General features: G+C 67.1%; 96 protein-coding genes and 3 pseudogenes (1 of these 99 running past the window's edge). 53 read left to right on the forward strand and 46 right to left on the reverse strand.

Annotation, left to right across the window (positions count from 1 at the left end; all coding sequences use genetic code 11):
• Window positions 1-273: 273 nt before the first annotated feature.
• Window positions 274-1188, forward strand: a complete 915-nt coding sequence (locus ABZ420_RS08285) for a cutinase family protein (protein WP_357118797.1) — start codon at window positions 274-276, stop codon at window positions 1186-1188.
• 175 nt (window positions 1189-1363) lie between these two features.
• Entirely contained in the window at window positions 1364-3076 is a 1713-nt protein-coding gene (locus ABZ420_RS08290) for an acyl-CoA dehydrogenase family protein (protein ID WP_357119412.1), read from the forward strand.
• Here the strand turns inward: ABZ420_RS08290 and ABZ420_RS08295 are convergent, their stop codons facing one another.
• Complete coding sequence (locus ABZ420_RS08295; RefSeq protein WP_357118800.1) at window positions 3077-4726, reverse strand: acyl-CoA synthetase; 1650 nt, start codon at window positions 4724-4726, stop codon at window positions 3077-3079.
• A 216-nt stretch (window positions 4727-4942) separates the two neighbouring features.
• On the opposite strand from ABZ420_RS08295, the gene ABZ420_RS08300 reads away from it, so the two are divergent.
• The 4 genes from ABZ420_RS08300 to ABZ420_RS08315 all read left to right on the forward strand — a co-directional run bounded on the left by ABZ420_RS08300 (window position 4943) and on the right by ABZ420_RS08315 (window position 8576).
• Entirely contained in the window at window positions 4943-5803 is an 861-nt protein-coding gene (locus ABZ420_RS08300; RefSeq protein ID WP_357118804.1) for an oxygenase MpaB family protein, read from the forward strand.
• Window positions 5804-5838: 35 nt separating this feature from the next.
• Window positions 5839-6588: an oxygenase MpaB family protein gene (locus ABZ420_RS08305; protein WP_357118807.1), complete on the forward strand. Its 750-nt coding sequence runs from the start codon at window positions 5839-5841 to the stop codon at window positions 6586-6588.
• Between the two features lie 412 nt (window positions 6589-7000).
• Window positions 7001-7540 carry a hypothetical protein gene (locus ABZ420_RS08310; RefSeq protein WP_357118810.1) on the forward strand — a complete coding sequence of 180 codons (540 nt, stop codon included), beginning with the start codon at window positions 7001-7003 and terminating at the stop codon, window positions 7538-7540.
• A 412-nt stretch (window positions 7541-7952) separates the two neighbouring features.
• Complete coding sequence (locus ABZ420_RS08315) at window positions 7953-8576, forward strand: hypothetical protein (protein WP_357118813.1); 624 nt, start codon at window positions 7953-7955, stop codon at window positions 8574-8576.
• An 85-nt stretch (window positions 8577-8661) separates the two neighbouring features.
• Here ABZ420_RS08315 and ABZ420_RS08320 read toward each other — a convergent pair whose 3' ends face one another.
• Window positions 8662-9093, reverse strand: a complete 432-nt coding sequence (locus ABZ420_RS08320) for a hypothetical protein (RefSeq protein ID WP_062977222.1) — start codon at window positions 9091-9093, stop codon at window positions 8662-8664.
• A 553-nt stretch (window positions 9094-9646) separates the two neighbouring features.
• On the opposite strand from ABZ420_RS08320, the gene ABZ420_RS08325 reads away from it, so the two are divergent.
• Together ABZ420_RS08325 and ABZ420_RS08330 are read left to right on the forward strand one after the other, a co-directional pair.
• Window positions 9647-10000, forward strand: coding sequence for a hypothetical protein (locus ABZ420_RS08325; protein ID WP_357118816.1), 354 nt, complete (start codon window positions 9647-9649; stop codon window positions 9998-10000).
• Window positions 10001-10051: 51 nt separating this feature from the next.
• On the forward strand, window positions 10052-10261 hold the full coding sequence (locus ABZ420_RS08330) for a TOBE domain-containing protein (RefSeq protein WP_040871865.1): 210 nt from the start codon (window positions 10052-10054) through the stop codon (window positions 10259-10261).
• Between the two features lie 39 nt (window positions 10262-10300).
• Here ABZ420_RS08330 and ABZ420_RS08335 read toward each other — a convergent pair whose 3' ends face one another.
• Together ABZ420_RS08335 and ABZ420_RS08340 are read right to left on the reverse strand one after the other, a co-directional pair.
• Entirely contained in the window at window positions 10301-10702 is a 402-nt protein-coding gene (locus ABZ420_RS08335) for a hypothetical protein (RefSeq protein ID WP_357118820.1), read from the reverse strand.
• A 219-nt stretch (window positions 10703-10921) separates the two neighbouring features.
• Window positions 10922-11416 (reverse strand): DUF1360 domain-containing protein, encoded by a 495-nt coding sequence (locus ABZ420_RS08340; protein ID WP_357118823.1) that lies wholly within the window; start codon window positions 11414-11416, stop codon window positions 10922-10924.
• On the opposite strand from ABZ420_RS08340, the gene ABZ420_RS08345 reads away from it, so the two are divergent.
• On the forward strand, window positions 11378-12421 hold the full coding sequence (locus tag ABZ420_RS08345; protein ID WP_357118825.1) for an HAD family hydrolase: 1044 nt from the start codon (window positions 11378-11380) through the stop codon (window positions 12419-12421). The two genes, ABZ420_RS08340 and ABZ420_RS08345, sit on opposite strands and share 39 nt — an antisense overlap.
• 71 nt (window positions 12422-12492) lie before the next feature.
• Window positions 12493-14058 carry an esterase-like activity of phytase family protein gene (locus ABZ420_RS08350; protein ID WP_357118828.1) on the forward strand — a complete coding sequence of 522 codons (1566 nt, stop codon included), beginning with the start codon at window positions 12493-12495 and terminating at the stop codon, window positions 14056-14058.
• A 68-nt stretch (window positions 14059-14126) separates the two neighbouring features.
• Here the strand turns inward: ABZ420_RS08350 and ABZ420_RS08355 are convergent, their stop codons facing one another.
• Complete coding sequence (locus ABZ420_RS08355) at window positions 14127-14588, reverse strand: DUF6294 family protein (RefSeq protein ID WP_357118831.1); 462 nt, start codon at window positions 14586-14588, stop codon at window positions 14127-14129.
• A 103-nt stretch (window positions 14589-14691) separates the two neighbouring features.
• Entirely contained in the window at window positions 14692-17526 is a 2835-nt protein-coding gene (locus ABZ420_RS08360) for a tetratricopeptide repeat protein (RefSeq protein WP_357118834.1), read from the reverse strand.
• 197 nt (window positions 17527-17723) lie between these two features.
• Between ABZ420_RS08360 and ABZ420_RS08365 the strand changes: the two genes are divergently transcribed.
• The 3 genes from ABZ420_RS08365 (at window position 17724) to ABZ420_RS08375 (ending at window position 21227) form a co-directional block, all read left to right on the forward strand.
• Window positions 17724-18803, forward strand: a complete 1080-nt coding sequence (locus ABZ420_RS08365) for a saccharopine dehydrogenase NADP-binding domain-containing protein (protein ID WP_357118837.1) — start codon at window positions 17724-17726, stop codon at window positions 18801-18803.
• 193 nt (window positions 18804-18996) lie between these two features.
• Window positions 18997-19554, forward strand: coding sequence for a hypothetical protein (locus tag ABZ420_RS08370; RefSeq protein WP_357119415.1), 558 nt, complete (start codon window positions 18997-18999; stop codon window positions 19552-19554).
• Window positions 19555-19790: 236 nt separating this feature from the next.
• The gene (locus tag ABZ420_RS08375; RefSeq protein ID WP_357119418.1) at window positions 19791-21227 is read left to right on the forward strand and encodes a glyceraldehyde-3-phosphate dehydrogenase; all 1437 of its coding nucleotides are present in this window, start codon (window positions 19791-19793) and stop codon (window positions 21225-21227) included.
• On the opposite strand, the gene ABZ420_RS08380 is transcribed toward ABZ420_RS08375, so the two are convergent.
• Window positions 21155-21751 (reverse strand): hypothetical protein, encoded by a 597-nt coding sequence (locus ABZ420_RS08380; protein WP_357118840.1) that lies wholly within the window; start codon window positions 21749-21751, stop codon window positions 21155-21157. The two genes, ABZ420_RS08375 and ABZ420_RS08380, sit on opposite strands and share 73 nt — an antisense overlap.
• Before the next feature lie 366 nt (window positions 21752-22117).
• Between ABZ420_RS08380 and ABZ420_RS08385 the strand changes: the two genes are divergently transcribed.
• The 4 genes from ABZ420_RS08385 to ABZ420_RS08400 all read left to right on the forward strand — a co-directional run bounded on the left by ABZ420_RS08385 (window position 22118) and on the right by ABZ420_RS08400 (window position 27614).
• A complete protein-coding gene (locus ABZ420_RS08385; RefSeq protein WP_357119421.1) occupies window positions 22118-23269 on the forward strand; it encodes a lipase family protein in 1152 nt (383 codons plus the stop codon).
• A gap of 404 nt (window positions 23270-23673) precedes the next feature.
• A complete protein-coding gene (locus ABZ420_RS08390) occupies window positions 23674-25080 on the forward strand; it encodes a hypothetical protein (protein ID WP_357118843.1) in 1407 nt (468 codons plus the stop codon).
• Between the two features lie 57 nt (window positions 25081-25137).
• Window positions 25138-26379 (forward strand): MoxR family ATPase, encoded by a 1242-nt coding sequence (locus ABZ420_RS08395; protein WP_357118846.1) that lies wholly within the window; start codon window positions 25138-25140, stop codon window positions 26377-26379.
• Window positions 26376-27614, forward strand: coding sequence for a VWA-like domain-containing protein (locus ABZ420_RS08400; protein WP_357118849.1), 1239 nt, complete (start codon window positions 26376-26378; stop codon window positions 27612-27614). Before ABZ420_RS08395 ends, ABZ420_RS08400 begins: the two co-directional genes overlap by 4 nt.
• Window positions 27615-27717: 103 nt before the next feature.
• Here ABZ420_RS08400 and ABZ420_RS08405 read toward each other — a convergent pair whose 3' ends face one another.
• The gene (locus ABZ420_RS08405) at window positions 27718-33183 is read right to left on the reverse strand and encodes a carboxyl transferase domain-containing protein (RefSeq protein ID WP_357118852.1); all 5466 of its coding nucleotides are present in this window, start codon (window positions 33181-33183) and stop codon (window positions 27718-27720) included.
• 348 nt (window positions 33184-33531) lie between these two features.
• Here ABZ420_RS08405 and ABZ420_RS08410 point away from each other — a divergent pair, with 348 nt between their 5' ends.
• On the forward strand, window positions 33532-33837 hold the full coding sequence (locus tag ABZ420_RS08410) for a hypothetical protein (RefSeq protein WP_357119439.1): 306 nt from the start codon (window positions 33532-33534) through the stop codon (window positions 33835-33837).
• A 288-nt stretch (window positions 33838-34125) separates the two neighbouring features.
• On the opposite strand, the pseudogene ABZ420_RS08415 reads toward ABZ420_RS08410, so the two are convergent.
• Window positions 34126-34722 (reverse strand): annotated as a pseudogene (locus ABZ420_RS08415) (hypothetical protein); the annotation flags it as partial.
• A gap of 486 nt (window positions 34723-35208) precedes the next feature.
• Here ABZ420_RS08415 and ABZ420_RS08420 point away from each other — a divergent pair.
• Window positions 35209-36324 carry a hypothetical protein gene (locus ABZ420_RS08420; protein WP_357118855.1) on the forward strand — a complete coding sequence of 372 codons (1116 nt, stop codon included), beginning with the start codon at window positions 35209-35211 and terminating at the stop codon, window positions 36322-36324.
• Window positions 36325-36397: 73 nt separating this feature from the next.
• Here the strand turns inward: ABZ420_RS08420 and ABZ420_RS08425 are convergent, their stop codons facing one another.
• The 4 genes from ABZ420_RS08425 to ABZ420_RS08440 form a co-directional block, all read right to left on the reverse strand.
• Window positions 36398-37240, reverse strand: a complete 843-nt coding sequence (locus tag ABZ420_RS08425) for a dienelactone hydrolase family protein (RefSeq protein WP_357118858.1) — start codon at window positions 37238-37240, stop codon at window positions 36398-36400.
• A gap of 111 nt (window positions 37241-37351) precedes the next feature.
• Window positions 37352-37609 carry a MerR family transcriptional regulator gene (locus tag ABZ420_RS08430; protein WP_357118861.1) on the reverse strand — a complete coding sequence of 86 codons (258 nt, stop codon included), beginning with the start codon at window positions 37607-37609 and terminating at the stop codon, window positions 37352-37354.
• 466 nt (window positions 37610-38075) lie between these two features.
• The gene (locus ABZ420_RS08435; RefSeq protein ID WP_357118864.1) at window positions 38076-40469 is read right to left on the reverse strand and encodes a SpoIIE family protein phosphatase; all 2394 of its coding nucleotides are present in this window, start codon (window positions 40467-40469) and stop codon (window positions 38076-38078) included.
• Complete coding sequence (locus tag ABZ420_RS08440; protein WP_357118867.1) at window positions 40454-44992, reverse strand: HAMP domain-containing protein; 4539 nt, start codon at window positions 44990-44992, stop codon at window positions 40454-40456. The genes ABZ420_RS08435 and ABZ420_RS08440 overlap by 16 nt, the downstream gene beginning before the upstream one ends.
• Before the next feature lie 452 nt (window positions 44993-45444).
• On the opposite strand from ABZ420_RS08440, the gene ABZ420_RS08445 reads away from it, so the two are divergent.
• Together ABZ420_RS08445 and ABZ420_RS08450 are read left to right on the forward strand one after the other, a co-directional pair.
• On the forward strand, window positions 45445-46902 hold the full coding sequence (locus tag ABZ420_RS08445) for an amidase (RefSeq protein WP_357118870.1): 1458 nt from the start codon (window positions 45445-45447) through the stop codon (window positions 46900-46902).
• Between the two features lie 76 nt (window positions 46903-46978).
• On the forward strand, window positions 46979-47530 hold the full coding sequence (locus ABZ420_RS08450) for a dihydrofolate reductase family protein (protein ID WP_357118873.1): 552 nt from the start codon (window positions 46979-46981) through the stop codon (window positions 47528-47530).
• A gap of 71 nt (window positions 47531-47601) precedes the next feature.
• Here the strand turns inward: ABZ420_RS08450 and ABZ420_RS08455 are convergent, their stop codons facing one another.
• On the reverse strand, window positions 47602-48258 hold the full coding sequence (locus tag ABZ420_RS08455; RefSeq protein ID WP_357118876.1) for a TetR/AcrR family transcriptional regulator: 657 nt from the start codon (window positions 48256-48258) through the stop codon (window positions 47602-47604).
• Window positions 48259-48381: 123 nt separating this feature from the next.
• Between ABZ420_RS08455 and ABZ420_RS08460 the strand changes: the two genes are divergently transcribed.
• A complete protein-coding gene (locus ABZ420_RS08460; RefSeq protein WP_357118879.1) occupies window positions 48382-49566 on the forward strand; it encodes an NAD(P)/FAD-dependent oxidoreductase in 1185 nt (394 codons plus the stop codon).
• A 97-nt stretch (window positions 49567-49663) separates the two neighbouring features.
• On the opposite strand, the pseudogene ABZ420_RS08465 reads toward ABZ420_RS08460, so the two are convergent.
• Together ABZ420_RS08465 and ABZ420_RS08470 are read right to left on the reverse strand one after the other, a co-directional pair.
• Window positions 49664-49897 (reverse strand): annotated as a pseudogene (locus ABZ420_RS08465) (Tn3 family transposase); the annotation flags it as partial.
• 20 nt (window positions 49898-49917) lie between these two features.
• A complete protein-coding gene (locus ABZ420_RS08470) occupies window positions 49918-50598 on the reverse strand; it encodes a TetR/AcrR family transcriptional regulator (protein ID WP_357118882.1) in 681 nt (226 codons plus the stop codon).
• Window positions 50599-50666: 68 nt separating this feature from the next.
• On the opposite strand from ABZ420_RS08470, the gene ABZ420_RS08475 reads away from it, so the two are divergent.
• Entirely contained in the window at window positions 50667-51776 is a 1110-nt protein-coding gene (locus ABZ420_RS08475) for an NAD(P)/FAD-dependent oxidoreductase (RefSeq protein ID WP_357118885.1), read from the forward strand.
• A gap of 86 nt (window positions 51777-51862) precedes the next feature.
• On the opposite strand, the gene ABZ420_RS08480 is transcribed toward ABZ420_RS08475, so the two are convergent.
• Both ABZ420_RS08480 and ABZ420_RS08485 read right to left on the reverse strand, forming a co-directional pair.
• The gene (locus tag ABZ420_RS08480) at window positions 51863-52141 is read right to left on the reverse strand and encodes a MerR family transcriptional regulator (RefSeq protein WP_357119424.1); all 279 of its coding nucleotides are present in this window, start codon (window positions 52139-52141) and stop codon (window positions 51863-51865) included.
• 521 nt (window positions 52142-52662) lie between these two features.
• Window positions 52663-53391 carry an SDR family NAD(P)-dependent oxidoreductase gene (locus ABZ420_RS08485; RefSeq protein ID WP_357118888.1) on the reverse strand — a complete coding sequence of 243 codons (729 nt, stop codon included), beginning with the start codon at window positions 53389-53391 and terminating at the stop codon, window positions 52663-52665.
• Between the two features lie 106 nt (window positions 53392-53497).
• Here ABZ420_RS08485 and ABZ420_RS08490 point away from each other — a divergent pair, with 106 nt between their 5' ends.
• Window positions 53498-54346 carry a LysR family transcriptional regulator gene (locus ABZ420_RS08490; RefSeq protein WP_357118891.1) on the forward strand — a complete coding sequence of 283 codons (849 nt, stop codon included), beginning with the start codon at window positions 53498-53500 and terminating at the stop codon, window positions 54344-54346.
• Between the two features lie 99 nt (window positions 54347-54445).
• Here the strand turns inward: ABZ420_RS08490 and ABZ420_RS08495 are convergent, their stop codons facing one another.
• A complete protein-coding gene (locus ABZ420_RS08495) occupies window positions 54446-55111 on the reverse strand; it encodes a TetR family transcriptional regulator (protein WP_357118894.1) in 666 nt (221 codons plus the stop codon).
• A 232-nt stretch (window positions 55112-55343) separates the two neighbouring features.
• Here ABZ420_RS08495 and ABZ420_RS08500 point away from each other — a divergent pair, with 232 nt between their 5' ends.
• The 4 genes from ABZ420_RS08500 to ABZ420_RS08515 all read left to right on the forward strand — a co-directional run bounded on the left by ABZ420_RS08500 (window position 55344) and on the right by ABZ420_RS08515 (window position 60050).
• The gene (locus ABZ420_RS08500; RefSeq protein WP_357118897.1) at window positions 55344-56528 is read left to right on the forward strand and encodes a cytochrome P450; all 1185 of its coding nucleotides are present in this window, start codon (window positions 55344-55346) and stop codon (window positions 56526-56528) included.
• A 12-nt stretch (window positions 56529-56540) separates the two neighbouring features.
• Complete coding sequence (locus tag ABZ420_RS08505; protein ID WP_357118900.1) at window positions 56541-56738, forward strand: ferredoxin; 198 nt, start codon at window positions 56541-56543, stop codon at window positions 56736-56738.
• A 362-nt stretch (window positions 56739-57100) separates the two neighbouring features.
• Window positions 57101-57814, forward strand: a complete 714-nt coding sequence (locus ABZ420_RS08510) for a BTAD domain-containing putative transcriptional regulator (RefSeq protein WP_357118903.1) — start codon at window positions 57101-57103, stop codon at window positions 57812-57814.
• Between the two features lie 193 nt (window positions 57815-58007).
• Window positions 58008-60050 (forward strand): serine protease, encoded by a 2043-nt coding sequence (locus ABZ420_RS08515; protein WP_357118906.1) that lies wholly within the window; start codon window positions 58008-58010, stop codon window positions 60048-60050.
• 109 nt (window positions 60051-60159) lie between these two features.
• Here the strand turns inward: ABZ420_RS08515 and ABZ420_RS08520 are convergent, their stop codons facing one another.
• Window positions 60160-60504, reverse strand: coding sequence for a DUF6223 family protein (locus tag ABZ420_RS08520; protein ID WP_357118909.1), 345 nt, complete (start codon window positions 60502-60504; stop codon window positions 60160-60162).
• A 193-nt stretch (window positions 60505-60697) separates the two neighbouring features.
• Between ABZ420_RS08520 and ABZ420_RS08525 the strand changes: the two genes are divergently transcribed.
• Together ABZ420_RS08525 and ABZ420_RS08530 are read left to right on the forward strand one after the other, a co-directional pair.
• The gene (locus ABZ420_RS08525) at window positions 60698-61780 is read left to right on the forward strand and encodes a histidine kinase (protein ID WP_357118912.1); all 1083 of its coding nucleotides are present in this window, start codon (window positions 60698-60700) and stop codon (window positions 61778-61780) included.
• The gene (locus tag ABZ420_RS08530) at window positions 61777-62439 is read left to right on the forward strand and encodes a response regulator transcription factor (RefSeq protein WP_357118915.1); all 663 of its coding nucleotides are present in this window, start codon (window positions 61777-61779) and stop codon (window positions 62437-62439) included. The genes ABZ420_RS08525 and ABZ420_RS08530 overlap by 4 nt, the downstream gene beginning before the upstream one ends.
• Window positions 62440-62541: 102 nt before the next feature.
• Here ABZ420_RS08530 and sigJ read toward each other — a convergent pair whose 3' ends face one another.
• The gene (gene sigJ / locus ABZ420_RS08535; RefSeq protein WP_357118918.1) at window positions 62542-63432 is read right to left on the reverse strand and encodes an RNA polymerase sigma factor SigJ; all 891 of its coding nucleotides are present in this window, start codon (window positions 63430-63432) and stop codon (window positions 62542-62544) included.
• 134 nt (window positions 63433-63566) lie between these two features.
• Here sigJ and ABZ420_RS08540 point away from each other — a divergent pair, with 134 nt between their 5' ends.
• Window positions 63567-64151 (forward strand): NAD(P)H-dependent oxidoreductase, encoded by a 585-nt coding sequence (locus ABZ420_RS08540; protein WP_357118921.1) that lies wholly within the window; start codon window positions 63567-63569, stop codon window positions 64149-64151.
• Window positions 64152-64161: 10 nt separating this feature from the next.
• Window positions 64162-64623 (forward strand): nuclear transport factor 2 family protein, encoded by a 462-nt coding sequence (locus tag ABZ420_RS08545; protein ID WP_357118924.1) that lies wholly within the window; start codon window positions 64162-64164, stop codon window positions 64621-64623.
• A gap of 311 nt (window positions 64624-64934) precedes the next feature.
• On the opposite strand, the gene ABZ420_RS08550 is transcribed toward ABZ420_RS08545, so the two are convergent.
• The gene (locus ABZ420_RS08550) at window positions 64935-65327 is read right to left on the reverse strand and encodes a group 1 truncated hemoglobin (protein WP_357118927.1); all 393 of its coding nucleotides are present in this window, start codon (window positions 65325-65327) and stop codon (window positions 64935-64937) included.
• Window positions 65328-66121: 794 nt separating this feature from the next.
• Here ABZ420_RS08550 and ABZ420_RS08555 point away from each other — a divergent pair.
• Together ABZ420_RS08555 and ABZ420_RS08560 are read left to right on the forward strand one after the other, a co-directional pair.
• Window positions 66122-66616, forward strand: coding sequence for a DoxX family protein (locus ABZ420_RS08555; protein ID WP_357118930.1), 495 nt, complete (start codon window positions 66122-66124; stop codon window positions 66614-66616).
• Window positions 66617-66692: 76 nt separating this feature from the next.
• Window positions 66693-67109, forward strand: a complete 417-nt coding sequence (locus ABZ420_RS08560) for a VOC family protein (RefSeq protein WP_357118933.1) — start codon at window positions 66693-66695, stop codon at window positions 67107-67109.
• Window positions 67110-67377: 268 nt separating this feature from the next.
• On the opposite strand, the gene ABZ420_RS08565 is transcribed toward ABZ420_RS08560, so the two are convergent.
• Complete coding sequence (locus tag ABZ420_RS08565) at window positions 67378-68646, reverse strand: MFS transporter (RefSeq protein ID WP_357118936.1); 1269 nt, start codon at window positions 68644-68646, stop codon at window positions 67378-67380.
• Between the two features lie 7 nt (window positions 68647-68653).
• On the reverse strand, window positions 68654-69445 hold the full coding sequence (locus ABZ420_RS08570; RefSeq protein WP_357118939.1) for an MBL fold metallo-hydrolase: 792 nt from the start codon (window positions 69443-69445) through the stop codon (window positions 68654-68656).
• Between the two features lie 87 nt (window positions 69446-69532).
• Between ABZ420_RS08570 and ABZ420_RS08575 the strand changes: the two genes are divergently transcribed.
• Entirely contained in the window at window positions 69533-70135 is a 603-nt protein-coding gene (locus ABZ420_RS08575; RefSeq protein WP_357118942.1) for an ABATE domain-containing protein, read from the forward strand.
• A 167-nt stretch (window positions 70136-70302) separates the two neighbouring features.
• Window positions 70303-71571, forward strand: a complete 1269-nt coding sequence (locus ABZ420_RS08580) for a TMEM143 family protein (RefSeq protein ID WP_357118945.1) — start codon at window positions 70303-70305, stop codon at window positions 71569-71571.
• Window positions 71572-71646: 75 nt separating this feature from the next.
• On the opposite strand, the gene rfbD is transcribed toward ABZ420_RS08580, so the two are convergent.
• From rfbD to ABZ420_RS08600, 4 genes are all read right to left on the reverse strand, one after another.
• Window positions 71647-72516 carry a dTDP-4-dehydrorhamnose reductase gene (gene rfbD, locus ABZ420_RS08585; RefSeq protein ID WP_357118948.1) on the reverse strand — a complete coding sequence of 290 codons (870 nt, stop codon included), beginning with the start codon at window positions 72514-72516 and terminating at the stop codon, window positions 71647-71649.
• The gene (rfbH, locus tag ABZ420_RS08590; protein WP_357118951.1) at window positions 72513-73886 is read right to left on the reverse strand and encodes a lipopolysaccharide biosynthesis protein RfbH; all 1374 of its coding nucleotides are present in this window, start codon (window positions 73884-73886) and stop codon (window positions 72513-72515) included. The genes rfbD and rfbH overlap by 4 nt, the downstream gene beginning before the upstream one ends.
• Window positions 73846-75054, reverse strand: a complete 1209-nt coding sequence (locus ABZ420_RS08595; protein ID WP_357118954.1) for a glycosyltransferase — start codon at window positions 75052-75054, stop codon at window positions 73846-73848. Before ABZ420_RS08595 ends, rfbH begins: the two co-directional genes overlap by 41 nt.
• Before the next feature lie 261 nt (window positions 75055-75315).
• The gene (locus ABZ420_RS08600) at window positions 75316-75909 is read right to left on the reverse strand and encodes a hypothetical protein (RefSeq protein WP_357118957.1); all 594 of its coding nucleotides are present in this window, start codon (window positions 75907-75909) and stop codon (window positions 75316-75318) included.
• A gap of 127 nt (window positions 75910-76036) precedes the next feature.
• Here ABZ420_RS08600 and ABZ420_RS08605 point away from each other — a divergent pair, with 127 nt between their 5' ends.
• Window positions 76037-76840 carry a HEAT repeat domain-containing protein gene (locus ABZ420_RS08605; protein ID WP_357118960.1) on the forward strand — a complete coding sequence of 268 codons (804 nt, stop codon included), beginning with the start codon at window positions 76037-76039 and terminating at the stop codon, window positions 76838-76840.
• 107 nt (window positions 76841-76947) lie between these two features.
• Here ABZ420_RS08605 and ABZ420_RS08610 read toward each other — a convergent pair whose 3' ends face one another.
• The 3 genes from ABZ420_RS08610 to ABZ420_RS08620 all read right to left on the reverse strand — a co-directional run bounded on the left by ABZ420_RS08610 (window position 76948) and on the right by ABZ420_RS08620 (window position 79880).
• Window positions 76948-77385, reverse strand: a complete 438-nt coding sequence (locus tag ABZ420_RS08610; RefSeq protein ID WP_357118963.1) for a DoxX family protein — start codon at window positions 77383-77385, stop codon at window positions 76948-76950.
• Window positions 77386-77680: 295 nt separating this feature from the next.
• Complete coding sequence (locus ABZ420_RS08615) at window positions 77681-78412, reverse strand: alpha/beta hydrolase (protein WP_357118966.1); 732 nt, start codon at window positions 78410-78412, stop codon at window positions 77681-77683.
• Between the two features lie 163 nt (window positions 78413-78575).
• A complete protein-coding gene (locus tag ABZ420_RS08620; protein WP_357118969.1) occupies window positions 78576-79880 on the reverse strand; it encodes a serine hydrolase in 1305 nt (434 codons plus the stop codon).
• A gap of 322 nt (window positions 79881-80202) precedes the next feature.
• Here ABZ420_RS08620 and ABZ420_RS08625 point away from each other — a divergent pair, with 322 nt between their 5' ends.
• Window positions 80203-81684 (forward strand): phospholipase D-like domain-containing protein, encoded by a 1482-nt coding sequence (locus tag ABZ420_RS08625; RefSeq protein WP_357118972.1) that lies wholly within the window; start codon window positions 80203-80205, stop codon window positions 81682-81684.
• Between the two features lie 25 nt (window positions 81685-81709).
• Here ABZ420_RS08625 and ABZ420_RS08630 read toward each other — a convergent pair whose 3' ends face one another.
• A complete protein-coding gene (locus tag ABZ420_RS08630; protein WP_357118975.1) occupies window positions 81710-82162 on the reverse strand; it encodes a MarR family transcriptional regulator in 453 nt (150 codons plus the stop codon).
• Window positions 82163-82242: 80 nt separating this feature from the next.
• Between ABZ420_RS08630 and ABZ420_RS08635 the strand changes: the two genes are divergently transcribed.
• Window positions 82243-83169 (forward strand): zinc-binding alcohol dehydrogenase family protein, encoded by a 927-nt coding sequence (locus tag ABZ420_RS08635; protein WP_357118978.1) that lies wholly within the window; start codon window positions 82243-82245, stop codon window positions 83167-83169.
• Between the two features lie 259 nt (window positions 83170-83428).
• Here the strand turns inward: ABZ420_RS08635 and ABZ420_RS08640 are convergent, their stop codons facing one another.
• The 3 genes from ABZ420_RS08640 to ABZ420_RS08650 form a co-directional block, all read right to left on the reverse strand.
• A complete protein-coding gene (locus ABZ420_RS08640; protein ID WP_357118981.1) occupies window positions 83429-84190 on the reverse strand; it encodes a dienelactone hydrolase family protein in 762 nt (253 codons plus the stop codon).
• An 881-nt stretch (window positions 84191-85071) separates the two neighbouring features.
• Window positions 85072-85806, reverse strand: a complete 735-nt coding sequence (locus ABZ420_RS08645; protein WP_357118984.1) for a hypothetical protein — start codon at window positions 85804-85806, stop codon at window positions 85072-85074.
• 243 nt (window positions 85807-86049) lie between these two features.
• Window positions 86050-90195, reverse strand: a complete 4146-nt coding sequence (locus ABZ420_RS08650; RefSeq protein ID WP_357118987.1) for a TIR domain-containing protein — start codon at window positions 90193-90195, stop codon at window positions 86050-86052.
• Between the two features lie 70 nt (window positions 90196-90265).
• Here ABZ420_RS08650 and ABZ420_RS08655 point away from each other — a divergent pair, with 70 nt between their 5' ends.
• The gene (locus ABZ420_RS08655; protein WP_357118990.1) at window positions 90266-90988 is read left to right on the forward strand and encodes an ABC transporter ATP-binding protein; all 723 of its coding nucleotides are present in this window, start codon (window positions 90266-90268) and stop codon (window positions 90986-90988) included.
• 16 nt (window positions 90989-91004) lie between these two features.
• The gene (locus ABZ420_RS08660) at window positions 91005-91799 is read left to right on the forward strand and encodes a hypothetical protein (protein WP_357118993.1); all 795 of its coding nucleotides are present in this window, start codon (window positions 91005-91007) and stop codon (window positions 91797-91799) included.
• A 64-nt stretch (window positions 91800-91863) separates the two neighbouring features.
• Here ABZ420_RS08660 and ABZ420_RS08665 read toward each other — a convergent pair whose 3' ends face one another.
• The 3 genes and pseudogenes from ABZ420_RS08665 to ABZ420_RS08675 all read right to left on the reverse strand — a co-directional run.
• On the reverse strand, window positions 91864-93873 hold the full coding sequence (locus ABZ420_RS08665) for a polyprenyl synthetase family protein (RefSeq protein ID WP_357118996.1): 2010 nt from the start codon (window positions 93871-93873) through the stop codon (window positions 91864-91866).
• A 280-nt stretch (window positions 93874-94153) separates the two neighbouring features.
• Complete coding sequence (locus tag ABZ420_RS08670) at window positions 94154-95482, reverse strand: cytochrome P450 (protein ID WP_357118999.1); 1329 nt, start codon at window positions 95480-95482, stop codon at window positions 94154-94156.
• 91 nt (window positions 95483-95573) lie between these two features.
• Window positions 95574-95879: pseudogene (locus ABZ420_RS08675) on the reverse strand (DoxX family protein); the annotation flags it as partial.
• A gap of 68 nt (window positions 95880-95947) precedes the next feature.
• On the opposite strand from ABZ420_RS08675, the gene ABZ420_RS08680 reads away from it, so the two are divergent.
• Window positions 95948-96787 (forward strand): MerR family transcriptional regulator, encoded by an 840-nt coding sequence (locus ABZ420_RS08680; protein ID WP_357119003.1) that lies wholly within the window; start codon window positions 95948-95950, stop codon window positions 96785-96787.
• 240 nt (window positions 96788-97027) lie between these two features.
• Entirely contained in the window at window positions 97028-98380 is a 1353-nt protein-coding gene (locus ABZ420_RS08685) for an aminotransferase class I/II-fold pyridoxal phosphate-dependent enzyme (protein ID WP_357119006.1), read from the forward strand.
• Here ABZ420_RS08685 and ABZ420_RS08690 read toward each other — a convergent pair.
• Genes ABZ420_RS08690 through ABZ420_RS08700 form a run of 3 tightly spaced genes read right to left on the reverse strand, consistent with a single transcriptional unit; the run spans window position 98377 to window position 101544 of the window.
• Window positions 98377-99372 carry an LLM class flavin-dependent oxidoreductase gene (locus ABZ420_RS08690; protein ID WP_357119009.1) on the reverse strand — a complete coding sequence of 332 codons (996 nt, stop codon included), beginning with the start codon at window positions 99370-99372 and terminating at the stop codon, window positions 98377-98379. The two genes, ABZ420_RS08685 and ABZ420_RS08690, sit on opposite strands and share 4 nt — an antisense overlap.
• Window positions 99369-100673, reverse strand: a complete 1305-nt coding sequence (locus tag ABZ420_RS08695) for an NtaA/DmoA family FMN-dependent monooxygenase (RefSeq protein ID WP_357119012.1) — start codon at window positions 100671-100673, stop codon at window positions 99369-99371. Before ABZ420_RS08695 ends, ABZ420_RS08690 begins: the two co-directional genes overlap by 4 nt.
• Window positions 100674-100689: 16 nt before the next feature.
• Complete coding sequence (locus tag ABZ420_RS08700; RefSeq protein WP_357119015.1) at window positions 100690-101544, reverse strand: rhodanese-like domain-containing protein; 855 nt, start codon at window positions 101542-101544, stop codon at window positions 100690-100692.
• 172 nt (window positions 101545-101716) lie between these two features.
• Here ABZ420_RS08700 and ABZ420_RS08705 point away from each other — a divergent pair, with 172 nt between their 5' ends.
• Genes ABZ420_RS08705 through ABZ420_RS08740 form a run of 8 tightly spaced genes read left to right on the forward strand, consistent with a single transcriptional unit; the run spans window position 101717 to window position 109436 of the window.
• Complete coding sequence (locus ABZ420_RS08705; RefSeq protein WP_357119018.1) at window positions 101717-102628, forward strand: rhodanese-like domain-containing protein; 912 nt, start codon at window positions 101717-101719, stop codon at window positions 102626-102628.
• Between the two features lie 6 nt (window positions 102629-102634).
• Window positions 102635-103582, forward strand: coding sequence for an ABC transporter permease (locus tag ABZ420_RS08710; protein WP_357119021.1), 948 nt, complete (start codon window positions 102635-102637; stop codon window positions 103580-103582).
• Window positions 103579-104430, forward strand: a complete 852-nt coding sequence (locus ABZ420_RS08715) for an ABC transporter permease (protein WP_357119023.1) — start codon at window positions 103579-103581, stop codon at window positions 104428-104430. Before ABZ420_RS08710 ends, ABZ420_RS08715 begins: the two co-directional genes overlap by 4 nt.
• Window positions 104427-104699: an ATP-binding cassette domain-containing protein gene (locus tag ABZ420_RS08720; protein ID WP_357119026.1), complete on the forward strand. Its 273-nt coding sequence runs from the start codon at window positions 104427-104429 to the stop codon at window positions 104697-104699. Before ABZ420_RS08715 ends, ABZ420_RS08720 begins: the two co-directional genes overlap by 4 nt.
• Window positions 104651-106039 carry an ABC transporter ATP-binding protein gene (locus ABZ420_RS08725; RefSeq protein WP_357119029.1) on the forward strand — a complete coding sequence of 463 codons (1389 nt, stop codon included), beginning with the start codon at window positions 104651-104653 and terminating at the stop codon, window positions 106037-106039. The genes ABZ420_RS08720 and ABZ420_RS08725 overlap by 49 nt, the downstream gene beginning before the upstream one ends.
• Entirely contained in the window at window positions 106032-107735 is a 1704-nt protein-coding gene (locus tag ABZ420_RS08730; RefSeq protein WP_357119032.1) for an ABC transporter substrate-binding protein, read from the forward strand. The genes ABZ420_RS08725 and ABZ420_RS08730 overlap by 8 nt, the downstream gene beginning before the upstream one ends.
• Before the next feature lie 40 nt (window positions 107736-107775).
• The gene (locus tag ABZ420_RS08735; RefSeq protein ID WP_357119035.1) at window positions 107776-108774 is read left to right on the forward strand and encodes a ScbA/BarX family gamma-butyrolactone biosynthesis protein; all 999 of its coding nucleotides are present in this window, start codon (window positions 107776-107778) and stop codon (window positions 108772-108774) included.
• On the forward strand, window positions 108771-109436 hold the full coding sequence (locus ABZ420_RS08740; protein WP_357119038.1) for an HAD family phosphatase: 666 nt from the start codon (window positions 108771-108773) through the stop codon (window positions 109434-109436). The genes ABZ420_RS08735 and ABZ420_RS08740 overlap by 4 nt, the downstream gene beginning before the upstream one ends.
• Window positions 109437-109444: 8 nt before the next feature.
• On the opposite strand, the gene ABZ420_RS08745 is transcribed toward ABZ420_RS08740, so the two are convergent.
• Window positions 109445-110866 carry an FAD-dependent monooxygenase gene (locus ABZ420_RS08745; protein ID WP_357119041.1) on the reverse strand — a complete coding sequence of 474 codons (1422 nt, stop codon included), beginning with the start codon at window positions 110864-110866 and terminating at the stop codon, window positions 109445-109447.
• Between the two features lie 162 nt (window positions 110867-111028).
• Between ABZ420_RS08745 and ABZ420_RS08750 the strand changes: the two genes are divergently transcribed.
• Both ABZ420_RS08750 and ABZ420_RS08755 read left to right on the forward strand, forming a co-directional pair.
• A complete protein-coding gene (locus tag ABZ420_RS08750) occupies window positions 111029-112357 on the forward strand; it encodes an MFS transporter (protein ID WP_357119044.1) in 1329 nt (442 codons plus the stop codon).
• Window positions 112354-113565 carry a cytochrome P450 gene (locus ABZ420_RS08755; protein WP_357119047.1) on the forward strand — a complete coding sequence of 404 codons (1212 nt, stop codon included), beginning with the start codon at window positions 112354-112356 and terminating at the stop codon, window positions 113563-113565. The genes ABZ420_RS08750 and ABZ420_RS08755 overlap by 4 nt, the downstream gene beginning before the upstream one ends.
• On the opposite strand, the gene ABZ420_RS08760 is transcribed toward ABZ420_RS08755, so the two are convergent.
• The 4 genes from ABZ420_RS08760 to ABZ420_RS08775 all read right to left on the reverse strand — a co-directional run.
• Window positions 113555-113899, reverse strand: a complete 345-nt coding sequence (locus ABZ420_RS08760) for a helix-turn-helix transcriptional regulator (RefSeq protein ID WP_357119050.1) — start codon at window positions 113897-113899, stop codon at window positions 113555-113557. The genes ABZ420_RS08755 and ABZ420_RS08760 overlap by 11 nt on opposite strands.
• Window positions 113900-114153: 254 nt before the next feature.
• Window positions 114154-114357, reverse strand: coding sequence for a cold-shock protein (locus ABZ420_RS08765; RefSeq protein WP_040871014.1), 204 nt, complete (start codon window positions 114355-114357; stop codon window positions 114154-114156).
• Between the two features lie 215 nt (window positions 114358-114572).
• Window positions 114573-115058 (reverse strand): hypothetical protein, encoded by a 486-nt coding sequence (locus ABZ420_RS08770; RefSeq protein ID WP_357119053.1) that lies wholly within the window; start codon window positions 115056-115058, stop codon window positions 114573-114575.
• Window positions 115059-115089: 31 nt separating this feature from the next.
• A protein-coding gene (locus ABZ420_RS08775) for a hypothetical protein (RefSeq protein ID WP_357119056.1) crosses the window boundary here: on the reverse strand, window positions 115090-115343 show its 3' portion. Its footprint extends 25 nt past the window's final position; 254 of the gene's 279 nt are visible here — the last part of the coding sequence; the start codon falls outside the window, past its right edge; it ends in the stop codon at window positions 115090-115092.

A 115343-nucleotide genomic window follows, 5' to 3' on the forward strand; every position in this document is an offset into this window, starting at 1 on the left:
GCGGGCGGCGTTGGTGTATCTGGCCGAGTTGCGGATGCCGATCAGTATCGAACTGCCCACCATGAACCGGGACATGACCCAACCACACCGCTGACCCTCGTCCGCGACATCGAGGTGGCGTGTGATCGATGCCGTGTCGCATCGCCGCCCTCCGGTGTGGATGCCGGAGAATGGTGCACGTTGCGCGCGTCCCGGCTGTACTGTGATTCCCGCTGTCCGCCGCAATCCATCTCGATCACGTGACCTCGGTGCTTTTGAAACACGGAGAATTCGATGTTCACCCGATGGAAGACGATAGCCGCCGCGTGTGTGGCCGCAGCGGTAACCGCTACTGTTCAACTCGGTGTCGCACCTTTTGCCGATGGCGCACCGAGCCATTGCCCAGACCTGTATGTCGTGGCGATCCCCGGAACGTGGGAGACATCCAGTACCGATCCGGGCAAAGGAATTCTCGCATCGAGCCTGAACGGTTTACCCGGGGACGTCCAGGTCGACTATGTTCCCTACGCGGCGACGGCGTTCCCTTGGGAAAGCGAAGTGTACGGCCGCTCCAAGCAAGAGGCGATCGACAAAGCGCGCACGTTGGCCTCGGATATGGCGCAAGCGTGCGAAGCCACCCGGATCGCGTTGCTCGGCTACAGCCAGGGAGCGGATGCCGCGGGTGATCTCGCGGCCGAGATCGGCACCGGCCTGGGCGTGATGCCGCCGCACCGGGTGGTCCTGGTCGGGCTCATCTCCGATCCTCGGCGCTCACCCAGCGACAACCTGATCGGCCCGCCCGTCCCGGGCGCCGGAGCGGCCGGACCTCGCCCGGGAGGTTTCGGCTGGCTCACCCCGCGCACCTACACCTTCTGCGCCGCGGGTGATCTGTACTGCGCGATGCCCGAGGGCGACTTCGCCGGACGGATCGCCGGCTTCTTCGTCCAACTCTCGAATCCGGATCCAGGAAAAATCGGCAACTATCAGCAACAGGCGACCGAAATCATCGGCGACGCACTGGCCGCGGGCGGCCTGGGCCTCCTCTCCGACCAGATCAACACCTCCGCCTACGAACAGCGAAAGCAACAGATCGACGATTTCCTCAAATCCGGCATCCATCAGAGTTACCCCTCATACACCCTCGGCCCGGATTCGCTCACCCCTCTGACCTGGCTGCGGCAGCGCCTGATCGAGGAAGCCCGCCCCTGAGTCTGCCCGGCTGTCCGGGTAGCCGACGGCCATATCGGTGACCGGAGATGTCGCGTTGTCCGCGCGATCGACGAGGCGTGCGCCGCCTGCTCCGAGCCCCATCCGCGGATTGACGGCGGCTGCCTTCAGTTCTAAAGTGATGGCACTTGCCATCACTTCGAAAGGCGGCCTCGTCATGGCCTTGTTCAACCCGAGAACCGAGACGTTCGAGGAATTCGACCCCGCCACGAGGGCTCGGCTGCGGTCGGTGGTCGACTTCTTCGAGAAGAAGGGCAAGCAGGCGCTCACCAGCGATGCGTTCCGGGCGGAGTGGTACGACGACTGGATGCGGTTCCTCGCCGAGAGCCGGATCATCGCCTACATGGCGACCCCGCGGGCAAGCTCGGGCGCTGATCCGGAAAAGCGCTGGGACACCGCGTTCATCTCCCGGTTCAACGAGATCACCGGTTTCTACGGATCGCAGTACTGGTACGCGTGGGGCGTCTCCACGCTCGGTCTCGCCACGATCTGGCAGAGCGCCAACGGCAAAGCGCATCTGCGTGCCGCCGAGGAACTCGACCGGGGCGGGATCATCGGCTTCGGGCTGTCGGAAAAGGATCACGGCGCCGACATCTACGCCACCGACATGCTGCTCACCCCCGACGGCACGGGCGGGTTCACCGCCACCGGCAGCAAGTACTACATCGGCAACGGCAACGTGGCCCGCATCGTGCCGACCATCGGCCGACGCACCGACCTCGAAGGTCCCGACGCCTACGTCTGGTTCATCGCCGACAGCCAGCACCCGAACTATCGGCTGGTCAAGAACGTCATCCACGGTCAGAATTTCGTCTCCGCCTACGACCTGGTGGACTATCCCGTCTCGACCGACGACGTACTGCACGTGGGCCGAAAGGCATTCGACTCCGCCCTCGCCGCGGTCAACTGCGGCAAATTCAATATCGGCATGGTCGCGCTGGGGATCGTGGAGCACTGCTTCTACGAGACGATCAACCACGCGAGCGCCAAGATCCTGTTCGGACATCCCGTCACCGATTTCGGGCAGGTTCGGCAGATCCTGTCCGACAGCTACGTTCGCATGAACGGCATGCGGCTCTACCACGAACGAGCGATCGATTACATGCGATGCTCGTCCCCGGAGGATCGCCGCTTCGTGATGTTCAATTCCATCGGCAAGATGAAGGTCACCCGTGAGGCCGAGCGGGTGTTCCGGGAACTCTCGGATGTCATCTCCGCCAAGGGTTTCGAGAAGGACAGCTACTTCGCGACCGCCCGCGGCACGATCGACTCCATGCCACGGCTGGAAGGCACCGCCCATGTCAATATGGCACTCACGCTGAAATTCATGCCGAACTTCCTCTTCGATCCGGCGCAGTTGCCTCCGGTGCCGGTACGACGGGATCCGGGCGACGACGAATCGCTGTTCCGGCAGCCGGGCGCCGCGGGATTGGGAAAGGTCCGATTCGCCGACTGGCGGTCGGCCTATGCGCACTACCGCCACCTGCCCAACGTGGCCCTTTTCATCGAGCAGGCGGAGCGATTCACCCGGTTCCCGGTGGAGGCGCCGCCGACCCCGGCCCAGTTGGAGGACTCGGACTTCCAATTGGCGGTGGGGGAGTTGTTCACGCTGCTGCCCTACGGACAGCTCATCCTGGAGCAGGCCGCGATCGTCGGGACCTCCGAAGACATCGTGGATTCCATCTTCGAGGTATTCGTGCGCGACTTCTCGGCCTACGCGCTCGGGCTGTTCTCGAAGGCTTCCTCGACCTCCGCGCAGCAGGATTGGGCCTTGAATGTGCTGCGCAAACCGGTCGTCGACGAGCAGCGAACCGCCCGTCTGCACGACGAGGTGATGAGCTACGCGGGCGCATTCGAGATGAGCCCGTAGCTATATGTCGGCATCCTCGAGTTTGCGCCGCATCAGCTTGCCGGTGGCGTTCCTCGGCAGCTCGTCGACGAACACCACCTCGCGGGGAACTTTGTGGCGGGCGAGGTTCGCTCTGACGTAGTCCTTGATCTCCTGTGGGTCGCGCTCGGCATCCTCGGCGGGAACGACGAAGGCGCGCAACCGTTTTCCGAAGTCCGCGTCCTCGACGCCCACGACTGCGGCTTCGAGGATGTCGGGGCGGTCGACCAGCAGGTTCTCCACTTCCAGTGGGTAGACGTTCTCGCCGCCGGAGATGATCATGTCGTCGTCGCGGCCGTCGATGAACAGTCGGCCGTCGGCGTCGAAGTGGCCGACGTCGCCGCTGGACAGCAGCCCGTCGACGATTTCCTTGTTCCGGCCGTCGGTGTAGCCGGAGAAGCTGAGTCCGCTCGAGACGAAGATCGTGCCCACCTCGCCGGGTGTGGTGATCTTGTTGCGTTGCGCGTCGTAGAGCGCGACACGGCAACCCACGGGAGGTTTGCCGACGGTTCCCGGCGCCACTCGCATGTCGTGCGGAGTGGCCACGGCGGCGACCGCGACTTCGGTCGAGGCGTAGAGGTTGTACAGCACCTCACCGAAAGCGTCGGCTGTGCGCCTGCTGAGGTCCGGCGAGACGGGTGATCCCGCGGTGAAGACGACTTTCAGTGATGTCGTGTCGTACTGCTCGAGCACGGCGGGGCCGAGGTCGAGGATGCGTTGCAGCATGGTCGGTACGACGACCAAGGTGGCGGCGCGATGATCGGCGACGTTGGCGAGGGTTCGTCGCGGATCGAACTTGCGCTGCTGGAAGACGATCTTGTTGCCCAACGCCCAGCCGAGAGTGAACTGCGACAGACCGGTGCCATGGAAGATGGGGGCCGCCATCACGACGGTGTCGTTGCGCGGCATCGGCACCCGGTGCAGGAATTGCGCCGATTGCAATGGTGAGACCTTTTCTCGTGGGGCGCCTTTGGGCGTGCCGGTGGTCCCACTGGTCAGAATGACGATGCCGCCGGGGCGTTTCGGGGCAGGCAGCGGCGCGGTCGAGTTCGCCGCGATGAGCAGGTCGACCGTCGGTGTCTCCGCCTCGACGGCGTCGGCCTCGTCCACCCAGGTCAGGATGCGCGGCACCGATCCGGGAACCGCGCCGAGCAATTGGAGGAATTCGCTGTCGAGCAAGATCGCCCCGACGTTCTCCCGCTCGGCGACCTCGGCGAGTTGGGGCCCGGCGAAGCCGGTGTTCATCAATACGACGCGGGCGCCCACCTTCCCGGCCGCCAAGAGCGTCAACACCATTCCGCGGTGGTCGCGGCACAGCGCCGCGAGGACGGTGCCGCAGCTTATCCCCGCGCCGACGAGCCCTCGGGCCAGCGCGTTCGACTGCTGATCGAGTTGAGCGAAGGTGAGTGTTCCGCGTTCATCGGCGATGGCGGGGGCGGCGCCATGGCGGCGGGTGGCGTGGGCCAGCACGGTGACGAACGGGCCGTACACGGAAGCCTCACGCATCACGCGGATCGTCTCGGCCGGGCGCGCCGGATCGAACATCCCGCGCTTGGCGAGCACGACGGCCGCCGATGCCAGGTCGGCTATCGAGCGGACTGCCGCGAGCGGCGATCCCAGTGTCTTTGTCATCGAATGCCTCCAGTTGGGCCGATCGGCGATCGAACCCGGGTCCGCGCTATCCCGCCGACACCGCCCCTGCGCCTCATGACGCCTATCGCATGGCAAGAATGTGCGTTCACATATGCGTGAGTGCAAGCGGGGCTGCCGTGGGTTCGTGGTTGCCGATCGTGCGTGTTGTTGAGAGAATGATTTGTAACTTATACCAATATCTCGCGGGAGTTCGGCATGTCCAGTCCTGAACCGTCGGCACCGCTGCTGACCTCACCCGATGTGGATCTCGGTCGCCGCCGCCGCTACATGGCGGGCCCTGCGGCACTGCTGGGCGGCCCGGCCAACGTGATCATGCAGCTGAGCTTCCCTCCGGTCGGCCGCGGCGTTGTCGAGAGCACGGTCGACAGCGGCCGGTACACCCTGCATCCGCGCAAGCGCGGCCGCACGACCCTGACCTACCTGGCGGTGGCGATGCTCGGTACCGAGGAAGACAGGGCGGCCTATCGTGCGGCGGTGAACACGTCGCACCGTTATGTGCGATCCGGCCCCGACAGTCCGGTGAAGTACAACGCCTTCGATCCGGAACTGCAGTTGTGGGTCGCCGCGTGCCTCTACCGCGGCACGATCGATTCCCTGACCTACCTGTACGGCCCGGCGGATGAGGAGCTGGCCGACGAGGTGTACCGGGAGTCCAGCCGGTTCGGAACCACGTTGCAGATGCGACCGGAGCTGTGGCCGCGAGACCGCGCGGCGTTCGCGCGGTACTGGGACTCGAAGCTGTCGGATCTCACCCTGGATGACGAGGTGCGGGCGTATCTGCTCGACGAAGTCGTCGATCTGGGGCCCTACCGACCCCTCGAGCGATGGGCGTTCCGCCGGGTGAACCGGTTCTTCACTACGGGCTTTCTCCCGCAACATTTCCGCGACGAACTAGGGCTGGCTTGGAGCCCTCGCCGCCAGCGGATCTTCGAGGTGACGATGCGCTCGATCGGTCTGGTACTGCGAGTGCTTCCCGATCGCTGGCGGTTGTATCCGTTCGAGACTTACCTCCACGATATGCGCAGGCGGCGCGCGCTCGGGAAGCCGTTGGTGTGAAGACCGTTCCGCGTCGTAGGAATGGCTCGGAAGCCGTGGATCCGCCATTACCGCTGCTGCGAAAATATCTCGGCGACCGGCGTTTCGCGTTGGCGCTTCCCCGGGCGGTGGCTCTGCAGATCCTGCACCCTGCGATCGCCGCGGCGCTCACCGAGCACGTGACCTACCGCCTGTGGTTGCACAAGCGGCGCACAGTCAACGCGATGGTGCAGATCGCCTACTCCGACCGTGATCTGCGGTCGCTGATCCATGCGGGGCACGCCCACGTACACGGCATCGATGATCTCGGCGCCCGCTACCACGCTCTGCGGCCGGATGTCTTCTTCTTTCAGCATGCGACCTATGTCGACACGCTGTTCTTCGCGATCAACACCTTCATTCGTCCACTGACGCCCCCGGAAAGCGAGCGCCTCTACGGCGAGTGCGTCGAATGGTATGACCGCTACGGAATTTCCGCGCGGCATACGCCGCGCACGCTGCCGGAGTTTCGCGACTATGTCGAACAGACCTGCACGACAGCGCTGCAGGCCGGCCCAGCCGCGCTGCGACTGGCGCCACAGGTGTTGCGCCCGGACGCGTGGATACCACGGGGGTTGCCGAGCGCTGTCGTACGAGCGATGCAGCACCCGCGAGCGCGTGATCTGCTCGAAGTGCCGGAGCATCGGACGGACCGGCCCACGCTGCGGGTGTATGCGTCGATGCTGAGGAACTTCGCACGCGCCGCACCGCCTCGCCTGAGGTATCTCCACCCCGCTCGAACGGCGCCTATCGGGACGTCGGCATGACAGGCGGGTCGCCGCTCCGGCCTTCGGCCGCCCTGCCTGCGGGGAGCTGCACGCCGCTACACCGAGATCGCCTCCATGCCACTTCCCGGCGCCCCACTCGAGTTCCGCCCCTGAGTCAACCGAGAATCGGCTGACGCCGTCGTAGCAGGTCGAGGGAGTAAGTGTCGCGGCCGGCCGGCCGGTCAGCTCAGGCGGGTGACCGGCTTCGCCGCGGCGAGGTCCTGTTCGATGTCGCGGGCGGCTGGGTGAGGATTGCACGGATCCCCTCGGCGGGCGCCCCGCCCACCACGCACTCGAGCTCGCCCGACACACCCCTCGCGAGATGCCCTGGAAATTCAGGGGCGCGGACACCTCACGCTCACACCCGTGCTGCGGGAGAATCATGCAGACCGGGTGTGGCGAGGGATGGGCGGTGGCGACGATCCGTACTTGGAAATCGAACTCGACCCGTCGCGCGCAGCGTCGAACACGCATCGAAGTTCAACGGCGCACCGCCCAGCTGCAACCGTTCACACTGACCGCGTTCGGCCGAATCCTGGCCTCCGCCAGTGGTATCCCGGTCAGCATCGCCGCCAGCTCCACTCTGCCGCCATCGGTGGCGGGCAGGTGGCTGCGCACCGGCACGGGAGATCTCATCGAATTCGATGCCGACCTGCCCGAGATCGCCCGCATCAACACCGTGCTGCACGAAGCAGGCCACATACTGTACGGCCACGCCTCGGTCGAGCATCGGGTCGACGCGGGCCAGGCGCTGTGTTCCGTACTCGGTCCCGCAGCCATCGCGCGCTTCGCGCACGTCAGATACCGATCGGCCTACGACACCGGGAGCGAGCGCGAAGCCGAGGACTTCGCCAGGCAAACCCTGCGCACGATCCTGTGGAGTGACGCAGGTACCGGTGAGTCTGCGGGGTTGCTTGCGGCGCTGGGCTTTCCGCGCACTCGGATCGAGTAGGGGAGTGGCACAGTTCGCCGGGGCGATCTCGGTGTTCATCGGTGTGGTTGTCGGCGCGTTGGCATGGCAGCTGGCACCGCAAGGGGCTCGGGGACAATGGAGGCCCATCGCCATCCTCGGGTTGGTCGCGCTCAGCTACCTCTTGCTCGCTCCAGCCTTCCAGGGCGTGTTCGCGCCTATCCACGTCAACACCGCATACTTGTTGAGCAACCTGTGTGCTGTGACCGCAATAGTCCTGACCACCCTGTACTGGCGAAACCATTTGTCAGCCGATCCGCCGACGCGACAACGGGTACTTGTGGCACGCGCGGTATACGGGTCTGTCGGAGTAGTTCTGGTATCGCTCTTCATGACTTCGCCGCAGCAGCCGGATGGACTGGGTTTCGCGCGGGAATTCTCCGGGAGTCCGCGAATGCAACTGTACTGGGCTGTCCAGGCGATTGTGGTGATCCACGCGATGTCCACCTTGGCGGGTGCGGCGGCTCGCGCCAGTGTGCGCGAGCGACAATGGCGGCGAATCCTTTTGAGTGTGCTGGCAGGCGTGTGCGTCCTGCTCGTCGGGTACGAGATCTGGGTGCTCGCCGTCGTCGGTCTGTGGCCGGCCATGCCGCCGCTGTGGGCGCAACGCCTCACCATCTCGTTCCAAGTCGCGGTGACTGTTCTGCTGGTGGTCGGCACAACCGGTCCGGTCGTGCTGGGGATACTTCGAAGCGCTCGACTGGCCCGCTCCTACATCGAACGACTCGCACCCCTGCACCATTGGCTGACGCAACGCTACCCGCAGGTGCGATTCCGCTCCCACGTGAGCAGGCGCGCGGAAACGCGCGTGACCGATATGTTGATCGAGGTCAGTGACGCCCTACGACTGCTGCAACGCGAAGCGCCTGCGTTGGCCGCGGCCTACCGGCTGGACCACGAATCGATCCGGGCCGTGGCGCGCGACAGTTCCCGCCACGCGGCCTACGAACTCACTGCCGCAGAGCTTTTCGACGCCCGAACCCCTTCGGTCCCGAGCGCAAACCGCGCGGACGGGTAGCCGGCTCCGGCGCACACCGACCGCGATTACCGGGATGCTCGCGGCGGAACTGCTGTCGAACAGGCGCCCCGGGCATCGTTGCGCATCACGATGGGGGTTCAGGCAGATCCGGCGGGTCCGGGGGAAGCCCTTCTTGTACGCGGAGGAACTTCAGGTAGTCGATCAACGAGGCCAACGACTGCTGGGACAGGTCCATCGCGCGGAAGGCCACGGCTTCGAGGCCGGGTGCCGTGCTCAGGCGCAGGTATTCGATCTCTTGGCGGCCGCGCTGCCAGGCTTCCTCATCGGTGAAGAATCGAATGTCCACGTCGAACGCCGCGGCCAGGCCGGTGGCATGTTTGAGTGAGGGGTTCTGCTTCAGCCCGGAACGCAACTGCGCGACGTATACCGCGGAAATCGGGTAGCCGAGGTCGGTGGCGCGCCGCGCTATCTCGTCGGCGGTATAGCGTCTGCCTTCGGGGTTCGGCATCGTTCGGAACAAGTACTCGAGCCGGTCGGAGAAGGCGCCATTGCCCATACCGCGCGCTCCTTCTCGACTCGAACTCTTCTTCGATAGGCGGTTATGCTACAGCATAACCGTTCGATCATGGCGCGCACCGCGCTCGGCTCTTGCGTCGGTGCGATCGAACTCGGCGGGTGCTCGACGGGGCAATCCTGTGGCGTATCGGCGAGTCCGTACGCAACTCGTCTACGGGGCGTGCAGGTTACGGCTTACGCGTGGCCGGACGGCGGGTGCCACGGGTGTGACTTGAGTCATATTTTGAGCCGCAGTACCGCGTTTGCCGAAGCATAATTATTATACGTCAGTATAATTTGTGAGACTGCGACGGTTGGGCCGATCGCTGCATCTTTACTACGGAATAGGTAGAAGCATTGGCATACACAGTCGCGATGCCGTGCGTGACCGGCCGGTCGTCGACGAATGGTCCCGTGGACCGTGCTCGAACAGTGGCATTCCAGCTGTGGTTTCGCCGATTGAATCGGCGCGACTACGAGCCGTCGGCGGTGCAGCGTTACCGGCCGGGTGTGCGTGGGCGTCCACGGTGCCGCGCAGCGGATAGTGGGCTGAGATGGGAAGGACGAAAGACGCCATGGGACTGCTGACGAAGGGGCCGTTCGAGATGGTCGGCCGGGCGGAGCGAACTCTCGTCGACGTCGAATCGGTCTTGTGCCGGGTGGAGGATACGTTCGCCAGGACCGAGGCGACCCTCGACGTCGTCAGCACCACGTTGACCACGGCAGCGCACACAATGGTGGCGTCTCGGACCACCCTCGCGGCGGTGGACCAGCGGCTCGCGGAAGTGAACACCATGACGCGTGAGGCCGTCGCGCTGATGGAGGGGACACGCGCCCTGCTGGACGACCTGCTTGCCGTGGTGGAGAAGCTGGCGGCGCAACCGGTCACCGGGGGCATTCAACGGTGACACATCGAGATCGCCCGCCCAACCGCGATTGGCCTGCGTACCATCACCGACATGCAGCTATCCACCCGCAATCAACTCGACGGCACCGTCATCTCCATCACCCGCGGCGAAGCAATGGCCGTGGTCCGTGTCCGGCTCACCGGGGGTGACGAGATCACCTCCTCGATCACCCGAGACGCGGTCGACGACCTGGAACTCACCGAGGGCTCAGCCGTCAAAGTCCTCATCAAAGCGACAGAGGTGGCGCTCGGCGTCGAATAATCGCGCTGCTGCCGGACCGGCGAATCCGGCCGCACGGGCTCACCCGACTTCTCGGCCTGCCGGGTGCCGCCGGCGCTCCACGACGACCTGGTAGGGATCGTCGTAGATGATCCGGCCCGGAGCATCGGAGCTCAGGCGGGACCATTCGATGTCGTGGGCGTCCAGAATCGCGAGATAGCCGTTCACGCGTGCGATCAAATGAGTGGCCGAGGACTTGAACCACGCTTCGGCTTTCGGATGGCGGCCTCGGTCGTAGGGCGAGGGATCGAGGCGTCCGGGATCGACGAGATTATCGTGGTACCAGTCATTTTCACGGCGCCGGAACTGCGCTTGCTGTGCGGTGAGGCGCCCCGCCCAAGCCAGGCCGTTGACCAATGCGAAGACTCCGGGGTACCGGCCGTGACGGTTGGGCGTTTCCGCCTGGTATCGGATGAAGAGCATGTCGGACCCGTCGGTGTCGGATGCGCAGCGCAACGGTTCACCGGCGCAGGGCTTCGGTGCAACAGGATTCACTATATCTGCGAAAATTTTCTGGGCGCGATCGCACCGTCTTATCAGTGGAGGTCGCCCGGGCGGTCGCTGCCACCCCCCTTCGGCATCTTTGTCGAGGGTTTCGGCGCGTTACTCGCTGTTCGCCCGGGCTCCGGAGCGCTCGCAGTGCTATCGCTGGGCGAGCTGTTGCGCGCTGGCGTAGGCGAGGTGGAGGAAGTCCGCGCCGGTCAACGCGGCCAAGGCGTCGGCGACCATGCGGGTGGCGCGGGGCGCGAACACGTGACCGATGGTGAAGCCGGTGATCACCCAGACGTCGAAGCAGAACGGGCAGCTGAGCAGCTCTCCGATGCTGTGCTTCCACCCGTCGGCGGCCTTGGGTTGCTCCATCACCTCGCCGGGGCCTCCGTCGCCGGTGGGGCGGGTGAACGGGGCGCGTAGGGGTGCGGTGATCGTGTCCTTGGTCGCGGTACGCGACAGCTTGTGTGCGGCGACCGCGGTGACGACCAGCTCCTGCACGCTCATGGCCCGCGGCAGTTGCCGGTGGGTCAGCCTGCCGAGCAGAGCGACCACGCTCACGGTGATGCCGAACATCGCCATCGTGGCGAGGTAGCCGCTCATCGAGCGTTGGATGTCGGTCTCGGGGCGCCCATCGACTGCGGTCATGCAGCGGGCATACCCGCACGAGCGGCTCTGACTCCCGAAACTGTCCTGAACCTGACCGCCGATGCACTACGCCATATTCGTCCGATTCGAGACCGGCACGCCGCGTGGCGGAAGGCAGCCGGGCTCGGATCTGGATGCCGGTTTCAGCGCCATTCGCCGATAGCCTTCACCTCCATGCCATCTTCTGGTTCGCACTCGCACGACCTCCGCGCTGTCGTCTTCGACTGGCGAGGCACTCTCGTCTCAGAACTTTCCCCCCAACGCTGGACGCAGGAAGCACTGCGACGGGCCGGTCGTAGACACGACGACGACGCCGCCATCGCCCTTCTCCAGGAGATTCGAACAGCCGCCGGCCAACCGAACCGCCTGCAATCACCGCAGGGAAACACGAGCGCCGCTCGTCACCGGGAGACCTACTACGCGGTCTTCGCGGACGCCGGACTCGACACCGAACTCTCCGACGCGCTTTTCGCAGTGGATTCCGACCCGACTTACAACCATTTCGCTGCCGACGCCGCGGCTACTCTCACTGCTCTGTTCGAGGAGGGCTACAAGATAGGCGTGCTCAGCAACATTCACTTCGACATCCGGCCCTTCTTCGCCGAGGCGGGGCTGTCCGATTCGATCGAAACTTTCGTCCTGTCGAACGAGCACGGGATCCAGAAGCCCGACCCTGCCATATTCCGCCTGACGTGCGAGCAACTCGGCACTCGCCCCGAGGAAACCCTCATGGTCGGAGACCGGCCTTCTCGCGATGGCGCAGCCGTAGAGGTCGGGATGCCGACCCTGCTCGTCCCTTCGTTGACCGATCCTCAGCGGCGTCAACTCCACCTGGTCAGCAACGCCCTCGGTGCCGATCATGTGCCCGGCGGATCCGATGTCCCCGGTGCGGAGGGGTTCGCCGGCGTAGCGGAGCGCCGGACTACCTGGCCGGCCGCGGCGCGCACCACCGCGCGCGGCGTCCACTCTCCCCGAGGCCGGCGTCACGGCAGAATGATCGGATGATTGCGGGGATCGACGGCTCATGTTCAGCTCGAGGCCAACTGATGATCGGGCCCGGACGGTACGTATCGCTGATGAGAACGCACCACGGGACCCGAAGCCCACTCGTCATGGTCGCCGTGTGCGCGACCGCCGTTCTGTCGGCTTGCTCGTCATCGAACGCGGAGGCGGACTTCACCGCCACCAGAGATCAGCCCTTGGTGATCTCGCTGGACGATCTGCTGGCCGAAACCGGCGGCAGCGCCGCGGTCGGGATCGCCGATCCGCAGCACGGCGCGATCACCCGGCGTACCGACGGTGCGGTGGTGTACACGCCGGCGGCCGGATACACCGGGTCCGACAGCATCACCGTGACCACCACCGACGCCGTGAAGTTGTTCACCCCCGACATGCCGCCGTTCGGTGAGTTCGGTGGCGTGAGCCTGCAGGGCAGCGGATATGGGTCGGCGTTCACGCCGGTCCCAGGATCGACCGACGAGTTCTATGGTCTCACCGACCGCGGGCCGAATGTGGACGGCAAGGGCAAGAACGAGAAGCTCGTTCCCGCACCGGCATTCACGCCCAGCATCGCCAAGTTCAAGCTGGTCGGCACCAAGGCGGTGCTGGAAAGCGTCATCCCCTTGAAGAACTCGGCGGGCCGGCCGTTCAACGGCCTGGTCGACACATCCGCAGGCACCGGCGAAACCATGCGCGACCTCAACGGCGCCATCCTGCCGCCCACTGATCACGGCCTCGACACCGAGGGCCTGGTCGCCATGCCCGACGGCGGCTTCTGGGTGTCCGACGAGTACGGGCCGTTCCTTGTGCATTTCGACGCCGAAGGCACCGAGCTGGAACGGCTGGCGCCGGGCCGAGGTCTGCCCGAAGAGCTTTCGTTGCGCACTCCCAACCAGGGGATGGAGGGGCTCACCGTCACGCCGGACGGCGGCACCCTGGTCGGCATCATGCAGAGCGCATTGAACGAGCCTGGTGTCGCGTCGACGCGCGAGGTGCCCATGACCCGGATCGTCACCGTGGATCTGAAGACCCGGGAGGTGAGAGAATTCGTCTATCCACTGGAGGAGCCGAAGCAGAAGCTCGCGGTCTCCGAGATCACGGCGCTGAGCACCACCACCTTCCTGGTCGACGAGCGCGACGGAAACAAAACGCCCAAGGCGAAGAAGCTGTGGACCATCGACATCACCGGTGCCACCGATATCGGACCGCAGGCGAAGGTTGAGGGAGCGCAATACGATCCGCGGCTGGGCCTGCTGGTGGACGGGAAGCCACTGGAACTCCTGGTCGGTGCCGGGTCCACCGCCGATGGCATCGCCAGGCTGCGGAAGGCGGGCGTCATCCCCGTCGCCAAGAAGGCCGGCCTGGACCTCGGGGGCCTGCTGGACGGCCTGAACGCCGACGGCAAGTTCTTCGGCCACGACAAGATCGAGGGCGTTGCCACCCGTGACGGCGGCAAGACCCTCTATATCGCCGCCGACAGCGACTTCGGCGTCGAGGCCGCCACCGGCGATCAGCCGCCGTTCGGACTGAAGGCGAAACTCCTCGCCAACGGCATGCAGGACACGGGTGAGGTGCTGATGGTCGACACCACCGCACTACCTGCCGAGACGCACGCGCGGACGATCACGATCACGGTGAAGTAGATCGCGCTGCACGACACCTCCGAAGTTCGGACCACCAGGGGAGTTCGCCCTGTCCCGTGGCGGGTAGCTCAGCAGTGGTTCTGCAGCTCGATCCTGGCTACGGCCTGAAATGCCTGTGGTGAATAGGTTTTCTCGTCGTGATGTTCTCTGTCCATATCCCAGGGGTATTGGACAGCCGAGGAAGGCAGATTGATGACGAACTTGCCGATATCGCCGCCGGGTGGCTTGTCGTTGATGATGTTGCCGAGATAGACGTGGTTCGCGTCGAATAGGGCTGCGTGCATGAGCCAGGCATCGTTGTCGGAACCACTGGTGACGAGAGCATGGAATTCCGCGATGCCGTCGTTGTGCAAGATCCAGCGAGCGCCGTGGAACATCGTGCAGTCGCCGGCCCTGATGTCGTGGTCCCAGGTGAAGACCTTCTCTGAATCGGCATGGGCGGCGGGCATCGACGCGACGGCGGTTCCGGCGGCCAAGCCGACGCACACGGCGAGCCGGATCAAGACGTGGCGATACATTGCGGTCATCATGGCGCTCCCCAGGAATAGTCAGCCTAGCTGACTAAAATTATCGGCACCCGTCCGGTGATCGTCAATAGCCGTCAAGTCGGCTTGCTCCCACCGAGCCGCTTGCTCACGGGTCGATTCGGGCTGTCCATTCTGCGACATCCCTGGTCACGTCGATGGTTCCCCGGTCACTCGGGCCGTAGAGCCGCCGCCAGATCTCCGGTAGATCGGAACCGAGTTCCACTGCGGCGGCGTAGCTTCCGTGCCCCGCGTAGAACTGGGCCAGGTTTCGCCGGGTCATGAGAGTGAACGGATGCTCTGTGCCGGAAACCTTCTCGCGCGTGGCCAGCACTTCGCGATACAAACGAGCGGCGCCACCGGGGTCGCCGCAGGCCGCGGTCCACCTGGCGAGATTGTCCTTGGCCCACATCGTGTCGGTGTGCTCTGGTCCGAGCACGCTTTCGCAGATCGGCACGAGTTCCAGCAACTGCAGGCGCGCTCGTTCCGGGTCACCGGCTTCGCCGACCCATCGGGCGTACTGGTCGCGGGAGCGCAGTACGTCGGGATGAGTCGGGCCGAGCAATCTTTCGAGTTCCGGTAGGAAGGCGGTGTACTGATCACGCGCACCGACGATGTCACCGGCTTGGCCGGTACTGAAGCCGAGATCGGCGCGGATCCGCAGCTTCTCCCGTTCGTCCCGCTCCAAGTCCAGCAGCTCGGTGAGCATTGTCACCGCCCCCTCGGGATCACCCGTCTGCACGTGCCAGTTGGCGAGTTGCACGCGCGGCAGGAGAGTTCGGGGATGGTCGCGACCGAACATCGCGGTGCAATCCTCGACGAGCCCGGCGAACATCGCGCGCGCCGCGAACGGCTCACCGGCCTCGCCGGTCCATCGGGCCAAGCGGGCGCGGGCGGCCAACAGGTCCGGATGTTCCGGCGGCAATGTCTCTTGGAAGGCCACCAGCCAGTTGGCCCATGACGCTCGATTGTCGATCGGACGCCGGTGGGTGTCCGCGGCGTCCAGGAAAGCTACGGCGCGAGCGGAGTTTTCGCTGGCCAGATAGTGTCGGGGCGCCGCGGTGTGCGCGTAGGCATCGATATCCGAGCCGGTTACCACGTCGAACGCGGCGGCGAGTGCGCTGTGCGCGTCGAACAGTGCGGTGGGCCAATGCGCGCAGACGATCTGTCGCAGCGGGCCGGTGAACGCCGCGTGTGACAGTCCGACCCTTTCGTTATCCAGACCCGGATGGCCGCGTGCGACGAGCACGCCGAGGTCGACCACCACGTCGCGCAGTCGCGGCAACGGCACCGGCCACCCGAGCTGCTGGAGGGCTTCGCGGACCAGCGGCAGGGGCGCGGTCGGACCGACGCCGACCGCTGCGAGCAGCGCGCCGACCGGCAGCGCGATCCCTTCGTGCACCCGACGCCGACGGGTCGCGTGGAACCTCGTCGCCACCAAAGAACTCAGGTCCGCGCCGTCGATGTTCGCATCGCGCCGATCGATCTCGGTGATCAATCGCGGGATCAACCATCCGCCGCGTACTTCGTCGGGCAATTCGTGCAGCGTTCGGTCGAGCTGGTAGGGGATGGCGCCTTCGGTGAGGACCACCTCCGCCAGAACTTCTCGGACGGTGGGTGGTTGCAAGTGGACACGGCGGGCATGCGCGATATCCGGATGATCCACGACGTCGGTACCCGACCGGATGCCGACGATCACCCGCACGTGGCGCAGCCGTTCGTCGGTGGTCAACGTGGCGACGGCGGCGAGGACGCTGCTGCGGCATCCCTCTTCCGGCTGGTCGAGGCCGTCGATGAGGATGCGGATGCGTCGGCCCGCCTTCCGCATCCGATGCAGTGGCCGCACGATCTCGATTTCGAAGGCGCTGAACCGCTCCAGGTCGGTCAGCTCCGCCCGCACCGCGCGGCGGACCGCGTCGAATTCGGCGCCGAACCGTGCGCCGAGTTGGTCGCACAGTTCCAGAAGCACCGACTCGATGGTGCTCGTGACGTCCAGGAAGACGGCCGCGGTGATGAATTCGGCGGTCAACGAATCCAACGTCTCCACCAGGCCCGGCCGGATGAGCAGCGACATCAGTGTCGATTTCCCGGCCCCGGCCGGTCCGATCAGCGCCTGCAATCGATCCCCGCCTGCTTCGACGATGTCGGCGAGGGTCTCCTGCACATGCGAGGTCAAAGAGACGCTGCGCACCAGATGATCCACCAAACCCGCCGCGGGTCTGCCGGTCACCGCGTCTCTGGAACGGGACCGGTTGGGCACCAGCCACAGGCCCTGGTCCCCGCGGCGCACCTGAGTGCCGTTGAAGGACAAATGGCGTGCGGTCTGCCGTTGGCACGAGCTGCTCAGCTCCGGTGTGAGGTCGGCGCACAGCAGATTCGTTCCGCTGCCGGGTAGGCCGGTATCGAAGGTGCGCAGCAGTGTTCGACTGAAACATCCGTCGTATGCGTTGCCGTCGTCCGATGCGACCAGCAGTTCCATTCGTCCCGCGGTCTTCTCCAGCATCCGCACCCAGCGGTTCCCCGCACCGATCGCGCCGGTACCGGCTTCACACGCATCGACGAGGACGATGAGCCCGTCCAGTGCCCGCGTGTTGCCCAATTGCTCGGCTACGGCATTGACCAGGTTGAAGCCCGAATCGGAGTCCATAGGCATTTCCGAGTCGGCGGCGAGTAGATAGAAATCCTCGTCGTTGGCGGTGAACCCGTGACCGATGAAGGCGATCAACAGCGTCGCTCCCAGCTCGTCGGCTTGCTGGAACGCGGCTTTGACGCGCCGCTTGAGTTCGATGACCGTGGGGTCGACCAGGGGTCCGTCTCCGATCGGTAGCCAATGGCCGGCAGTGGTGAAAGCCGCGTATAGCGCCGCGGCCAGCTCACCGGTGAACCCGAGTCGCGGGAATGCCGCGCACTCCGACGCGACAACCAGAGCCAGCCTCTCCGCCATGGAAGAACTATCGGGCAGGGCGACCTACGGGCACAACAGCGCTCGGCGGTAAGGGCTGTGCCGAACATGCCGGACACCGTGTCCGGACGAGGATCCGCTGTACCCGTCAAGATCTTGTAGCCGGGACACCGCACCTGGTGCGGGGTGACTGCGACTTCACCCTGTCCATCCACGAATAGAAACGTAGGTGACTGCCAATGCCGAAAATCGTGTTGTTCGGCGCCACCGGGTACACCGGCCGCCTGACCGCGGAAGCTTTGATCGCCCGCGGGGCCGCACCCGTGCTGGCTGCCCGCAATGCCGCCGCGCTCGAGAAACTGGCCGCCGACCTCGGTGGGGCCGATACCGCGGTCGCCGACGTGACCGAGCCGGACTCGATACGGGCCCTGCTTGATCGGGGCGACGTGCTGGTGACGACAGTCGGGCCGTTTCTGCGATACGGCGGACCCGCACTGGCCGCGGCCGTGGCGGCGGGCGCGCACTACCTCGACTCCACCGGCGAAGGCCCATTCATCAGCACGGTGTTCGACCGCGACGACGAGGCCCGCAAGGCGGGAGTGGGCCTGCTGACCGCGTTCGGGTTCGACTTCGTGCCCGGCAACCTGGCCGCCGGTCTCGCCTTACGCGAAGCGCCCGACGCCGTCCGCGCGGACATCGGCTACTTCATCGCCAGCCCCGGCGCCAGCGGTGGCACCCGAGCATCCATGGCCGGGATGCTGTTCGAACACGGTTTCGCCCTCCGCGGCGGCCGGATCGTGCCCGAGCGCACCGGCTCACGGATCCGCACCTTCGACGTCGCCGGCCGCCCGCGTACCGGAGTATCGATTCCCGGATCGGAACATCTCGCGCTGAGCCGTGCCTACCAGCGGCTACGCGAGGCCGACGTCTACCTCGGCCTGCCGCCCGCGGCCGCTCGTGCCCTGCGGGCCGGCTCCTTGCTCACCAGCGCGGTCGCACGGGTGGAGCCGGTGAAACGGCTGGCCGAAGGCGCGCTGGAACGCGTCGTGAAGGGCTCGACCGGCGGCCCTGGGCGCGAAGCGCGGGTCCGCACGCGCTCCTGGGCGGTCGCCGAGGCATTGGACGACACCGGCCGCGTCCTGGCGTCGGTGACCTTGGCCGGGGTGGATCCCTACGACTTCACCAGCGCGATCCTCGCCTGGGGTGCACAGACCGCACTGAACGGCGGCCTGCTCGGCGTCGGTGCGCTGGGCCCGGTCGAGGCGTTCGGTCTGGAGGCGCTCACCACCGCCGCGGCCGATGCGGGGTTCAGCCGCTAAAAGTTCGCCGAGGCATGGTGCTGTACCGGCACCAACGGGCGTGACATTTTCGCGACCATTTCGTAATGTATCGGTGACCTGTTCTCGACAGTAACCGGTAACCGACATAATGCCTGGCCAACACCGCAAACGAACCGCAGCCCGGAAGTTCACCGCTCTGGCTGTGTGCGGCGTCGCGGCCGTCCTCGCCGTCGTGCTGTGGGCGGCGATACGCCCGGGCCCGGCCACTCAACACGTGGCGGCGGTCGATTCGTCGCCGTCGACCACCGTCGAAACCGGCCCTGTCCCGACCATCGTTCCGCCGATGACTCAGTCGGTGCAGGGGGCCGCGGCGGCAGTCGAGCCACCACCACCGTCGGAGAAGAACGCCGAACAGCACCCGCCTCCCTCCGTCCCGTGCTCGACGGAACTCGCCGGTACGAGGCCGCACGTGGCAAGGGTGGGCAACATGCTCAAGAAGACGTTCGGCCTCACCGACGTCGGTGGCGCCGTCGGCCGCGTCGACGGCGACCACGGTGCCGGCCTGGCCCTCGATCTCATGACATCCGATTCCGCGCGCGGCGACGCGATTGCCGACTTCGTGCTGGCCAACAAGCAGCGTTTCGGTGTGACGTACGTGATCTGGCGGCAGCGGTACAACGACGGCAGCGGTTGGTCGTACCTGGAAGACCGCGGGAGCCCGACCGCCAATCACTACGACCATGTGCATGTGTCGTTCGAGAGGGCTGCCGAAGTGGACGTCACCTGCTGAATACGCACTGTATGCGCCGATGGGTCGCGAGCACTTCCATCGGCCTGCCGGTCTGCGCCTGACCGCTTGCTTCCACCGACGTCACGACCTGGCGATCTCACCGGTGGGTATCCGATCGCAGTGATATCGCGGCCCTCACTAGCATCGATACGGCGAGAATATCGAGGAATCCGAGGACTGCGTTGACTACCGAACAACTTGACCGCTGGAACGCCCAGGAAGCCGCCGCCGAGGCGATGATTCCCATCATCGGCACGTTGTATCGGCGCAAAGGGGTGACGATCCTGCTGCACAGCCGGTCACTGGTGAACAAGTCGGTGATCAGCATCCTGCGGACGCACCGCTTCGCGAGGCAGATCGAAGGCGAAGAGTTGTCGGTGGACCAGACCCTTCCCTTCCTGCAAGTACTCAGCGAGCTGGATCTGGGCCCCTGCAAGATCGATATCGGTCAGCTGGTCATGACCTATCGCACCGACGATCGCGGACTGTCGATCCGCGAGTTCACCGCGGCGGTGCTGGCCGAGGTGACCAACGGCAACAAGGCTCAGTCGCCGGGCCCGAGGGACGTCGTCCTCTACGGCTTCGGCCGCATCGGTCGTCTGGTCACGCGCCTGCTCATCGAGAAGGCCGGCTCGGGCAACGGTCTGAACCTGCGTGCCGTGGTGGTTCGCAAGGGGGGCGACGACGATCTGGCCAAGCGCGCGTCGCTGCTTCGCAGGGATTCGGTTCACGGCCACTTCAACGGCACGATCAAGGTCGATACCGGCAATGACACGATCACCGCGAACGGGAACGTGATCAAGTTCATCTACAGCGATGATCCGACGACGATCGACTACACCACATACGGGATAAACGACGCGATCCTGATCGACAACACCGGCAGGTGGCGTGATCGTGACGGGCTGTCGCAGCATCTGCGCCCCGGCATCGCGAAAGTCGTTCTCACCGCACCCGGCAAAGGCGACGTTCCGAATATCGTGCACGGCGTGAACCACCGCAGCCTGGACCTGTCGCAGCGGATCTTCTCGTGCGCCTCGTGCACGACCAACGCGATTGTTCCGCCGCTCAAGGCCATGGATGACGAGTACGGCATCATCCGCGGGCACGTGGAGACGGTTCACTCGTTCACCAACGACCAGAACCTCCTGGACAATTACCACAAGGCGGACCGTCGCGGCCGGTCCGCACCCTTCAATCTCGTGCTCACCGAAACCGGTGCCGCGTCCGCGGTCGCGAAGGCGATGCCGGACTTCAAGGCCAAGATCACCGGCAACTCGATTCGTGTCCCCACCCCCGACGTATCGGTCGCGATCCTGAACTTGCAGCTGGAGCGCAAGACGACGAAAAGCGATGTGCTCGAGTACCTGCGTCAGGTTTCGCTTGCCGGGCCGTTGAGCCGCAACCTCGATTACACCGCCGCCACGGATGTCGTCTCCAGCGACTTCATCGGATCGCGCGCAGCGTCGATCATCGATGCCAATGCCACGATCGTCGAGGACGACACCGCGATCCTGTATGTCTGGTACGACAACGAATTCGGCTACTCGTGCCAGGTCGTGCGGACGGTGCAGTACATCTCGGGCATCGAGTATCCGACCTACCCGCAGATCAGCGCTCGACTGGAGCACACCGACGACACTCGCGTGCCGACTGCGACCGCCGCGCGGTGACTGCCGCGATGGATGTCGCCGACTCTGCTGCCGGGGGATAAACGACCGGCCGCGGGAAGTATCACTGGGTCGTCGCGTGATGCTTCCCGCGGAGAGGGTCGGGCAACTGGTGGTGATCTGCACAGCAGCAGGAGCAGTATCGAACTGGCGCCGACGAACACCGCGAGCCTGGCTCTGGTCGTCGTGTTCCGGTTCAACGTGCCGATCACGAGCATGGCTGCGCGCAGCAGCCGCAGCGGGCGAAGCGGCGGCAGCACCACGATCAACAAGTCGACCGGGTGGGTACGCAGGAACCGCAAGCGGCTCCCGGACAGCCACAACCGCACCGCGAAGTCCAGCGCGAACGCCGCCCAGATCATCACGTCGACCCGGGTGAGCCAGGCGTCCAGACGAGGTGAGGCCTCGATATCGAGCACCTGCCAGGCATAGACGCCGAGGAATACGACGGCCAGCACCATCATGGGAATGCCGGTCGTCCGCTCCCAGGATTCCCTGCGTGTGAACTCGGATTGTGTTTCGGGCATCGGACTACCTGTGTCGCTCGGCCGCGGCGTCGGCGACACCGCAGGTTCGACCGGTGGGATTCCGAGAGAGTCCGGCCGCTTCTCACGCTGATTCTCACACGGAGCCCGAGACGCCGTGCTGACCACGGTCGGCATTCCAGCGTGTTCGGAGCGGGAGCCCGACATTTTTCCGGCGTGTCGCTGGATGTTTGCGCATGGGGTTGGATTTGAATGCAGGCTGGCTGGTCGACGAATGCCCGCGAACTACCCGTGGAGGTCGAGATCGTGATCGGGCGGTTGTTTTGTTTCCCCGGCGGCAGGTTCAGCGGTGTAGCACGGGCCCTCGGTGCCGTCTGCGCCGTGGCCCTGGGGCTGATCCCGGCGACGATGGCGACCGCGGAGCCACTGTATCCGCGGCCCGATCCCGACCCGTTCTATGCCGCCCCGGCGGATCTGGCGGCATATCTGCCAGGTGATGTGCTCGGTGAACGGGCGCTGCCGCCGCTGGCGATCTTCCCCGGCTCCAGCGTCACGCTGGTCAAATTCCGGTCCACCAATTCCCGTGGAGCACCGATCGCGGCGACGACCACGGTTCTCACGCCGTTCGGCCGCCGGCCGGGTGGGCCACTGCTGTCTTATCAGCACTTCATCAATGCGCTCGGCACCGACTGCGCCCTTTCGCACAAACTGTACGGCGACGATCTGAACCTGACGGTGACCACGCCGATCTTGAACGTGGCGCTGGCGCAGGGCTGGAGCGTCGCGCTGCCGGATCACCTCGGACCGCAATTCGCTCTCGGGGCCGCGCGTTTGGGTGGCCAGATCATACTGGACGGCATCCGGGCGGTGAAGCGGCTGCCCGCACTCGCCGTGCCGTCCAGCCCAACGGTGATGGCCGGCTACTCGGGCGGCGGCCTTGCCACCGCATGGGCGGCCGCGTTGCAGCCGACGTACGCACCGGAGCTGGAACTCGCGGGCGCGGCCATCGGCGGCGCACCGATGAATCTGCTGACTATGGCCGAGGCGCTGGGCTTGAACCCGCACCCTTCGTTCGGGTTGGCCATGGCCGCGGCGATCGGTCTGGAGCGAGAGTACCCGGATCGGCTGCCGATCAGCGCGCATCTCAACCCGCGTGGCCTCGAAGTCGGCAAGGCCATGGCAAACAGCTGCAGCAATGAAATCTTGATTTCGGGCCTGGACGGCAGCGCCCGGGACTACATCACAGACACCTCGATCTTCGACAGTCGCGAAGCCCGCTCGGTGGTGGAGGAGAACAGCCTCGAATTGTACGCCGGCGTGCCGGAAACACCGATCTTCGAATGGCATTCGCCGGAGGACCAGCAGATTCCGGTCGATGCCATCGAGAACACCCTCCGCCGTTGGTGCACGGCAGGGGTGCGGGTGCAGACGCTGCGGGTGCCCTCGGTCGAACTGGGCCCCGCGCTCGAGCATTTGTCCCCCGCGGTACTGGGTGCGCCCGCGGTAATGCAATGGCTCGACGCTCGGGTTCGCGGAGAGCCTGCCCCCAGCAACTGCTGATACGCGGCCATGCGGGCATCAGCGGTGATCGCCGCAGACAAGTCGGACCACCCCGTCGTCATCCGGCAGGCCGGGTCGGGGCAACCAGTGGGCTGGACGGTATCCGCGATTCGGTTGGTGCCACGCTCGAGCACCACCCATACCGCGGGGTCGGCTCCCCATAACCCGTGCATCGTGATCGGCTACCTGCTCCCGAGTGCGTTGCAGGCCTGCGTAGATGGCCCGTCACGATCGACGATCGAGATTAGCCGGCTCCCGCGAAAACGATTGCCGGGTAGCAATGAGAATACCGGCCGGCCGGGCTCACTCGACTGGCAGGCGGCGGCAACGGGCGCTACGATCGACGCGATGACAACTCATTCTGTTGAAAGATTGGGGGTTCCATTCGTGCAAGGTGAGTGCTGATGCTCACTGAACGCACGAATGGGGACGATTCCCGCTTTTCCTTCTGGCTGCGCGTGCGCGAATTCGCCGTGCCGCCCTCCATGATCGAAACTTCTACCGCCCGCCGGCGCGTGGGGGACTGGGCCGGCGCGAGTGCAGCGGCAGGCTTCGATGTCGATTTCACTTTGCGATCGGTGGCACGCAGCCACGGGCACGAACTCGCCGCTCGAATCCGTGCCGATCTCCGCTATCTGGCTCCTGACCTGCTGCGCTGGCACCTACCGAGGGTTGCTCCGGACGGGTTGTTGCGACCAGGTCTGACAATCGCTTTGGCGCGGTACGACGCCGCGCCTGACCGGCGCGGTCGCGCGCGTGCCGTGCACCTTGTCGTTCGGACCGCGCCGGCTTGGGCGGATGCCGGTCAGCGGATCAGCCTCGCGCTGTGGGACGGAGCCGCCGGAGCCGGTACCAGCCTCCATCCGCATCCTCGTCCCGATCGTCGTTTCCGCTTGGATCTCCATCGCCACCTGTGGGACTCGCGCAGGGCCGATGAGCTGGGGATACGGTCCGGGGCAGAGCGCCCCGCAGGTAATCGCCCGTCGCTGGATCCCGAGCTGCTGGCGACGGTACCGCAGGTCCGCCGCTGCGCCGTCGACCGATGGTCGGACGAGGCGGAGATCCTGCGCCGCGCCGAGGGACGGCGTAGCGGTACTTTCGTCGTGCGGTTCGGGGGTCGGCAACGGCTGGTCCTGGAGTTGGACGCGGGTCCCCGCGGTGGTGCGGGGCCGCCCATGGTGCGGATCGCGTCGGGGTACCCGGTCGGCGGCGTCTCGGCGCTGCCGGTGCTGCCCGACGCGGCGACTTGGGTACTACCTGATCTGGAACTGATCCGCACCGGCGCGATAGCGGCCGATCGGCTGCATCCGCTGGTCGCCTCGGCACTGGTACCCGACTACTCTCCGACCGATGCGCCCCGCATCCCGAGCCGGCCGGGGGAACCGCGCCTCGTGCAGTGCAGGGGAGAACAGCATCGGATCGGGCTGGTCGACGGGGTCCTGGCCGCCCTGGACCACGACCCTTCCGAGATCCGGCGGGAGGAATTACTGGCGGCGTTGACCGGTACCCCGCTTCCTTGCCTGCGGGCTATCGACGAAGCGCACCGTCATCCGGACTGTCTTGTCGGCGTTCGTGACCGTTTGGACCATGGTGACACCGCCGGCGCGCTGGGCGTCGTCGTGGGACTGCTCGGCCCCGATGTATCACTGCGCGACGGTGCCCTGCGCGACGCACTCGAAGCGGCCGCACAACGGCGAATCACCCACGGGCTGTTCAAAGCAGGCCTGTCCGAACCCGGAATCGGCCGCGTTCCCCCGGTTCGCCGTCCTCGTGACCGGCGCGCGCATCCGCGCAACGCGACCTCGCACTGATCCGGCGACCTTCGCCCACATCCACTCGACTCCGCCGACCTTTCGAGGTGATCACACATGCTCGCTGCTGTCCGCACGTCCACCGATCCAGCCCATCCCTCCCAACTCGACGTCGCCGACGAGTTGCTGACTCTGTTGCGCGAGGTAACCACCGAACCACGCTCCGACACCCAACTGGAGGCCCTGGCGCTGGCCGTGGCCGCCGACCTGCCGGTTCTCCTGTGGGGTGAACCGGGGATCGGGAAGACCGCGGCCCTGACCCAGCTCGCCACCGACCTGGACCTTCCGCTGACCACGGTCATCGCGAGTGTGCATGAGCCGTCGGACTTCTCGGGCCTGCCCGTCATCGGAGACGATCCCGCCGAACAGGGAGTCCCGATGGCTCCGCCGGACTGGGCCGTACGACTCGTCCGCGCCGGCCGCGGGCTTCTGTTCCTCGACGAGCTGTCCACCGCGCCGCCCGCTGTGCAAGCCGCCCTGCTCCGGCTGGTCCTGGAGAGGCGGATCGGCGCCGTCCAACTGCCACCGGGTGTCCGGATCGTGGCCGCGGCCAACCCGCGATCCTCGGCGGCCGACGGTTGGGAGCTGAGCCCGCCGCTGGCCAACAGGTTCGTGCATCTGCAATGGATCCATGATCACGACGTCGTCGTTCGGGGCCTCGGCGGGACCTGGCCGCACGCGACACTGCCGCGGCTGGCTCCGGAGAAGTTTGGTGAGGCAGTGGCTTTCGCCCGCCGCGCGGTGTGTACGCTCCTCGCGGCTCGTCCCGCGCTCGTGCATCAGATTCCCAGCACGGACACCCGGCGGGGTGGTCCCTGGCCGTCGCCTCGAAGCTGGGAGATGACGCTGTGGCTGATCGCTTTCGCCACCGCGGCCGGTTCGTCCCGGGAGGTGCTTTCCCTGCTGGTCCGGGGCACGGTGGGGGATGGGCCGGGCTTCGAACTGCTGGCCGGCCTGGACCGGATGGACCTCCCTGACCCGGAGGCGCTGCTCGCCGATCCGGCGGGCGCCGCATTGCCCGGGCGAGGGGATCTGCGCCAGGCCGTTCTCGACGGGGTTGTGGCGGCGGTCCGTAAACGCCCGGAGAAATCCCGCTGGGATGCGGCATGGGCGCTGTTGGTGAAGGCTTCGGCAACCGGGGCCCCGGATCTGATCGTCGTTCCCGCAACCACTCTCGCAACGCTGCGCCGAGACGACTGGGAGGTGCCCGCGGCGATCGAGCAACTCGCCGGAGTGGTGTCGGTGTCCCGGGAAGCGGATCGGGCAGCCGGCGGCGTCGCCGCGAGGGCAGGCCGATGATCGCGACCGCGCCTGGGACACTGGACCGCGACAAGCTCTTCGCCGCCCGACTGCACGCCGCCAGGGTTCGGCCCTATCTGGCGACCGCTCTGTTCGCCCTGTGCGTCGTCGAGTCGCGACGAGTACCGACGATGGGCGTCGACCGGCACTGGCGGTGCTACGTTTCGCCGGCTTTCGTGGATCTGACTTCGGTGGAGGATTTGGCCGCGGTGTGGGTGCACGAGGTGTCGCATCTCCTGCGCGACCATCACGGTCGCAGTGACCGATTCGCCCGGCAACACGAGCTGACCGGCCCGGCAGAACGATTGCGGATGAACATCGCCGCGGACTGCGAAATCAACGACGACGCGTTCGGCGACGGGCTGGCCCGGCCCGGCGACGCTGTCACGCCCGCGTCGTTGGGGTTGCCCGAGGGGGAGCTCATGGAGGACTACCTGCGCAGGTTCCGGCTCGGGCCGGATACGCAGGGCCTAGCGTGGCTCGACTGCGGTAGCGGCGCCGACGGATTGGAACGCGAGTGGGAGCTGGGACCGGACGGTGCGGACGGCCTGAGTGAACAGGAACGAGACGCCGTCCGGTTCCAGGTGGCACAGGGCATCATCGGCCGTCCGGGGAACGCGTCCAAAGCATGGCAGCGCTGGGCGGCAGAGGCGTTCCACCCGCCACAGCCATGGCGCGATCTGCTGGGAGCGGCCGTCCGCTCGGCGGTCTGCGGCGCCGGTGCGGGCGAGGACTACACCTACGGCCGACCGGCGCGACGCGCGGCCGGGGTGCCCGGCGTGGTGCTGCCGAGTCTGCGGCGCACGCCACCTCGGGTCTCGGTGCTCATCGACACATCCGGGTCGGTCAGTGACACCGAACTGGGCAGCGCGCTGCTCGAAGTGGCGGCTATCTCCCGTGCCGTGGGCGGCCGCCGCGACCTGGTCACCGTGCTGCCGTGTGACGCGGCGGCCAGGATCGTGCACCCGCTGTGTCGTGCCGAGCGAATACCGCTTCTGGGCGGCGGAGGAACGGACCTGCGCACCGGCATCGCCAAAGCACTGCGAACCCAACCCCGCCCCGACGCCCTCGTGATCCTGACCGACGGCCAGACACCCTGGCCGGCCAGACGACCACCCTGCCGGACAGTGGTGGGCCTGTTCCGGCGGCAGAACGACACTTCGTGGCGCGAACAGGATCCCGATTACGTTCCGGACGCGCCGCCCGCATGGGCTCGGGTAGTCGAAATCGGATAGGTGCCCGCTGATAAGGGTCTTCCTGACCGAAATGGCCGTACGTCCGGCAAGTCGCCACCGATCGAGGTGGGGACTCGCCGGACGTACGGCCACGGCGATCGGATCACCCGGCCAGGCGCGCCTCGATGGCCTCGATGATGCGCGGGCGCAGTTCGGAGGCGCGGATGACGGCGTCGACCGAACCGACCTCGACAGCGCGCCGGATATCGTGCACGCGGTCGAATTCCGCGGCCACATCGGCGAGCTTCTCGGTCCGGACCGACGACCGGAGCTCGTCGAGTTCCGCAGTCAAAGACGCGCGCTCGGTGCCGGATGCGTTCGCGGCGCGCGCTTCCAGGTCCCGCACCCGCGGATCGGCCGCGGTGCGGGTGTCGACCTCACCGGCGAACACCACCGCGGCGGCCGGAGCGCCACCGAGCACCGAGGCGAAGGAGCCCTCCAGGGCGAGCACGGTCATGTTCGGGTTCAGCGCCTTCGAGAACACCACGAACGCGCCGCCGTGATACCGGGAGATCACGCAGAACACGATCGGGCCGCGGAAGTTCACGATCGCGCGCCCGATCTCGGCACCGTACTCGAGCTGCAGCTTCCGCATCGATTCGGGCGAGCCGTCGAAGCCGGACAGGTTCGCCAGGACGACCAGCGGTCGATTACCACTGGCCGCGTTGATCGCCCGCGCGGCCTTCTTCGACGACCGTGGGAACAGCGTGCCCGCGGTGTAGGTGTCCGGGCCGTCGGTGGACGGGAAGCCGCGTCGCGGCACACCCCGCGACTCGATGCCCAGCAGGCACACCGGGATGCCACCGACATGCGCGTCCTGCACCACCGCGGTCTCGGCGTCGGCCATGCCCGCCCACCGCTCCAGCACCGGGTGGTCCTGGTCGGACAGGGCCCGCATCACGGTCCGGATATCGAACGGCTTCTTGCGGTCCCGGTTCTTCGCGGCGGAGAAGATCTCGCCGACGGTCGTGAAGTCGCTGTCCGCCGCGACGTGCGGGAAGTCGGAGACATCGCGATCGATGGGGTCACTGGTCTGCGCTCGCCGCGGCGCCTGCTCGCCGGGCGCGACGTAGGTGTGGTCGTAGTGCGACATCAGCACGTCCCGCGCGGCGGTCAGGTTCGGCGCCCAGTACTGCGCCTGCCCGTTGGGGCCCATCACCCGGTCGTAGCCGCCGATGCCGAAGTTGTCCTCGGCCGACACACCGCCGGAGAAGTCGAGCGCCTGCTTGCCGGTGAGCACCATCGCGGAGTCCGGCGTCATCACGAGGATGCCCTTGGTGTGCATGAGCATCGTCGCCTCGGCGTTCCAGTACGGCTGCGCGCCGACGTTGATGCCCGCCACCACGATGTTGATCTCGCCGTCGTCCTGGGTGAACTCGACGATGCGCTTGAGCGCCGCAGCCACCCAGTCCATGTTCTCGGTGCCGGACCGCATCGAGATCCGCGCGCCGGAGGACAGCGCGTACCACTCCAACGGCACCTGCATCCGTTCGGCGAGGTCCAGCGCGGCGATGACGCGGCGGCACTCCGGCTCCGACAGCGCGCCCAGCGACTTCGTCGGATCACCGAGCAGCGCCACCCGCGTGACGCCCTGCGGATGCCGCTCGGTCGGCGTGGTGACCACACCTGCGACGAGGGCCGCGGTGTTGCGTCCCTTGGGCCGGTCGACCGGTACCAGCGTGTGGTTCTCGTCGAGGTCGTACTCGGCGAAATCACCGAGGAGACCGGTCAGTTCGTAGGGGTACACGGTGTTGCGGCTGCTCGCCCGCAGCACCTTCTGCCGATACTCGTCCAGCGGCTCGACCGGCTCGTCGGTGGGCTCGCCGACGGTCACCTCGGTGCTGCCGGTGGCGCCGAAGGAGATGCGGACGGCGATCTTGGTCAGCTCGCCGGTGCCCGGGTCCCGCTGCCGCGCGATGAGCAGGATCTCCTCCAGCCCGGCGCCCGCGGCGGTGGGCAGCACGTGTCCGCCGATGGTCTGGAGTTCGGCCCGGGTGACGTCGATCGGCGGCCAGATGTACATCACGATGCGGTTGGTGTTGAAGCGTTTCGCCGACGGCCGCTGCGACTGTGCCCGGCGGATCGAGTCGACGCAGGTGGCGATGGTGCTCTCGGCCGTGGGCAGCGCGAGCAGCCTGCCGTCGTGCTCGCGCAGCGCCGCCAGGTCGCGCACCTGCGCGAACGCGATGAGCCGATCGTCGGCCGGGTTCTCCTTCGCGACGCACCGGAACAGGTAGATCTCGTCGTCGTCCGAGGACGGCAGCCTGGTGAGGTCGAACTTGCGCAGCCGCTCCAGCTGCATCCGCTGCGCGATGTAGGGATGCAGGCCGCGGATCAGCCGCTCCTCGGCCATGCCGGTGGCCGACGGGCGGAAGGTGAAGTGGTGGTGCATCACCGCGCCACCGCTGCCCGCGACCGTGGCGGTGATGCGGTGCACCTGGCTCGGCCACTGGTGGGTGCCGATGACCTCGTGCAGCGCCGCCGCCATCGCGTCGAAGTCGCCGGGCTGCTTCTCCCAGCTGAGGTAGATGTCGGCGTCGATGGACGTGGCGCCCGCGGCCAGTTCGGTGAGCCCGCGCAGCGCGGTGTCGAGGGCGTCGAAGCTCACCGCGGTGGACACCAGGCTCGAGCCCGCTCGCTCGGCGATCACGAATGTGCAGCCGCCCACCTCGTGGGTGTGCACGCCGGTGAGTCCCTTGTTGCCGTAGTACCGGCGGGTCAGCACCTCCAGCATGACGGTGTGGTCGGGGTAGCCGCGCTCCAGTCGCTGGCCGAGCAGTCGCACCAGCGGTTCGGTGCTGCGCACCATGTCGGAGATGCGCTCGGCGCGATCGGGGGAGTTCGGGTGGGCGTCCAGGTGGCGCAGGTGCCTGCGGACGTTGGTGTACACCCGGGCGCGATTACGCCGCAGCAGGGGCTGGCCGTACCAGGCGAACACCAGGCCGCGGGTGAGATCGGCGATCACGGGGAAGCGCACCTGGGTCGTGGCCACGAGCCGCTCCAGCACGAGACCGACGGGCTCGCGCAGCGCCCGGTCCGGAACCGGCTCCCGCAGCCACTCGCGCAGCAGTGTGGTGATGACCGCGGCGGTGTCGGACGGGCGTTGCTGGGCGAGGAAGATCCGGAAGACCGCGGCTTCGAGGTCGGGGGTGCGCTCCAGATCGGTGATCCCGTAGCGCCCGAGCGCCAGGGCGAGCTTGGCCTGGTAGGACTCGGGCAACCCGGCCCGCTCGACGTCGAGACTCTGCAGATAGGTGTGGAAGTATTCGCGGGCACTGTGGACATGGCCCTGGCCGCCGTCCTCGTCCCACGACCGGTTGTGGGTCAGTTCGGCGAGGTCGGCGAAGACCTGCACCAGCTCGAGTTCCTCGGCCAGCGGCCTGCGGTTGTCCGCGATGGCAGCCCGGCGCGCGGTGAGGTATTCGTCGAGCACCCGGCGGTCGTCGTGCGGGTCGACGTCGAAGCCGAGCAGCAGACTGCGCAGGTCCTGCTGACCGCGGGTGGTGCGCTCGTGCGGCTCCACCTGCCCGGGCTCGCCGGGCAGGTCCAGTTCCACGGACTCGGTCGCCGCGGGGGCCTCGGCCTCGTCGTCCTCGGCGATCGGCTCCAGCCGCAGCAACGGCGCACCGGTCTCCACCTGGGTGCCGACGGAGACGCCGCACTCCTTCAAGCGAGCGCGGAACGGCGCGCGCAGCACCGTTTCCATCTTCATGCTCTCCAGCACGAGCACCGGCGCACCCGCCTCGACCTCGGCGCCGACCTCCAGCGGTGTGGCGACGACCAGGGCGGGTGCGGGGGAGCGCACGACACCGCCTTCGTCGCGGCTGATCCGATGCGTCACACCGTCGACGTCGATCAGGTGGATCGGCCCGTGTGTGCCGATGGTCAAGCGGTAGCGGGCGCCGTTCACCACGATCTGCCCGGTGTGCCGATCGAAGCGCTCGAGGTCGACGTCGGCCGTGCGGATTTCACCGCAGGCCTCGATGCCGATGCGGAACCGATGGGCACCGATGCGCGCGACGCGCACGCGGTACGTCGCGCCGCGCAGTTTCAGGTCGAGCGGCCTACCGCTCTCGTGCTGTACCTGGGGACGTCCACCGGACGCGGTGGACAGCAACCGGTGCCGCTGAACCCGCTCTTCCTCCTCGTAGGCCTCGATGGCGGCGGCCGCCAGCGCGACGGCCGAGTGGCGATGCGAGACGAGGCGGCCCTCGCCGCGGACGCGGTCGATCCAGCCGGTGTCGGCGCTGGCGTCGATCACCTCGGGCTGGTTGAGCAGGTCGAGCACGAAGCTCTTGTTCGTCGCGCCGCCTTCGATGACCACCCGGGTCTGCGCCACCGCCCTGCGCAGCCTGCCCAGCGCTTCGTCACGGTCGCGGCCGTAGGCGATGATCTTGGCGATCATCGAGTCGAAGTCGGCGGGAATCGTGTCGCCCTCGCTGACGCCGGTGTCGACGCGGATACCCGGACCAGCAGGCAGGTTGAGGCGCGCGATGCGGCCCGGGGCGGGGGCGAAGTCGCGGTCGGGGTCTTCGGCGTTGAGCCGGGCCTCGATGGCGTGCCCCCGCTCGACCGGGGGTTCGCCCTCGAGCCTTCCTCCTGAGGCCACCAGCAGCTGTGCCCGGACGAGGTCGAAACCCGTGGTGTATTCCGTGATCGGATGCTCGACCTGCAGGCGGGTGTTGACCTCGAGGAACGCGAAGAGATCGTCACCGGGGTGGTAGAGGAACTCGACGGTCGCCGCTCCGCGATAACCGACCGCGATCGCCAGCCGCTCGGCCGAGGCCTTGAGTTCGGCTGCCTGCTCGGGGCTCAGCACCGGTGATGCCGACTCCTCGATGATCTTCTGGTTGCGCCGCTGTACCGAGCAGTCGCGGACACCCAGCGCCCACGCGGTTCCCTGGCCGTCGGCGATCACCTGGACCTCGACATGCCGGGCGCCGGTGACGAGCCGCTCCAGGAAGACCACACCACTGCCGAACGCGCGAGCGGCCTCCTGCCGGGTGCGCTCATAGGCGTCGACGAGTTCGGCCTCATCGGTGATCACCCGGATACCGCGTCCGCCGCCGCCCGCGGTCGCCTTCAGCATCAGCGGGTAGCCGATCTCGGCCGCCGACGCCAAGGCGGCGTCCACGGTCTCGACCGGACCGCGGCTCCAGGGCGCGACCGGCACGCCGACCTCCTCGGCGATCAGCTTCGCGCCGATCTTGTCGCCGAGCTTGCGCATCGCATCCGGGCTGGGGCCGATGAAGGTGACACCGATCTGTTCGCACAGCTCCGCGAACGCCGGATCCTCCGCGACGAAACCCCAGCCGACCCAGGCCGCGTCGGCGCCGGTCTCCACCAGTGCACGCTCGAGCGCCTTCAGGTCCAGGTACGGGCGCTCGGACGCCGGGCCGAGGTCGTAGGCGATGTCGGCTTCTCGCACGAACGTCGCGTGGCGGTCGACGTCGGTGTGCAGGGCGACGGTTTCGATCGGCAGCGCGGTCTCCGCAGCCAGATCTCGGACGGCGTGGATGAGGCGCATGGCGGCCTCGCCCCGGTTCACGATGGCAATGCGGCTGAACACTTGCCGGTTCCTTCCTCTCCTAAGCGTTGGCCCGGTCGGGCGGGGTGTGCGACCCCCGGTCTCGCGTAGTGTGCACCTTTATCCCAGATATCTACACAGCGTGCGGGTGTTACCCGCACGTAGAGTTTCGAAGTGCCCGCTCGAGGCGTCGGTTGGCTGCCGTCATATCCGGATGATCACAGCAATCGGCATTCCGCAGCCGGCCTTCCCACCTCCGCGTAGCGTTCCTCCCGCAGTGTGCACGTTCTCTCCTGAGCAACCACGCAGTTTCTGCTCGATACCGCTCGGACGGCCCGTCCGGGACGGTTACCGATTCAGATCGCACGGAACCAGGACAAGGAGATCGTCATGAAAGCCACACGCCTCGTTCGTCTGGGTCTTCCCCCGTTCTTCGCCGCGGCGGCGGCCCTGTTGTTCTGTCCGCCCACCGTCTCCGCGCAGGAGATGTGGAACTACAACTGTTCGTCCCATTCGCCGGTGTGGGAGGGCAGGGTGACCGCTCTGGACTGCACGGCGTCCGACGGTGCGCCGATGAGCGGAGAGATCACGCAGCCGTTCCGGGTGAACGGCGGCGAGATCGTGAGCTGCACGTCCGGATGGGCTCACCTGCCCGACGTGATGGGCAAGGAATGCGGACCCGCGCCGATGCAATAGCCGGTCGACTGCTCGGCCAGTGGGCCTTGCCGCTTCCGGCAGGGCCCATTCGCTTTCTGCTGCCCGGCTCGCGGGGCCGGGTAGCGGAAAAACGCGAGACAGCATGATCACCGGCGAACGAGGTCGAAGACGAATCCCTCGATCGTGATTCCCGGTGCGAACGAGAACGCGATGCCGGTCGAGATCGGCTTGTCCGCCCCGGTCTGAGCTGGCGATCCGTTCGAGCACGAAATCAGCGAGAACCTTCCAGCTCGTCGACGAGGCCTCCGGTGGGAGGCCGAGCGATCGCGCGGATTCGAGCAAGATCTTCGGCCCGCCCGGGTGGATTGCCCACACATCGATGTCCGACTGCCGCAATCCATTGCGGCGCAGCACTTCTCCGACGACGGGAGCAACTCCGTTGTAGATGTACCGGGGTACGTTCTCCGACAGCTCGCACGTGATGCCGTCGTGGTTGACGCCGACCACGATGCCGTCCTCGGTGGCCTCGAACAGATGAGTGAATCGGTCCCGGATGACGATCGTCTCGGCTTCGGTCCGCTCCCCGCCTCGGTTCGCCCCGATGACGACCGCGCCGCAGCCGTCGTCGACCGCGAATCGCCGGGTGTCGATCATGGTCTTGCGAAAGATGCGTCTGATCCGGTCCTGCTGCTGCCGATCGGTGAACTGTCCGGCCATCCACTCCGCCGCGACGGATTGGTCGAGGACCAGGCTGGGCGAACCGGTCGCAATCGCTTCGATGACGGGTACGGTCGTCGGGGACGACCGAGTGGTGTGCTCGCGTGCTTGCGCGGTCGTGCGGGTGAGAAGTGCCTGGTCGAGAGCGGATGACATAGAGCCCGTTCTTCCTCGCTCGAACGCTTCGGGAATGTGCACTCCAATCATCGGAGAGCGAATATGTGGCAACTAGCCACCCAAGGGGTGTGGATCGCCACCCCGGCATCCCGAGGCCGCATTGAAGCCGGAGCCGGGCAGCACCGAAGCGGGAGGGCCGTTGACCGGGAGCCGACTCGATACGCGTAGAAGACGCGGTCGATGACGAGTCCGGAACCGGATCGGGCGGATAGCGGCTGCCTGGACCGGTTGGTCGCAGTAGTGCTCGGCGTCGGAGGCGCGAACCGCGCAGGTGACGACGGTGGTCTCGGCGTCGCACAGCCGGATCGGCGGCGTGCGTCCTCCGGGGTCGGCGATCGAGTCGGAGCCGAGCGGGGTGCCAGAGGCATTCCGCCGTACCGGCTCGCGGGAAGTTCGCTGTCGCGGCATTCCCAGCAGTGGCGAATTTCCGGCTATCGATCCACCTATGCTGCTCGATGACCGACGGATCGGGGTCGGACGGCCGGCCCGTTTGTAGGACTACGTGTTGGACAGGCGATGACGCGACTCGTGCACTTCGTGGGCAGCTTGCCCGCACCGTTGACGACCGACGACCGCGAGGTGCTGGAATGGTTCGTCGAGCACAGCCGAGGCCACCGGCTTACCGGCGTTCCACGGGATCTGGATCCCACGTGGGTCGTGGAGTACCTGCGCGAGCGGGAGAAACACGACGACGTCTTCGAAGTGGTGCGCAGCGGTGAGTTCGCCGACTACGCCGACATGCGCGTCTATGGCATTCGCCGGGGCGCCGTCCTCGAACCCCGGCACGTGGCGATGGACCGGGTCGACCGCATCGCCGCGGCCGTCACCGCCTTCCGCGCACTGCGTGATAGGCGCCCCGAACTGGCCGACACCAGATTGCAGATCAGTCAACCGAATCCGCTCGACCTGGCGCTGTTCGTGTTCGGCGGCGCTGCGGTGGCCGACGGCCTCCCGCTCGGGCGCGCGCTGCGTCACCTTCGGACGGTGACTCCCGCGCTGCGCAACCTGCCGGTTTTCGTCGAGGCCGCGCTGGCCGAAATGGCCCGGCTCACAGCGGATCACGGTGATCTGATCACCTGGCAGGTAGAGTCGCCGATCGCTCAGCTCGCGCTGGTGAAGGCGGCGCGGTTCGGTATGCGGGCGCCGATCGGCCGTCTGGTCGCACGACAGTTGGCCGGTTTCCTCGCGCGGACGCACGATATCGGCGCCCAGACCATCGTGCACCTTTGCTATGGCGACTACCGGCACAAAGAGCTTCTCGCCCCGCGTAATCTGGCGCCTTCGGTCGAACTCTTGAACGCCGTCGCACGCGAGCTGCGCGCTCGCGCGGTGCCGTTGCCGCCCGCGCACATTCCCTGTGCCTACGGTGCTCATCCGGCCCCGGTGGACCCGGCGTTCTACCGGCCGCTTCGCCGGCTGGACAAGGACTGGCGCGTCATCGCGGGGGTTGTATCGCCGGAGGGAGCGCAAGACAGTATCCGTAGCCTGGCCATGTTCGAAGCAGCCGCAGGCCGGACCGCATACGGGGTGGCGACGGCATGCGGCCTCGGCCGATGCACCGTCGAGGAGGCCGAGCTGGCCGCCGCGGCAACCGTGGCGACCGCTGATGCCGCAGAGGTGACGGTAGTCTGACGCGCCCGAGCGGCTGCGTGTCCTCGGCGCACCTCGATCGGTGTCGGCCTGCATCACGCGCAGTGTGCCGTCGCTACGGGTTCCGGCCGATCGGTCGGTGATCGGCCAGGAGCCGGCCTCCGAGGAAGTCCAGAACCTGGTGCAGCGCTGCCTGGGTGGGCTGGCCGGGTTCATCGATGAGATGTTCGGTCAGGACCGAATGCGGGCTGAGCACGGCATCGGGATCGGCGTCGGCGTCATCGAGTTCGATCGCTGTGAACGCGTCGCCGAGTTGGTCGCGCAGGAATTCGAATCGTTCGGCGGGCGAACGACGATCGCCGCGGAATCGCAACCCCATGACCGGCAATCCGTCCGCGCAGCGCTCTTTGACGCGGGCCAGGTCGGCGGGGGACAGGTCGATGGAGTACTTCTGCCGGGAGGTGAATCCGAGGGGCAGTCCGGGCTGGGACAGTACAGGTGCGAGCAATCGGTCGTCGACGGCCATCGCCAGCGCGAATCCGCCGGTGAAGCACATTCCGACCGAGCCGACACCCGGTCCGCCGCAGCGGTGGTGCTCGTGCTCGGCCAGCGCTCGCAGCCACCGCACGACCGGCGAGGTACGTCCCGTCGCGAGCACGACGAACTCTCGGCTGACGCAGATCGGGCCGAACTGTCCGGCAACATTCGCCAGCGCCGAGGCGAGTCCGTGCGCGGCGGGACTCGGATCTCGGCCGGGATTGCCGTACAGGTGCGGAACGACCGCCGTGCACCCGATGGCCGCGACTCGCCGCGCGAAGTCGAAGACGTGCGGCGAGATTCCGGGAAATTCCGCCATGACGATCACGGCGGGTCCGGAGCCCTTGCGGAACAGGGTGCGGGTCTTGCCTTCGTAGGTGAAGGCATCGCGCTGGAAGTCGGCGAGAGTGTCATCGGCCATGGTGGGGTCCTCCTCGAAAGTGGACCATCACTATCGACCGGGCGACGTCGTCGGTTATAGGACGAATGTTCCCGCGACGCTCCGTCGACCAGGGGCATCAGCGGGAGCAGTTCATGTCGCGACTTGGTTCGATGCGGCGTTACGTTCCAGGGCTTCGGTGAGCTGGTCCTCGAGGATGATGATCCGGCAGGCCGCCTCGAGCGGTGTGCCCTGATCGACGAGTTCGCGGGCGCGCGCGGCGATGCGCAGCTGATAGCGGGAGTAGCGGCGGTGCCCACCGGCGGATCGCTGCGGGGTGATCAGTTCCGCCTCGTCCAGGCTGCGCAGGAACGCCTGGGTGGTGCCGAGCAGGTCCGCGGCCCGGCCCATCGTGTAGGCGGGGTAGTCCTCGTCGTCGAACTTCTCGTTCGCGGTCGTGGGTTCGGAAATCGTGGTGCCTCAATACGACGAGTGCCCCGGTGCCTGATGGCACCGGGGCACTAAGGGGAATTACTAACCATCTTCCGACAAGTATCCGAGCTTCGGTCGCCGCCCGAGCTACACACGCCGGTGGGCGACGCGACGGTAGGCAACTCCTCCTTTCTGTTCACGGGTACTTCATTTCTTCGTGCACTTCACCTTGCATGTCCGGCGGGCGGCGGGACCGATTTACGTCATGGCCCCGCAGCCGCGCCCGCCGTCTTCACCTTCACGGGCAGTTCGTCATCTCCCGTGCCACTCGAGACTTACTTCTTCGTTCGCCCCACAGAAGTTACCCGGAACTGCGGCGAATGTCTACTGTCGCCACGGTAGATTTTCTGGGAGTGTCGTACGCCGGCCGCCGTTGACCGCCCGCTCACCCGATGCCGTCGCCCGGTCCCACCTGAATGCCCACCACGCAGGTGTCGTCGTCGGTGTTGGCGTCGCTGTGATCGAGCAGATGGTCCAGGCGGTCCTCCAGGCTTCCGGTGAACTGGGCAGACATGGCGAGCAACCGCTCCACACAGTCGTCCAGGAGCCGGTCGCGGCGCTCGATCAGCCCATCGGTGTAGAGCAGGAAGATGTCGTCCGGTTCCAGCTGGAGTTCGGCTTCCTCGTACGTCGTCTCCGCCACAGCGCCGAGCAGCATCCCGTCAGGGGGAGGCAGCGCGGACGCCCGGCCGGCGCGCACCAGCACCGGCGGTAGGTGGCCCGCACGAGCCCATCGCAGTATCCGAGTCTGGGGGTCGTAGAGGCCGCAGATGGCGGTGGCGTAGATGTCGTCGGTCAGGTGATGTGCCACCAGGTTCAGCCAGGTCAGCATCTGCCCCGGCTTGGCGCCGGTGGCCGCGAGGCCGCGCAGAGCGTTGCGCAGGACGACCATGCCGGTGGCCGCCTTGATGCCGTGGCCGGTGATGTCGCCGACCGACACCAGGATCTGCTTGGACGGCAGCGTCACCGCGTCGTACCAGTCGCCGCCCACCACATAGTCCTGGTCGGCGGGCTGGTAGCGCACCGCGATGCGCAGCCCGAACGCCTCGATGGACGGCTGCGCTGCGGGCATGATCGCCTGCTGGAGTTGCAGCGCCAGCCTGCTCTGCTCGGCGGCCTGCTGCTCGGTGTGCGCGAGGCGGTCCTGGGTGGCCGACAGCGCGACCTCGGTCCAGTGCTGGGCGGAGATGTCCTGGTAGGCGCCACGGATGGCGAGCAGGTGTCCCGCCGTGTCTACCACCGGTTCGGCGATGATCCGAATATGGCGGGCGTCGCCGTTCGGCCGGATCAGACGGAATGCCGTGGAGGCCGAGCGACGGTAGCGCAGCAGCGTTCGCAGGAATCCCCGTACCGCTTCCGAGTCGTCGTCGTGGACGTGACTCGGCAGCTGCGCGACCGGGATCGGGTCGGCGGCAGGCTCCAGGCCGTAGAGGGCGTACAGCTGGCTGCTCCACGTGATTTCGCCGGTGGCCGCGTTCTCCTCGAACCCGCCGACACGTCCTAGGCGCTGAGCGTGTTGCAGCAGCGCCGCCAGCCGCGCCGTCTCGTCCTCCACGCGCCACACGACGAGCACGGCATCCCTGTGACGGCTGATGCTGAGTGCGGCCGGGACGGTCAGTGGCACCTGGCCGACCAATTCGGTCAACATCACCCGCTCGGCGCGGTAGGTCTCACCGGTCGCGAAGACGTGCTCGATCCGCTCGAACAACTGGCCCCCGCCCGCGGCCATCGGGTACACCTCGAGCAGCAATGTGCCGTCGATCAGGCCGCGTGGGCGGCCGGCGGGGTCGATGAAACACCGGTTGACGTGGTGGATACGGAAGTCGGCGAGCGCGCCGTCGTCGCCGAGGTGAGGTAGCAGCACCAGGGCCGGGTCGAACAGGCTGTCGGCCAGCAGTACGAGATCGGCGACGGCGGGCAGATCCGGCGAGACCGCGGTGGACAAGTCCGACTCCAGAGTGTGCGCGCACAGCTCTGCCAGCGCCTCGAGTTGCCGGTGTACTCCAGGTGGCTGCGGTTCGAGGGGCTGCGGCCAGCACACCTCCAGCACGCCGATCAACTTGCCGCCGGTGCCGGCGGGGATCGCTGCCCGGCCTCCGTTGCGGTCACCGATCGACGGAATCCCCGCCACACGAAGATCCTCGATCCACTGCGCCCGGCGTTCGACCAGCGCTTGCCGCGCCGGGGTCACCACCCCGGGTGGCACGTATCGCCACCGCTCGGCCTCTGGTAAGTCGATGCCGGCGAAACCGGCCAGGGACAGCGATGCGTCGAGGCCCGCCGACCAGATAGCCACTGCCGTGGCACCCAGCGGCGCCACGGCGTGTTCGAGCACCGATTGCGCGACGCGTTGGGTGTCGCCCGCCGCGAGCAACCCGCTCTCCGCGGTACGCAATCGCACCGCCGCCGATGACTTCTCCGCTGTGGCGGTACGCAGCAGGAACTCGTCGACGACCGCGCTGACTTTGTCTTGCGCGGCCTGGTTGACCAGATCGACGGCCACCTCCAACGAGGTGACACCCGCTTGCTCGGCAAGGGCGTCGAGCTGCCGCGCCGCCGCGGCGGGCCCGCACCGTAGCCGCTCGACCAGCACGCCCTTCGCCATCTCGATCAGCGCTCGACCGTCGGCGGTGGCCTGAGCGCGCTGAATTTCCGAACGCAACCGCTCCACGGTGGCCGCGAGGCGGGTGACGGTGGGCTCCGCGGCCGAGTCCGCGTTCGGTGTCATCGCGGTTGCGGCGGCGGTGGCGTCCGAGTCGGTCATCAGGCGCCCAGCCATTGGTGGATGCAAGCGAGCAAGGCGTCGGCGTCGACCGGCTTGGTGACATAGTCGTTGGCGCCGGAGGCGAGGCTCTTCTCCCGGTCGCCCAGCATGGCCTTGGCCGTCACGGCGATGATCGGCAGGTCTCGATACTGCGGCATCTGGCGGATCTTCGCCGTCGCGGCGTAGCCGTCCATCTCGGGCATCATCACGTCCATCAGGACCAGATCCGTCTCCGAGTGCGCGAGGAGCATGTCGATACCCTCACGACCGTTCTCGGCATGCAGCACGGTGACGCCGTGCAGCTCGAGAATGCTGCTGAGCGCGAACAGATTACGGGCGTCGTCGTCGACGATCAGCACCGTGCGACCGGCGAGTTTACCGTCCGGGCGCTGCGGCGCGGCGACCGGCGACTCCTCGCCGCGGACGAGGGGCAGCACGTCGCCGGGCGCCTCGGCGGTGACGTGCAGAGCGATCCGCTCCCGCAGCTCGTCCAGACTGGACAGCAACTCCAACGGCCGGCGCGCGGTGCGCTCCTGCAGTAGGCGCTCCTGCTCGGAGTCGAGTCGACGGTTGTTGTGGGCGAGCACCGGGACGTTGCTCATCGCCGGGTCCCCGTCCATCGTCTCCAGCAGCCGCAGCGCGGCGCTATCGGGCATGTCCAGCTCGAGCACCACGCAGTGGAACACCTCGGCGGCCATCGCCGACGCCGCTTCTTGCACACCGATGGCGGTGACGACCTGGACCGGGCCGCGTGGATCGTTGCTGTCGGCGAGGTCGGCCACCGCGCTCTGCGCGACCAGGGACAGCAGGCCCTGCGGGCGTTCCTCCACGACCAGCAGTCTGCGCTGCTGCTGCGGCGCGCCGGGAGCGGGAGTGTGTTCGAGGTGGCTACCGGGCTGCTGCGCATCCTCCCGTTCGGGGTGTTGCGCCTCCTGAAAGTCCGGCCGGGCGACCGGCAGGTACAGGGTGAATGTGCTGCCTTTACCGGGTGTGCTCTCGGCGGTGATAGCGCCGCCGAGCAGGTAGGCGATCTCGCGGCTGATCGACAGGCCGAGGCCGGTGCCACCGTACTTGCGGCTGGTGGTGCCGTCGGCCTGCTGGAACGCGCCGAAAATGGTTTCCAGCTGATTCTCGGTGATGCCGATGCCCGTGTCGATCACCCGGAAGGCGACGGCCGGACCGTGCCGCCGCGCGGCGACGGGCAGTTCATCCGTCCCCGCCGGCTCGATTCTCAGCTCCACGGATCCGCTCTCGGTGAACTTCACCGCGTTGGACAGCAGGTTGCTCAACACCTGCCGCAACCGCGAGTCGTCGGTGAGCAGATCCGCGGGCAGGCCGGGTGCGGTGGTGACGTGGAAGCCGAGACTTTTCTGGGTGGTCATAGGCCGGAAGGTGGCCTCCACGTAGTCCAGCAGTTTGCGCAGCGGTACGGCTTCGGGTGTGACGTCCATCTTGCCCGCCTCGACCTTGGACAGGTCGAGAATGTCGTTGATGAGCTGCAGCAGGTCCGAGCCGGCAGAGTGGATGATGCCCGCGTACTCGACCTGCTTGGGTGTCAGATTGCGGGTCGGGTTCTGGGCCAGCAACTGCGCGAGGATGAGCAGGCTGTTCAGCGGCGTGCGCAGCTCGTGGCTCATGTTGGCCAGGAACTCCGACTTGTACTTCGAGGCGAGCGCGAGTTGCTGGGCGCGGGTCTCCAGCTCTTGGCGCGCCTGTTCGATCTCGAGGTTCTTGGCCTCGATGTCGCGATTCTGGGTCGCCAGCAGCGCCGCCTTCTCCTCCAACTCGGCGTTGGACCGCTGCAACTCCTCCTGTTGCACCTGCAATTCCTCCGAGCGAGCTTGCAGCTCGGTGGCCAGGCGTTGCGATTCGACCAGCAGCTCGTCGGTGCGGGCGTTGGCGATGATGGTGTTGACATTGACGCCGACCGTCTCCATCAACTGGTCGAGGAAGTCCTGGTGAATGCGGGTGAAGCGGTGCAGCGAGCCCAGCTCGATCACGCCGAGCACCTGGTCCTCGACCACGATCGGCAGCACGAGGAGGTTGACCGGCGCGGTTCGTCCCAGCCCGGAGGAGATGGTGAGGTAGTCGCCCGGCACGTTGTCCACGGCGATCGTGCGGCGGCTGCGCGCCGCCTGCCCGACCAGCGACTGACCGAAGGTGAACCGAGACCGGCTGCCCGGCTCCTCCGGGCTGCCATAGGAGCCGATCAGCCTCAGCTCCGGCCGCTCGGCCGTGTCGTCGGCCAGATAGAACGCACCGAACTGCGCGGAGACCAACGGTGCCAGCTCCGCCATGATCAGCTCGGCCACCACGTGCAGGTCGCGCTGGCCCTGCATGAGTCCGGAGATGCGAGCGAGGTTGGTTTTCAACCAGTCCTGATCCTGGTTGGCCTTGGTGGTCTCGCGCAGCGACTCCACCATCGAGTTGATGTTGTCCTTCAGTTCCGCGACCTCGCCGGACGCCTCGACGGTGATGGAGCGGGTCAGGTCGCCTTCAGCGACGGCGCTGGTGACCGCGGCGATCGCGCGGACCTGACGGGTCAGGTTGCCGGCCAGCTCGTTGACGTTCTCGGTCAGCCGCTTCCAGGTCCCCGAGACGCCCTCCACCTCGGCCTGCCCGCCCAGCCGGCCCTCCGACCCCACCTCACGGGCCACGCGGGTGACCTCGGCCGCGAACGCGGAAAGCTGATCGACCATCGTGTTGATCGTGGTCTTCAGCGCGAGGATCTCGCCGCGCGCGTCCACGTCGATTTTGCGGGTCAGGTCTCCCTGCGCGACCGCGGTGGTGACCTGGGCGATGTTGCGCACCTGGTTGGTCAGGTTGTTCGCCATGGAGTTGACGTTGTCGGTGAGGTCTTTCCAGGTTCCCGCCACGTTCGGCACGCGGGCCTGGCCGCCGAGCATGCCCTCGGTGCCGACCTCGCGCGCGACGCGGGTGACCTCGTCGGCGAACGCGGACAACGTATCGACCATCGTGTTGATCACGCCGGCCAGCGCCGCGACCTCGCCCTTCGCCTCCACGGTGATCTTCTGGCTCAGGTCACCACGGGCCACCGCCGTGGCGACCTGGGCGATCGAGCGCACCTGGCCGGTCAGGTTCGAGGCCATCACATTGACGTTGTCGGTGAGGTCCTTCCAGGTACCCGACACGCCACGCACGGTGGCCTGGCCGCCGAGGTTGCCCTCGGTGCCGACCTCCCGGGCGACGCGGGTGACCTCGTCGGCGAACGCGGAGAGCTGGTCGACCATCGTGTTGATGGTTTCCTTGAGTTCCAGGATCTCCCCGCGCGCATCGACCCGGATCTTCTGGGTCAGATCACCGCGGGCGACCGCCGTGGTCACCTCGGCGATCGACCGCACCTGTGCCGTCAGATTGTCGGCCATCACGTTGACCGACTCGGTGAGGTCCTTCCACGTGCCGGAGACGCCCTTGACGTCGGCCTGGCCGCCCAATCGGCCCTCGGTGCCCACTTCGCGCGCGACGCGGGTGACCTCGTCGGCGAACGCGGAGAGCTGGTCGACCATCGTGTTGATGGTGTTCTTCAGCTCGAGAATCTCGCCGCGCGCGTCCACCGTGATGTTCTGGGTCAGGTCGCCGCGCGCGACGGCGGTGGCGACCTGGGCGATCGACCGCACCTGCGCGGTCAGGTTGCCCGCCATGAAATTGACCGAGTCGGTGAGGTCCCGCCACGTGCCCGAGACGCCCTTGACGTCCGCTTGACCACCGAGGATGCCCTCGGTGCCCACCTCGCGGGACACGCGGGTGACTTCGTCGGCGAACGAGGACAGTTGATCGACCATCGTGTTGATGGTGTTCTTCAACTCCAGGATCTCGCCGCGCGCGCTGACGGTGATCTTCTGGCTCAGATCGCCGCGCGCGACCGCTGTCGTCACCTGGGCGATATTGCGGACCTGGTCTGTGAGGTTGCCTGCCATGAAGTTCACCGAGGCGGTGAGGTCGCGCCATACGCCGCCGACGCCGGGCACCTCGGCCTGTCCGCCCAGCCGGCCCTCCGAGCCCACCTCGCGCGCTACCCGCGTCACCTCGTCCGCGAAGGCGGACAGCTGGTCGACCATCGTGTTGACAGTGTTCTTCAGCTCGAGGATCTCCCCGCGCGCGTCCACGTCGATCTTCTGCGACAGGTCTCCGCGGGCCACGGCCGTCGCGACCTGAGCGATGTCACGCACCTGGCTGGTCAGGTTGCCTGCCATCGCGTTCACCGAATCGGTCAGGTCCTTCCAGGTCCCGGATACGCCGGGCACCTCGGCTTGACCGCCAAGCCGCCCGTCCGTGCCGACCTCGCGCGCGACGCGGGTGACCTCGGAGGTGAACAGTGACAGCTGGTCCACCATGCCGTTGAACACCGTCGCGATCTCACCGAGCAGCCCGTCGGCGTCCGTCGGCAGCCGGGTCCGGAAATCGCCGTCGCGCACCGCGGTCAATCCGGCGAGCAGTTGATGCAGCTCGCCTTGGTCGGGGGCCGCAGCGTCCTGCTTCGGCGCAGTGTGGACGGTTGCCGCCGCTGTGTCCGTCATTGCCATCCTCGCTCTGGTCCACCGGTTCGACACTGGAAATCCAGCCGGTCCGAGTGGGAACCCAGCTCGCCGTTACCCGCGAACGACGAGTCACCGACCCACGGCTGGGCCGGCGGTTCCCGGCGGTAACACTACGTTCCTCCGAGACGAGTCCGCGACATCATCCATGCGTCTTCGGCGGCCTTCGATCGAGCCGGCCGGCCCGACCCTCGTACTGCTCCATCGTGGAGATTGCGCTGCGCGCTTGCCGGATATCCCGTCCGATTCGGTGAGCGGCGCGCCCGCTCCATCCGGTGTGGCGTGCCATCCGGCTGAATCATCCTCTGCTGGAATGGCGTTCGATCGTTCGCAGAGCATGGATAGACTCCCACTCGGTACAGCGCGCCCCGGCAGATACCTGGGCCACGAACTACCGGGCGTGCATGAAACCCGGGGATGCAAAGGAGGCATTCATGCCCGGACCGGAGTTTGCGACTCTGCGTGATCAGGTGGCCGCGCTGCAGGCCGGGACCATCTCGGCCACCGAGCTGCTCGAGCTGACCATCGGGCGGATCGAAAAATTCGACGACAAGGTCAACGCCGTGGTGGTGCGGGATTTCGACCGCGCCCGCGCCGCCGCGAAGCAGGCCGACGCGGCGCTGGCGCGCGGTGAGCAGACGCCACTACTCGGCGTTCCGGTGGCGGTGAAGGAATCCTTCAACGTTGCAGGTCTGCCGACCACGTGGGGATTCTCCGACGCGAAGGATTGGCAGCCCGACGAGGACGCGGCGCTGGTGACGCGGGTCAAGGCCGCAGGAGGGGTCGTCATCGGCAAGACCAATGTGCCGCGGGCTCTGCACGACTGGCAGTCCTACAACGACATCTACGGCACGACAAACAACCCGTGGGACCTGGCGCGCTCGCCCGGCGGGTCATCCGGCGGCTCCTCCGCCGCGGTCGCGGCAGGGTATGTCTCGCTCGCGCTCGGCTCCGACATCGGCGGATCGCTGCGAGTACCAGCGCATTTCTGCGGCATCTTCGCCCACAAGCCGTCACGGACACTGCTGCCGGGTCGCGGAAACACGCCACCCCGCACGCCCGCGTTGCCGGCTCCGCAAGACCTCGCCGTGGTCGGGCCGATGACGCGCAGTGCCGCCGACCTGACACTGGCGACCCTGCTGCTCGCCGGCCCCGACGAGGTGGAGGCGGTCGCATACCAACTCGCGCTGCCACCGCCGCGCAGCGCCGAGTTCGAGAACCTCCGGGTGCTGGTCGTCGACACTCATCCGCTGTTGCCGACATCGACCGTCATCCGCGACGGTTTCGACCGCATCGCTCGAGGGCTCGAAAAGGCCGGTGCCGCGGTCGCCCGGCACAGCGCGCTGCTGCCCGACCTCACCCTGACGGCGCACACCTACCTGACACTGCTGATGTCGCAGTTCGGCGCGGACGCGCCGGTCGAAACCTATCGCACGATCCAGACCGCCGTCGCCGATATTCCACCGAACACCGACACCCCGGAGGCGGTCATCGGCCGAGCGTTCGTGGCCAGCCACAGCGACTGGATCAGGGCGGACCGGGTTCGCATCGGCCTCGCCGACAAGTGGCGACGCCTGTTCGACGAATTCGACGTGGTGCTGTGCCCGATTACGCCGACACCGGCCTTCCCCCACGACCATTCGGACATGAACACCCGCACGATCGAGATCGACGGCACCACATACCCCTACAACTACCACCTCGTTTGGGCGAGTATCGCGACGCTGATCGGGCTACCGTCAACCGCGGCACCGATCGGGCGCTCACCCGAAGGGTTGCCCTACGGCATGCAGATCATCGGCCCCTATCTCGAAGACCGCACCACGTTGCGGTTCGCGGAGTTGATCGAGCAGGAGTTCGGCGGATTCAGCCCACCGCCGGGTTTCGCATAGGGGAGGCGGACACGGCCTGCGAGTCCGTCCAGATGACCGCCGATGATTTTCGAGCGCCTAGGAGGTCTACCAGGTCATGAGGAGATTGATCTACGGATTCGGCGTGTCCCTGGACGGGTACATCAACGACCGCGAGGGCAGCATCGACTGGAGCGACCCGGACGAGGAGTTGCACCAGTTCCACAACGACCGCTACCGCCAGATCGAGGTCTCGCTGCACGGCCGTCGCCTGTACGAGTTGATGGCCGAGTACTGGCCGCATCTGCCCGAGGACGCGTCGCGCATCGAGCGTGAGTTCGGCAGGCTCTGGACGGAGAAGCCGAAGGTCGTCTTCTCCCGGACGCTGGCCGAGGTCCACTGGAACAGCACGCTGGTCAGTGAGAACGCGGTCGAGGAGGTGCGCAGGCTGAAGGCCGGAGGCGATGGCGTGATGGAGGTCGGTGGCGCCGGCCTGGCGGCCTCGCTGATTCCACACGGGCTCATCGACGAGTACCAGCTGTTTCTCTCGCCGGTGGCGCTCGGCGGCGGCACGCCGATGTTCCCCTCGCTGGACAAGCGCATCCGGCTCCGATTGGCCGAGACGAGGCACTTCGACACCGTGGTGATGCTGCGCTATCTCGCCGATTGAGGTCCGTTCGAGCACCGTGAAAGGCTGTGGTCGCGACTCGAGGTGGTCCCCACCCGTAAGCGTGGCGGCTGTCAGCGCTCTTCGGGGCCGTCGTCGCCGGGCGGGTCGAGGCCGATGTGCCGGGCGAGGATGGCCACTTGGTCGGCGAAGTGCCCGATGAATTCGGGGGACTTGGGGTCGGCTCCGCACACGCCGTCGATGATGTGCGGCAGCGTGGTGGTCGCCATCGCGGCGGCCATCAGCATGACCAGCAGGCAGGATGGGTCCAGTTCGGTGGGGAGCCGGCCCGCCGCTTGTAGCGCGCGCAGCTCCTCGACGCTGTCCTGCAGCAGCGTGGCGCGCGAGGCGTGGTCGGGGTCGGTGTCCGGGCCGGCGTATTCCAGGCCGCTCCACGCCAGCAGCCGGACTCCGTCCGGGTTGGCCAGCGCTTCCAGCGCGTGTCTGCGCAGTTGCTCGGGCAGCGGTGTGCCCGGCGGCGTCAGCTCGCGCCGCCGCTGCTGCCACTGCTGCGACATGGCCTGATAGAGGCCTTCTTTGCCGTCGAAGTAGTAAGAGATCAGTTGCTGGTTGACGCCCGCCCGGTCCGCGATCGCGCTGATCCGCGCGCCCGCGTAGCCATGTGCGCCGAACTCGGCCGACGCCGCCTCCAGGATCAACTTGCGGGTGCGCTCGGGATCGCGCTGCCGCTCCTGAGGTTTGGGCGACCTGCGGGGTTTCGATGGCGGCATGCCTGAATCATACATGCATCTAGCGGAGTTAATCAATCAAATGGTTGACACATTCATTTTTCTATATGACCATGGCGTGGTGTCGCGGCGGCGACACGGTCCCGGACAAGGAAGGGCAACGACATGTCAGACACAGAACGGGTGCTTATCGCCGGCGGTGGCGTCGGCGGGTTGGCGCTTGCGCAGGCGTTGCGCCACAGGGGCGTCGATGTCGTCGTGTACGAGCAGGACCCCACGCCGGCAACTCGCAGCCAGGGCTATCGGATCCACATCGACGCGAACGGCAATGCCGCACTGCGATCCTGCCTGTCGGCGGAGACGTTCGACCTGGTCCGCGACACCAGCGGAGCGAACGACGATACGCTCGGCAGCTACACCCACCAGTTGCGCGAGGTGATGACACAGCATTTCCCGGGCGTCACCGACGAGCTGATCACCTGTGTCGATCGCAACGCGTTCCGGCGGGCCCTGCTCACCGGACTGGGCGACGCCGTTCGGTTCGGAAGGACGCTGACCGGCTATCGGGTCACCGAGTCCGGCCGGGTGCAGGTGGAGTTCGCCGAGGGCGGCGTCGACGAGGGTGACCTGCTGGTCGGCGCGGACGGAATCGGCTCGGCCGTGCGCAGGCAACTGCTTCCGCAAGCCGGAGTGAAGGACCTCGGCATCCGCTGTGTGTACGGCCGGATGACGCTCACGGAGGCGACCGAGGCGCTCCTCCCGGAGGTGCTCGAGCACGGTTTCAACTGGGTCGCGGACGAGACCGGGTGCGGTGCCGGGTTCGCGCCGGTGCGGTTCCGCTCCCGGCCGGATGGAGCCGCGGACTACCTGATGGTCACCCTGCTCGCGACGCCCGAACGTCTCGGGGTGTCCGATGAGCAGTTGTTCACCCACCCGCCGCAGCGGCTCTGCGAGATTGCCGCGAAGGCGGTCGGCGACTGGCATCCGCAGCTCATGGAACTGTTCGCACATGCCGACCCGGAAACCTTCTTCCCGATCAAGATGCGCGCCGGCGAGCGCGTCGAGGCGTGGCAGTCCGGCCCGGTCACCCTGCTCGGCGACGCCATCCACACCATGCCGCCGTTCGGTGGCGTCGGCGCGAACACCGCCTTGCAGGACGCCGCCACCCTGGCCGGAGAACTGCTGTCCGCCGCGCGCGGCGAGAAGCCGCTCCTCGAGGCGGTCGCCGCTTATGAGCGCATCATGCTCCCGCACGGCTTCGACACCATCGACAGCTCACTCCAATTGGCGGCCCAGATGTTCGGCGAAACGGGCTATCGAGGCGGCCAGGCTGCCGCCACCCTGCCCTGAATGGCGCGAACATCGCGATACCGGACCTGCGACGCGTCAAAGGCCACCCCACGCCGGGATCCAGCACAACCAAGCCCTTGACGCGCTCATAGGCTGCTCAGAACAGGGTGTCGCGCCCGCGTAGCGGCCGGTCTCCGGTGGGGGCGAGTGCGGCGAGTTCGGCATCGATGGCACCGAAGAAGTTGATGTTCTCGCTGTGCGCGGTTGAGATGTGGGCCAGCACCTCGTCGTCGATGCGGTGGCCTCCACGGCGCATCTGCTCCGCCGTGAGCCGGTAATACTCCGTGGTCCAGGCGATGACAGCATTGGTAGCCAGGGTCAGACAGCAGGCCGCGCCGTCAGGTCGCGCCGTCAGGTCGCGATGCGGGCTTGGATGCCGTCGAGGAGGAACTCGAGGCCGGTGCGGAAGGTTTGGTCGGCATCCAGGTGGGCGGCATCGCGTATGACGGTGGCGAGCGCGGGGAAGCGGCCGGTTGCGAAAGTCCGCTCCAGATAGGGTCCGAAGGCGGCCTGCCACTGCCGCTTGTCCATCCCGGTGGCCCGCTCGGCGCGCCGCTCGGTGATCTCCCGGCGCACAGCGCCGATCACGTATGCATTGACCGCGTCGACCACCGGCATGACGGCGTCCACGTCGATGCCGCCCATCGCGGCCACCACAGCCTCCCCCCTGGCCAGCGCGTGCGGGCCGAGCTGGGGCCGTCCACCGATCAGGTCGGCGAGCCATTCATGCTGGTGAGCGGCTTGGCGGGTGGTTTCGGCGGCGGAGCGCAGCACCTCTCGCCAACCGTCTCCGACCGGCCGGATCTCGGCGTAGATCGCATCGACCATCAGGTCGAGCAATTCGTCCTTGGTGGCGATGTAGCTGTAGAGCCGCATCGGCCCCACGTCCAGTGCGGCGGCGACCTTGCGGAGCGACACCGACGCCAAGCCGTCGGCGTCGGCAAGCCGGATCGCTGCTCGTACGATCCGCTCCCGGCTCAGTGGAGCGGGGACCGGTCGATCCGGCGGCTCCGGCCTCTCCCAGACCAACATGCCGCTGACAATACATCGCCAGGTTCGATACAGTGTATTGGACAATGCAGTGTATCGAAGGAGCGACCATGACCATCACCATCGTCGGAGCCGGACTGGGCGGCCTGATCCTCGCCAGGGTGCTGCAGGTGAACGGCATCGACGCCGTCGTCTACGAACGTGAATCGTCACGCGGCGCGCGTGGCCAGGGCGGCATGCTCGACATCCACTCCGGCCAGCGGGCGCTACGCGAGGCGGGTCTGATCGACGAGTTCTACGCGATCGCCCGTGGTGAAGGCCAGGACATGCGTCTTCTCGAACCGGATGGCACCTTGCTGCTCCAGGAGGACACCCCCGACGATGCCCCGCTCGATCGACCCGAGGTCGACCGCGCCGATCTACGCAATCTGCTGCTGGATTCCCTTCCCGAAGGCATGGTGCGCTGGGGACACGCGTTCGAATCCGCCGACAACGGCCTGCTGCGCTTCGCCGACGGCAGCAGTGTGACGTATGACCTGCTGGTCGGCGCGGATGGCGCGCAGTCCCGGGTTCGCGCGCTGCTCACCGACGCCCGTCCGGCGCATATCGGCCAGAACGTCGTCGAGATCGGCATTCCCGACATCGACCGCACGCACCCCGACCTCGCGGCGATGGTCGGGCGCGGCAACTACTGGGTGCTCGGCAACGGACTATCCCTGTCGGCGCAGCGCAACGGCGACGGACGCGTTCGCATCGGCCTCAGTTTCTACAACACCGCCGAGGACTGGTTCGCTACCAGCGGGATCCCGTTCGACGACCCGGCCGCCGCCAGAGCCCGGCTGATCGACCTGCTCCCCGGCTGGGACACACGGTTCACCGCGCTGATCGCGGCCTGCGACGACACGGTTGTGCCGCGGTCGATCACCGCTCTTCCGGCCGGTCTGACCTGGCCGTCCAGGCCGGACGTCACGCTGCTCGGCGATGCCGCGCATCTGATGCCGCCGGTGGGAGAGGGCGCCAACATGGCGCTGCTCGACGGCGCCCTGCTCGGCCTCGCGCTGGCCGCGCATCCGGACGACATTCCCGCCGCCGTCGAAGAATACGAACGCGAGATGTTCGAACGCACCAGCGCGGCCGCCCAGATGTCCGCGAACATGCAGGAATTGCTGACGTCGCCGGACGCCGCACAGAAGGTGCTGGCGTTCTTCCAACCCGGCTGAAACGTCACACGGCGCGTGAAGTCGACTACCACCGGGGCAGCACGGTGTGGGCCGAACTCGGCGCCCGATGTGGGGGCTGGTGAGGTTCAGCTGTCGGGGCCCGGTGCGGGTGGGTCTTGGCGGGAGAGTTCGGCGTTGAGTTCGAGGGCTTCGGCGAGTTGGTCTTCAAGGACGATGATCCGGCATGCCGCCTCCAGCGGGGTGCCCTGATCGACCAGCGCGCGAGCGCGGGCGGCGATACGCAGTTGGTAGCGGGAGTAGCGGCGGTGCCCGCCTTCGGAACGCTGGGGTGTCAGCAGTTCGGCGGCGTCGAGGCCGCGTAGGAAAGCGGGGGTGACGCCGAGGATTTCCGCGGCTCTGCCCATGCTGTAGGCGGGGTAGTCCTCGTCATCGAGCCTCTCGGCGGCACCGGAAGCGTCGATGGGGTCGGTGGGGTCTGTGTTCGGTTGCTGCACAACACCTCTGGATTCATACGCCGACAGGCCCCGGCGCGTCGTGCGCCGGGGCCCGGGATATCGAGGGGGTTTTCACGTCAATGCCGACGGTCGGCGATAGGGCCGACGTCGGGCACTGCGCCCGGCAACAGGCCGGGACGCGGAATCTGGGAAGAGCTGTTCAGTGACCACCTCCTGGGTTGCCGGTCGGTCTGCGGAATCTCGTCATCCCCTCCGGCGGTCCGGCCGACTGCACCAGGTTCTCTTCTCCGCCGGAGGGGGATGGTCAATCTTGCTTCCGGTGCAGGTCACCTGCCCGGCCAACCAGACTTTCATCTCCAACGACAGCGACTGTATACCAAGCCTCCCAAAATGTCTACATCCTGCGCTGGAGATTTCTTCCTACCCAGACAAGGCTCTTTCTCGGTGTCCGGTCGGCCACTCCCGGCATGTCACCACGGCACTACTCCTGCGTCATCGAAGAAGCCGCCGGTCGGTCCATCGGCGGGCAGGGTCGCGAGGCGCACCGCGATCGCCGCGCCCTGCGCCGGTGTGCGGACGCCTCGAAATCCGTTGAGGTCGGTTGCCGTGAAGCCGGGGCAGGCTGCGTTGATCAGGATGTTGGTGTCGCGCAGTTCCTTCACGTATTGGATGGTGACGGCGTTGAGGAACGTCTTCGACGCCGAGTAGGCCGCGGAGATCGGGCCGGTATCGGCACCGGGAGTGGTCTGCCGGGTGAGGGAGCCGACCGTGCTGGACATGTTCACGATCCGTGGTGATGCCGAGCGCCGCAGCAGCGGCAGCACCGCGTTGGTGACGCGGATAACGCCGATCACGTTGGTTTCCACGGCGGCCCGCACTGTCGCGGGGGAGACGGCGGAGGGCGCCTGCGGCATGCCGCCGGTTATGCCTGCGTTGTTGACGAGCACGTCGAGGCATCCGAAACGGTCCGCGATCAGGTCGGCGGCGGCGGCCACGCTCGCGTCGTCGGTCACGTCGAGCGGTACGCCGAACGCGTCGGCGCCGCCCGCCCGCAGCTTCGCCACGGCGGCTTCGCGGCGCTGTTCATCCCGGGCGCCGACGCCGACACTCCAACCGAGGGCGCCCAAGCCTGCCGCGATCTCGTACCCGATGCCCTTGTTCGCGCCGGTCACCAGCGCGATCGTCTGTTCACTACTCATACGGTCGATCCTGTTCCGAGCCTCGACGGGGCGTCCAACACCGAGTGGGTGGCAAGCGATACCGCTCGGGTATCGACGCTGGTGGGCGGCGGATACCATGGGCATCGTGGAGACGCGGGAACTGCGATACTTCGTCGCCGTCGCTGAGGAGCTGCACTTCGGGCGGGCGGCGCGGCGCCTCGCGATCGCGCAGCCTCCGCTGTCCCGGGCGATCGGGCAGCTCGAACGGCGGCTCGGGGTGGTACTGCTGCGACGAACCAGTCGCGCCGTCACCTTGACCGAGGCCGGGTCGGTGCTCCTCGGGGAGGCCCGGGCGGCGCTGGATGCGGTCGAGGCCGCGGAGCGACGCACCCGGCGCACTGCCCTCGCCGCGACCGGCCGGGCCGGCGTGGTCCTTGCCACGAAGGCGGGAGCGTCCGTCGAACTGCTGTCCAAACTCCTCGACGCCTACGCCGCCGAGCCCGGCGCGGTCACCGTCGATGTGCTCCTGTGCGGGATCGGCGAGCAGGAGCCACTGCTTCGCGACGGACGGGCCGATGTGGCTCTTTTGCACCGGCCGTTCGACGCGACGGCCGGGTTCGACACCGAGGAGCTGTACACCGAGGAGCAGGTCGTGCTCCTGCCGACCGGGCATCCCCTCGCCGATCGGTCCCACGTGCGGATGGCGGAGGTCGCCGCGCTTCCGGGCCTGCCGATGCCGCGCTGGCCCCGGCGAGACGGCACCTACCCCGACGGCCCCGGTCCGCAGGTTCGCGACCATACCCAGCTGCTCCAATTGATCGCCCTCGGAAGGGCTTCGGCGATCATGCCCGAGTCCGTGCGAACCCATCTGCGCGGCGACCACGCCGCTGTGCCGGTACTAGACGCCCCGGCCGTCACGACAGTGATCGCGTGGCCACCGCACAGCCGCTCGAAGGCTGTTGCCGATCTCGTTCGGACTGCTACCCGCCTCTAGCGGCGCACGACGCGCGCATCCAACTTCTGGCCGCCACGGCGTGCGGTGCGACTTTCCGTATTCTCTGGTTGCCGGCCTGATGCGCACCTTCGTACGCGCTCACCGCTTCCGACCGGCTTCCAGTATCGTGCCGACCGCGGCGGTGATATCCAGCTGGGGATCGAGGGCGGCGGCGGCGCGCAACCCGGCCGCGGCCATCTCGAGCATGCAGTCGACCATATGCTCCACGTCGAAGAGTTCGTCGTTCTGCAACCAGTAGACGGTGGCCTCATCGAGGGCGCCGATACTCGACCGCGTCATCATGCGCAGGGCGGGGATCTCCGGGTCGAGGCCGAGCAGTGCGCACCACCTCTCGATGGCGCGCCATCGCCCGGCTTCGAACGCCTCCCCGGTCTCGGCGTCGGTGGTGCGCCCGCTCAGAACCAGGCGCAGCGCCAAGCCGCGGTGCGCGGCGAGATATCGGAAGTGGGCGGCCAATGCGGCCCGGATCTGCTGGGGGGCGGAGAGGTCGGGATCCACCCGCTGTGCTCGGACGATCTTGTCCGAGGCATCGCGCATGGCTTCCAAGTAGATGCCGCGTTTGTTCCCGAAGTAGTGGAAAAGCAGTCCGTGGGCGACACCAGCGGTCTTCGCGATATCGGCGACGGCCACCTCCTCGTAGCTCTGCGCGGAGAACACCTCGACCGCGGCGTCGATGAGCCGCTGCCGGGTCTCGGCGGCTTGCGCCGCCCGCGCCGTGCGCCCTTTCGGTGCTGCCGCGGTCATCGGTACCCCTTCCGTCGACGGCCTGCAGTCCGATAGTGCTGGGTTACCAGGCGAAACACAAGTTGATTTTAAGTCGTTGACATAAAGTCAATCAACGCCGTAGCCTGTGACATGGCACTCATGCGATCCGCCGCATTCCCGCCCCGAGCGAAGCGACCGGCGGTCTTCGTCATCAAGCGGAGCCGCACCTGTTCCGCACCGCCAATGACTGTTCAGTGTTTGAGGAGTTTCGATGCGTAATCGCCTTGCCGCCCCGAGCTATGAGCCCGACCTGTACTCCCGGGCAGCGATTCTCGACCCGTATCCGCACTACGCGCGGTTGCGGGAGTTGGGCCCGGTGGTGTGGCTGACCGGGCAGCGTGCCTACGCGGTGCCTCGTTACGCCGAATGCAAAGCCGTACTGCTGGACGACGAGACCTTCGTCTCCGGCGAGGGCGTCGCGTTGAATCCGGTGGCGAACCGGCTTTCTCGTGGTACGACCCTCAACAGTGACGGCGAGGAACACAGCCGTCGGCGCACGTTACTGGCGCACCGCCTGACACCCAAGGCCCTGCGCACGATGCGGGAAACCATCGACCGGCAGGCAGTGGCGGCGGTCGAGGCAGCGGTGTCGCGCGGTGTGATCGACGGCGTCGAGCTCGCGACCGCACTGCCGATGTCGGTCGTCCCCGATCTGATCGGCTGGCCCCAGCACGGCCGCGAACACCTGCTGCGCTGGGCCGCAGCGACATTCGACTCGCTGGGACCGATCAACGGCCGATCGATCCGGACCGCTGCGGCGAGCGCGCAGATGATGCGCTTCACCCGGCGGCTCGCCCGCGACCGGGACCTGCTGCCCGGCAGTGCGGGTGAAGAGGTCTTGCAGGCTGCCGACGAAGGCAACCTCCCGCGCTCGGAATGTCCGGCGCTGCTGATCGATTACCTCGCGCCGTCGCTGGACACCACGATCGGCGCGATCTCCAGCGCCCTGTATCTCTTCGCTACCCACCCTTCCCAGTGGCAGATGCTGCGGGCGGACCCGACGATGATCCCGAACGCGGTGAACGAGGTGGTGCGCTACGAGTCACCGCTGCGAGCGTTCTCTCGCAAAGCAGTGCGGGAAACCACGGTGTCCGCCACCACGATCCCCAAAGGTGCGCGGGTGGTGGTCGTCTACGCCTCCGCCAACCGCGACCCACAAGAGTGGAAAGACCCGGACAGCTTCGATATCCGCCGCGACGCCACCCGCCAACTCGGCTTCGGGCATGGCACCCACGGCTGCGCCGGGCAGGGCCTGGCCCGGCTGGAAACCCAAGCGATACTTCGCGCGCTGGTCGATCGCGTCGAACGCATCGAGATCGCCGGCGCAGGCGAGTGGGCGATGAACAACATCATCCACCGCTTCGAACACCTTCCCCTCCAACTCGTCCCCGCCTGAAGGACAACCGCGATGAAAATCTCCGTCGACTACACCCGCTGCGAAGGCCACGGCCTGTGCGCCGAACAAGCTCCCGCCGTGTTCAGCCTCGACGACGACGCCGAACTGACCTACCGATTCGAAGGCGCCGACGTTCCCGACGAGCATGTCGCCCTCGTCCGGGCAGCGGCAGACTCTTGCCCGGTAGCCGCTCTGCGAGAACACTCATGAATTCCGCCCGTCTGGATCGTCATCATCGGCCAGTCGATCGATGTGAGCACCGCTCATGTTCGGACGCGGAAGGATCGCTGACTCGACCGAGACGCAGCTCCCGATACGCATGTGAGTAGTCCGCTACGCGGCTGTGCGTTCTGTGCCCGCGCCGATGGGGGTGACTCGTCGACGTTGCTCGCCCCGGGTTCACGTAGTCGGCTACTCGTGCCGTTCGTTCATGGCCTGGGCACGATAGCCAGTGTGAGGTAGCCAGATCCGTCCGCTGTACGTCTGCCGAATGAAGACCCACGCCGCGACCGAGTGATGAAATGGTGCTCATCGACCACAATGCCCCGCATAGGACGTGTTCCCAGCTCACATTGATCGAGGAATTCGCCCTGCACAGCGGTGGCCGCCGGATTTCCGTTCCGCACGCTGCCGAACGGGTGCTGACCTATCTGGCACTGCTGAATCGACCGGTCTCTCGTGGCCGCCTCGCCGGTGCGCTATGGCCGGAATGCGCTGGTCACTGCGCGGCGCAGCGTCTGCGAACCGCTCTGTGGCGCCTGCGCCGCATTCAGGACGCAGTCGTGGAGATCAACGGCGATCGGCTTCGCCTCCATTCGAACGTGGCCGTCGATCTGGCATACCTGACCGAATTGGCGCAGAAACTGGTTCACCAGCCCTGCTCGGAGGACCTGGCACGCGTCCCGCTGCTCCTGCATCGCGCAGCTCTGCTGCCGGACTGGGACGAGGAGTGGGTGGTCATCGACCGGGAACGGTACCGATTGGTCTGGGTCGCGGCGCTGGAAGCGGCGGCCGAGTCGTTGCTGAAGCGCCGACAGGTCGGCGCCGCGCTGATGGCCGCGTCGGCGGTGGTGGCAGCAGAGCCGCTCCGGGAAAGTTCCCGCCGGATCCTGATGCGTATCCATCTCGCGCAGGGCAACAAGATCGACGCCCTCCGGGAATACCAGCGATACCGAGGCCTGTTGTGGGCCGAGTTCGGCACGGATCCGTCGCCGGAATGCGACGAACTCCTCCTTCGCGTCCACGAGTGCGGCGCCGCGCCGATCGAGTCGCTCCCGAATCCCTGAGACCAGGCGCACGGGCGCCGTATCGACGGGTGGCGTGAGCCATCGGGCACTTTGCCGTGCCGGGCCCAACGGTGAAGTGACGGCGATGTGACGCGCATGAGGAACACTCCGCCGTTAGGGAACCTGACCACATCACCCTCTGCTTCCAGGCGGTTGCATCATGAATTTTCGCGAACAAATCCAGGCGGCGTGGTTGAAGCAAATCGAGGCCGCCGCAGAGCGTTACGTCGAGACCGAGACCAAGCGTGAAGACATCGAGCAACGTCGCAAATTGAAGGACAGTCCGGTTGTCGACTCTCCGGAACAGATCAGCGCTCGGGCGCAGCGGCTGGCGACCAGCGGCGAGGTGCCGGTCGAGGCCATGATCGAAGCAGGCAGAACCGAGCCTTCCGACCGGATCACGACGCTCGAGCGAATCATCGGCGCCAGCAATGAACTCCAACCGGTCAACTTCCTTTGCCGCGGCGCTCGCACGGCGGCGACGGTCGCGCGGATCTCGCTGAGTCGTAATGGCCGAGAGATACCTATGGGCACCGGGTTCCTGGTATCGCCCCGGTTGCTCCTGACCAACAATCACGTACTTCCCGATCAGGACACCGCTCGGCAGGTCGTGATCGAGTTCGGCGCCGAGACGACGATCGACAACGATCCCCGCCTTCCCGCGCGGTTCCGTCTCGCCCCCGACTTCTTCGTCACCGATGAGCACCTGGACTTCACCCTCGTGCCGGTCCGTCCAGGCGTCGACGGCACGCCGCCCGGGGATGCTGTCGGCTGGTGGAACCGCCTGATCGTGGACCAGGGAAAGATCGTCATCGGTGAGGCGATGAACATCGTCGGCCACCCGATGGGGAGGCTGAAGGAGATCGGGATCCGCCGAAACCAGCTCGACTTGCAGCTCGATGACTTCTTGCACTATTCGACCGACACCGAACCGGGGAACTCCGGCTCGCCGGTCTTCAACGACCAGTGGGAAGTCGTCGCGCTGCACCACTCGGGGGTACCGCGCACCGACGAGCAAGGCCGGATTCTGCGCCGCGACGGCGCAGTCTGGCACGAGGGCGACGGCGACGATTCGATCGCCTGGACCGCCAACGAGGGGGTGCGCATCAGTGCGATCCTCACGCACCTCGCCGGACTGCAGCGTTCGGCGCGCGACCAGGAACTCCTCACCGAACTCGGTCCCGACGCCGGGCCGGTCACCCGACCCCCAGCGATCGGCCACCGCGTCGCACCTGCCGAGGACCGCACCGAGCTGGTACCTGCGGCGCCGCGTGAGAGCACAGAACTCCGCCATGGGCTCACCGCCCGAGCTGGAGCCTTCGGCGGCACACGTCATCTGCTGTTCCTGCACGGCCGCAGCCAGCATGGCCGGGATCCAGAACTAGTGCGCCGCGAGTGGACCGCCGGACTCAACAAGGGCCTTACCCTCGCCGGGCTCACTCCGCTCGATCCCGCGGATGCGTACTTCCCCTTCTACGGCGACCGCTTGGCAGCTCTGCTGCGGCCCATGGAGGGGGCGGCTCTCGCACCTGAAACCATGGCAATCGATCATGCCCTCGCCATGGCGCCGACCACGCCGCCGGCTCGCCAACTGTACGAACAGATTTTGCGGAACGCTGCCGCGGATGCCGGCATGCCCGACGAGGACGATCTACCGGCCGACCGCATCGAGGTAGAAGGGCTCGGTTCGATCGGAAGCGCGATCGTGAGCAGGCTCCAGCGGCAGCTCAGCTGGCTGGCTGCCCGCACCGATCTGGACGAACTCATCATCGCCCAAGTCTTCCGGGACGTCGCCATGTACCTCGCCGACGAGCAGATCCGGCAAGCGGTACTCGACTGTGTCCTCGAGACCGTCCCCGCTTCGGGACGGCTCACCCTGGTCAGCCACAGTCTCGGCACCGTGGTCGCGATGGATGTGCTCACCCGGCTCCAGCCCCAGCTCGACGTCGCCGTGCTACTCACTCTCGGCAGTCCCCTCGGGCTGGACGCGGTCCACGGCAAACTCCTGGTCCGAGGACCGCACCGGCCGGAGCGTGTCGGCGACTGGCTGAATGCCTGGTCCGCGGTGGATCCCATCACCATCGGCTGCCCGCTGCGCCACATCTGGAAAGGGCAGTTGCGGGAGATTCCCGTCGACAATCCCAAGGAGCGGGCACACAGCATCGCCGAATACCTCGCCCATCCCGCTGTCGCGCAAGCCATTCACAATGGCGTTGCCCCGACGACGGGACCATGACGGAGAGTCCGGCGGCGCCGCAGGCTGCGGTGACGCCTCAGTCCGATGTGCCGGATCGAAACGTGCTCGCCGCCGATCTGTCGGGATGGCCACGACCCCGCGCGGGCGGTCAACGGGACTCCGGATTCCTGGTGAGGGCGACCGCGCCGAGGGCTGCGGCGACCAGCCCGACCGCCAGGGCCAGGAAGCCGCCGACGATCCCGTATCCGGTGCCGGGACCGCCTTCGGCCGCGGCCACGACCAGTCCGCCGATCACCAGGCCGGTCACTCCCGCAGCCAGCGCGGTCATCGCGGCGCGGCGTCCGGTGTGGTGGATGAGGACGCGGCCGCCGGTGACGACCCCGACAAGCCCCACCGCGACACCCACCAGGGACCAGAAACGCCCGGCGGTCAACCCTGAGGCGCCCGACCGGGCAAGGATTTCCGAGGCGGCGAGCACATGAGAAACGGACATGACTTGCTCCTTCTCCAACGACTGGGATGTGGCCCATCCTCTCCGCCGCACCCGCTCGGGTCGTCCTGCGCGCGCAGGCACTTCACGCTGCCGCCGAGGGCGTAGGGAACCAGAGGGAGTACTGCCCGCGCAGTACACGGTGATCATTCCCGTGCACGACGTCCCGACGCGTACATGGGGTTAGGGTGCACCCATGGAACGGCTTCGGGACTGGGCGATCGCCGTGGGCCTCGCGGTATTCCAGCTCGTCTCGGGGTTGTCCGGGCCCGCGGTCGGGTGGGTGCTGCTGGTCGCGGGCGGGCTGTCGTCGGCCGCGAGCCGCCGAGCGCCGGTCGTGGTGCTGGCGGTGACGGGGCTGACCGCATTGGCCTACCAGGCCCTCGGGGTCGACGTGCCGGCGGTCGCGTTCTTGTTCGCCGTGTACGCGGCGTTCCGTGCGGGGCACCGGGTGGCGGCCGTGGCGGGATCGGTGATCATGGTGCTCCTCATGCCCTTCGCATTGCTGATCTCGCCGCGCGGACTGCTCATGGGCGAGGCGTTCGCGGAGACCCGGGGCGTGCTGCAACTGGCGTGGCTGGTCGCCGCGGGCGCGGCGGGTGAAGCGCTGCGGCAGGCCGAGCGGCGGGCCGAGGAGGCCGAGCGCACCCGCGAGGAGACCGCACGGCGGCGGGCCGACGAGGAACGGCTGCACATCGCTCGCGAGTTGCACGACTCGCTGACCCACCAGATCTCGGTGATCAAGGTGCAGGCCGAGGTGGCCGTACACCTGGCCCGCAAGCGCGGCGAGCATGTGCCAGAGGCGCTGCTGGCGATCCTGGCGGCCGGTCGCGAGGCATCACGGGAACTCAGGGCCACCCTGGAGGCCCTGCGTGACGACCGCGCATCGTTGCACGGGCTCGATCACGTGCCGGAGCTGGTGGAAAGGGTCCGCGCGACCGGCCTGGACGCGAGATTGACGGTCGAGGGGCAGCGTGCGGCCCTGCCTGCGGCCGTGGACCGGACCGCCTACCGGATCGTCCAGGAGTCGCTGACCAACATCACCCGGCACGCCGCCGCCGACTCCGCCTCGGTCCATATCGAACACCGTCCCGACGCCCTGGTGATCCGGGTGGACGACGACGGCCGAGCCACACCGGACACCATGCCGGTGCCGGGTGTGGGGCTGCTCGGAATGGGAGAGCGGGTCACCGCCCTCGGCGGCCGGTTACACACGGCGCCCCGCGGCGGGGGCGGTTTCACCGTCTGTGCCGAGCTGCCCGTGGAGCGGGCGCCTTGATCCGCGTCCTGCTGGTCGACGACCAGCCGCTGATCCGCAGCGGTTTCCGTGCACTGCTCGACGTGGAGGACGATATCGAAGTGGTGGCCGAGGCCGCCGACGGCGCGCGGGGCGTCGAGCTGGCCCGCGAACACCTGCCCGACATCGCACTGATGGACATCCAGATGCCTGTCGTAGACGGCATCGAGGCGACCCGGCGCATCGCCGCCGACCCGGCCCTGACCGGGGTGCACGTGGTGATACTGACCAACTACGGCCTGGACGAGCATATCTTCGACGCCCTGCGCGCCGGTGCGGCCGGATTCCTGGTCAAGGACATCCATCCGGAGGACTTCCTGCACGCCGTCCGGGTCGCGGCCCGGGGTGACGCACTGCTCGCGCCGTCGATCACGCGCAAACTGATAAACCGGTACGTCAGCCGGCCACTGGACTCCGGTGTGACTCCCGGTCTGGCCGGGCTGACCAACCGCGAGCGGGAGGTCGTCACGCTTGTTGCCCGGGGCCTGTCGAACGATGAGATCGCCGAGCACTTGGTGATCAGCCCGCTGACCGCCAAGACCCACGTCAACCGGGCGATGACCAAGCTCCACGCCCGCGACCGCGCTCAACTGGTCGTCCTGGCTTACGAATCCGGCTTGGTGACCCCGCGCCGAGCCTGACCTCCACCTCGCTTCGCTCGGCCGTCCGCTCAGCCCATGCCTCGAAGCCATCGCTGCTCGGGGGCCGCATCCCGCCTGACGTTGCGACCGCAGGCGTTCGGTTCACCCGGCCGTCCAGGGCTGCAATTTCTCCGGATTCCGGATCGCCCAGATGCGGGTGATCCGGCCGTCGGCGATGTCGAAAGCGTAGACCGTGACGATGGTGTCGTCGAACCGTGCCACCAGGCCGGGCTGGCCGTTCACCGTGCGCTCCAGCAGGGTCACCGCAGGGCCGTGGGCGGCGATTTCCATCCAGGCGCGGGCGATCTCTTCGCTGCCGTGGATCGGGTCGAGGAAGGCCAATGCCAGGCCGCCGCCGTCGGCCGTCGCGGTCGCCTGTGGATCGAGCAGCCCGATCAGGGCCTCGATATCCCCTGTCTCCCAAGCTCGTTTGAAATCCCGGACCACCTCGGCGCGCTCGGTGCTCGACGGACCGCGCGTGGTATCGATGCGGCGGCGAGCGCTGGAGGCGAGCTGGCGACAGGCCGCGGGAGTGCGCCCGACGACCTCGGCGACCTCGGCGAAGGAGTAGCGGAAGACGTCGTGCAGAACGAACGCCACGCGCTCGGCCGGAGTCATGGAATCCAGGACGACGAGAAAGGCCATGCTGATCGACTCGTCGAGGGTGACGCGGTCAGCGGGATCGACGGAGTCGGGACCATCGAGCCATTCGGACCGGCCGGGTACCGGCTCCGGAATCCATTCGCCCACATAGCGTTCCCGCCTAGCGCGCGCCGAGCCGAGTAGATCGAGGCAGATCCGGCTGGCAACCGTCGTCAACCACGCACCGGGCGCCTCCACCTTCCCGCGCTGCGCCTCCGGCAGCGTGTACCAGCGCGCGTAGGTCTCCTGCACCACATCTTCGGCCTCGGCCAGGGAGCCGAGCAGGCGGTAGGCGAGGTTGATCAGCTGTCGGCGTTCACTGATCACCGCGCGCAGGTGCGGGTCGGTCATGGTCGTCTCCTTCGGTATGTGCGTCCTCACCGAAATCGACGAATCAGCGAACCGGTTTGTGAGGCGGCCTGACATTCCGGACGGCTGCGTCGTCGGAAGGTTGTGACACCTTCAGCAGAGCAGGAGTTCCGGAAATGACCAGAATCGGGATTATCCTCGGCAGTACCCGCCCCAACCGCAACGGCTCGCAGGTCGCCCGGTGGGTTTTGGAAGCGGCATCGCAGCGTGGCGACGCGGAGTTCGAATTGATCGATCTGCGCGACCACCCGCTACCGCATCTGGACGAACCGGTGGCGCCGATGTTCGGCCCGTCGAGCAACGCGCATACCCGCGCCTGGGCCGAGCGGATCGCCCCGTTCGACGGCTTCGTGGTGGTGACCCCGGAGTACAACGGCGGGGTCCCCGGAGTGCTGAAGAACGCCTTCGACCACCTGTTCGCGGAGTGGACCGACAAGGCGGTCGGATTCGTCTCGTACGGCGCGGGCGGTGGCGCCCGCGCGGTGGTGCAGTTGCGGACGGTCTGCGGCACGCTGGGCATGGCCGACGTGGGCTATCAGGTCACCATTTCGGTGCTCACCGATTTCGAGAACTACACCACCTTCGCACCGCGCGACCACCACGCCGACGCGCTCGACAAGACGCTGGATCAGCTCATCGCCTGGAGCACCGCATTGGCGCCGCTGCGGACCGGCACCGAAATCACTCTCTTGAATTCCTGAGGAGCCGATTATGACCGGAATCAACAACTTTCAGTCAGCTGACACCGAGGCGGATGAGGTCGAGCTTCGCCGAACAATCGACAAGGTGGTCGAAGGACTGCGAGTCAAGGATCTCGAGGTCTTGAAGCAGCTGTACACGCCCGACGTCGTGTCCTTCGATGTCGAGCCGCCGCTCCAGCATGTCGGGATAGCGGCGAAACTCGAGAACTGGGCGAAGGTGTTCCTGTTCTTCGAGAGTGTGACCTATGAGGTCCGCGACCTGACGTTCACCGTAGGCGGGGATGTGGCATTCGGGCACGCCTTCGCTCGGCTCAGCGGCACGCTGAAGAACGGAGCGGCGACCAGCGGTATGTGGGTCCGGGTCACGTACGGCATGCGGAAGATCGACGACACCTGGCGGATCGTTCACGACCAGGTCTCGGTACCGCTCGACATCTCCAGCGGCAAAGGCGTAGTCGACCTCGAGCCCTGACGGGTCGCAGAAACGTTGTCGAGAACCTGACGCATCGCTCGAGACATTGTGATGCCGATGTCCGGTCGCATCGAAGGCCCGGGGCCGCCCACTACAGCGGCCCTGGGCCTCGCCCGACGCCTTGCTTCTTCTGGTCGGCCCACGCAGCCGGCGGTGTCGATCGTCGAGTCTGCCCGCCGCGGCCAGTGGCGTCGCCCGAACCGACGGCCTCCACGGAGAGCCCGCGTGGCGGATGCCGGATCGGACGGCAGGGTGCCGGCGGGTGATCGGATGACGTAGCCCCAGGTGATGCGCGGAGCAGACAGCGCAACCTATTCGATCGCTTTGGAGATGATGTCGTCGGCGAGGGGAGCGACCGCCGCGATGATCTCGGCCGTAATAGCCGGGGGAGTACCAGCTGCTTGGAGGGACTGGGTCAGATGTTCGGCGACGCGGTCGAAGTGGTGCCGGGTTATGCCTCGACCTTGGTGGACCTGCTTCATCCGCGGCCCGGTGTATGGCGTCGGTCCGCCCAGGGCGGCGGCGAAGAACTCGACTTGGCGGCCCTTCACTCGCGGCATGTTGACGCCGGTGAAGAATGGCGCCAGTTCCTCGTCGGCCAGGATGCGGGCGTAGAGGTCTTCTACGACGATTTCGAGGGCAGCGTGGCCCCCGGCCCGGGCGTACAGGGTGCGGTCGTAGGGCGTGGCCGACGTTGTGTCCACGGTGGGCTCCTCGGATTGCGGGCGATCAGTCGTGCGTTCGGGGACGGCGACTCGGCATGTCGGCAATGACGACGGATTCGGAGCTGACGAACGGTGGGGGCCGGTCCGGGTGACATCTCGCTGAATCCGCTGACAACTCGAAGATTCCGTAACACCTTCGGTTCTGATGTCGCCGCTCACGCCAACCTCCGTACTCGCTCGGCGCCACGGGGTCGCGCACCAGAGCGCCGCCCTGCTCGCTTCGCCGCACTCGACGCCGCCGAGCTATGTTAATGGCTATTCCGCAGAAAGTCGACTGTCGCTGATGTCGGTCGCCTGGTGCGGCACTCGATTGAATGCGTAGAAGAGTGCAGTTAGAACGATATAAAGTGCATGACTCGACATGCATCCGGAGGCGGTGTTCCGGCGAGTAAGTTACTTACTATGATGTTGGCAACACGCGTGCTGCGGTCGACGAGATCGCGATGCGGAACAGCAGGGTGATACCCGCCGCCGGTCGGACTCGGCGGGACCGCGGCGCAGGGTGCCGCGCCTTTCAATTCCGACCTCCGGCCTCGCCGCGCGAAGTCCTCGACGCTCGGTACCCGCGACTGGCCATGGCGGCGCGGACTCGGACCGCGGTGTGGCGAAGTGACTCGGCTCCGTGGGCGGTGGCGACGGACCTGCGGTCGCCGCGTGGACTGCGGAGGACCGTAACGCCCCGGCATCGGGGCCGCGCGATCGGCCGTCCGCGTGGTGCTCGCTCGGTAGGCTCGCGCGTGGTATCGGCAGACGATATCGGGAGGCGAGCGCCGATGGCGGAAACGGATCGCTGGTCATGGCGGCGTGCCCTCGGTACGGACGGCCCGGCGGCAGCGATCTGTATCCGGTTGGCGGTGGGGCTGGTGTTCCTCGGTGAGGGGATCCAGAAGTTCCTCTATCCGGACAAATTGGGCCCCGGCCGGTTCGAAAAGGTCGGTATCCCTGCGGCGACCTTCTTAGCGAACCTCGACGGCGTCGTCGAGATCCTCTGCGGCCTCTTGATCGTCATCGGACTGCTGACCCGCTTCGCCACGCTGCCGTTGCTGGTCGATATCGTCCTGGCGATCGTGCTGACCAAGTTGCGTGAGCTGCGCCCGGGCGGGTTCCAAGGAGTGGAAGGCATCTGGGGGATGGCCCACGACGCACGCACAGATATCGCGATGCTGCTCGGGCTGATCTACCTGCTGTGGGCCGGGCCCGGCCGCTGGTCACTGGATGCCCGGCTCACACGGCCGGAACCACCAGGACGCCGACGATCGAACCGGTGATTCCGAGGCATAGTCCCTCGCCGGGTCCCGCAACCTTGCCTCAACGAAGCAAGGTGATCATGACAGGATCTTGATCATGCCCATTTCCACCAGTTCGTTCGACCATGTTCGCTTGACAGTGACCGACATCGAGAAATCCCGGGCCTTCTATGACGCCGTCTTCGGATGGCCGATCGCGTGGGAGTGTCCTGCGGACGCGGACGAAGCCACCCGTGCGCGATTCGGGTTCCTCTTCGGCGGTGTGATCTACCAGATGGGCGACGCACTGCTCGGGCTTCGCCCGGTCGCCAGCGACGAGTTCGACGAAGATCGAGTAGGACTCGACCATCTCGCCTTCGCCCTCGCCACTCGGTCGGATCTCGATTCGGCGGCCGCCTTGCTCGACGAACTCGGCATCGCGCACGAGGGGGTGAAAGATCTCGGTGCCATGTACATTCTGGAATTCCGCGATCCGGACAACATCGCGCTGGAGTTGGTCGTACGCAAGCAGTGATCGCCCCTTTCCCGGAAAGCCTCGGCCCGGCCATCCGCGGTGGCACATATGGCGCATGGAAGTCGTCTTGGTCCGAGCCGTCTCAACAGGTGGCGGGGACCGTGTCGCTCGCGAGCCGGAACTCGAACCGGATCGCGCCCGGACTCTGCGCGGGCAGGACGATGGCCGCGCCGCGCCCGCGCCACCGCCGATTCCGGACCCGACTCCGGCCGCACAGTCCTCACCACTCCGAATCCGACTAACACACAGAGCAATTCGGTGAAGACCGTTAGCCTGGTCGGGATTTGCGTGCTGTGGTGACGATCGTGGGCACGATGGCCAGTGCCAGAATGCCGCAGCCGATGGCCAGCGTGGGGTAATCGGCAGCGGCGACGACCAGTCCCGATGTCATGCCACCGGTGGCGCCGGCGATGGCGATGGTGACGTCGAGGATGCCTTGCGTTCTGGCGCGGGTCGCCAGCGGCACGGTCTCGGTGATGATCGCCGTGCCCGCGACGAGGCCGAAGTTCCAGCCGAGCCCGAGCAACGTGAGTGCGGCCGTCAACAGGGTGACGGAGTCGTCGGGGGCACACGCGGCGACTGTTCCGGCGCCGAGCAGAGTCGGCCCCGAGGCCGCTGCGATGGTGAAGTGGCCGAAGCGATCTACGAGCCAACCCGTCAGCGGCGATGGCAAGTACATCGCGCCGATATGAATGGAGATGACCAGACCGGCGGCGGTGGTGCTGTGGCCGTGGTCGCGCATGTGGACGGGTGTCATTGTCATGACCGCCACCATCACGAACTGAGTGAGCACCATGACAACTACGCCGACCCACACGCCGGGGCCGCGCTTTTCGACCGCAGGACGCGCCGGAATGTCGGCATCATCAGGCGTCGTGACGACCCGGTCGGCCTCGCGTGTGCGCGCGAGTAGCAGCGGGTCGGGGCGCAGCCAGATGGCCAGTACCACTGCCGCCGACGCGTATGCGGCGCCGGCGAGCAGGAACGGTCCGGCCAGGTGGGGGATGCCGAGTTGGTGTGCCAGATCGCTGGTCGGCGTGGTGAGGTTGGGGCCGGCCACGCCGCCGAGTGTCGTTGCCACCAGCACGGTGGACACGGCACGGGCGCGGTGGGCGGAGTCGGCCAGATCGGCTCCGGCATACCGGGCCTGCAGATTGGTGGAGGTCCCGGCGCCGTAGACGAACAGCGCGGCGAACAGCAGGATCGGATTGTCCGCGACAGCGGCGGCGATAATTCCGACGCTGCCGATGGCGCCGGCCAGATAGCCGGCGACCAGGCCGGTGCGGCGGCCGCGGGCTTGCGAGATTCGTCCGACGGTAACGGCCGCCAGCGCGGAGCCCGCGGTGCCGAGCGCACTGGGCAGACCGGCGAGGCCGGTCGAGCCGAGCATGTCCTGCGCCAGCAGTGCACCGACGGTCAGGCCCGCCGCCAGTCCCGCTCCGCTGAGGGCCTGCGCGGCGACGAGGACGAACAGGGTGCGACGCTGCGCCCGGGAGCCGGGGGCATCGCCGATGTGGGCAGGTACCGAAGTCGTCACGACGGACTCAGCCCCTCGCGCCGAAATCGAGGCGGTCGCGGAGTCCGGCGGCGGTGAAGGCGGCGACCAATTCGGCCCGGCCTTCGGTGAAGTGGGCCCAACCCTCGTAATGAACGGGAACAATCCGACGGGCACAAAGGATCTCGGCGGCCGTGGCGGTCTGGGCACTGTCGAGAACGATCGGCAGGCCGTCGAAGAGGACGGAGAAGCGGGGCGCTCCAGCGAAGAGGATGGCTGTGTCCACCGGCGCGAAACGCTCGGCGATCTGCTCGACCGCGGTGAGTGAGGCGTTGTCGCCGCTGACATAGATGGTGGGCAGGCCTTCCCCGGTCAGCACGAATCCGACGACCTGGCCGGTGATCGGTTCGACCTCCTCGCGTATGCCCGGCCCGTGGATCGCAGGCACAGCGGTGACCGTGATGGTGCCGCCACCGGGGCGATCCAGCTCGATCGACTCCCAGTCGAGCAGGCCTTTGGCAGCATTCCCGAGGCGTTGCCCGCCACCCGGCGTGGTGAGGGTGAGCGGCACGTCGGCGAGCAGTGCGCGGCCGGAGTCGTCGAGATTGTCGGGGTGCTCATCGTGCGAGAGCAGAACCACGTCGACGCGACCGAGGTCGGCCGGGGCGGCGGCGGCCGACGCGGTCTTGGTCAGCAGGCCGCCGGGCTGTGGGAAGTCGCGGGGCGCGTCGAAGGTCGGGTCGGTGAGGAATCGCAGCCCGCCGTACTCGAACAGGGCGGTCGGCCCGCCGAAGATACGCACGCAGACATGCTGGTCGGTGGGGCTTGTAGGGGATGCCACGACGAACTCCTCACGGATGAAATCCAATATATCCGTGAGGATGGTAGGTCGTTCTCACGGATAAAAGCAACTTGTAACATGAGAGTTGTGGAAGAAGACGTGCGAGAGATCTCGACCGGCGGGCCCGCCTTGCCGTCCGCACCAGGCGCCGAGCAGTACCTCGCCCTCGATTTCGCCGACAGCGCCTATGCGCTCCCCGGGGGGCACTTCATCGACCTGCTCGGCACTCCGGCATCGACGAATCGGTGGCTCGCCGAACGCGGCCTCGCCCCCGCCGATGCGGGAGTGCAGGAAATGTGCGCGACGCAGCTGCGCGTACTACGCGAACACATCAGGGCATTGTTCGCTGCCCGCGTCGCGCGCCGGCCCGCACTACCGGCAGCACTGGCCGCCGTCAACGACGCGCTGAGCAGAACCCCGACCGCCCCCCTGCTGAAATGGGATGAAACGAACGGCCCCTACCGCGCCGCGGTGTGTCCACCCGACGAGATCCTCGACCGCGCGCTCGCAACGCTCGCCGCAGACGCCGCCGACCTGCTCACCAGTTCCGACGCCGAGTTCCTGACCACTTGCGACTCCACGCCGTGCAACCGCTACCTGATCCGCCACGGCCGCCGTCACTGGTGCTCCACGCGCTGCGGCGACCGCGCTCGCGCAGCCCGCGCCTACGCCCGCGCCAAAGCGAACTGAGTGTGCCGCCGATCTCCCGAGCATTCGGCACCACGAACTCCGACAACCCCGGGTAGGAGGCACAGAGCGATAACCTCCCTGCGGCCAGGACCGTTCGCACATCGGCATGCGCGTGCGCGCCCCATAGGGTGGTAGCCGACGGTCCGGTCCGTCGAGAGGAGTTGCCGATGGATGCCGAACACTTCCTGCCGTTCCGCAAGAGCGCGGTGATCTCTTTGTGCGCCGACGAGCTTCCCGACGCGGAACGCGAATCGTTCGCCGAGTTCGCGCGGCTGCTGGCGGCAATGGTGCATCACGAGTTGCATGTGCGTGGTGAGACGGTGCTCGACGCCTATCACCTGGTCGACCCCGCGGAGGATGAGCGAGCCGTCCGTGCCGCTACTCCCGAGGACCGGGCGGCGGCACGGGAGCGGGTAGAAGCCGAGCTGGTCGCACTGGCCGAGGCAGCGGATTTCACGCGCATCGATGCCGCTGAGATCGAGCGCGCGTTCGCCGAGCACTCCCTGGTGAAAGTGCGGTTGGAGCTCGACGAGGAGGACATCGATACCGCGATGTTCTTCCGGCGCGGGGTCTCACAGCGCACCGAACAAGTTCGGTGGTTGTTCGGGTTACGGCGGCGCAGCGTCGAATTCACCAGTTACGGCAAGGTTCTCGTTTACATCGCGTTCGCCGAGCGGCCGGAGGAGGTCGCGGATCGCCCCAACGGCGGTGTGCTGCTGAAGCTGTTCGGGAACGTCCCGAGAAACGACCTCGAGATGCTGTATCCGATCGTTCGGATCCGAATGCGACCACTGGACAAGCTGCTGATCGGCGTGCCCGCGGTGGTCTCCGGAATTATCGTAGTCGTCACGAAACTGGTGGCTTCGCTGGGGCCGCTGGTTCTCTTGCTGGCGTTCTGGCTCGGGCTGCGCGAGGAATCCGTACGGTTGGATCAGGCCACGCTGCTCACCCTGGGCGCCGGTGTGGCGGCCTTCGGCGGTTACCTGGTGCGCCAGTTCTCCAAGTTCAAGAACCGCAAGATCAAGCTGATGAAGACGCTGTCGGAACACCTCTACTTCCGCAATCTCGACAACGACGCGGGAGTGTTCCACCATCTGCTCGGCGCTGCCGAGGAATCGGAGGTGAAGGAGGCCGTCCTCGCCTACCACTTCCTGCGCACCGCCGACCGTCCGCTCACCGCAGCCGAACTCGATCAGCGGGTGGAAGAGTGGTTCCGTCGGCGATGGGAGGCAACCTTCGACTTTCGGATCGGCGACGGGATCAGCAGGCTCCGGAAGTGGGAACTGCTCGTCGATGACGAGCACGGCGCACTGGAGGTGGTGCCGCTGACGGAGGCGAGACATCGGCTGGATCGTCACTGGGACAACCTGTTTCGAATCCAGCCCGAGACGGGCGACACCGCGGCTGCACGGCGAATCGGGGTCACCGCCGGCTGAGACGTTGCCCACGAATCGACTTCTCAGCAGGGAAGCGCGCTCGGTCGGCGGGCCTGTGTCACCGGTTCGCTCCGCTCACGGCCGGACGGCTCGAAGTGAAGCTCCCAGCGCGCGACGCAGTCCGTCACGCCAGTGGGGGAGTGGCATGAGGCCGCAGTCGATCCACGACGATTTCGACAGAACGGCATTCCGCGGCCGGGCTGCGGCATCTCGGAATTCCGATGTGCGGCAGGGCCGCAACAGGTCCACATCGAGCCCCGCCGATTCGATGATCGCCCGAGCGAATCGGTATTTGGATGCGGCGCCGCCTCCGGTCGCGTGGAGCAGGCGCGGTGGATTCGGGTGCGCCACGAGGTCGAACAGTGCGGATACGAGATCATCGACGTAGGTTGGGGAGGCGATCTGGTCGGTGACGACCGCGACGTGCTCGCCCCGGGAGCATCTCCGCACGAGCGCGGCCGGGAAATCCCGATCGGTCCCCGAGTACAGCCACATGGTGCGGACGATCCGCGCCTCGGGCAACGCTGCTCGGGCGGCCTCCTCACCTGCCAACTTGGATCTTCCGTACACGCTCAAAGGACCAGTGGGCGACCAGGTTTCCCATGGACGCGACGCCGCCCCGTCGAAGACGTACGCGGTCGAGATGTGCAGCAGTCGCGCTTCCTTCTTCGCGCAGGCTCGGGCCAGTAGCCCCGGACCGACCGCGTTGACCGCGAACGCTTTGTCGGCTTCGGTCTCGGCGGCGTCTACGCTCGTGTACGCCGCGCAGTTGATTACCACATCGCCGGAGCCGATGGTGTCGTTCACCGCCGTTTCATCGGTGATGTCGAGTTCTTTCGATCCGAACCCGAGCACCTGTCGATCAGCGCGACGAAACGGGCTGGTCGCCTTCGTGATCGCGCTCCCGAGCAGTCCGTCGGCACCGGTGACCACCAGCCTGCTCACCGCTTGTCCTCGAAGGAGGTCCGCACGAGCCGGACCTGGGAGCGCCGGTAGCCGGAGACATACTCGCGGACCGAGGCGATCATGTAGTCGGTCATTTCGTCGGTTATGCCCGGGTACACCCCGACCCAAAAGGTGTTGTCGGCGACGTAGTCGCTGGCCGCCAGGCTTCCGGATATACGGCACTCGATGTTCGAGTACGCCGGATGGCGGAGGAGATTTCCGGCGAACAGGCCTCGGGTCGCTATTTTGCGGCTTTCGAGAAAGTTGACGATGTCGAGGCGGCCGAAGGGCGCGTCGGGCAGCACCGTGAGGGCAAATCCGAACCAGCTCGGATCGCTACCGGGGGTGGGTTCCGGCAGCCGGAGATGGTCGATCCCGTCCAAGCCTTCGCGAAGCCGACGCCAGTTGTGACGCCGACGGGCGCAGAAATCGTCCAGTCTGGCCAGCTGGGAGAGTCCGAGCGCAGCTTGGATATCTGTTGTCTTCAGATTGTATCCGATATGCGAATAGATGTACTTGTGGTCGTATCCGTAGGGAAGGTCGCCCAGCTGTTGGGTGAACCTCTTCCCGCATCTGTTGCTTTCGCCCGGCTCGCACCAGCAGTCGCGTCCCCAATCGCGCAGCGACTTCACGACGCGAGCTGTGGTCAGGTCGTTGGTCAGCACACATCCGCCCTCACCCGTCGTCAAATGGTGTGCCGGATAGAAGCTGACGGTGGCCAGATCACCGAAGGTTCCGGTAGGGCGGGACTGATATGTCGATCCGACCGCGTCGCAATTGTCTTCGATCAGGAACATGCCGCGCTCCGCGCACAACGCGGAGATTTCTGCCACCGGAAACGGGTTACCGAGCGTGTGCGCCAGTGCGACGGCACGGGTTCTAGGGCCGATCGCCGCTTCCACGGCTTCCGGTGTCGCGTTGTATGTAGTGGGATCGATATCCACGAAAACCGGTCTCATCCCGTTTTGCAGTATCGGGTTCACTGTCGTCGGGAAGCCGGCGGCAGCCGTGATGACCTCGTCTCCGGGGCGCAGCCGGGTATCACCGAACTCCGCGGCGGTTAACGCGCTGACCGCCAGCAGGTTCGCGGAAGATCCGGAGTTGGTGAGCCGCGCCTTGCGGAGTCCCATTTTTCGGGCGAATTCTTTTTCGAATCGATCTGCCAGGATTCCGGCCGCGATACGCATATCCAGTGCGGCCTCGAGGACTGCGGCCCTGTCGTCGTCGTCCAGGCAGGCGCCGGATGATTGGATCTCGGTGACGCCCGCGACGAAGTGGTGCTCGGTTTGCGAATTGTGGAATTGTCGGATTCTCGTGAGCAGATCTTCTCTATCGTTCACTGTATTTCTCCCGGTACGAGCCTGAAACAAGATCGCTGAGGTCGTCGGTGAATGCAGATTGTGGCGGCAGTGCCCACATATGCCGCTTGAGTGCTCGCGCGGCCTGCCGGTAGCCGGAGTCGTCGAGGATTCGCCGGCAGGCGATGAGAACATCCGAGGCGGTGACGGTCATGGGGTCGAGGTGGATGCCGGTGCCGAGGGCTTCGCAGCGTACTGCATTTCCGGGATGATCGGCGAAGAAGGGAAGTACCAGGTGCGGAACTCCGTAGGTTATCGTGTCGCGCATCGAGTTCAATCCACCGTGTGTGATGAACAGGTCCACGTTCGCCAATACGAGCGACTGGGGGACGTACGGCAGGACATGGATGTGTGCCGGTAGCGACCGGAATATATCCTGGTACAGCGACGGCAGTGAGACGACGGCGGTACACCGGAGCTCGGCCAGAGCCGCGAATACCTCCCTATAGATTTCGGCCATCCGATCCCGGAACCCCGGGGAGAAGGGGCCGATAGAGCCCAGCGAGAGGTAAACGATCGGCCTATCACCAGGCATCGACGTGAACACGTCCGGGAGCAGTTGATCATTGCGTCGTACCGGTGGTTCGTGCCGGTAGCGGACCAATGGTGTGCCGAGGTCGGCGTTATTGAATTCTTTCGGCGTCAGGGAGACCGTGAGATGCCGGAGTATGCCCGGTGCCGCCGGTTCTTCCGGAAGCCCGAGTTTGGCCCGCTGAGTGGTCAAAGCGGGCCGGATCAGGTCTTCGTGGAGGTCTCGCACAAGCTGCAGCGGGCCGATATCCACCGTGACGTGGGGTATTCCGAGCACCTCCGCGGCGAGGTAACCGCCGAATTCCGAGCACTCGTGCAGGACGACATCGGGCCGCCACCGGTCGGACAGATCCAGTACGTCTTCCGCGACGCGCAGGGCGATCCGGTCACCGAGGAACTCCGTCATGTACATCCGGTCGAACGCGGCTACGTCCCGGTCGAGCAGAAGTCCGAAAATCGTTGCGTCGAACTGGCGGTCGGCCCATCGTATTCCCACGTCCACGGTCTCGACGCCGTAGTTGCCGTGCAGCCAGGCGCCCCACTTCTCGGGTGCCGCGACGCGGACATCGTGGCCATGTCTGCTCAGCGCGTCGGCCAGTGTGACCAGTCCACGGAAGTGGGATTCGAACTGGTTGACGGTCACCAGCACGCGCATGCGATCTGCCCGCGAAAAAGCCATGTCCGCAGCGTGACACATTGGGGCACAATGCCGTACGCGTTTCCGGGCAACTGGACCTGCGACGGTTTCGGCTCGGGCGGGTCGAGTGAATCGCCCGGTGGCAGCCGGGCTGTCACAGTGCGTCTCGGCGCTTCCGCGATCCGGTGCCACGGGCTGGGGCGAGCACGGAAGCGCGGCGCGTCGAATCAGCCGAGCGGCGCGTGCGCGGCCCGGCACCCATCGGTGATTTCGTCAGAACTTGCCGGTGTGGTGTTCGATTCGGTGCCCGAGTCGGGTGGCGAATTCGGTGATGAAGTCCTCGGTCAGGGGCGGCCAACCCCAGAAATCGAAGGCCAGGGCGCCCAGGGCGAAGCCGTCTGCCCATTGCCAGGTGGTGATGGGGCTCGGTGTGACGCAGGAGGGGCAGATTGCCGAGCCGGTGCCTGTTCGTTTCCAGGTGTCGATCGCGACCGAGAACGGCTGCCATACGGCGGGATCGGCTTCCCATTGTTGCGGGTAGTCGATGATCACGGTGGTGGCCTGGCAGCGTGGGCATACCGCGGAGGCCGGTTCGACGGCGCCCTGGCCGGGATAGTGGTCGTGGCGGCCGGCGATGACGGCAACGGGGCCGGGGATCCAGTCGGCGCCCCATTCCTGGGTGATCTGTGGCCAGTCGGGGCCTGGCAGATAGCCTTCGTCGGCGTGGAGGCTGTACATCGCGTCACGCGAAGTCTCCCGAAGTAGCCATCGCCGCGACACCATCCAGTCCACCATGCTTTCGGCCAGCGTGCTCGCGTCGGCCGAGGTCACATCGAGGTCGACGATACGTTCGAAATAGTCACCCACACCCGCATCCTGCCACGAGGACCGATGGCCGTACCCGGTCTGCCGGACGCCGAGTGGCCTGCCTCTGGTCGGCGCATATGTATTCCACATGGCGGGGGAACGGATCATCGCCAGGTACCGTTGGGCGGTGAACCCAGCTGATACGCGAAGCCTCAAAGACGGCGATCTCGAGACTCGCGGAGCAAATCTGCGGCGGCTGCTCGCGCGCGCTGCCGACGGGGACACATCCGCCGAGGAAGCACTGCGCGCGCTCGTCCGCGACTATCCCGACTACCACCGGTCGCTGTACAGCCGGGCGTTGAACCAGGTGGCGGTCTTCGGCGACGACACCCTGAAGGCACCCCTGCTCGCGTCACTCGCCGACACTCGGTACAACTGCCAGGCATGGGCGGCGATGGGCTGCGCGGCGCTCGGCTTCCGCGATGCGATTCCCGGCTTGATCGCGATGTTGGACCATTCGCAGGAGATGGCTCGCGAGCAAGCGGTGATCGCTCTGGGCACCCTCGGCGACGAATCGGTCGTCCCGGCGCTCACGCCCGTGCTGCGGGACCCGATCGGAGGAATGCGCGAACGTGCCGCCGATGCCCTCGGCATGATCGGCGGTGATGCGGCCTTGGCCGCACTGTGGGATGAATTCGAGAACCGTCGGTACTTCCGCATCGGCTATATCGCCAGCGCGCTGTCCAAGTTTGCCCCGGATGTCATTCCGAGGCTGTGCGCGGCGGCCGGCAGTGACGACCCGGACCAGCGATATTGGGCGGCTGTCGCGCTCGGTTCGACCGGCGATGATCGTGCCGTGCCGACGCTGGAACGGCTGATGGCCCATGACCGGGGTTCCACAGTCTTCGATGGCATGGTGAGCGTCGCAGCGAAGAAGGGCCTTCGCACGCTACGACGAATCCAAGCCGCAATCGCAGCCCGAGAATCCTGAAAGGCCAACGGACCGATCGCCGCCAACCCGACGGGCGATCGGTCCGAGAACGCACGACCGGCGATCGGTGGGTGTGCCACCGATCGCCGGTCGTGCTCATGAATTCGTCACCGCGAGAGCGAGTTACGCAGATCGGTGATGGTGGCGCGGCGCTCGTAGGCGATCCAAGCGAAGATCGCGGCAAGCACCAGTGGGAAGATCCCCATCAGCGGCTTGTCGGCGATGAAGGCCTGCGTCCCGGCGGCGAGCACCGTGAGAACGGACAGACCCGCGGCGGCCAGGGCACTGAGCCGTGGCACCATCAGGCCGATACCACCGGCGACCTCCGCAACTCCGATGAAGATGAGCAGCGCGAGGGGGATGGTGAGATTCTCGGGGGCGTTCTCGGTCAGGGTGTTCGGAATGACAAGCTTCGGCCCGCCGGAAGCGATGATGAAGAACAGGCCGAGCAGGATCTGCAGGGTCCACAGGACGCGGTTGCGGACCTTGCTGGGACGACCGGTGACGTCGTTGGAGAACTCTGCGGTGGGGTTGGCGGTGGTCATTTCTGGTCCTTCTGGTCGGTCGCGCCGGGTTGGTAGCGCGTTCAACGGATAGGACGGAGCACCGTCCGAGAATTCATCGCTGTCGGCGAAAATTTCTCGAACCTCTGCCGTAACGGCTCAGCGTCTTAAGAAGGCGGCCCCGACCGCTCGGTACCGCCGATGGCCGGTACCGCCGCGGTCGGGGCGTTTGTGCATCTGCCAACCAACCGCCATCGAGGAGGGCCGGGACCTGTCCTCGATGAGCGGTGTCGGGCCGACAGTTCCTATCGTCTGCTGCCGGCCTGACGGCCCGGCCTCACTTCAGGTGCCGGGTGAAGAACCGGTTCGCGTCGTCTCCTTCGAACGCCGGAACGCCGGTGTGCCCGCCCATGTTGGCGTGCAGCGTCTTCTCCTTGGAGCCGAAGGCGTCGAACAGGTCCAGGGCCATCTGCCGGTCGTTTCCTTCGTCGTCCCATTGCAGCAGGACTTGCAGCGGAATGGTGACCCGCCGGGCTTCCTCGAACATGCTGCGGGGCACGTAACTCCCGGCGAACAGAAGGGCGGCCGAGATGCGCGGCTCGACCACCGCCAGCCGGACGCCGATGGAGATCACCCCTCCGGAGTACCCCACCGGGCCGCCGATCTCGGGCAGTGAAAGAAGGGCGTCCAGGGCGGCCCGCCATTCCGGGACCGCCTTTTCGACCAGCGGGAGGACGAGCCGGTCGACGATCTCGTCGTCGACCGGCTCGCCGGCCGTCACCGCCCGGCGCAGGTCGGCGCGGGCCTGTTCGGCGGCGGCCGAACGGGGCCGGTCACCGCTGCCGGGGAGTTCGATGGTGGCCGCGGCGAAGCCCTCCGCCACGGAGTGCCGAGCCCGGCCCACCAGTCGGGGGTACATCTGGCGTAGTCCGCCGGGGTGTCCGATCAGGATCAGGGGAGCCGGTGTGGATGCGGATCCGGGCGTCCACAGGATGCCGGGGATCTCGCCGAGGGTGAATTCGCGTTCGAGGACGCCGTCGTCGAAGCGCTGTTCGGAAGTGAATTGCATGGTCGTGCCTTTCGGGAGTGCTCTCGAGCGGCGCTCCCGGACGACCTATCGCCCGACCGTGACCCCAGAGGGGAGCACCCATGTAGATACTGCGTTCACGGGTACCACCTCCTCGTTCTCTGGCACGGCTTCCGGAAAGGTAGCAGTTGGTCGCCGAGTGCCGCTAGCGAATTCCAGGTGTCGCCGGGTGGGGGCCGACGCAGCCGAGGATGAAACAACCCGCCGGCCAATTCGCGAACGGCGCGGACATGGGCTTGCCCAAGCAGGACAGGGGGTTGCATCCCGGGTAGGCCATCGGCCCGATACCGAGTGCGGCCAGAGTCGCGTCCGGATTCGAGATCATCGGATCGGACAGCTGGACATCCGATTGCTGTTCGTACGGTGCCGCGGCGGGTATGCGGGGTTCCATGAAGGCGGCGCCGACCGCACGCAGGACGTCGTGCGGGAAGCTCAACGCGCTTCCCGGAACCGTGACACCGGTCCAACTGACCATCAATCCGAGGCTCGGCACGATGAAATTGTCCTGGCGCATCATTCCCGACATCTGCATCGCATCCGGCGGCAGACCGGGAAAGTAGTTCGCGCAGTCCGGCCCGTTCACCACGAACAGGAAGCCGTAGCAGGGGTTCGTCGGCGTGGGTCGGCCGGCCTGCGCGAGATAATCCGCCGAGATGATCCGGTGACCGTCCCACTGGCCGCGATTGGTTAGCAGCAGACCCAGCTTGGCGAAATCGTCTGGTGGCAGCAACAGATGCGCGTAACCGTAGGTGTTTCCACTGCGGTCCCGCCCCCAGAAGTAGTCGGTCGGCGGAATACCCAACGGATCGAATAGTTTTCGCTGGGTGTACGCCTGGAAGTCCTCATCGACCGCACGCTGGATGACGTACACGAGCAGATCGACAGCGCGCTGGCTGTAGCGCCACTCGATGCCTTGCTGTTGATCGATCGGCATCGCCAGCGCCTGCGCGACCACATTCGGGTCGATCTGCGCCAATCCGGTGATGCCCTCGGAGGCCACCGCCACCTGCATGCCGCTGGCTTCGATGAGCAGATTCCGCACGGTGATCGCGCGATGTGCGGCATCGCCGAGTTCGGGCGGCAGATAGGCGCCGATCGGGTCATCGAGCCGCAGCCGCTGCTCGTCGACCGCGATCCCGGCCACCATCGAAACCACGCTCTTGGTGCTGCTCCAGAGATTCCACGGCACACCGGCGGCCCGCGCGTGGTTGGGGCCGGTCGCGATCAGGCAATTGTTCCGGAAGATCTGCAGCGTCGTGCGCGTCGAATCCGCCGCGAGCGCCACCGCCCGACGCAGCGCCGCCGAGTCGAGTCCGACCTCCTCCGGCGTGGCCGTTTCGGGTACTCGTCCACTGCTGACCGCGCAATGTTTCAGCCCGTCCGGCTCGGCATTCGCCAGCACAGGTGCACCCATCCAGAGCATCGACGCGGCCACCGTAATGGCAGCCACCGCAATGCTTCTCATACCTCGACCCACGCCGGCCTCCGCTCTCGACGAACTCCACCTGGCTCATCGCGCCGACCTGACAGCCGGTTACTTCCTCGGGCGCCCCCACTTGTAGGGGCGAACCTGCACCGTCTTCGCAGCTGCCTGCTCAGAGCGACGTGGAGGTCCGTTGCGATAGCAGCTTCGAAACCGTGACGGCACACCCAGCACGCGTTCGCGGTGCCGAGCGAAGACCGCGACCGAAACGGTGCGCGACCGCGCAGTACTGTGAAACGTTCACCTGCGGCGACGGGTGTGCGGCTGGACGAGAGAACTGACTACACACATGAGCGACGAGCAACAAATCCTCACCCCCGGCGACACCTGCTGGCAGATCGCGCGGGCCGATCGGCTGGCGTGCATTGTCGATGCGGCGGACTATTTCCGCCATGCCAAGTCCGCGATGTTGCAGGCCCGCAAGCGCATCGTGCTGATCGGCTGGGACTTCGACACCCGAATCAAGTTCGAACCGGGGGAGAAGACCCTCGAAGGGCCCGATCGGCTGGGTAAATTCTTGTCCTGGCTGCCGAAACAGCGACCGGATCTCGACATCTACCTGCTGAAATGGAATGTCGGTGCGTTCGCGGCGATCAGCCGCGGGATGACACCGATCTTCGTCGTCAATTGGATAACCGATCGGCGGTTGCACCTCGAGATGGATGGCGCGCACCCGATCGGTTCGGCACACCATCAGAAGATCGTGGTGATCGACGACGCCCTCGCGTTCTGCGGTGGTATCGACATGACCGTCGATCGCTGGGACACCAGCGACCATCGGGACGACAACCACTACCGTACCGAGCCCAACGGCCGCCGGTACGGACCATGGCACGACGCGACCACCGCCGTCGACGGCGATGCGGCGAAGGCGATCGGCGAATTGGCCCGGGCCCGGTGGAAGGCGGCGACGGGACAGCAATTGGCCGCGGTCGACGAGATCGCCGGTGACACGCCGTGGCCGGAGGGACTGGAGCCGACGATGCGGTCGGTGGATGTGGGTATCGCGCGGACCTTCCCCGAACTCGCCGACCGCGCCGAAGTCCGGGAGATCGAGGCGTTGTATCTGGCGGCGATCGCGGGCGCCAGGCGGTCGCTGTACATCGAAAGTCAGTACCTGGCGTCGCGCACTCTCGCCGAGGCGATCGCCGCTCGGCTGCGTGAGCCGAACGGTCCGGAGATCGTGCTGGTGCTGCCGCGTCACGCCGACGGCTGGCTCGAGCAACAGGCGATGGATGGGGCGCGTCGCCGCTTACTGCAGCTGTTGTGGAAGGCCGATACCGAGAACCGGTTCGGCGTCTACTATCCCGTCACCGAGGCCGGCGCGCCGATCTACGTCCACGCCAAGGTATTGGTGATGGACGATCGGCTGCTGCGGGTGGGATCGTCGAACCTCAACAACCGTTCGATGGGCTTCGACACCGAATGCGATCTGGCCGTCGAGGTCACCCCCGCCACCGTGGACGGTGACCTGCTGCGCGAAACCATCCTCGGTATCCGCCGCCAGCTGATCTGCGAACATCTCGATGCCGAACCCGCGAAGTTCGACGCCGCACTCGCCGAGACGTCGTCTCTTCTGCGCACCGTCGAGAGGTTGCGCGGCAACGGCCGGACCCTGGTGCGGTTCGAGCCGGAGACCGTCGAGGACGAGGACAGCCCGCTCGCGGAGAACGAACTGATGGATCCCGAACGCACGCCACCGAGCCTGCGTGACAACCTGTTGCTGATCCGGGGTATCCGCAGGCTGAAGACAGCGGTGGCGGTGCGCTGATCTACGTGGTGGAGAGGGCGTGGGCTCACAGGGCGTTCGTCGGCCCTTCTTTCCCACTGTTCTCTGGCGCTCTACCGGCAAGGGAGGCGAGCAGTTGCGTGAGTGCGTGGCGATCGTCGGCGCATAGCCGGTCGGTGTAGGGGGCCAGGGCCGCGCGGATCTCTTCTTGTAGCCGTCCGGCGAGTTCGCTGCCCGTCGGAGTGATGAACACATCGACGACCCTGCGATCCTCCGGCGATTTGCCTCGTGCCACGAGACCTCGGCGCTCGGCCCGCTCGACGAGACCGGACATCGTGGACTTGTCCAGCCCCAGGAACGCCGCCAGATCGGTCATCCGCGGCCGGCGGTCGCGCAGAAAGCCGAGTAGCCGCAACTGCGTGAGGGACAGGTCGTGCTCCGAACCGATGCGGGTGAGCACGGCCATCACCCGGAAGGACGTCCGAACGAGGGCATCCTCGAGCGCATCGTCAGGTCTCATGCCGCAATCGTACTTGACATAGTTTGCATTACCAACCAAACTCGGATTAGTTGGTAATGCAAACAAAACGAGGAGTTGCCATGCACGCCGCCGTTGTCACCAGCTTCGACGCTCCACCCCGGTACAGCGAGTATCCCGCCCCGGTCGCCGAGGGGGAGAACGAGATGGTCGTAGACGTTCTCGCGGCCGGTTTACACCACCTGGTCAGGGCTCGGGCGAACGGTACGCACTACAGCGGCACCGGCAGGCTCCCGTTCGTTCCCGGCGTCGACGGCGTCGTGCGCGACCGGCACGGAAACCTCAGGTACGCGGTGCTGGACGACACTGACCTGGGCATGTTCGCCGAACAGACGCTGATCGATCCCCGTCGCAGCGTGGTACTACCAGGCGACGTCGACCCGGTGCACATCGCCGCCGCGATGAACCCGGCGATGTCGTCGTGGGTCGCCCTGCGCCGCCGCATCGCGTTCCAAAAGGGGCAGCGCGTCCTCGTCCTGGGTGCGACCGGCAGCGCCGGCCGCATGGCCGTGCAGATAGCGAAGCAATTCGGTGCCGCATACGTGATCGCCGCCGGACGCAACGCTTCCCGGCTCGCCGCGCTGCACGACCTCGGCGCGGACGAGACGGTGACGTTCGAGCAGACCGACCGCGCCGCCGAGGTCGACGTCGTCCTCGACTACGTGTGGGGAGAACCCTCCGCCCGTGCGATGACCGCGATGATCACCGCACGCCGCGACCGCTCCGCCCCGCTGGACTGGATTCAGATCGGATCCGTCGCCGGCCAGACGATCCCCCTCCACTCCGCGCTGCTGCGCGCATCCCGGCTACAGATCTGCGGCAGTGGGATCGGCTCGGTCTCCTCCCGCGACATCCTCGCGGAGCTTCCGGAACTCGCCGTCGCGGTGCACACCGGCGCGATCGACGTGCAGGCACGTCCTGTGCCTCTCGCCCAGATCGCCGAGACGTGGAGCGCGGAGACGGAGGACCGCATCGTCTTCGTCCCCTGACACGAGGGCCGCCAGTATCCACCGAGGCACGGAGAGTCCGCGCCGACAGCCACAAGCTTCGCCTCCGTAGTGGGCATAGAGGTGTCACCGGCCGGTATCCGGCGCTGGCACGGTGATGCCTCGGGAAGGTAGTCCCGAGGCATCACGCGGTCTCCGCTGTCACCGCTTTCAACCGACCGCATGTCCCAGTGGACAGCGATTGCCGCAAGGGGTGCATGGTCGGCGGCCGAGCTGCATGGTCGGCTCCATAGCCGGGTTGCTACTGGCGCAGATTGCGGTCGAACAGGGCCAGTAGTTCGCGGTAGTGCCGTTCGGCAGCTTCGAGGTCGTGGGCGGAGGTGTCGGCCTGGGTGTAGCCGTGTCGGGCCCCTTCGTAGACCTCGGTGCGGTGGCGGACGCCAGCGGCGGCGAGTGCCTTGTCGAACCGGCCGATGTGTTCGGGAGTCATGTGGTCATCCTCGCCGGCGTGGGCGAAATACAGCTCCGCGGTGATGTTTCCGACGACAAGGTGCGGACTGTCCGAGGTATCGGTGACGAGTGGGCCGCCATGGAACCCGGCCACCGCCGCAACCCGATCGGGGAACATGGCAGCGACCAACACCGCCAGCCGCGCCCCCATGCAGTAGCCGGTGACGCCGACCTTCCCCTCGGAGACATGCGGCGAAGCTGCCAGCCACTCGAGGTAAGCGCCGGCATCGGAACGCAGAAGCTCCGGTGTCAACTCGCGGATCATCGGGAAGACCTGCTGGAAGATCTCCGGCCGCTCCGCCGGGTCGATCAAGTCCGGCAATTCGACTACCGGTGCCGGACCGTGCCGGTAATAGGCGTTCGGAAGCAGGACGGTGTAGCCGTGGGCGGCAATACGATCAGCCAGCGTCCGCAGGCTGGGCCGCAGTCCGAAACCGTCCTGAATCACCAGTACGCCCGGATGGGCGGCACCATCGTCGGGATAAGCGACATATGCGTCGGCGACACCATCGGGTGTCTGCACCTCGACCGGCGCACCATGCGTTGCAGTCATCGTTGAGTCCTTCTGTCGTGGTTGATGTCTTGTGATCAACACGACGAAGGCGGAGCCCGCGCAATACCGCAGAAGCCTCGATCGACAAACCGGCCGACACCGGCTCGAGCGGCGTTCAGAGCAGCGCCGGGTAACCAATCCGTGTGTGGCGCATCGCCGTCCCGGTAGTCATCGCCTCACACCGTATCATCTTCGGTGCCTGACCCCTCGCCCGCACTTTTCTCGATTCGCCGGGGTTTGACCATGCGCCGGATGCCGGCGGCCGGAGCGTCGTCACCAGCTCGTTTCCGCCGCAGCGCGTCGAGATCGACGACATTCCCCTCAGGCTCGGCGCTGCCCGGATCATTCAGGGGGGCGGGGTGCCGTGTCGCGCCTGGGCCGACCGGCCACCACCCTGTCTCCCGCTGCAGTTCCGATCGCAGTACGGGCTTGGTCGGTGCAGGATCATAGACGGAGCCACCTTCCGAGCGCCAAGTCTTCTGGAGGCGCTCCCCGGCCTCTTCCGCCACGCGCCGCGGGCGACGCGGTAGCCGGGTGACGTTCGACGTGCCGTCTCCGGAGGTCTCCACAGCGCTGCTTCCTTCTTCCGACTTCCTGCGCGACAATTCCAGCTCGTCGAACCTCTTCCCGCCGGGCCCTGTCGGGGATTCCCGTCCCGGCACTTCTCGCTCCGACATCGAACTAGCAGCCGACGAGTGCCACTGGACCCGTCGGCGCCATGACCGCAGGTAGGCCGAGCTGATGTTTCCACTTATTGCTGATTGCGTCGCTCACGTCCATATTCTCCCTCAATAGGAAACCACTGAGGGGCCTCGGGCACGCCGGGTGGCCCTAACTCGGGGGAGGGGGAGGAGTGCAGGCTCCCGCAGGGGCCGTCCGGTTCAGCTTCGGGTGCCGAGCGTGCCGGTCCAGGTGGCCGTGTCGAGACCGGCACGCGCGGCCAGGGCGAACATGGCGGTGAGGTCGCTGTCGGTGCGTGGTCGGGGATCGTCCTCGGGGTAGTGCTGTGCCTTCAACCGCACCATCGTCTCGGCGAAGGATCGAAGCACGGTCTCGGTGACAGCGCCACGCTCGGCGTCATCGAGCAGTTGATCACACAGCTCCGGCATACCGGTGTCGGTGTTGTCGAACTCCAGCCGTTCGGCGATCTCGCCGACGGCGCCGGCCCGGGTCGTCAGAGCCGAGATGCCACAGTCGAGCCCGTCGTCGGCCAGATCGTCAGGGTAGGGGGCCCGGTTCCAGGCCCCCTCGTCGAACCAGTAGACACAGCCGACCATGTAGTCATCGATCAGGTCCTGCAGGTAGAGCCGAGGTAACCATTCCGGTGCTCCGGCCAGCAGGTCGATGGCAGGCTCGTACCACTTGACCCGGCTCGATTCGTCCTCTCCGACGAGCACGGCACGGCCGTCGCCGAACCACTTCAGCACCCACCAGGTACAGCCGCAGTCGTCCCAGTGCAGGCCGTCATCGTCGATCCAGTATCCCGAACGATGCTGCTGCGGCTCGCGCTCTTCGTCGCGATCGTAGGTAGCGACCGCTACGGCCGCCCACCGCGCCCACAGCAGCCGCGCATCCGGCAGATCCTCAGGACGCCCGGGCCGGTGTAGCTTCGCCAATGTCATTCTCCTGGTTCGTGTTCGATGTCGGCTTCGACGCCGGGATGAGGCATATCACGACGATCGGCGTCTACGCTTCACGGCCGGAGCGCTCATCGGGAAGGTTCCCGACGGTACCGCAAGGGGGCCGCTCGATCTGCGTCGGCGCTGCGGGTTCCTACCCTGACCACTCCTGGGCGAATTCGGCGCGCCTCCGGTGCGCGCTCGCTGCGGCGGACATAGGCTGCCGGCCCGCGCGCGTCCTCAGGTCGGGCTGATCGGCAGTCCGGGGCAGAGTTCGATGTACGGCTGGTTCGGTATGCGCACCCGATCACTCCAATTCCGAAAGCTCATATTGGAAGTGAGCTTGGCGCATAGCTTCTCGGGATCGCCTTGGTAGGCAGGCCATACTCGCACCATCGTGTCCCAGCTTCCGGAGGTGACCAGCGTCCCGTCCGGGCTGAACGCCACGCTGTCTATGTCGCCGATGTGGCCGATCATCGGCCTGCCGAGCAGTTGTCCGGACTCGGCGTCCCACAACCGCACCGTCTTGTCGCGGCTACCGGAGACTATTCGCTTACCGTCTGGGCTGAAGGCCACACTCTTCACGATGCTGTTGTGGCCGATCGTCGGTTGGCCGAGCGGTCGTGCGGACTCGACATCCCACGACCGCACCATACCGTCGTGGCCACCGGTGGCGAACCGCTTCCCGTCGGGACTGAATGCCATGCTGCCCACAGGGGCGCTGCCGCTGCCCGGCAGTTCTTCGATCTCGCGCCCGGACTCGACATCCCATAACCGCACGGTTCCGCCCCAGTCGGTCGCGACTCGCGTGCCGTCCGAGCTGAAGACCGCATTCGCCGTGCCGACCTCGTCTCCGATCGGCAGTTCCCGAATCCTCTTGCCGGACTCGGCATCCCAGAACAGCAACTTCTTGTCGGAAGCGGAGATGACGCGTTTACCGTCCGGAGTGAAAACCGCGTTCGGCACGGCGTTGTCGATGCCGGTGAGCGGCTCCCCGATCGGCCGCCCCGCGTCGACATCCCACAATCGCATCGTCTTGTCATAACTGACGGAGACGATTTTCCTACCGTCGGGACTGAAGACCACGTGTTCGACGGCAGCGGTATGGCCGATCAGCGGCTCTCCTCGCGGTTGCCCGGATTCAACATCCCACAGCCGTACTGTCCCGTCGTTGCTGCCCGAGGCGATACGTCTACCATCCGGATTGAAGGCCACACTCTTCACCATGTCGCTGTGGCCGGTCATCGGCTGCCCGATCAGATACCCCGCCCCGAGTTCCCATATCCGGACCGTTTTATCGAGGCTGCCGGAAACGATTCGCCTGCCATCCGGGCTGAACGCGATATTCATGACGCCTGCGGTGTGCCCGAGCAGAGGCTCCCCGATCATTCGCCCTGTCCCGGCATCCCACAAACGCATGATCCCGCTGTAGTCGCCGGTTACAACCCACCGCCCATCAGGACTGAACGCCAGACTCGACACATAGTCGGCATGACCGCTCAGCGGCCGCCCGATCGATCGGCCCGAGTCGACATCCCACAAGCGCGCCGTCCCATCGTCGCTCCCCGAAACGACGCGACGCCCATCCGGACTGAATGCCACGCTCTGCAGGGCGCTGGTGTGGCCGATCATCGGCTGTCCGATCGGCAGCCGGGACTCGGCGTCCCACAGCCGCACGGTCCTGTCGAGACTGCCGGAGACGACCCGACGCCCGTCCGGGCTGAACATCACGCTGGCTACCGCGTTGGTGTGGCCGGTCATCGGCTGCCCGATCGGTCGGCCGGACTCGGCGTCCCACAACCGCACCGTCCCGTCCTGACCGCCGGAGACGACCCGGCGCCCGTCCGGGCTGACGGCCACATCCCCCAAAATGCCGATATCGACATTCAGCGGCTGCCCGGTCGGTTGTCCGGATTCGACATCCCACAGTCGCATCGACCCGCCCATCTGGCCGGTAACGGCCCGGCGCCCGTCAGGGCTGAGCCGTTTGATTTGAACCCCGAGGGTACGTGCGGGGATCTGCCTCGGCTCCCCGACCAGTTCACCGGAATGGGCATCCCACGACCGCAATCGGAAATCGAGATCGCCGGTGACCACCCGGCGCCCATCAGGACTGAACACCACATCCCAGACTTCCGACCCGGTGTCGACGATTTTGGCTGTCAGTCGCCGCTCATAGAGCGCACCGACGATAGCGCCCGCGGTCTCGGGGCTCGGTGCCAGGGCGTTTGCCGCGAGAATTTGTTGAACAGCTCGAATATCACCACCGGACCGGCTCTGCTCGAACATGGCCTGCGCTTCCGCGATCAACTGTCGCCCGACCGCCTCGCGGGTGCGCGCCTCGGCCCGGATGCTCGCGGCCTCCGCCCGTTCAGTCGCGGTATCGGCTTGCCAGAACCCCGCTCCGGCCAATCCCGCGACCACGATGGCGACGACCAGCAACGCCGCCAGCGCTCGAGCCCGGCGACGCAATGCCGTGAGGCGATCTTGTTGCCGACGGCGGGACGCGAGGAGGAATTCACGGGCGGGCTGGAGGCGTCGCTGATAATCCGTTTTGGCCGAGAGCGTTTCGGCTTCGGCGAGCCGGGTCCCTTCCAGTAGCCACGACTGGTCACGACCGTTGCGATTCCAGCCTTCGACAGCACGTTCGAGGCGGTCGGCGGCCTTGAGGTCGTCGGCCTGCGCACGGAGCCATCCGGCCAACGAATCCCACTGCCGCAGGAAGCTTTCCAGTGCCACCTCGACGACCACCTCGCCGTCGCGGCGGTCCTTGACCAGCAACCGCTTGTCCACGAACCCGTCGATCAGCTCGTGCGCCTCCTCGGGGAGTTCGTCCCACCGAGCGATGCGACGCATCGGCTGATCGTTGTCGGGATCTATGGTCGCCAACGCGGGGATGAACGCCGAGCGCAACACCTCCAACTGCCGCTGTCGTATCCGCGGGTCGGTGGACAGTAGAGATTCGACCTCGGTGTGGACGACCCGGTCGATACCGCCCATCGCGTTGTAATTCTCGACAGTCAGCGTTCCGCTCGCGGCATAGTCGTCGTAGAGTCGCGACAGCGTCAGGGCCAGCAGCGGCAGGGTGTCGGCGCCGTGATCACCGTCGGCCAGGAGCCGATCCACCAAGTCCGGTTCGATGCGTAGTGCCGCACTGTCGTCGGCACGAGCCGCCGGCCCGGTGATGACCTCCTTGAACTGGGTCCGCGGCAACGGCTCGAGCGCGTCGAAGACGAATCGCGGCACCGTCTTCATCTGCACGGCATTCTGTAGCTGCTCATAGCGATCGGTACGGATGGTGACCGCCGCCTTCATCGACACGTGCTGTGTGCCCACCTCATCCGATACGGCGAGCAGCGTGCCCAGCAGCTTCAGGAATTGCTCGCCCTGCGCCCCGGCGTCGGCGACGAACAGCTCTTCGGCTTGATCGATGGGTAGCAACAACGTCGGCACGGGCGTATCGACGTCGTCGGACGGCCACCTGTCTCGCGCGGCGTGCTGCATCTGGACGAGCCACTCACGTGCGCGATCGACGTCGGGCAACGCGGATTTGATCTCCCCGAGTGTCGGAGTGGTCAACCCGAGGCGAGTTCGGGTGGCGTAGATGACCGCGGCCAGGCCGTGAGCACCGGTGAGCGCTCGACGTTCCGGCCGCATGATGTCCAGTACGAGAAAGTGCCGATCCTCCCGAGCCAGCCGCGGCAACAATCCCGCCCGCAGAAACGACGATTTACCCGTCCCCGACGCTCCCAGCACCACGAACATCGACTCGGCGCCGATCGACCGCATGCGCCGCAGATGTTCCAAACCCGCCATGACCTGCACCTCGCGTCCGAAATACACGGCGGCGTCCACGGCATCGAAGGGGCGCCAGCCCCGGTACGGCGACCGGTCCGGCTCGCCGGCGGGCGGCCACGGAAAGTTTTCGGCCCCGATCCCTGCGTCGCCCAGGCCGTCCAGCAATCTGCGCAAGCCTTCGGTGCGCATTCGCACCGGCTCGAGTTGTCCATCGACCCGGATCTCGGTGACCGGACCGTCGCCGAACAGGTCGCACCGTTGCCATTCACGGGTCGGATCCGTATCGGTGAACGGTTCGAGCCGGGCGCAGTAGATCCGCTTGCCGAGATTCACCGCCGTCAGGTACTCGGCCACGCATTCGGTCGAGGTGTGCCAATCCCGCGAGGTCAAGCAGATCACCGCTTCGCAGCGTGCCAATCCCCCGCGTAGGGCATCTCGCCAACGGACACCCTGAGCGATCCCGGATTTCTCGTCCAGATCCAAGAAGATGTTGCCCGCCAACGCGGGCCGTTGCTCGACCAGCCACCGCAACAGTGCGACAGCCTGCACACTGTTCCGACTCGAATGACTCAGGAACAGTCGCGTCATCACGCCCCCTTGATGGAGAGACCATCTCGCGCTCGTCAACGCTACCGCACACCGAATCGGCGTACCTTCCGTGCCGGAGGTGCCGATGTCACGGAATCAGCTTCCCGGCACGAGGTTTCGTGGTCGCTTGATAATATTCGAGCCGCTGTCGGGCCACTGGATCGGCGGCGGGAAAGGGGCGTTGATGGAGGTGGAGGACGTCCACCACTCATACGGCAGACGGTCGGTGCTGCGTGGCATCGACATCGTTTTGCCCGCGGGGACGCTGGTGGGCATCGTCGGTGAGAACGGGGCGGGGAAGTCGACGCTGTTGAAGGTTTTGTCCGGAGAGCTGCGACCGGACCGGGGGACGGTCCGGCACCGTGGGCGGTTCGGTTACTGCCCTCAGCAGGTGATCCTGAACGACGCCTTCACGGTGCGTCAGCACCTGAACTTCTTCGCCGCGGCCTATGCGATCCGGGACCTGCGCCGCGCCGAAGAGACCATGGAGATCTTGCGTTTCTCCGAGTATGCCGGTGAGCGGGTCGGGACGCTCAGCGGCGGCACGCGGCAAAAGCTCAATCTGACGCTGGCGGTGATGCATGATCCGCAGGTTTTGCTGTTGGATGAGCCGTATCAGGGTTTCGATTGGGAGACGTATCTGCGTTTCTGGGATCTGGTCGCGGAATTCCGTGACACCCACCGATCGGTCCTGGTTGTCTCGCATCTGGCTCACGACACCGACAAGCTGGATCAAGTGTGGCGGTTGCGCGACGGCGTCTTACGAGGCGGACAGGAGCAGGCCGATGAGTGAGAGTTTGCGACTGTTCGTGATCGCGACGCGCTACGACCTCATCCAGCATGCTCGTAACCGATTCGCCATGCTGTTGGTGGCCGTCTTCCTTCCCATATTGATCACTGTGGTTTGCGTCGCCGTCACGGACCTCGAGGTGCCGTTCCGGCTTCGAGACACCGGTTTGGTTCTGCGCGCCAACGGTAATGAGCTCGCTCAGGTCAGCGGCGCCCTGATGGCGGTCTCGCTGATCATAGGGTTCATGATGTTCGCGGCCACTTTCAGCAGCGGCGCCTTCGACCGGCGTCTGACGATGGCGGGGTACCCCCGGGTCGCTTTGGGTTCGGCGAAGATCGCCTGTCTGGTGGTGGCCTCGCTGGTGGTCTGCGTGTACGCCACGGCGGTCATCTGCTGCTACTGGTCGCCGCGGCAGCCTGTCCTGCTCGCCGCGGCGCTTTTCGGTGCGGCGATGACCTACGGGGCGTTGGGTGTGGCCCTCGGCGCTCTGCTGCGCCGCGAGGTGGAGGGGATGTTCGCCATCGCGATGATCAGCTGCTTCGACATGGCCGTACAGAACCCGATCGCCAGTGCCGGGGCCGACAGCGAATTCGTGCGCTGGCTGCCCTCCTACGGGGCGATGCAGGCGTCGACCACGGCCGGTTTCTCCGACGCCACGCCATTGACGGGATTCGCCGTACAGCTGGCCTGGTTCATTGTGAGCGCTCTCGTCGGTCTGATCGCTTTCCATCGGCGCACCCGCTCCTCTCTTCGACCTACGATGTGGATGCGCATCCCCCGCTCGATGTGGTCCGGACAGCCGACGAAGCACTGACGAGGCATCCCGCACCACCACGGTGGAGGCGCGGGAGACGACCTCGCTCGTGCCGGCTGCGGGCTTACGACGCCGTAGGAGCCGGTTCGGCGGCCGGGAGGTAGACCTCACGGCGCAGGCGTTCGAGATCCGGCGCTGCGGTAACGGAGGTTTGCGTGTACCGATCGCTCTCACGCCCCCAGAGCCCGACGCTCGTGATGTTCACATACATCTCCGCGTAGTCCTTCCCCTCACCCGCCAGGCCGGGAAGGACGCGCAGGAGCGCGGGGACGTAGTGGATCACCGCCTCCAGCTGAGCGCGTTGATCCGCCACTTGGTGCCGCACCCGGTCCACGGCTTCGCTGCGAGTGCACCCGGTTTCGTGATGGACTGCCCGCACCAGGTTGTAGGGAACTCGGTCTGCCTCGTCCTGATCCAGTCCCACCAGGTCGTTCTCCACGAAAGTGACCCAGAAGGCGAGTTCCTCGAGACGGCGGATCACGGGGTGTTCCCGCAGCGTCGATGGCAGTTCCCGGTCGTGGTACACCTCCATGCAGGCGATGGCGGTTTCGATCCCACTGGTCGACATCCGCAGCGGCAGGTAGTCGGCCGTGGAAGGGATGTAGCCACTGATGCGATGGTGCGCTTCGCGTTCGGCGGCTTCGAACCACTGCTCGACACCGTCGAGGAAACGCTCCTGCCAGCGGATGGTCCGGCCCTCGCGCAGGCGCGGCCATATGCTCGCCCAAGCCGTCGGAATCGCGCCGGGCCGCCACGGTTTCTCCGGGTCCTGGCGCAGCGTCGCCACCATGCCACGTCGCAACGCGGTCACGGCTTCCGGGTCCCTCAGCTGCGGATCCTCGAAAAGGTCATCCCAAGCGAGGACCAGCACGGCCATCGCGTAGGCGGTCTGTTCACGGACCACATTCGCTGCTGGGGCCAATGTGTGCGTAGGGATCTGGATCGCCCCTGTCCACCGGTGGTAGTCCGCCTCGGCGGAGGAGACGGCAAGGCCGGTGTCCATCAGCCAGTTCCGCAACCATCGCGCGAGTTGCGGCGACAGTCCATTGCCGTGAGTTCGAGGTGGCTGCGTCGGCCGCCGGGGGACCGAGGGACCGGAAGTTCGCCGGTCGAGGATGGACCGGGCGTAGTCGGTGACCGCGCGGCGAGCGCGCGGGTCGACAGGCAGAGTGGCGAGCTGACCCGCGGCCCGGTCTATGAACTCGTCGGCCACCGCCTGTGCTTCGTCCACGGCGCCGCAGGCGATGACGAGCTCGCGGGCACGCGCAGCTTGCTCGAGCGTCATTCTGCTCTGCAACAGGCGAGCAAGGCTTCGGTCGCGGGCGGCCGCGCGGATCACGGGAAGTGTGTAGATGCCCGCGGACAGGTCCGCGTTGACGGGCTTGCCCATTTCTTCGGCGGTGGAGGTCAGATCGAGGATGTCGTCATACAGCTGGTAGGCCAGCCCGAAGTACCGGCCGAACTGGGCCGACGCCTCTTGCTGATCGTCAGGCCTGCCGGCCTGCATCGCGCCCACCCGGCATGCCAGCGAGAGCACCGCCGCCGTCTTGCCGTCGATCGCGTCCAGGTAGGACTGCTCGCTGCGGGAGGCCATGTAAAGGTCGGCGGCCTCGATCACCATGCCCGCGCACATCTGCTCACCGGCGATTGCCCCCGACAGGACCTCGCGCCGACCGAGTTCGGCCAGCATGCGCACACTTGTGAGCATTACGGAGTCCCCACCCAGCACGGCCATATGCGAACCCCACACCACATTGGCACTGGGACGGCCTCGTCGCTCGTACGCGTGATCGATGACGTCGTCGTGGTAGAGCGAGCCCAGATGCAGCAACTCGACGGCAGCGGCGGCACGCACCACCCGGTCATCGGCCGGGGCCGCGGGATCGGTGAGCAGGTAGTACGACAAGAGGGTCAATGTGGGGCGGACCAGGCGGCGAGAGGTGTCCGGCCCTTCGTCTGTGAGTGCGGCCAGTTCAGGCCTACCCTCCAGCCGAACGGGTCCGAGAACGTCACGGACACGGTCCAAGTCCGCGTCCAGATGGGGGAAGACAGCCGAATCTATTTCACGTGGCACGCGGGCACTCCTGACTGGTCGCATCGGTCATCCAGAACACCGTCGATCAATGGCAATTCGACACCAGTCGACGCGGAAGATGTTGGGATCGGCCGAAATTGACGCCGCTCCGCAGTTGCGGTGCGGCTCGGCCGGACATCGGCAGTGTGCGCCACGCATCGAACGTGGCGCGCCACGTGTGTTAGGCCTTCGCGTCGGAGAGGCTCGCGTGGCACCTGCCCGAATCCACTTGATCGAAGACTCCGTCGACGGCGAAAGGTTTGCCGCGGTGCGGCTCTGATCAGCGGGTATGCAGGGTGATCCTGGCGTTGTGGGCGGGGCTGAGGCCGGTGTGATAGCGACGCGGGGGTTCGACGGGACCGGTGGCCGCGCCGATGCGACGATGCTCGAGGATGGTGCGGAAGAGGATGCGCGCTTCCGCCAAGGCGAATTGGGCGCCCAGACAGCGATGCGCGCCGGCGCCGAAGGTCAGCCAGGTGCGGCCGTTCGGCGGCTCGTCGAGGAAGCGTTCAGGGCGGAAGACCATCGGGTCCGAATAATGCCGTGCTGATTCGTGAATGAGGAGAATCGGGACTATGACGATGGCCCCCTTGGGGACGTGGACGCCGTTGACCACGGTGTCGCGCAGCGCGCGCCGCCCGGTGAACGGAGACACCGGGCGGATTCGCATCGTTTCGGCGACCACGGCGTCGAGGTAGGTGTCGAGCCGGGCGCAGTCGCCCGCGTCGACCGCCGCGTCGAGCTCGGCCATGGCTGCCGGGTGGGCGGCCAGCATGACGGCGATCCAGCCGAGCGTGATCGCGGTGGTCTCGTAGGCGCCCAGCAGGATGCCACGCATATTGCGGGCCAACGCGGCGTCGTCGTGCTGATCCAGTTCGGTGCCGACATACCGCGACAGCACATCTTTCCGGCCGTTCCTGTCACCGGGCGTGGACCGGCGCGCGGCGATTTCCTCGATGATGAGGGCGTCGACCTCGGACTGGCGGCGGGTCAGCGGCGGGTAGGGCAACGTGTAGCCACCGACCAGCGGAGTGAGCAAGGTGACGGCGAGGAAACCGCGACTTTCGATTTCCCCGAACCACCGGATGACCGCCTGTTTCAGCCGGTCCTTGCGGGGCGGAGCCACGTCGCCGAAGACGACGCCGAGCAGCACCCCGATGGCCAAGTCGTAGCCGACCTTCAGAAACTCGAACGGTTCACCAACCGGCCAGGTCGGCAGTTCGCGCTGGACCACCTCCACCATGAGGTCCTCGTAGGACCGGAGTGCCTTGCTCTGGAACGGCGGCGCGAACAGTTGACGTTCGCGGCGATGTTCGTCACCGTCGAGGAAGATCAACGTCTGCTTGCCGAACATCATGTCGTGGCTGGAGAAGCGGCTCAGCACCTGCCCGACGGAGAAGTCGTCGTGGTTGGCGAACAGTCCTCGCACATCGTCCATGTCGTAAGTGACCAGCATGGTCGGAAATCCCGGTGGTGAGACGACGAACCGTTCGCCGAATTCCAGCAAGGGGGATCGGTGCGTACCGGGGCGCATGAGTCCACCGATTTGCGCGATGTGGCGGGTGCGTAGCCGAGGGAGTTCACGCAGAGATATCGGGGCATGCGACATGTAGCCATCCTTAACCCGTTGCTCGGCGCCTCGCAAACATGAAATCCCCGCAGTGGCAATAGATGCCGCTGACTCCGCGCGGCGCCCCTTCCTACGCTGCGAAGCCCAGACCGAGCGCGACCGCGACCGGAGTCAGGTAGAGCATCGGAAACGCCACGGTCTTGTACGAGCGGGCCCGCAGCACGGTGATCACCGCGCCTGCGAAGTACAGGATCAGGCCGATGGCCGCTGCGACTCCGATCGCGGGAACGAAGAGGCCGGCGATCAGCCCGAGCGCTCCAACGGCCTTGGCCGATCCCAGTGGCGTCCACCACGATTGCGGCACGCCGTATTCCACCAGCGGGTCCACGACGAACGCGGCCCGGCGCAGCAGCGAGACCGCCGAGAAGCCGACCCAGGCGGCAGCGACGTGCCGCCGCCGCGGCGGTTGACTCTGACACCGTGTGAGGCCGCAGACTCACTGGCGTGACCGACCCCTCGAAGCTGATGTCCATCGGCCGCTTTTCCTCGTTGAGCAGGATCAGCGTGCGGATGCTGCGGCACTACGACTCGAGCGGTGTGCTGATTCCCGCCGCGGTCGATGCCAGCGGATATCGCCGGTATTCGCCGGAGCAGCTGGGTGATGCCGCCCGGATTCGGCAGCTGCGCGACGTCGGGTTCGGCGTGTCCGCCATCGGAGCCCTGCTCGCCGTGTACGGCACTCCCACGTATGCCGATGCGCTGCGATCGCAGCGCCGGACACTCGTGGACGAGGCCGCCTCGGCCAGGCATCGGCTGGCCCTCATCGAGCGCATGCTCGATCGGAACGAACTGGAGAACATCTTGTCCGACATCGAGGTCGAATTGATCGACATCCCCGCGCAGACGCTGGTGACGCTGCGAGGAACGGTGGAAAACTATGCCGCCGAGGGGGAACTGTGGGAGCGATTCGTGCCCGAACTCCAGCGGCAGAACATCGCGATCACCGGTGCGGGCGGCTGCATCGAACACGACGGGGAATTCCGGGAGACCGATGTCGACGAATCGGTTTTCGTGGAGACCGCCGCAGGTGTCGAAGCCCAAGGCCCGCTCGTGGCGCTGCACTTCCCGGTTCGCCGCGCGGTGTGCGCGACCGTGACCGGCCCGTTCGCCGAGATGATCCCGCAAGCACACGATCGAATCGCGGCCTTCATCAATGACAACGGTCTGCGGATCGCTCGTACCGACGACGACGTCTCGACCCACCATTTCAACGTCTACCGCAACGACCCCAGCCAGGTGCCCGAGTCGGAGGCGATGATCTCGGTGGCCGTCCCGGTTCTGTGAGCACATCCTCGCCTCACCGCCGTTGGTTGACTGCCGCGGCACGGGTGGCTCGGCGGGAGTGACAGTGCCGGTGACCGGTCCACACGGCCGCCGGGGCAGGGGCCGCCGACCCAGCGGCTGATCCGCCGGTCGCTCCGGAGTCGCTGGACGGCTGGATACATATATCGAGCAACCGGGAACAAACCGGTTTGCTGGATACATATATTCTCCGTACGGGTGGCGACGACGAGTGGAGTGTCAGTGACGGAGCCGGATTCTGCACTGCTGGTGCGGGCGCTGCAGGCCGATGCTTCGCACACCCCCGAGTCGGTGCGCGCGGTGACGGCCCGGTTGATCCGGGACGGTGCGCTTACCGCGGGTGCGCGCTTGCCGACTATTCGCGAGGTTGCCCGGCGCTGCGGGCTGAGTACGCGCACGGTTGTCGCCGCCTGGAGCGCGCTGCGCGAGGAAGGTCTGATCACCACCAATCGACGCGGTGGCACGGTGGTAGTCGCGCTCGAGGAGGTCACGGCGGGCCGTGCGCTCGCGACCCGCGACCTGCTGACCGGAAGTCCGGACTACGCATTGCAACCCGATCTGGCACCCGCCATGCTGGCCGGATTGCACACCGATCAGCTCAACCGACCCGGGCGTGACTACATCACCGATCGGCTGCGCGAAGCCGTCGTCGACGACTGGCCGTTCGCGGCCGAGGCCTTCGTCGCTGCGGGCGGCGGTTCGGAGGGTTTGTTCCTCGCGGTGGACGCCGCCGCGCCCGCGGGTTCCCTTGTCGCCGTGGAGGAGCCGGTGATGCCGGGCTTCCTCGACACCCTGGCGGAGGTCGGGTACGAGGTGCTCGGTATCGAATCCGACGAACAGGGGGCGCTGCCCGATGCGCTGGCGGCAGTGCTGCGGCGGCAGCCGTCGGTGGTGGTGCTCCAGCCGGAGGGCGGGTACGCGATGGGTGGCGCGCTGTCGGAGGACCGCGCCACGGAGTTGGCCGCCGTGCTCGCCGCGACGGAGCAGGTGCCCTGGATTGTCGAGGACGACGCGGTGGGGCCGCTGGCCCTGGCGCAGGCGCCCTCGCTCGGCCGCTGGTTCCCGCGCCGCAGCGTGCGGGTGCGCAGCTATTGCAAGGCCTACGGCATGGACATTCGAACCTGTGTCATCGGCGGCAGCGCCGAATTGGTCGACCGGGCCATTCGTGCCCGGGTCCACGGCATCGCCGCCAACAGCCGGATTCTGCAGAACGCCTTGGCGCACCTCATCATCGACCCGGCGACCGCCGCACTGATCGATTCCGCCCGGGATCGCTATACCGCCCGTCGGGAAGGGCTGCTCGCGGCGTTGCGCGCGCGCGGCGTCACCGCGTATTCCGGGGTGAACAGCCTGGTGGTGTGGGTGGAGGTCGCCGATGAACAGGCGGCGCTGCTCGAGCTGGCCCGGCACGGGATCATCGTCGGATCGGGGGCGAAATCGTATGTGGCACCGCCGCGCCCGGGCGTGGTGCGCGTCGCGGTGCCGCAGCTACCCGATGCGGCCGCCGGGCTCGCCGAACTCGCCGGCCTGCTCGCCGAGGCCTCCGGTGCCAGGCATCGGGAGTTCCTGGACTAGCGGACGGGCCGCGGATGCAGCCGCGGGGCCATCTCGGTGCTGACGCGGTGCAGGCATTCCGCGTATCGGGGATGGCCGACCGCGAGAGGAATGTGGAAAAGCACTTCGGTGGCGGCGGCGAGGCCCCGGTCCTCGCGCAGCTGTTCGACGATCTGCTCGGCGGTTCCGATCCGGATGCGGTTGTCCGTGAGGAACCGTCGCCGGTCGGCGGCGCTCGGCAGCTCCGGGTAGTAGGCCGGGCTCAGTCGGATGTCGGTGTCGAGCAGGTCGAGCGCGTCGCGTTCGCTGTCACCGGGCAGCACCGTGACGGTCGACCCGATGCGCGGTGTACCGCGGCAAGAGGACAGATAGGCGTCGACGAGCTCGGCGACATCGCCGCCGGCGCGTGCCTGGGAGTTGCCGTGCGGAAGGAGTCCGTCGCCCGCCGCGCCCGCGCGCCGCGCGGTGTCGATGTTGCCGGTGGACTGCCAGATCCGGGAACGCAGGGTGCCCGGTGGCGGATACAGGGCGATGTCGTCGGTGACGCGGCCGTGGGCGAGTAGACGCCGCAGCGCGGCCATCCGGTCGGCGTACAGCGCCTCCCGGTCGGTGTCGGGAACACCGAATCCGATGTAGCTGGAGGCGGAGTGGCCGAATCCGAGGCCCTTGCCGACACCGAGTTCGAGCCGTCCACCGCTGAGCGCGTCGGTGACTACCGCGTCCTCCGCCAGACGCACCGGATGTTCGAACGGCAGTGCCACCACGCCGGTGCCGAGCCGGATCGTGGTGGTGTGCTGGGCGACCGCGGCGACGAACGGGAACACGGAGGGCAGTGCGGCGTGATGGGCCTCGAAATGCCGGGTCGCGAACCAGAGGGCGCCGAAGCCGAGTCGTTCGGCACGCGTGCCGATGTCGATGGTCTGCCGGTAGACCTCGGCGACCGGCGGACCGCTGCGCAACTGCACGAACAACGACGGCGCGCGGAGGGCCGCTGATGACGACGAAGTGATCACAGCCGGTAATGCCCTCTCAGGGTGGTGGTGTCGTATTCGGTGCGGAAGATGCCGCGCCGGCGCAGCAGCGGGATGACATGATCGACGAAATCGACCAGACCGCTGGGCAATTCGTCGATCATCACATTGAATCCGTCGACGGCGCCCGCCGAGAACCAGTCCGCGATGAATCCGGCCACCTGTTCCGGGCCGCCGACCACCTTGGCGTGCACACTGCCCGAGGCCAGCAGGCGCGCCGCGCCACGCGTGTCCGCGCCACTGGAGCGCACGTACTCGAGCAGTACCGCGCGTTGTCCGCGTGACCCCCCGTCGGTGTTCTCGTCGGGGATCCTCTCCCACGGGAACGGCGCGTTCAGGTCTAGATCGGCGGGGTCGAGGCCGAGCCGTTCGGCGAGGTTGACCAGTTGGACCTCGTCGGGAATGAGGTCGATGAGCTCGCGTTCGCGTCGCCGGGCCGCGGCTTCGGAATCGGCGAGCACGACGATCAGCCCCGGCAGCAGCTTCACACTGTCGGGAGCGCGCCCGGCGTCGGCGGCCCGACGCCGGAGCTCGGTGCGTCGCTGCGCCGCCGACCCGGGATCGACGTGTGCGGAGTAGACGGCGTCCGCTGTCCTCGCACCCAGTTCCACGCCGTGGGTGGAGGCGCCCGCCTGGATCAGCACCGGCCTACCGTGGGTCAGCGGCGGCGCCTTCAACGGCCCGGCCACCCGGAAGAACTTGCCGTCGTGGTCGATCGGCCGGACCACCGCCGGGTCGAGGTAGCGGCCGGTCGCCTTGTCACCGACGATCGCGTCGGCGGGCGCCGAATCCCACAGCGCGGTCACCACGTCGAGGAATTCGGCGGCGCGGGCGTACCGTTCCGACTTCGGCGGGGCCTGGCTCAGAGAGTAGTTGCGGGCCGCGGCGTCGCCGCCGGTGACGACGTAGTTCCAGCCCACCCGGCCACCGGACACCGCCGACAGCGCGGCGAACGAGCGCGCCAGATTGTAGGGGTCGTTATAGGACGTCGTGGCGGTGATGATCAGGCCGATGTGGCTGGTATGCGCGGCCAGCACGGACTGGGCGATGAACGGGTCGAGCAGCCGGCTGGGCGCGGTCCAGTCCTTGGCCTGGATGTCCGGTGAGTCGGCCAGGAACACGGCATCGAGCAGTCCGCGTTCGGCGGTGCGCGCCACGTCGAGGTAGTGCTCGATTCCGACGAAGTGCGCCGCGGGTTGCTCGGCGCGCCGCCACGGGCTGCCGAGGGTGCCGCCGGGTATCAGGTTGGCGTTGAGGATGACATGTCGTGGCTGGGCGGTCATGGCGGATCTCCGGGGATCAGGGTGCGGGGACGGGGCCGGGCGCGGGGGAGTCGCCGCGGACGAGGGGTCGTGCCGGGTCGGCGGTCCACTGCGAGAGCGAGCCGGGATACAGGGCGATCTCGATGCCGAGCGTGGCGAGGACGAAGACCTGGAGGGCCGCGGCCATCCCGCTGCCGCAGTGGGTGGCCGCGGGCGTCGCGGGGCCGAGGCCGAGGCCGCGATAACGCGTACGCAGGGTGGGTTCGTCGCGGAGCAGTCCGTGCTCGTCGAAGTCGTCGAAGACCGGCGCGTTGACGGCATCGGGAATGTGACCGGCGAATGCGCCCTCGCCGCGATAGTGGCTGTGGGGGCGGGCATCGAGGAGGATGCCGCGTGCGGGCAGCGTCGCCACGGTGGCGGTGCCGACCACGGGAAGTCCGCCGGGCAGCGCGGATACGGTTCCCGCCGCGACGGTTTCGGTGCCCGAGACGATGGGGCCGCCGGCCGCGCGCCACGCTCGCAGCCCACCGTCGAGGAGCCGGACGTCGGTCAGTCCCGCCCAGCGCAGGACCCACCACGCACGGGCGGCGGGGACCGAGCGGGAGTCGTCGTAGACCACCACGGTGCTGTCGTCGCGGATGCCCCAGCTCCGCAGCGCGGTGGTGAGTGGTCCGGCTTCCGGCAGTGGGCGGGCGCCGGAGCGCGCTGTGGCGGTACCCGCCAGGTCGGCGTCGACGTCGACGAAGCGCGCTCCTGGCAGGTGCCCGCGCCGGAATGCGTTGGGGTCGGGCCCGCCTGCGCCGACCCGGACGTCGAGCAGCACCAGCTGTTCGGGTGGGTCGTCACGCAAGTTGCTCGCGGAGATGAGGTGGGCGGCACGGGCCCCGGACATCGCGATCCTTTCGACGCTCGGACTATGCGCGGTGCCGAGGATATGTACCCCAAGCCAGTGGAAACATAATTCGGGTCTGCGTGACTTTTTGTGTTCCCAGTATCGCGGTGCGGCTCATATGTTTTCACCGCCGAGGTCGTCCGACCCGGCACATATCAGCGAGAGGGCTGCTATGGGAGACGTCCTGACGAGCCGAGTCGTCGACGCGGAGTGGTTGCGGACCCGTCTCTCGGACTCCGGCGTCATCGTCATCGAGGTGACCAACACGCCGGGTGCCGAGTCGGACCGGAGCACCATCGCGGGCGCGCGCACCGTTTACTGGAAAGATCTGCTCTGGCACCAGTCGCGCCGGGAATTCCCCGCGGCGCCGGTCCTGGTCGATCGTCTGCGCGCACTGGGTGCCGATGCCGAGTCGACGGTGGTTTTCGCGGGCGAGCCGACGCAGTTCGCCGCGTACGCCATCTGGGTGGCCGCGGCCGTCGGGGTCGGTGGTGACCTGCGTTATCTGGACGGCGGATTGCCCGCGTGGCGCGTCGCCGAAGCCGCGAACGGTACCGCGTCGAGTGCCTCCGCTGCCGCACCGATCGAAGGCGCCGCCGATGCGGCCGAGCCCACCGGCGACGCGCAGGCCTCCGAGTCGCCGGACCCGCTGCCTCGGGTCGCGCCGCGCCACGACGAAGTCGTCGTCGGCCGGGACGAGGTACGCGCGGCCCTCGGGACGTCCGTCGCGATCCTGGATCTGCGCTCACCGCAGGAGTATTCGGGTCTGCGGGTGTCCCCGCTCACCGAGCCGATCGATCACGGTGCCGAACGGGCGGGCCGGATTCCGGGCGCGCGGAGCCTGCCTGCGCAGGATTTGCTCGACGAGCGCGGACTGCTGCGGCCGGTATCCGAACTCCGAGAGCGGGTGGCGGAGCTCGGCATCGACGGTGCCGAGCAGATCATCGCCTACTGCCGGCTCTCGCATCGCGCCGCGCTCGGCTGGCTGGTGTTCACCGACCTGCTCGACGATCATCGGGTTCGCGTCTACGACGGATCCTGGACCGAATGGGGCAGCTTGGTCGGCGCCCCCATCGAGGACTGAGCCGCGATGAATCCACACCGGCGCAAAGTGTTCGGGCGCATCGCGGGCCTGGTCCTGTCCGCGGTGGCGATGATGTGGGCCGCGGTCACCCTGGCGTTCCTGGCCGTGCACATTGCCCCCGGCGATCCGGTCACCGCGATCATGGGGGAGTCCAGCGATCCAGGACTGCGTGCGCGGATCGAACAGGACTGGGGTCTGGACCGCCCGCTGCTCGTGCAGTACGGGCACCACCTCGGACGGCTGCTGCACGGCGACCTCGGCTACTCATACGTGCGCGGCGAACCCGTGACCGACATCGTGTTCGGCGAACAATTGGGCAGCAGCGCCCAGCTCGCCGGATTCGCACTGCTCCTCGCGGTCGTCCTCGCGCCGCTGCTGGCCGTGCTCACCGCGGGAAGGCGCGATGTACTCAGCCGGTCGATCACCACGGCCGAGATCGTGGTGGCCTCCGCGCCGCCCTTCTGGACAGGGCTGCTGTTGATCTGGATCTTCGCCTTCACGCTGAAGGTGCTGCCGGTGACCGCGGGCAACGAGTTCCAGCGTCTGATACTCCCGGCCGTCACCCTGGCGCTGCCCATTGCCGCGGTGCTGGCCCAGGTCATGCGGGAGGGGATCGAACGCGCGCTCGAGCAGCCGTTCGCGCTGACCGCTCGATCGCGTGGCATCGGCGCCACCCGCCTGCGCCTGCGACACGGACTGCGGCACTCGCTCATCCCGGCCGCGACCTTGGCCGGATGGGCCGTGAGCGGATTGCTCACCGGAACCGTCGTCGTCGAAGAGGTCTTCGGCCGGTCCGGCGTGGGACGGGCGACGGTCGAGGCCGTCGGCTATTCCGACGTTCCGGTGGTGCTCGGTGTCGCGCTGCTGTCGGCCGCCGTCTATCTGATCGTCACGGTCGTCGTCGACATCGCCTATCTCTGGATCGATCCGCACCTGCAGGAGGTCTCCGCATGACGACAGCCATTCTGCGGCAACGCTTCGCCCTCCCGGTGTCACACCGTCCCGTCGCCGTCCTGATCGCCGGCGTGGTACTCGTTCTCGCGGTGCTCGCCGCCCTCGTGCCCACCCTGCTCGCCTCCGGCGACCCGCTGCAAACCGATCTGGTTACCGCGCATCGGCCACCGTCGCTGTCGCATCCGTTCGGTACCGATCAACTGGGCCGTGATGTGTTCACCCGTGTCGTGCACGGCGCCCGGTTGTCGCTGTTCATCGGGGTGTCGGCGACGGCACTCGCGGGACTGATCGGCGTGAGTGCCGGGCTGGCGGCAGGAATCGGTGGCCGGGTCGTGGACGCCATCGCCTCGCGCGCCTTCGATCTGCTCGGCGCGTTCCCCGAGGTGCTGCTGGCGCTGGTGCTCATCACCTTCACCGGCACCGGAACCGGCAATCTCGTTCTCGCCCTCGGCCTCGCCGCGGCGCCGCGATTCGCCAGGGTGATGCGGGCGGAGACCCGGGCGGTGCGCGCCGCCGACCATGTCGCGCAAGCGCGCCTGCTGACCCGGTCACGCGCGCGGATCGTCGTTCGCCACATCCTGCCGAACGCGTTGCGGTCGCTGCCGATTGTGGTCACCCTCGGCCTCGGGACCAGCATTCTCGGCGCCGCCGCCCTGAGTTTCCTCGGCTTCGGCCCGCAACCTCCGGACCCGGAGTGGGGTTCCATGCTCGCCGAGGCGCACGGCGATCTGCGTATCGCGTGGTGGTCGGTCGCCTTCCCCGGTGCCGCCGTCACGGTCGTGGTCCTGGCCACCACGGTGCTCGGCCGCCACGTCGGCCACCGCTTCGAACGAAGGGCACAGTTATGACGCTCACCGCCGCCGCCGTGCCGAGCACGGACACCGTGACCGACACCGTACTGAGCGTGCGGAACCTGCGCGTCGGTTTCCCCGGGAGCGCGGGCGATGTCGTCGAAGGCGTCGGCTTCGACCTGCGGCGCGGCGAGATCCTCGCCATCGTCGGTGAATCGGGTTCGGGCAAATCGGTGACCACACGCAGCCTCGTCGGTCTCGCGGGGGCAGCGCCCGGGTGCGGGCCGACCGGTTCGAGTTGTTCGGCACCCCGGCCCTCGGACTGAGCGAACGGCAGTGGCGTGGGATCCGTGGCGCCCGGATAGGACTGGTGTTCCAGGACGCGCTCGTCGCGCTCGATCCGCTGCGCACCATCGCCGACGAGATGGCGGAAGCGTTGCGCGCGACACCGCGCTCCGGCCGCGCGGCCCGCATCGATGAGCTGCTGATCTCGGTGGGGATCGCCGATCCCGAGGTGCGCAAGCGGCAGCGGCCGTTCCAGCTGTCGGGCGGTCAGCGCCAGCGCGCGCTGATCGCCTCCGCCCTCGCGGGTGACCCGGACATCCTCATCGCCGACGAACCGACCACGGCGCTCGATGTGACGGTGCAGGCGCAGGTGCTCGACCTGCTGGTCCGGCAGGTCGCGGGCGGGCGATCGATGATCCTGGTGAGCCACGATCTGGCGGTGGTGGCCTCGGTGGCCGATCGCATCCTGGTGATGAAAGCGGGGCGCGTCGTCGAGCAGGGGCCAGCGGCGCAGGTCATCGGCGATCCGCGGCACGAGTACACCAGGGCATTGATCGCCGCGGTGCCGCGGGGCCGGGCGGGCGCACCGCCGTCACGTTCGGGCGCACCGATCTTCACCGCGAGCGCGCTGACCAAGGCGTATCGGGTGCGGGGCCGTGCGGTATCCGCGGTCGCCGATATCGGCTTCGAGGTCAGGGCCGGTGAGGTGCTCGGCGTGGTCGGTGAATCCGGTTCGGGTAAGTCGACGGTGGCGAAGATGATCACCGGGCTGATCGAGCCGGACGGCGGCGAAATGCGTTTCGCCGGAGCGCCGTTGACGCGGCTCACTCGCCGTCCCGGCCGGATCGGGCTGGTCGCGCAGGATTCGACCGGATCCTTCGACCCCCGCTACCGGGTGGGCGAGATCATCGGCGAGAGCGTCGCCTTGCGGGTCGGCCGTCGCGAGCGGCGCGCAGAGGTGATGGGTCTGCTCGACGCGGTGCGCCTGCCGGCCGACAGCATCGATCGTCACCCGCGCGAACTGTCGGGCGGACAGCGTCAGCGCGTCAATATCGCCAGGGCCCTGGGCAGCAGGCCGGAATTGGTGGTCTGCGACGAGCCGGTGTCGGCACTCGACATCTCGGTACAGGCCCAGATCCTCGAACTGATCGCCGAACTCGCGCGCGAGCGCGGGGTCGGCATCATCTTCATCTCCCACGATCTCGCCGTCGTCCGGCAGATCTGTCACCGCCTGCTCGTGCTGCACGGCGGCGTGATCGTCGAATCAGGTTCGTCCGACGACGTTTTCACGGCGCCGACATCCCCGTACACCCGTTCCCTGCTCGATTCCGTGCCGCGCCTGGCGGTACCGGACCCCACGGAAAGACCCTCGCGTGCGTAATCGCCTCACTCGACTGTTCACCGCACTGGCCGTCGGCATCGTCCTGGCCGCGGGCGCCTGCGCCTCCGACCCCGAACCCGGCAGCGGCCGGGGCGGACTGACCTCACCGGCACAGCCGGGCGGCACCTTCACCATCGCCTTGCCGTCCTATCCGACACGCGGCCTCAATCCCCATGTCGGCGCGGCCTTCGACGCCTCCCAGGTGCTGCGCAACAGCTATGACAGTCTCATCGCCGAAGACCGCGACGAAAAGTTCCACCCGTGGCTCGCCTCCGAGTGGACCGTTTCCCCCGACGGCACGGTGTACGAATTCACGCTGCGCCGGGACGTGACATTCCACAACGGAGAGAAGTTCGACGCCGCCGCGGTCAAGGCGAACATCGATGTGCTGAGGAATCCGGACACCCCGTCCTGGACGGTGCTCGGCCTCCTGCAGTACTCGAGCGTCAGCGCGGTCGACGTGGTCGATCCCTACAAGGTGCGGATCACGCTGAGCACACCCCGCGCGGACTTCCTGTCCACCCTCGCCGGACTCAGCGGCGCCATCGTGGCTCCCAGCACGCTGAACGTCGGCAAGGAGACCCTCACCAGCGGAATCGGGCTGGTGGGTTCGGGTCCGTTCGTCCTGGACAAGGCGGTCCAGGGGCAGGAACTGCGCTTCCACCGGAATCCCGACTATAGGTGGGGCCCCGCCACCGCCGCGCATCAGGGCGCCGCGTACGTGGACGATCTCGTCGTCGAGTACATTCCCGAAGCCTCCACCCGCGCGGGCCTGCTGCGCAGCGGCGAGGTCGACGCGATCGGCACGGTCAAGGCCACCGACATCCCCCTGTTCGACGGGATCGACGGATTCCAGTACGAACAGATCGGCTCGTCGGCCGCGCCCACGGTGATCATGCTCAACCTCACCAACGGCCCGACCACGGACGTGCGGGTGCGGCGGGCCATCGCCGCGGGCGTCGACATCGCCGCGGTGGTGGACAGTCTGACCAAGGGTTCCCAGCAGCGCGCCTGGAGCCTCATCTCTCCGGACAGCGCATATTACGACGCCAAGTACGAGACCAAGGGCAAACCCGATGTCGCCGCCGCCCGCACCCTGCTCGATCAGGCGGGCTGGACCGGAAAGGACTCCGACGGCTACCGCACCGACGCGGCGGGACAGCGCCTGACCGTCCGTCTGCTCGCCACCACGCCGACCTATCCGGAAGACGATTTCCTGAAGGCCTGGCAGGCCGAGCTGCGCCAGAATCTCGGGATCCGGGTCGACCTGCAGTTCGTCGAGAACGCCCAGGTCTACGATCTGCTGGCCCGCAACCAGTACGAGGCGTTCCCGCGTCAGGTCGGCGGACTCGACCTGTCGCTGCAGTTCAACCGCGCCTACGGCTCCACCACCCCCGACCTGAAATACGGCCAGATCGACGGCATCACCCTCGGTTCCATCGTCGCGGGCGCCAAACTCGCCGACCCGCAGGTGGACCGGTGGCTCATCGAAGCGACCAAGGCGACCGACCCGCAACAGCGCAAGCAGCTGTTCGACACCATCACCGCGCACCTGCTCGACAACGCCGTGGCGATCCCGCTCTACACCGACCGCAACAGTGTCGCGGCGAGTTCCGCGATCCACAACGTGACCGCACTGTTCGACCCGCCCCGCAACACCGTCAATGCCTGGGCATACGACATCGCCGTCCGCTGACCAGTCTGCCGCCACCCCCTCGTTCCAGGAAGGCTCGATCATGACCGCCGCAACCCAAACCCTGACTTTCGATCGCAATATTCCGCGAGGCATCGTGCACCGGGAATCGATCGCCGAGGTCTTCCTCACCGACGCGCAGCCGATACCCGACGGTGCGGTGTTCGCCGCTCAATTGCCCCGCAACCACTCGTATTTCAGTGACCATCGGGGTACCGCGACCACCTACGATCCGCTCCTGCTCATCGAGGTGTTCCGGCAGGTCGCGATCTATTACGCGCACACCTTCCTCGGGGTGGCCCGGACGGAGAAGTTCATCTTCGGTTCGGCGGATTTCACCATCGCCGACCCCGACACCCTGCGGATCGGCAACTGCCCGGGGCACTGCGTCATCGAGGCCCGGGTGATCGGCGAGAAGCGCCGTGATGATCAGATCATCGGCCTGTCGCTCGAGATGGTCGCCGAGATCGAGGGCAGGGAAGCCGCACGGGAGGTGATGGTCTACCAGTGGATGCCCGCCGCGGTGTGGAACCGGATCAGGGTGCGCGGGCGCGAAGCGCTGGGTTTGCCCGCCCAGCATGTGATTCCGGGGCAAGTGCCGGTCGCGCGAATGCGGCCGGGTTCGGTCGGCAGGCACAACCCGCGCAATGCGATCCTGGCGAATCCGGTGCTGTCGGGCAGGCACGAGCTGACGGCGTTGACCATCATCGACACCGACCATCCCTCCCTGTTCGATCATGCTCTCGATCATGTCCCCGGTATGTTGCAGTTCGAAGCGGCCCGGCAGGTCGCGATGGCAGCTGCGAACGCCGTCCTCGGGCTGGACACCAGTCGCATGGTGATGCAGCGGCTCGGGATCGAGTTCACCAAGTTCGGTGAATTCGAGCGCGAGACCATCGCGAGGGCCACCGTCGCTCCGCTTCCCGGTGAGGGCGGCGGCGTGCGGGCACAGGTGGACCTGACCCAGGGTGCGGATGTGATCGCCGTCGGCGAGGTGGAGCTGCGCTTCCGTCCGGCCGACGTCGGGACGATGGTCCAGTGACCGCCGCGAAGACGGCGGGGCCGTTCGTCTGGTTCGATTTCGGCGGGGTGCTCTCACCGCCGCTCGACGACCTGTTCGAGCGCTACGAGGAGGTCGCGGGCATTGCGCCCGACCTGTTGAAGTTCGCCATCGCCGAGGTGGGCGCCGAATACGGGCTCGCGCCACTGGCGCCGATCGAACTGGCGTTGCTCGACGAACGCGAGTGGGTCGGCAAGCTGCACGCCGTGCTCAGGGCCAAGCAACCCGAGATCGACCTCTCGCGCAGCGAACCCGATTTCGGCAGGCAGTGGTTCGCCGGCCACCGGGCCAACAGCGCGGTTCGCGACTTCGCGATCGAGCTGGCCGAGGGCGGTACCCGGGTCGGGGTGCTCAGCAACAATGTCGTCGAGTGGGAGCCCTACTGGCACGCCATGATCGATCTGGACGGGGTCTTGAGCGCCCTGATCGATTCGTGCAAGGTCGGGGTCCGCAAACCCGATCCGGAGATCTTCGGCCTCGCCGCCGAGCAGGCGGGCGTCGCCGCCGGCCAGTGCCTGCTGATCGATGACCTCGCCGAGAACTGCGCCGCGGCAAGGCAATCCGGCTGGCAGGCGGTGCGGTTCCGTGATGCCGGGCAGGCGATCGCCGAGGTGCGCGAGGCGCTGGAACGATGGCCGGGCTGAGCGGCGTTTCACCAGGTGCCGGCAAGGTAGCCGTCCGGACGGACCAACGCACAGGTCCACGCCTGGTCCGGGGTCACCTTGCCGGTCACCGTGATCGCGCCGGCGGGGGCGTGCGGTACCGGGACGTGCTCGTCGGGCCGGATCGCCACGAACCGGCCCGCCCGCAGCAACTCGGTGAGGGTCCGCACACCGCCGTCTGCCTCGACGACCACCAAATCGTGCTGGAATCCGGACTGGAACTGGCCGCTGATGAGCTGGGCGACGGCGTCGTGGATCGCCGGGATCGCGAGCATTGCCAGCATCGCCGCACGCAACTCGGGCTGGCGGGGGTTCATCATCCGCGATTGCAGCACGGTGTTGGCGACCACCGCGGCCGCGACGGCGACCCGTTCACGCGAGTACTCGTCGAGGACTGCGGGCCGGTCGTGTCCGGTGATCACTCGGGCCAGCCGCCAGCCCAGCGCGAACGCGTCCTGCATGCCGGTGTTGAGGCCCTGGCCGCCGAGGGGATAGTGGCTGTGCGCAGCGTCGCCTGCCAGCAGCAGCCGTCCGTCCCGCAGGCGGGTGCGGTAGCGGCCGTGGTCGCTGAACCGGGTGAGGTGGCTGATCTCGCTCAGCGCGGGCGGTGCGCCGAGCACATATTCCAGGCGTTGCCGGTACTCTCGCGCGTCGGGCTCGGGCCGGTGGTCGAGGGCGCCGCTGAAATCCATGGCGATGATGCGCGCGGGTCCGTGGGGATTCGGATTGTGCAGGGTCCATCCGGACGGCGTCGGGTGCCAGCCCGGCGGAACCCCGCCGTCCGGGGCCGTAACCGCCAGTCCGGCAATGGCGTTCATGGTCGCCGGGTACACCTGCGCCGGGAAATCGCCGATGCGGGCGACGAGGCTGCGGGCACCGTCGGTGCCGACGGCGTAGCGGGCGCGGATACGCAGCGAGCGATGTCCGGTCTCGGCGGCCACTTCGGCCACCACCGCGTCGTCGTCGGCCTCGAGTCCGGTGACGGTGTGACCGCGCAGGATTCGTGCGCCGAGATGGCCCGCGCGCTCCTCGAACGCCGCCTCCAGCCGTGCCTGCGGAATGCCCGCGATCGGACCGGGCTCGACGCCGGGCGCGCTGATCATCAGCACCGGTTGCGCCGCGAACTGGAACGGGGACCGGCGCACGCCGTGCGGATCACGTTGTATCGCTTCGGAAGTCGCGGAGGGCAGATATCCGCGGCGTGCCAGCAGCGACAGCGACCGGGCATGCACCGTGCCCGCCCGCGGGCGCTGGTCGAGTTCGGCGCGGGTCTCGACCACGACGACCCGGACGCGTTGCAGTGCCAGCTCGGCGGCGACCAGCATGCCGACCGGCCCGCCACCGACCACCAGGACATCGGTGTCGATGTCGGTGTCGACCGGATTCGGTCGGGGCCGGTGCGCCGTGCTCATCACATGCTCCTGGGGCGAGGTCTGGTCCGCGGCAGCGGTTGTACGAAACTCGGAGTAGCTACTAGCATCATAGTACCTACTAGTTGAGTAGTACCTCTCGTACGTCTCGAAGTCCTCCCATCCACCGTGCCGAGTCCATTCCGACCGCCCCAGGGGGTATTCATGTCGACCGTCACCACCGAAACCGAAACCCGCGGCGCACCACCCAGCGGTGCCACACTGCCCGTAGTGCTCGCCGCCCAGTTCGTCACGCCGATGGCCATCGCGGGCACCGCCATCGCCCTTCCGCTCATCTCGCAGGACCTCGGATCGAATCCCGCCGCGCTGCAATGGGTCGTCAACGGATTCAATGTCGCCTTCGCCCTCACCACGCTGCTGTGGGGCGCGGTCAGCGACCGCATCGGACATCGGCGCACCTTCGGGATCGGTACCGCGCTCGTCGTCGCTGGCAGTATCGGCAGCGTCGCCGCACCGAACCTGTTCGTCCTCGACCTGGCCCGCGTCGTCGCGGGCATCGGCGCCGCGGCCATCCTGACCGGCGCCACCGCGCTGCTGTCTGCTGCCTACGAAGGGGCCCGCCGGACCAGGGCGTTCGCCGTCTTCGGCACCGTGAACGGGCTCGGTCTCGCGCTCGGCCCCACCATCTCCGGCATCCTCATCTCACTGCTGGACTGGCGGGGCGTCTTCCTGGTGCACGCGGTGATCCTCGCGGCCGCCGGTGTCGGCACGCGGGTGCTGCCCGCCGCGAAACCCGCTGTCGTCGAACACGGCCCGATCCTCGATCTCGGTCTGCTGCGCAATCGGGAATTCCTCGCCATGTGCCTGGTTCCGGTCGCCGGATCGATCGGCTTCGTCACCCTGCTGACCTACCTGCCTTCGGCGTTGAGCGGCATCACCGACCTCTCGGCGGGCGCGTCGGGATTGCTCATGCTCGCGATGACCATTCCGGTCTTCGTGGCGCCGGTGGCCATCGGCCACCTCGTCACCCGCTTCCCGGCGCTGACCGTCGGCAGGGTGGTCTACCTCGCGCTTGGCGCCGCGATCCTCGGCAACGCCGGTGTGCTCGCGCTCTCGCAGGACCGTTCGGTGGCCTGGATCATCGTGCCGATGGTGTTGCTCGGCCTCGGTTTCGGCCTGCCCATCGGCCTGGTCGACGGCCACGCGCTCTCCGTGGTGCCCGCCGAACGCGGCGGCACCGCCGCGGGCCTGCTGAACTTCTTCCGCATCGGCAGCGAAGCGCTGTTCGTCGCCGGTTACGCCATCGTGCTCGCTGCGGTCGTCGGCACCCGGCTCAGCGGGAAGGCCGCCGACGACACCGCCGCGGGCCAGTTCGGTCATCCAGACGTCTACCGCTCCGCCTTCACCATCACTGTCGGCGTGCTCATCGCCCTGCTCGTGGTGCTCACCATCCTCATCGTCGCGGTGCGCGGCAACGCACGAGCCACCGAGAACCGGGACATCGGTTCCAGTCCAGAAGGAGTCACCTCATGACCCACGCACTCGACGCGGTCCGGGTCGATCTCGACGGCATCGCCAATATCGCGCCGCCGCTCATGATCGAACCACTACCGCAACAATCCACCGGCGGCTTGCCGCAGGTGAAACTGCCCAGCGGCCACACTGCGGTGCACGTGACCACCTACCGCGACGTGCACGCGGTCCTGACCGACCTCAGCTTCGCGCGCGCGGAGACCAACGTCGAGGATGGGCCGAGCTTCCTGCCGACCATCATGCCGACGGAAATGCTGCTCAACCTCGACCACCCCGGTCACGGGCGGCTCAAAGGCTTCGTGGCCTCCGCCTACAGTGCCGCCACCATGGCCAGGCGAGCGCCCGCGGTGCACCGGGTACTCGACGACGCGCTCGCCGAACTGCGCGAACAGCACGAGCGCGGATCGGCCGATCTCGTTCGGGCGCTGCTGGATCCGGTGACCATCGGCGTCAACGTCGACTATCTCGGCATACCGACTGCCGACATCGGTTATTTCCGGCATCTGTCGCGGAAGATGCAACTCGGCGACGGCAGCGATGTGGACAGGCTGCTGGGCGAGTTCTGGACCCTGTTCCACTACATCGAGGATCTCGTCGCCCGGCGGCGTGAGCTGCGGCCCGGACTGATCCTGGACCTGCTCGCGGCGCGCGACTCCGTGTCGCCGCCGGTCACCGACGGGGAGTACGCGGCCATCCTGCTCGGCTCACTGGTCGGCGGCGACCAGAACATCCTGTCGGTGATCACCAAGATCGCCTACGTGGCACTCGCCAGGCCGGAGCTGTGGCAGTACCTGGTGGACAATCCGGACGCCATCCCCGCCGCGGTGGAGGAGTTCCTGCGGTTGCTACCGCTGGGACGGATCTCGACCTTCCCGCGCGTCACCACCCGTGAACTCACGCTGTCGCAGGGGACGCTGAATCCCGGCGACATCGTCTACGCCGACGCGCATTCGGCCAACCGTGATCCCGAGGTGTACCCGGACCCGGCGGTGATCGACCCTGCCCGTAACGGCAAGCGGCACCTGCAATTCGGCTACGGCATGCACCACTGCATGGGTGCGGCCATGGCGCGTATGGAGATCACCGAGGTGCTGCGCAGGCTCGTCACCGAGCTGCCGACGCTGCGGCTCGCCGTACCCGAGGACCGAATCCCTTGGGAAACCGGCATTCTCGTCCACCGGCCGACATCGCTGCCGGTCACATGGTAGCCGGCGCGGCCGGATGACGACCCCTGTCGGCGTCGAGAATCGCCGCCAGCAGGCCGGGAAAAACCTTTTCCATGTCCTCGCGTCGCAGGCTCGTCATCCGGCCGTTGCCGACATCCCGCTGCCGGATCAACCCCGCCTTGCGCAGCACCCGGAAGTGATGCGTGCGCGTCGACGGCGCCCACGGCATCCCGAACACACTGCAGAACTGCTCGGTTCCCTCCGGCTCGGCATACAGTTGCGCGATCACACTGCGCCGATTGTCATCGGCGAGCGCGGCCAGCACCGTTGAGAGATCGAACTCCTCGATATCGGGGTGCCCATCCGCATCGGTCACGACCCACTCCTTTCCACCGCATCAGCCCGCGAGCGGCTGCCGAAGGTATGAAATCTATAGTACCTACGGGTCGGGGTTTCAGACGTGGCGGGTTGGGCCACGATCGTCCTCAATTCGGATACGCTGGCGTTCCAGGAGTCGTTCGTAGATCAGCGCCGAGCTGACCAGCAGGCCTGCATCGTGGGCCTACTCACCGGCTTCTTGGAAAAAGCGAGAAACCCGCGCCGTAGCGCGGGTTTCCGGTCTGTCAGCTCTCAGATGGCGCGGACGCTCTGAGCCTGCGGGCCCTTCTGGCCCTGCCCGATCTCGAACTCGACACGCTGTCCCTCATCGAGGGACTTGAATCCGGAGCCGGAAATCTCGGAGTAGTGAACGAAAACGTCGGGACCGCCACCGTCTTGCGCGATGAACCCGAAGCCCTTTTCGCCGTTAAACCACTTCACACTGCCTTGCGTCATGTACTTTGTATTACTTCCTGTAGTAAGCCGAGCGATCACTTCGACAGCCCGTGCTCACCATCAAGCATGCCACATTCCCAGCTCCCCATCATCATGAGCATGGCCTCACACGCCAACGCCGCGGGCCGACACCGCTCGAGGTCGGCACATACCGGCACCTTGACCGACCGCCGAGCGTTGCCATGCCCAGCGATCACTGGCGACGGCACTCGTGCTCAGCCCAGTGTGAACGTCGCCGTACCCGAGATCTGCTCCATCTCCCTGTTGTTCGAGTCCAGCGCGACGATTCGAGCCTCCACCCGGCCGACGCCCGGCGCCGTGCCGAAACCGACGATCACGCCGTCCGCCGTGTCTTGGACGACACCGTTCACGACGCGGTGCTGCTGCCCGTCCGCGTATCCGGTATCGAGGTTCTTGAAGCGCACAGCAACCTTCCAGTCCGAGCAGCCCTCCCCGGTCTGGGTGACGTTCACCCGCACGCCGAATGTGCCGGCCTTCTCCTGCCGCACGGTGACCGCGTCGATGATCGCGGAGCAGCTGGTCGGCACCAGGCGCGTCAGGGTCGGCGTGAACGGAAAGCCGGGGTCATGCGGTATGGCGGTAGACGGCGCTGCGAACCCGACCATCCCAGCGGCGGTCACCGCTGCGACGACACCGGCGCGAGCCAAAAAGCGTTGCGGCAGCTTGCGATTGAGAGACATGCCCGGTTTGTCGGGTCACCGGCAGCCGGTGTTACAACGTTCCCCTGGCTACGTCCTTGGACCGGTCCGGTCGAGATCCGGTGGCGGGAGCCGGCTCGACCTTCCGGCGGTCAGGAGAGGGCTGGTCCGTTTTCCGGTCGCGCGGGGGCGGCAGCCGGAACAGGCCCTCGAGCCCGCGCAAAGCCTCGGTGTCTCCCGACACCGAGGCGGCACCGGCCTCGATCGCGTCGGCGAAGGACAGACCGTGGCTGGTGACATCGAGGAACGCTGCCCTCGCTGATGGTG

The organism is Nocardia sp. NPDC005745, from assembly GCF_040630775.1.
Taxonomy (GTDB): domain Bacteria; phylum Actinomycetota; class Actinomycetes; order Mycobacteriales; family Mycobacteriaceae; genus Nocardia.

Coding starts and splice junctions, on each gene's coding strand:
- ABZ420_RS08330 (WP_040871865.1), top strand. CDS start 10,052: ATGCAGCTATCCACCCGCAATCAACTCGACGGCACCGTCATCTCCATC.
- ABZ420_RS08560 (WP_357118933.1), top strand. CDS start 66,693: ATGCCCATTTCCACCAGTTCGTTCGACCATGTTCGCTTGACAGTGACC.
- ABZ420_RS08500 (WP_357118897.1), top strand. CDS start 55,344: ATGCGTAATCGCCTTGCCGCCCCGAGCTATGAGCCCGACCTGTACTCC.
- ABZ420_RS08710 (WP_357119021.1), top strand. CDS start 102,635: ATGAATCCACACCGGCGCAAAGTGTTCGGGCGCATCGCGGGCCTGGTC.
- ABZ420_RS08295 (WP_357118800.1), bottom strand. CDS start 4,726: ATGACAAAGACACTGGGATCGCCGCTCGCGGCAGTCCGCTCGATAGCC.
- ABZ420_RS08470 (WP_357118882.1), bottom strand. CDS start 50,598: ATGTTGGTCTGGGAGAGGCCGGAGCCGCCGGATCGACCGGTCCCCGCT.
- ABZ420_RS08640 (WP_357118981.1), bottom strand. CDS start 84,190: ATGACTGCAACGCATGGTGCGCCGGTCGAGGTGCAGACACCCGATGGT.
- ABZ420_RS08495 (WP_357118894.1), bottom strand. CDS start 55,111: ATGACCGCGGCAGCACCGAAAGGGCGCACGGCGCGGGCGGCGCAAGCC.
- ABZ420_RS08350 (WP_357118828.1), top strand. CDS start 12,493: ATGAGAACGCACCACGGGACCCGAAGCCCACTCGTCATGGTCGCCGTG.
- ABZ420_RS08715 (WP_357119023.1), top strand. CDS start 103,579: ATGACGACAGCCATTCTGCGGCAACGCTTCGCCCTCCCGGTGTCACAC.
- ABZ420_RS08385 (WP_357119421.1), top strand. CDS start 22,118: ATGGCGACCGCGGAGCCACTGTATCCGCGGCCCGATCCCGACCCGTTC.
- ABZ420_RS08520 (WP_357118909.1), bottom strand. CDS start 60,504: ATGTCCGTTTCTCATGTGCTCGCCGCCTCGGAAATCCTTGCCCGGTCG.
- ABZ420_RS08475 (WP_357118885.1), top strand. CDS start 50,667: ATGACCATCACCATCGTCGGAGCCGGACTGGGCGGCCTGATCCTCGCC.
- ABZ420_RS08325 (WP_357118816.1), top strand. CDS start 9,647: ATGGGAAGGACGAAAGACGCCATGGGACTGCTGACGAAGGGGCCGTTC.
- ABZ420_RS08745 (WP_357119041.1), bottom strand. CDS start 110,866: ATGAGCACGGCGCACCGGCCCCGACCGAATCCGGTCGACACCGACATC.
- ABZ420_RS08580 (WP_357118945.1), top strand. CDS start 70,303: ATGGATGCCGAACACTTCCTGCCGTTCCGCAAGAGCGCGGTGATCTCT.
- ABZ420_RS08635 (WP_357118978.1), top strand. CDS start 82,243: ATGCACGCCGCCGTTGTCACCAGCTTCGACGCTCCACCCCGGTACAGC.
- ABZ420_RS08765 (WP_040871014.1), bottom strand. CDS start 114,357: ATGACGCAAGGCAGTGTGAAGTGGTTTAACGGCGAAAAGGGCTTCGGG.
- ABZ420_RS08670 (WP_357118999.1), bottom strand. CDS start 95,482: ATGTCGCATGCCCCGATATCTCTGCGTGAACTCCCTCGGCTACGCACC.
- ABZ420_RS08340 (WP_357118823.1), bottom strand. CDS start 11,416: ATGACCGCAGTCGATGGGCGCCCCGAGACCGACATCCAACGCTCGATG.
- ABZ420_RS08285 (WP_357118797.1), top strand. CDS start 274: ATGTTCACCCGATGGAAGACGATAGCCGCCGCGTGTGTGGCCGCAGCG.
- ABZ420_RS08435 (WP_357118864.1), bottom strand. CDS start 40,469: ATGGCTGGGCGCCTGATGACCGACTCGGACGCCACCGCCGCCGCAACC.
- ABZ420_RS08770 (WP_357119053.1), bottom strand. CDS start 115,058: ATGTCTCTCAATCGCAAGCTGCCGCAACGCTTTTTGGCTCGCGCCGGT.
- ABZ420_RS08750 (WP_357119044.1), top strand. CDS start 111,029: ATGTCGACCGTCACCACCGAAACCGAAACCCGCGGCGCACCACCCAGC.
- ABZ420_RS08380 (WP_357118840.1), bottom strand. CDS start 21,751: ATGCCCGAAACACAATCCGAGTTCACACGCAGGGAATCCTGGGAGCGG.
- ABZ420_RS08735 (WP_357119035.1), top strand. CDS start 107,776: ATGACCGCCGCAACCCAAACCCTGACTTTCGATCGCAATATTCCGCGA.
- ABZ420_RS08485 (WP_357118888.1), bottom strand. CDS start 53,391: ATGAGTAGTGAACAGACGATCGCGCTGGTGACCGGCGCGAACAAGGGC.
- ABZ420_RS08390 (WP_357118843.1), top strand. CDS start 23,674: ATGCTCACTGAACGCACGAATGGGGACGATTCCCGCTTTTCCTTCTGG.
- ABZ420_RS08705 (WP_357119018.1), top strand. CDS start 101,717: ATGGGAGACGTCCTGACGAGCCGAGTCGTCGACGCGGAGTGGTTGCGG.
- ABZ420_RS08630 (WP_357118975.1), bottom strand. CDS start 82,162: ATGAGACCTGACGATGCGCTCGAGGATGCCCTCGTTCGGACGTCCTTC.
- ABZ420_RS08455 (WP_357118876.1), bottom strand. CDS start 48,258: ATGCCGCCATCGAAACCCCGCAGGTCGCCCAAACCTCAGGAGCGGCAG.
- ABZ420_RS08425 (WP_357118858.1), bottom strand. CDS start 37,240: ATGGCCGATGACACTCTCGCCGACTTCCAGCGCGATGCCTTCACCTAC.
- ABZ420_RS08650 (WP_357118987.1), bottom strand. CDS start 90,195: ATGACGCGACTGTTCCTGAGTCATTCGAGTCGGAACAGTGTGCAGGCT.
- ABZ420_RS08615 (WP_357118966.1), bottom strand. CDS start 78,412: ATGCAATTCACTTCCGAACAGCGCTTCGACGACGGCGTCCTCGAACGC.
- ABZ420_RS08420 (WP_357118855.1), top strand. CDS start 35,209: ATGACGCGACTCGTGCACTTCGTGGGCAGCTTGCCCGCACCGTTGACG.
- ABZ420_RS08400 (WP_357118849.1), top strand. CDS start 26,376: ATGATCGCGACCGCGCCTGGGACACTGGACCGCGACAAGCTCTTCGCC.
- ABZ420_RS08315 (WP_357118813.1), top strand. CDS start 7,953: ATGCAACTGTACTGGGCTGTCCAGGCGATTGTGGTGATCCACGCGATG.
- ABZ420_RS08450 (WP_357118873.1), top strand. CDS start 46,979: ATGAGGAGATTGATCTACGGATTCGGCGTGTCCCTGGACGGGTACATC.
- ABZ420_RS08445 (WP_357118870.1), top strand. CDS start 45,445: ATGCCCGGACCGGAGTTTGCGACTCTGCGTGATCAGGTGGCCGCGCTG.
- ABZ420_RS08625 (WP_357118972.1), top strand. CDS start 80,203: ATGAGCGACGAGCAACAAATCCTCACCCCCGGCGACACCTGCTGGCAG.
- ABZ420_RS08290 (WP_357119412.1), top strand. CDS start 1,364: ATGGCCTTGTTCAACCCGAGAACCGAGACGTTCGAGGAATTCGACCCC.
- ABZ420_RS08410 (WP_357119439.1), top strand. CDS start 33,532: ATGAAAGCCACACGCCTCGTTCGTCTGGGTCTTCCCCCGTTCTTCGCC.
- ABZ420_RS08320 (WP_062977222.1), bottom strand. CDS start 9,093: ATGGGCAATGGCGCCTTCTCCGACCGGCTCGAGTACTTGTTCCGAACG.
- ABZ420_RS08430 (WP_357118861.1), bottom strand. CDS start 37,609: ATGGGCCGGGCCGCGGACCTGCTCGGCACCACCCAGGCGTTCCTGCGC.
- ABZ420_RS08540 (WP_357118921.1), top strand. CDS start 63,567: ATGACCAGAATCGGGATTATCCTCGGCAGTACCCGCCCCAACCGCAAC.
- ABZ420_RS08375 (WP_357119418.1), top strand. CDS start 19,791: ATGATTCCCATCATCGGCACGTTGTATCGGCGCAAAGGGGTGACGATC.
- ABZ420_RS08355 (WP_357118831.1), bottom strand. CDS start 14,588: ATGATGACCGCAATGTATCGCCACGTCTTGATCCGGCTCGCCGTGTGC.
- ABZ420_RS08545 (WP_357118924.1), top strand. CDS start 64,162: ATGACCGGAATCAACAACTTTCAGTCAGCTGACACCGAGGCGGATGAG.
- ABZ420_RS08610 (WP_357118963.1), bottom strand. CDS start 77,385: ATGACCACCGCCAACCCCACCGCAGAGTTCTCCAACGACGTCACCGGT.
- ABZ420_RS08755 (WP_357119047.1), top strand. CDS start 112,354: ATGACCCACGCACTCGACGCGGTCCGGGTCGATCTCGACGGCATCGCC.
- ABZ420_RS08365 (WP_357118837.1), top strand. CDS start 17,724: ATGCCGAAAATCGTGTTGTTCGGCGCCACCGGGTACACCGGCCGCCTG.
- ABZ420_RS08360 (WP_357118834.1), bottom strand. CDS start 17,526: ATGGCGGAGAGGCTGGCTCTGGTTGTCGCGTCGGAGTGCGCGGCATTC.
- ABZ420_RS08720 (WP_357119026.1), top strand. CDS start 104,427: ATGACGCTCACCGCCGCCGCCGTGCCGAGCACGGACACCGTGACCGAC.
- ABZ420_RS08480 (WP_357119424.1), bottom strand. CDS start 52,141: ATGGGCAGAGCCGCGGAAATCCTCGGCGTCACCCCCGCTTTCCTACGC.
- ABZ420_RS08335 (WP_357118820.1), bottom strand. CDS start 10,702: ATGCTCTTCATCCGATACCAGGCGGAAACGCCCAACCGTCACGGCCGG.
- ABZ420_RS08700 (WP_357119015.1), bottom strand. CDS start 101,544: ATGTCCGGGGCCCGTGCCGCCCACCTCATCTCCGCGAGCAACTTGCGT.
- ABZ420_RS08525 (WP_357118912.1), top strand. CDS start 60,698: ATGGAACGGCTTCGGGACTGGGCGATCGCCGTGGGCCTCGCGGTATTC.
- ABZ420_RS08555 (WP_357118930.1), top strand. CDS start 66,122: ATGGCGGAAACGGATCGCTGGTCATGGCGGCGTGCCCTCGGTACGGAC.
- ABZ420_RS08395 (WP_357118846.1), top strand. CDS start 25,138: ATGCTCGCTGCTGTCCGCACGTCCACCGATCCAGCCCATCCCTCCCAA.
- sigJ (WP_357118918.1), bottom strand. CDS start 63,432: ATGACCGACCCGCACCTGCGCGCGGTGATCAGTGAACGCCGACAGCTG.
- ABZ420_RS08300 (WP_357118804.1), top strand. CDS start 4,943: ATGTCCAGTCCTGAACCGTCGGCACCGCTGCTGACCTCACCCGATGTG.
- ABZ420_RS08460 (WP_357118879.1), top strand. CDS start 48,382: ATGTCAGACACAGAACGGGTGCTTATCGCCGGCGGTGGCGTCGGCGGG.
- ABZ420_RS08505 (WP_357118900.1), top strand. CDS start 56,541: ATGAAAATCTCCGTCGACTACACCCGCTGCGAAGGCCACGGCCTGTGC.
- ABZ420_RS08440 (WP_357118867.1), bottom strand. CDS start 44,992: ATGACGGACACAGCGGCGGCAACCGTCCACACTGCGCCGAAGCAGGAC.
- ABZ420_RS08695 (WP_357119012.1), bottom strand. CDS start 100,673: ATGACCGCCCAGCCACGACATGTCATCCTCAACGCCAACCTGATACCC.